Source organism: Pseudalkalibacillus sp. JSM 102089 (assembly GCF_041366475.1).
Classification (GTDB): Bacteria; Bacillota; Bacilli; order Bacillales; family Guptibacillaceae; genus Guptibacillus; species Guptibacillus hwajinpoensis_B.
The window spans coordinates 806,600-921,942 of sequence record NZ_JBEWYW010000001.1; the positions used below are offsets into that span (position 1 = coordinate 806,600).

Sequence of the window (115,343 nt, forward strand, 5' to 3'; positions counted from 1 at the left end):
GATATGCACTATTATTTCTATATATGTCCTTGCATAAAATTGGATATGATTGGGTATGGGAAAGAAGGTGGTGATAAAAATGAAAAAAACATCCGTACTCGTATTTATGATTGTTTACCTTCTATTTAGCATTTCTGGATTCCTATTCCCTTATGATGCTGATTGGTATACGTCGCTTGCTAAACCTGATTGGACACCAGACGGTTCCGTTATCGGGATCATTTGGGCATTACTGTTTGGGTTAATCGCTTTATCAACCGCCATTGTCTACCAAAAGCGTAGCTTCGGCCGTCATAATAGTGAGTACCTCTCACTACTAGGGATAAACTACATATTGAATCAAGCATTTAGTTATTTGCAATTTGATCAGCATGCCCTGTTTGCAACGTTCATGGATGCCCTCTTTATTGCAATCACTTCATTGATTCTTATTTTTCTTGCAGGCAGACAAAATCAGTTAGCAGGTTGGCTATTACTTCCTTATTTTCTTTGGACGGCGTTTGCTGCCTATTTATCCTGGCTATTTTATTACATGAATTAAAATTGATAGATGTTGCACTTAAATATTTTGTGGTATGATAAACGATAGAATACGTTTACAAATGAGGTGAATTTATTGCGTTATCTTTGGGCAATTATCTGGGGAGTTCTACTTAGCAATATGATATTCTATGTACTTGCTTCTATGCAAGGTGGTCATTACGAGTTTGGCCCTGCATCACTTTTCGGAATTATCCTGGCTATTGCGGCAACGCTTCTTGGAGAAGGTCTAATTTCCGATCCAGCAGAACAATAGAAACAAGCGCCATTTACGGCGCTTGTTTTTTTATTGCCTGTACCTATGCCCGATTCTTATTAATGATGAGGCTTCGGTTCCCTTGACCACTTTCGATTTTGATTTGAACATTCAGGGAACGCTTCACCTGCACGAAGTTCAATTTGTTGTGGATCCTTCACCATTCCACCTGTCTCTCCGATTTCAATATACACACCATTATTTGGCGCTTTTTGTCCAGGTGTAAACTGACGATTTTCTCCGCCCATATTACTGCCTCCTTCCACTCATCAACTTTTGCCCCCTTTATCAGCATTCATCATCGAATAATGTTTTATGTAACCTGACATACAAAATTCCCTTTACAAAAATGGAAGGACTGGTGTTTAATGGTTACATGTGTCAATTTATCTTGTAACCATTACTGGAGGAACATTACTCATGGAACTGTTGGAACTACTTAAGTACGCATTTCTTGGTTTACTTCAAGGCTTCACTGAACCCATTCCAATCTCATCAAGTGGACACCTTGTCATAGCACAAAAATTATTTAATTTAGAAATCGAAGGACTTAGTTTTGAGATCTTAATGAACTTTGCATCCTTACTTGCCGTTCTTCTTATTTATCGTAATGACCTTATTCGCCTCACTTCTCATGGAATACGATACGTTGTCTCTCGAGAAGAAGAGTCAAAAAGCGAATTTATGTTTATCGTCTACCTTGTTATTGCAACTATTCCTGCCGCTGTACTTGGTATTTTGTTCGATGACTTTATTGGAGAAGAACTGAAGGGCATTAAAGTTGTTGGAGCTACTCTCATTATTACAGGTATCGCACTTTGGCTCATTCGTAACCTTCGTGGCTCTAAAGGCGAAGCAGGACTTAGTATCAAGGATGCCCTTATTGTAGGTCTGGCACAAGCTGTCGCTTTAATCCCTGGTATTAGTCGCTCTGGTGCAACAATCGTAGCCGCCATGGGACTTGGAATGAAACAAGAAACAGCTCTAAGGTTTTCGTTCCTATTATTCATACCTGTAAGCGTAGGTTCGATGATCCTTAGCATCGGAGATCTCCAATTTGGTGACATGCTTATCCCATATATCGTAGCCTTCCTTCTATCTCTTACAGCTTCTTACTATTCATTAAAATGGTTTATGAATATTATGGCGCGAGGAAACTTAATTTATTTCTCTATCTATTGCTTTATCGTGGGTGCATTTGTCCTTATTTTCTAACCGGCTATCGCCGGTTTTTTTATTTGCCCTAACAAATTCCCTTCGTATAAAAGGAATTGTTGGTTGTGATAAGAAAGGATTACATGGGATAATAGTAAAGAATGATCAAAGGAGGATGAAAATGAAAGAAGATACGATTACATCAGACCCACTAAAAAAGTGGATTGCTGAAGCAGGCGAATCCATTTCGTTTCAAAAAGACGAGCCCCTTTATATGGATGGAATGAAAGCGGACCGTCTTCTTCTTATAAGATCTGGAAACGTTCGTTTAAATAAGCTCACATCTGAAGGTAGAGAATTAACGCTACAAATCTGTCAACCGGGTGATCTTATCGGCGAACTTGCTCTTTACACTGGCCAATTAAACTTCTCCTCCAACGCATGGGCAGTAGATGATGTACAAGCAACCTTTGTGAAACAAGCTCACCTAGAAAAGACTCTAACCACAAACGCCCTACTCGCAACTGAATTTATGAAGTTCATGGGAGAAAACTTCAGAAAAAACCAATCAAAATTCCGAGATCTACTCCTACATGGAAAAAAAGGAGCACTCTACTCTACTCTCATTCGACTATCCAATACATATGGCGTTCATCAAGAAGATAACATTCTCATCGACCTCCCTCTCACAAATCAGGAGCTAGGCAACTTCTGCGGCCTAACAAGAGAAAGCGTCAACCGCATCCTAAGCGAACTCAAAAAAGCCGACATCGTCTCCATCACCCACAGCAAAATCACCATCCACAACCTAGAATTCCTCCGCTGCGCCATCCACTGCGAAGACTGCCCAATAACGATATGTAGGTTATAAGAAAAGCGAAAGCGCCCGTTTAGACACGGCAGGCACTGGAGCCCTATAAATTGAACACGGTTTCTGTGTTCGAGTTATAGGGCGAAGTGACCGAGTGTCTGGGCGCTGCAGCTAGACATGAAAAGCGAAGACGAGCGTTTAGAAACGGAGATATTGGAGCTCTTGAACTAGAACACGCCCTTTGTGTTCTGGTGAAAGAGTGAAATATCGCAGTTTCTGCGAGTCGTAGCTAGACACGAAAAGCGAAAGCGCCCGTTTAGCCTCGACAAGCGCTGGGGCCCCATAAAAAGAACACGTTCTTTGTGTTCATTTTATGGGGTGAAGCGATCGAGAGGCTGGGCGCTGCAGCTAGACACGAAATGCGGAAGCGCCCATTTAGACACGGCAGGCACTGGAGCCCTATAAATTGAACACGGTTTCTGTGTTCGAGTTATAGGGCGAAGTGACCGAGTGTCTGGGCGCTGCAGCTAGACATGAAAAGCGAAGACGAGCGTTTAGAAACGAAGATACTGGAGCTCTTGAACTAGAACACGCCCTTTGTGTTCTGGTGAAAGAGTGAAATATCGCAGTTTCTGCGAGTCGCAGCTAGACACGAAATGCGGAAGCGCCCGTTTAGCCTCGACAAGCGCTGGAGCCCCATAAAAAGAACACGCCCTTTGTGTTCATCTAAAAACCCAAAACACCTTCGTTCCAGCTGTCACTTCCTCTCTCACTAAAAAATCTCAAAATAAAAAAACACCCAAGCGGGTGTTCTTCATTCATCCTCCACTAACTGGAGGAATAAACGCAACAATGTCCTGATCGTTCACTACCTGATCTTCCGCTGCGTATTCTTCATTAATCGCCGTCATCGTATGATCAAGAGAAAGATCTGGATAATCGTTCATCAGAATTTGTTTCAGCTCAGAAACCACAAGCTGTGATTCCAATCGTTCTAGCTTTTCCTTCCCGATTTGCTCTTGCTGCTTTGCAAAGAAAAGAACAGTAATCATTTCTTCTCCTCCTTTGGCCATTTGTTTTTGTATGAGGTCTTTTCAAGCTGATCACCAATCCACTCTTCCCCATCGGTCCAGTACTCTTTTTTCCAAATTGGCACGATTTCCTTTATACGCTCAATCGCATAGCGACTGGCTTCATAACTTTCAGCGCGATGTGGGGAAGCGACAGCAATCACAACGGCAATGTCACTAATCGCTAATTTACCGATTCGATGCACAATAGAAGTTTGGACTGCTGGCCACTGCTCACGAATTTCTCCACCGATTCGTTTCAACTGTTTTTCTGCCATGGAAGGATAAGCTTCATACTGTAGCGAGACCGTTTGCTTCTCACCAGTAAATTCTCTTACTGTTCCAATAAACGTGTTGATCGCCCCTGCCTCAGGACGGATTACACTACTAATCACCTTATTTACATCTATTTCCTCAGAAGTAATCGAGTAATATTCCATTTTCAATCTCTCCTTAAAACCTTCAATACATCATTTATACAACGATCCATTTCTTCATATCGATAGCTATTCTTCATAGGAACCTCAAGCTGCTCTTTTACAATTGATCCAATAATATGGCTTTTTTCTAAAAGATGAAGATCTTCGGCATCTCTTATAATAGCAACCTTAGGATAGCTTTCCTCTTTATAGCCTTCTATAAGAATGAGGTCAACCTCAAACATTTCATATAATCGTATTAACTGATTAAGCTCCCATTCATTTTCTTGCATTGCTTGAACAGATACCATTCCACCACCGCTAACTCCGGTCACTGTAGCACCAGCCTCGCGATGACGACCCGTGTCTTTATTCTGATCATAGACGTCAGGAGCGCCATGACCGTGATGCTTAATAACGCCAACCTTCCTACCAGCTGAGGTAGCCATTTCTATAAATTTCTCCGCAAAAAGCGTTTTTCCGCTATTTTGATAACCGATTACTTGTAAGATTGGTATTCTCATTAGGACTCAGATCCTTCCTCACGTAAAAGAAGGAGATCAACGGTATCACCCGCTTTAAATCCTCGTGTTCCGCCAGGTAGTACGGTGAAAGCATTGGCTTCAGCAAGTGACGTGACGCTTCCTGATTTATCAAGACCCGTTGGCTTTACATATATACGCCCTTCCCTTTCCTCTGTCTTACTTCGTACAAATCGGGTAAATGGATTCGGTTTAGGAAAATCAGTTAGTAACGTTCCTTTACTTCTCATACGATAAGGGAATTTCGAGAAAAGGGCACGCTTGATGATTGGTCTTGCGAATAATTCAAATCCTACAAAACAAGCGGAAGGATTCCCAGAAAGTCCGAACAAGAGTTTACCATTCCATTCTGCTACAGTCGTTACACTTCCTGGTCTCATGCCTACTTTATTAAATAAGACAGTTGCTCCTAATTTTTCATAAATAGCAGGAAGATAATCATAATCACCTACAGAAACGCCTCCTGTTGTAATGAGAAAATCGACTTTACTTAACGCTTCTTTTACAGAAGTAAAACACGTCTCAAAGTCATCATCGAGCTTTCCAAAATAAAGGGGTACGCCTCCAGCCGCTTTAACTTGACCTTCAATCATGGGGGAGTTGCTATTACGAATTTTTCCTGGTTGAAGAGCTTCTTCAGGATTCAATAGCTCTGTACCAGTAGCGTATATCCCAACTTGTGGTTTACGAGCCACGGGCACATTCGCATAGCCAAATGTGGCAAGAAGTGCTTTCACACCAGGTGTAATCCGTGAGCCTTTCTCGATCAATACTGTACCTGCTTTTGTATCTTCTCCTTGTAAGGAAACGTTGTCTCCTTTTGCTACTTTGCGTTTCAGCTGGATAAATGACTGACCATCATCCTCTACTTCTTGAACAAGTTCAAGCATGATCACAGCATTTGTTCCTTCTGGTATTGCTGCTCCTGTCATAATCCGAATCGCTTCATTTCTTTCTGGAACCTTTGATGCAACCGTTCCAGCTCCTATTTCTTCAATTACTTTTAATTGAATTGGATTGTCTCTTCCTGCTTCGTATGTATCTTCTGCTCTTATAGCAAATCCATCATAAGGGGAACGATCAAACGGCGGAACATCATGATCGGCTTTCAAAGCAACACCGAGATGACGTCCGTCGCTTTCTTCTAGCGGAACCATTTCGCTTTCTCCTTCATAAGAGAGGTTCATCACTTTTTGAATTGCTTCTTCTACAGTGATTGGCTTCCTTCTCTCTACCATTATCTCATCTCCATCTGTTATGATTTTCCTCTTCATTGTAACAAAGATCAAGACTCTAGAAGTAAAATTCGAATGAATAGACTCTGCGCTGAATAGATTGTTAGTGATGCATCTTATATGGAAAGGAGTGATGATCATGCCTCAAATTCAATATCGGGTAAAGCCAGGCGATACACTGCTTAGAATTGCGGATTCTCATAACCAATCTGTCAATGATCTCAAACAAATCAATCAGCTGAACTCAAATATTATCTATGTAGGTCAAATGTTACGGATTCCTTCAGCAACTGATTATCCATCTTACACTGTTCAACCTGGAGATACATTGTTAAGCATATCCGATCGCTTTCAAATTCCTGTTCAAGAAGTAAAAGAATTAAATCAACTGCCATCTAACCTCATCTACGTTGGTCAACATCTTAATATTCCGGCAAACCGCTCAATGCGAATCAATTATACAGTAAAAGCAGGAGATAGCCTTTATCAAATTGCTATGAACAACAATACCACACCGAAGAGTATTAAAGTATTGAACGACTTAACAACAGATGATCTTTCCATTGGCCAAACGCTTAAAATTCCAGTATATACAGAAGTTGTCGTAAAGGCAGATCGGGCGAATGTCAGAACTGGTCCTGGTAAAGGGTATAACATCATTGCTCAAATGAGAAATGGGGCTAAGCTCGCTGTCGAAGGTATTCGTGGAAATTGGTACAAAGTCCAGCTATATGATGGCACGAGCGGATGGATCTCTGATAGCCTTGTTACCTTTAATGCATATGGTGATGAGTTGCCTGTATCAAGAATTATCGGATACTATACGCTTGAAGAAGGTCCATCCCTTCCTTCTTCGTATAAGTCGTTCGTGTCAAACCGTTCTGCTCTATCTCAACTTGCTTTATTTCTGTTTCGAATTAGCGAGTCAAATCCAACAACGATTGAGAAGTTTGGAAAGTTTAGCGATAGGGAGATCGAGAAACTCGTTCAACTGGCACATGATCAAAACATCAAAATTATGCCGGTTGTTCATAACCTGCTATACAAAAAAGGCGATACCGAACCGAGTAAGAAAGTTGTTCAAACACTCGTTTCAAGTGAAGAAAATCGTCGCGCATTTGCATTAAACTTAGTTAAATTAATTGAGAAGTATAATTTCGATGGAGTTGACATCGACATAGAGGATGTTTATATCGAAGATGCGGATAAACTGACGCTTCTCTATCAGACGATCGGGGAAGAGCTTCATAAGAAAGGATATTTCTTTTCAGCAAGCGTTCCATCGAGAGCATCAGATGAATTAGTGAATCCATTCTCAGACCCATTTAACTATGCCGAAATTGGTAAAGCTGTTGATCAATTTATTGTGATGCTCTATAACGAATTTGGCTGGCCTGGCAGTCCAGCTGGTCCTGCAGTAACGGCTGGGTGGATGAAAAAAGTAATGACTTATGCTAAAACGAGAATCCCCCCTGAGAAATTAGTATCCGCTATCTCTGTATTTGGGTTTGATTTCAATCTTGATACGGATAAAAGCACTTATGTCACTTATGACATGGCAATGAAATTGAAAAAGAAACACAATGCAGAAGTTCAATTTAACGAGGAGCGTCAAACGCCATTTTTCAGATATAAAGATGAAGAAGGAAATCAGCACGAGGTTTGGTTTGAAAATGAACAAAGCATAGAAGCAAAAATCCGCTTAGCTAATGAACTTGGTGTCCAGGGCGTGGCGCTTTGGAGATTGGGTATGGAAGACCCTGCTATTTGGAATATGATTAATGACAAAATTGTAGTAGAGCGTACGGAATAGAAAACGTCATTTTCTCATCCTCGCTGAAATAAGCGATTACTCATATCCAAAATAAAAAAAGGAAGAGGAGCCCCTCTTCCTTTCCTACTTTCATTATCTAATGCCTAGCGCAATTTTTGCGTAGCGTGACATGTTATCTTTTGACCATGGTGGATTCCAAACGATGTTAACATCAGCATCGTTCACTTCTTCCACGTCAGATAGTGCGCGCTTTACATCGTTAACAATTGTGCCTGCTAATGGGCAACCCATTGCTGTTAATGTCATAACGACTTGTGCAACACCTTCATCATTAAGATCGGCTTCGTATACGAGGCCAAGATTCACGATGTCTATCCCAAGCTCAGGGTCAATAACATTCTCAAGAGCTTCAAATAATTTATCTCTCATTTCTTGATCTGTTTGTTCAGACATAGCATTCTCTCCTTTCATACATGTGCTTCCAACCTTCATTATAACAAATTGAGGTTTAACTTAAACCAAAAAGCCTTAATTCTATAAATGAGTTTTAAACCAATCCACTAAAGCAAGGACAGCTTCACGTGAAACTTTATGGCCAGAAGTCTCATCTTTAATAAACTTCAGACGGTCTTCTTTCCCATTATAGAGCGGTTTAATCTGGTTATAGAAGTCGTAAGTAAGAGTATAAGGAACAACTTTATCTACAGTACTATGCCACATCATTAGTGGACGACCATTAAGTTTATCTTCTTGAAGAGAAAGATCATAGGACTGCAATCCTTCAATTTGTGTTATCATCTCTTCTTCAGAAATAGGGAGACTAAATCCTTCTTCCTTTAAATAACGTATTTGTGCGTTAGCTAATTTGAAGTAAGAAGGTGAACCCATTAAGGAGACGGCGGCTTTAATCCACGGATACTGTGTAAGAGCACCAAATGTAAGGATTCCGCCCATAGATGTACCAGACATACCGATTCGGTCTTCTTGAACCAGGTTCCGATCCACAAAATGCTGCCTTAGTTGATCAAGTTCTGTTAAGCTTTGGATCACAATTTCCCAAAACACATATTGCCTCTTTTTCCCTGATAGGTCATCTTCACGCTCACCATGGTGCACAGCATCGGGCAGAAGAACACGATATCCTTCGCCTGCTAGAAGATATGCGATGTGAAGATTATGTTCTTTAGCGCTAGTAAATCCATGTTGGAACATAACTAATGGCAGCTTATCTTCAGCAAGATTAGCGTCCACTATGTGTAAGACAGGTATATTCTCTATGTATTCATTAACAATTGTTATCATCATCTTGCCCCTTTCCTTTAGCAACCCTCATTCTACTCTATCGTACCACTCATATAGTTGATTGAGAAATTTAAGGACAGTATAGAAAACGTAAAAACATGCAAGCAGTCGCTTGCATGTTCCGTTTGTTAATTTTTGATTTGCTCTTCGTGACTTTTTTCAACTGATTTCATATTTTCAAGCTTATTGTAGTATTGAGTTGGAAACTGTGATCCCTCATACACCATCTTGCTGTCACCACTATCGTCTGACTGATCCGGTGTTGTTGGGTTACCCGCCTTCTCAATTGGTAAGGTATCGTTAAACTTCTTAGTCACTTGTTTCCGAATATCGTTAGCTTTTGACTTTAATTTCGTTCTCTTCTCCTCATCCTTAAGCAAATAGGATGAAATGCCGATTGTCCCTGCCGCAATACTTGATATTAGCAATGTCTGTTTCTTAGTCATAATCGACTGCCACCTCCAATGGAATGATAGTTAAAGTGTACCCTTCTTAACAATTCCTCAAACAGCTATCATATCCTTTTAACATTCTTGTCAAAATTTTAATATTCCTAAATAGACACATATATGGATGCCATGTACAATTAGTGTGTAAACACCAAATGACACTTTTCAAAGGAGCTTCTATGACAACTAAACCGCATCTAATCGCAATTGATCTTGATGGCACGTTGTTAAACAGCGAAAAGAATATTTCTGAACGCACAAAATCTGTTATTGCCGAAGCTAGAAAACAGGGACACCATGTTGCTATCGCAACAGGAAGGCCTTATCGAGCAAGCGTGCGCTATTACAATGAATTGGCACTCGATTCTCCAATTGTTAATTTCAATGGAGCTTTTGTACATCATCCTCTTGATCGCTCATTCGGGACGTATCACTCACCAATGGAATTAAATACGGCTAGATCCATCGTCTCTTCTTGTAGTGAAATTAACGTAAAAAACATCATGGCCGAAGTGTTGGATGATGTTTATTTGCATCAGCATGATGAATTAATTATGCAAAATATGATTATGAACGAATCTTCTATCTATACAGGTGAAATTCATAAAAACCTTAAAGACGATCCTACATCTCTTCTCATTCATCCACATGAACAGCAGCTCGCTGATCTTCGGTCAATGTTAAAAGAGCATCACGCTGAGATGATCGAGCATCGCGTTTGGGCTGCTCCCTTAAACATTATTGAAATTGTTCGAGCGGGATTAAACAAATCAGTAGGACTTAAACGGTTAGCCGAGCATTTCAATGTCCCTCAAGAAAGAATCATTGCCTTCGGGGATGAAGATAACGATCTTGAAATGATCGAATATGCTGGAACTGGCGTGGCGATGGGCAATGCGATTGCTGAATTAAAAAATATCTCTAACGAAATCACGATGACCAATGAAGAAGATGGTGTTGCTTCCTTCCTTGAAGAAAGGCTAAACATCATCCTACCTGATAAAAGACAGCTATCATAAGCTGTCTTTTTTTGTTTAATGAAATAAGGATGGAAATCGAATAATTACAGATCGCTGAACTCATCCTATAAAAGAAAGGGAGGGATTAATCATGGCAAAGAATAGTAAAACAAAGAGAATGGTAAAAGAAGGTGCGGATCGAGTTGTCCAAAACATGGACCAACACGACCTGACAAGCTTCAGCAATGAACAACGTAAGAAACAACAACAAGAAAATTTGTCAGGTGGTGAATAACGATGGGTAATCGTCATTTTCAGCTTGCTCGAGAAGCCGTTGCAAAAGCGGAGCAAATGGCCGCAGGTCATCCAGAGTTGCAAAACCAAATCGATGTGGCCCAAAATAATCTTTCTGCAGCTTTTCACCAATCTACAAGCGCAGAAAAAGAACAGCTCACATCTTACCAGGAAGTTATACAAGAACTTAGCCATGAATCATCCAATAAACCCTTTTAATTTCCACAAAGAAGAACCCGTCATGTGCGACGGGTTCTTCTTTGTGGAAATGCGTTCATTTATAGTCACACCATTTTAAAAAAGTTTAATGACTGGTTTAAATTTTGTTCGTCTGCCAAGCAAATTCAGTACTTCTTTCGTTATCAGCTTATATCCTTTTGCATTTAGCTGAAGACCATCTTTTTCATAAAGCATTTTACTTTTCTTATTTTCACGTATCAGTTTCCAGAGATCAATATGTCTTGTTCCAAGCTTATTTGCTAAATGTTTAATTCGATCAGCATAACCCTCTATTTTCTGATTGGTCATGGAGACATTTCCTTCATTCATTACTGGTGATGGCGATATAAGAATAACTCGTTCTGAGGGGAGATTCTTAACCATGTACTCAATATTTCTTTCAAATTCACTTAAATCTGAACCTTGTCCTAAACAAGCTTCTTGCGTTCCAAAGAAAATGGTTACATAATCCGGTTTGTAGCTGAGAACATCAGACTGAAAACGCGATACCCCTTCTCTAGAAGTTGGTGTTGAACCTGCATTAATCACGATCCATTCATCAAGAGCCCCTCTTATCCTTGATGTAAGGCGTTCGTTTCCTTTATCATCTACTTCTCTCGCTGTCAGGCAGTCGCCAAAACAAACAAGTACAGGCATTTCTTTCCTCCCCCTTTCATTCCGTTGTTACCAGGTCTTTAAAATGGCTGTTCGATACTTGCCTTGTTCTACGATTTCTTGAATTTCAACTATCACTTCTTTTTCAAAAATTGGGCCGTCCGATACAAACGTATGAAACTCTCCATTTTCACCGCACGGATCCACGTGGTCTGGAAGGGATTGAAGAAAGTTATCGTCAAATGGTTTTCCTATCCAATCAGGAGATATTTTTGACTGATCAACCGTTGTGATCACTGCTTTAAAACCTGTGGAGACGAATCTTTTTGCCGTATGTAAAGTGGAATGTTGCCATAATGGGTATATACCCTTCAGTTTGCACTCCTGTAAAAGCGTTTCCCGATAACGACGAATATCATCTAGAAATAAATCAGCGAAAACGATCCCTTCTATTTCTGCTTCTTTAAACACCTTATATTGTGCGCTAACAAGTTTCTCGTATTGCTTATTTGTACAGTTATCTGGTAAATTGGTTATCGTTAGAGGAAGACCAATAGCAGCTATCTGCTTTTCAAGAAGCGCTGCATGTACTCCGTGAAAAGGGATGGCACCATTTGTTTCGTTGACGGTCGTCCATAATCCTTTCACTTGAAGATGTGATTGCTTTAAACAATCGAATAAAGCTATGGCGCTGTCCTTCCCAGAGCTCCATGAAAAAATTAAATTCAATGTATTAGCTCCTTTCTTACTCTATATAGACGAATAGAAAAGGCTGAATGTTTCAAATATCTTGAAATTAATTAAAAACTTTATTCAAACCTTCTTAAAAAGGAATTGAAGTGTTTTAAGTCGAAACAGTATGACGGAGGTGGAACGGTAATGAATGTGTACCAATTATCTAGCCAGACAGATGAAGACATGATTGAAAAGGTTTCAAAGTTATTAATGAAGCAAATTACTCGTTCTGATCAAGATGGAAGCTACGATAAACTCATTAAAGGAGTAAAGCTTGCTCTTGATGAACAGACAGCATCACGAATCGTTGTCGCAGAGTCTGATGATGAAGTTCATGGTGTCGCGTTTTTTAATATCGGCGTCAGCCTCTCTAGTGGTGGTCCATATATTTGGTTAAATGAATTATTTGTTGATCCAGATGCACGAAATAGAGGTATTGGTAGGAAATTACTACTTCATGTGATTTATTGGGCTGAGAATGAAGGTATTAAGGGCATTGAACTTGAGACAGGAATTCATAACGCTGTTACAAAACACCTTTACAATTCCCTCGGTTTCCATGACATTATCTCAAAAAGATACGGGTTTACCTTCTCTTCTTAAAGATTATTTGCTGAAAGAGTTGTTTCTGATACACTAAGAGATGGTAGAGAAAGGAGGCGTTTATAAAATGGAATTACGCGTAGATCGCACACCAAACCCAAATGCTATTAAAATCACGGCAGATCAACAGCTTTTCGAAGGAACTTCAAGCCATTCTTTCAAGAAGAATGACAATCCTGATCACCAAATGGCTGCTGCACTTCTTAAATTAGATGGTGTTGATAATGTGTTTGGATACCAGGATTTTATTACAATTAATAAGATGCCAGAGGCAGATTGGGATACATTACTTCCAGAAGTAAAAGAAACAATCTCTAATAACGCATAGAAAAAAGTTCCTCGGATACCCGAGGAACTTTTTTTGTGTTGTTAAGTAGTAGGTGAGATGTTTCACTTTTTGAGTAGAACATAAAGGACGTGTTCAAATGAAAAGGCTCCAGTGCCTGCAGTGTCTAAACGCCCACTTCCGCTTTTATTGTCTAGCTGTGACTCGCAGAAACTGCGATATTTCGCTCTTTCACCAGAACACAAAGGACGTGTTCTAGTTCAAGAGCTCCAATATCTCCGTTTCTAAACGCTCGTCTCCGCTTTTCTTGTCTAGCTGTGCGGGCCAAATCCTTCGGCTGTTTCGCCCAATCGAATGAGACAAAAATCGTCTCAATCTCTTGGGCTCCAACATCCTGCGGATTTAGGCAGGCCCGCTCCGCTTTTCTTGGCTAGCTGCAGCGCCCAGCCTCTCGATCGCTTCAGCCCTTCATCCGAACACAAAAACCGTGTTCAAATGAAGGGCCTCCAGCGTTTGTCGTCCCTAAACGCTCACTTCCGCTTTTCTTAACCATCCGTTCTAAAGAATCCGAAGATGCCTGTGGTGTTGACTATGTTGGTGAAGGCGGTTGGGTCGATGTCTTGGATGATGTGCTCGAGGTCGTATAGTTCATAACGTGTGACGACGATCATGAGCATTTCTTTGTCTTCTCCTCTGTAAGCACCTTTGGCAGGAAGCTTGGTGATTCCTCTTACAAGACGGTCATGAATGGCTTTTTGCATTTCATTTCCTTTGGAAGTTACGATCATAGCTGTTAGTTTTTCGTGACGTGTATGAATGACGTCGATTACTCGAGATGATACGTATAAGGTAACGAGCGTATAAAGGGCTTTTTCCCAGCCATAAAGCATTCCTGCGGTGAGGATAATCAACGCGTTCATGCTGAAGAAATACGTACCGATTGGACGGTCTTTCATGCGGGATAGAATCATGGCTACGATGTCCATTCCCCCGGTGGAAGCCCCCCATTTTAATGTAAAACCGATACCAATCGCTGCAATTACTCCGCCAAACACTGCATTGAGCAGTATATCTTCTGACAGAGCCTGAACTGGAATGATTTCAAGGAAAAAGGTAGTAGCTCCTACACTAATGACGCTATATAATGTAAAAGACTTGCCCACTTTCTTCCACCCCAGAATAGCTACAGGGATATTTAGTAACATAAGTAAAATACCCGTTGAGATTGAAATAGGCGTATAATCACTTAGTACACTAGAAATGAGCTGTGCGATACCAGTAAAACCACTAGCATATACATTGGCAGGGATAAGAAATAAGTTCAAAGAAACTGCACCAAGAATCGCACCTAAGAGAATTACAATAATTTTTTTTACTTCTTCCAATAAGAACACCTTCTTTTTTGAAACAGAGATTTAACTCGTTTACAGAATATAAGTAGAGACTGATCCGATTGACAATACTCTCAGGATCCGATCTTTATAAGTGACGATTAGGTAAAGCCACATCTACTAAGCCAAGTATATCTAATCAAACTATCTAATCTACGTCAACTGTTTTCTATTCAACCCCATCAATAGGATTGATTTCCTCTTTACTAATGGGATAAACTTGATTATAACAAACATTCATTTACATACTGACTTAAAAATGAAGAAGGGACGATCGTCCATGACAGTTAAAATCATTACAGATAGCGCCTCCGATTTGCCAGAGGATCTCGCACGAAAGCACGACATCGACATCATGCCACTAATGGTCATTATCGGAGATCAGGAGTATTATGACCGTGAAGAGATCCAAGCAAAAGAGTTATATAAGACTTTGCGAGAAGGTACAATGGCCAAAACGTCGCAAATTCCTCCAGCACGGATACGAGAGACATTTACGAAATACGCTAAAATGGGTCAGCCTTTTATTTATATTGCGCTATCTTCTGGCATTTCAGGTACATACCAATCCGCTGCCATCATAAAAAATGAAGTACAGGAAGAATACCCTGACGTACAAATGGAGGTCATTGATTCCAAAGCTGCTTCTCTCGGCTACGGACTTATGGCGATCCACGCTGCAGAGCTTGCTGAAAAAGGTGAAGGATTTGAGCAAATATCAGAAAGCTTAAACAGCAAGTATTTAACGCACATGGAACACATTTTCACAGTAGACGACCTGGAGTTCCTTCAACGCGGTGGTCGCGTCAGCAAAGCTTCGGCCTTCTTTGGTGGAATGTTAAAAATCAAACCAGTGCTCCACGTTGAAGACGGGAAACTTGTTCCGATTGAAAAAATTCGTGGAAAAAACAAAGTCACAAAGCGTATGGTTGAGATCATGCAAGAACGCGGTGTTAATCTTCAGTCTCAATTAATCGGCATATCACATGGAGATGACCTTGAAAGCGCTGAAAAATTAAAAAGTGCGATTCAAGACACATATGGGAGTGAGCACTTTGTCATTCATGAAGTAGGCGCTACGATTGGCTCTCACTCAGGACCAGGAACACTTGCATTGTTTTTCTTAAATAAATAACTTCCTTTTACATAGGATGTCGCATAATCGCGTACTCTATTATTGTGCATGGCAATCCTAGCAAGGGAGGACATAACGTGTCATCAACAAAAGATAATAATAAAAAAGCAGTTGATCATAATGCTAAACGAATGTTGAAAAACAAGTTGAAAGAAGAAAATCGTGAAGGCGGGAAACACCAGTATTCTAAGGATACTGACCACTTGTAGAAATCAAGCAATGAAAAGAAACCGGCTAACCAGCCGGTTTCTTAATTTCTAACATCTGTGATATCGAAGTAAGGAAATGTTAGACCACCCCAATAAGCAAGAGAAAAACCTAGCGTGATGTAGAGTATAAAATATACGTCTACTCTCGAAAAGGTCTGTTTGTAATAATAAGTTCGTTCCTTATTATTGAATTGCTTCGCTTCCATGGCAACTGCAATGCGATGAGCTCTACGAATACTTTGAGAAAGCAACGGCACCGCATAAAGCGTCACAGACTGCATGATTCGAGCGAACCCTTTTTTCTTTTTTATACCTCTAATAAGTAATGCAGCTCTTAGCTGTTGGAATTCCTCCATCATAACAGGAAGAATCCGAACAGCAGCCATAAAGCTATAGGCATACCGAGGCGGTACTTTAAGCTGTTGAACGAGGGAATAGAAGAGAAATACTGGCCTCGTTGTCAAAGCGAATAGAAGTCCGAGCAAGGCGAAATTTAAAGCTCGAAACCCGATGTGAAGACCTCGAAAGAAGCTCTCTTCTGTAATATGAACGATTCCCCACTTCCACCAAGTCGTTGTTCCTTGACCAAAGAACATCATACTAGAAGCACTTGAGAAAAATAATAACAAAAATGGAATCATTAAGATCGCTAGTATCTTTTTCTGATGTCCTGTGGCGAACAAGACGAGAATTAATGGAACCACTGTTACATTGCTAATCAAATTTGGATTGTGAACGAATAAAAGAAGGATAAATAATGCTAAAATGAACACCAATTTGAAAGCAGGATTTAAACGATGAAGCCATGTTTCTTTATATTGTAGAGTCCACTGCATGATGTTCCCTCTCTTCCCTTCTCAGAAGTTCTCGATCAGCGGTTAGCTTACCCTCTTCAATGACCCACTCTCTCGTCCCATAATTTTGAACAATCTCCTCATCATGCGTCACCATGATAATGAGCATTCCCTTTGACCTTAATTGTTCAAATAAAGCTAGCAACTTAAACGTATTACTTGCATCCTGACCAAATGTTGGTTCGTCTAACAAGAGAATCGGTTGAGAACCAAACATGGCCGTTCCTACGCTTAACCTTCTTTTTTGCCCCGTAGAAAGCTGGTACGGATGAAGAGTTCGCACTTGCTTAAGATCATATGCTTGAAGCCACTGGGCTACTTTTTGATCTACTTCCACATCTCCTATCATTTCAAGGGAATAAGCAAGTTCATCATAGACAGAATTCGTGACAAATTGAAATTCTGGATTTTGAAAAACAAAAGCTAGTTGCTCACGGGAATCTTTGATCGATTTTAATTCCTGATTCTTTACTCTCTTTTTCCCGGACGTTTTCATCACATTCATTAAACTTAAAAGAAAGGAGCTTTTACCTGCTCCATTCTTTCCGGTAACCACAATCCATTCTCCTTCATGAGCTGATCCATTATGCACTTCAATTTTTGGGATTTTGCCACGATACCCTTTTAACTGTTTAATCTCAAGAATTTCTTCCCCTTTAACATACGATGCAGGAAGATTTTTTTCACTTGTATGTTCTTCCCATACGCCCGGATACCAAATCCCATATTCTTTCATCTTATGTTTATAAAAGGAGAAGATACTTTTTGGGTCGGCATCTGCGATAATCCTTCCCTCTGAATCGAAAAGGACGATGCGATCAACAAAATCAATCACTTCATTAATCTTATGCTCCACAATAATCATTGTTTGTGTAGCATTAATTTGCTTAATTGTTTTCCATACGTCAGAAGTACCTGCAGGATCAAGTAATGCGGTCGGTTCATCCAAAAAAATCACGTCTGGCTCAAGTGCAAGCATGGATGCAATGGCTAGTCGCTGTTTCATTCCTTGTGAAAGTGAATTAATCTCAATATGCGGATCCTTAAAGGAAAGACCTACCTTCTCAAGATAATGACGAATTAACCCTTCCATTTCAGGTTGCGGGACAGCACGATTTTCCAGTACGAATGCCATCTCTTCATCCACATATGGCATACAAAACTGAGAATCAGGATCTTGAAATACGACGCCTGAAGATTTTGGAATGCTTTTGGCATCTACCTTCATAGGCACTGGAACGGCATTTGGTATTAACCCAGATAATATTTGCAGAAGAGTGGATTTACCACAACCGCTCGGACCAAGAAATAAGACCTTTTCCCCTTCTGCAATCTCAAGAGATAATTTATTAAATAACAGCGTTTCCGCTCCCGCATATTTTACACGAAGGTTTGATACACCCACTTTCATATAACCACTCCTTACTGATCTAACGCCTTATAATCTTCATCACTTGCTGGTCTAACCAAGCTAGTAACACCTGTTTTCTCTAGAGCTTCTACAAGGAAATAAGCAAGTAGCCCAGCTAGTAGAAAACCACCTATTAACCTAGCACCAATGAGAAGTAGTAAATTCCATAGAGCAAGGTCCATCACATATCCATAGGCAGCATCCATGACAATGGAGCCTACCGCAGCAGCAATCCCTCCAAGCGCCGCAACAAATGCGGTGTATCGTTTATAGCCAAATAAGGCAAACATTAATTCCGTTCCTAATCCTTGAACAATTCCATATAGAAGAACAGATAATCCATATTCTGAACCAACAAGAAATTCACCAGAAGCTGCAGCTGTTTCTGCAAGTAGTGCCACACCAGGCTTACGAAGAAGAAGCACTGCCACAGTTCCCGCAATAAACCACATTCCGTAAATCACATCACCAATATGAAGGCCAAATGGTTTAAAGACGTTATAGACCGGTCCCCACAATTTATAAATAATCCCAAAAACAAGGGCAATCACGATCGTAATCAAAATGTCCGAAAGCTTTAGTCGTTTCATACCCGCTCACCTTTTTGGAGGGAGATTGGCCACTCTTCTACTTGATAAGCCATTTCCCAGAAACCATATTCCAACTGACAGCTAAGAATGAAATAGTCCCTGATTCGCTTCAATTCTCTTTCAGGTGCCGTCTCAGCCCACTGATCGAGGATTTTTCTTAGTTGATCCGTCACTGGTTCCATTGACTTCTCTCCGTAAAACGTAATCCAATCATAAAAAGGATGATCTTCTTTAGGATTAACCTCTTCCATTAAACGCTGACCAATCTCAAGGTATGTCCATGGACATGGCAGAAGCGCTGCAACGATTTCTCCGAGCGTACCTGAATGAGCAGCGTCAAGCATATGCCTCGTATAATGGTGTGCCGTCGGGGCGAGGGGATAGCCTTGCAGTTCTTCATAAGTGACGCCTGCAGCTTGACACAAATTATTATGAGGATGAACCTCACTATGGAGTACAAATGATATTTGTTCAGTGAAAAGCGCCATCTCTTCTCTGTTTTCACATTTCGATAGCGCAATGCCATAGATTCGAACAAATGTATTCAAATATTCAAAGTCCTGCTTTACATAGTGAACAAGCTGTTCCTTCTCTAACTTTCCCTCCGCAATTCCTCTTACAAATGGATGGTTAAAGATTCCTTCAAAAATTGGTGCTGCTTCCTCTCTTAACTGTTCAGTAAACGACATAAAAAAACTCCTCTCCGCTTTTCATCCAACTGATAAAGAGGAAAGGAGCTTGAATGCCGTTGTTCCGTCATTTCTGAAGCGACTCAACGTTTTTTTACAACGTTCAAAAGCCGCTCCAAAAATGGAGCGGCTGCGGTGGCATCCGTCTCCACTTTCCTCCGCTGGCGCTAACCAGATCAGGTTCAAAGGGTCCAGGACATCCTGTCTCAGTCATATAAATGACTCCCCTAGTGGATATATAAAAAGCTTTTTTGATTGATAGTTTGATAACTATTAAGCTACTCTTCTTTCACACCTTTGTCAACCATTACTGGAAGTTCGATAACAAAAGTTGTTTTTTCTGGATTTGATCGCACTGAAATCACACCTTCGTGCTTTTCAATAATTTGCTTGCAAACAGACAATCCAAGACCCGTCCCTAGTTTTTTTGTACTAATGAACGGTTGAAAGATACTTTCAACAAGATGCGATGAAATTTGCCGTCCGTTATTGGAAATTTCAATCGTGATTCGTCCATGGTTTTCTTTTGCGCTCATCTCAATTTTTCGATGATCGATTTTATTTTCATTTAACTCTTCAATCGAGTTAATCATAATATTAAGAATGACTTGTTTGATTTGTTCTTCTACACCGAACAGTGGAATGTCTGGATGAATTGCTGTTTCCACTTCTATCTTTGATTCTAGTAGTCTTGGATAAAGAATTTCAATAGTATATCTTAATAATCCACTTAAATTTAATGAAAGAGGGCGATCATCGCTCCCACGCATTTTTGATAAGAAAAGAAATTGACTTACCTTCTCTTCTAGACTTTTCATTTCGCTATTAAGGATTTCGAAATAATGTTTCTCGATTAAATTATTAGCATCACTATCATCTTCTAATAATTTTAAAAATCCTTTAATGGAGGTAAGAGGATTGCGAAACTCATGAGCAAAGCTCGCACCTAGCTGACCAAGAATGGTTAAACGATCACTATGCATTTCTTGTATAAATTTGTTTTTATCATGAATGATATTATCCTTCACCTTCGTGTATTCCGTCACTGAATGATACGAATAGGCGTTAAAGTAATTATTAATGATTTGAATACCTTTCGAAAGTTCATCTCTATCAAATGATGATTCGTTTAAGACAGAGATCACCACTGATCTCCCAAAATTAATATTCGCAATAAACTCTCCGATATTAACATTTGCTTCAATTCGCTCATTGGCAATTTTCTTAGTTAATGTCATAATCCAGCTTTCATCCTGAAGACGAATATAACGAGAGATAAGTTCAACCGTTCGTTTCCCATTCTTAATGATTTCTTCATAATAAGGATCCTCTTGAGAAATTTTTGCGCCAAGCAGCCACTTTTCTACAATTTCGGGCTGACTTTGTTCCAAAAACGACGCAAATCGTTCTTCAAATTCAGATTCGCTTAAATCAAAATTCATACCTCTCGCCTCACAAACTACATTATAGGTTTGTTTCATTTTATCATGTAATGGAAATGTCATCATTATATTCTCAGACTTTAGGTTTAGAAATTCTCTCTATTGGAAACTCCTTACATATATATGATTTGAAAGGAGCTATCCCATGCGACCAGATTTTAGACAAACGGATGGACAACCAGCACAACATCAAAATCATCAACCAGGATCTCAGCAAGAAATGAATCCAATGCCCTTAATGGAAGACCCAGATTATAAAGGATCAGGAAAATTAACGAATAAAGTCGTCCTCATTACTGGAGGAGATAGTGGGATAGGTGAAGCCGTTGCGATTGCTTATGCAAAAGAAGGAGCAAAAATCGCCATTGTTTATCTTGACGAACATGAAGATGCGCAACTTACGAAGCAAAAAATCGAAGAAGTCGGAAGCGAATGTTTATTGTTGCCGGGAGACATTGGAAGTGAAAGCTTTGCTTACGATTTGATTAAACAGGTGATTGATCATTTCGGACAGCTCGATATTTTAATTAATAATGCAGCAGAACAGCACCCCCAACAGGGAATAGAAGAAATTAGTGCTGAACAGCTCGAAAAAACATTCCGCACCAACGTTTTTTCCATGTTTCATCTGACGAAAGCCGCTCTTCCCCATCTAAAAAATGGAAGTGCAATCATTAACACTTCCTCCGTAACCGCCTATGAAGGCAATGACCAGCTGATCGATTACTCTAGTACAAAAGGCGCAATCACTACGTTCACAAGGAGTCTCGCAAAGTCGCTCGTTGGAAAAGGAATTCGTGTCAACAGCGTTGCACCTGGTCCTATTTGGACACCGCTTATCCCTTCCACCTTCTCAGCAGAAAAAGTGAAAAACTTTGGTACGAATACACCTATGGGGAGACCGGGTCAGCCAGAAGAATTGGCTGCAGCTTACGTTCTTCTTGGTTCGGACGGATCTTCTTATATGACCGGTCAAACCATTCACATTAATGGCGGACAGTTCTTATCATCTTAAAACCTCCTTTGGGAGGTTTTTTATATTAGTTACTCTATAAAAAATGATTTTTAAGATTCAATTGGACAAGAGTTTATACGTCTTTTTACTGCATTCATATAGTATAGAGAAAATAATTTTAGACTATATTTGAACACGTATGTTCAATAGGGGTTGTCATTATGGTTTTTATCAATCGATACTCCACCCGAACATGTGGAGCCATGACATTTACAGGAAATACGTTAGGTTTAAGTCAGTTACTTAACGCTAATGAAGCAGGAACACAAGGTAGTATCGGAGCATTTATTACAACTGATACAACACTTCAAGTGCCAACTTTTCCACCAGGAACCACTCTTGATTATACATTAAATAACTCAGAGGCCAATTTAGTATTACCAGCTGGAAGTACCGTTTTATATGCTGAATTAATCTGGGGAGGAAATTATCTTTCAGTAAACGAAGATATTACATCTGAAATTAATAATTCTGTTACTTTTACTGACCCAAATGGGACAGATTTCACAATTAGTCCCGATCCAACTACTAGTAACGAGCCTACTTTTACATTTGGAGCAAACACGCGAGGATTTTACATGCGTTCCAATGATGTAACTTCTATTGTTCAAGCAGCTGGTGCTGGTACATACACCGCTGGTGGCGTACCAGGACTGCTTGATCCTCTACAAGCTTCCACAGCTGATACGAACCATGCAGGATGGACGCTTGCTGTTGTTTATGCGAATAGTACATTACCAAATCGATCTTTAAATTTATTTGTTGGGGCAGATGGTATCGTTATTAACCCTTTGAATCCTATTATTGATATTCCCATTTCAGGTTTTATGACTCCTCCTTCAGGTACGGTAGATGCCCGTTTACTCATCTCAGCTCAAGAAGGTGACGCGAATATAGGAGGAGATCAAGCTCTTTTTGGGCCTGATGCAGGTACATTAACCCTTCTCTCAGGACCTAATAATCCAGTTGGGAACTTTTTCGGCTCTCAAATTAATGATGACACAGGAAATCTTGACACAAGCGGAACATTTGGCACTCGGAACCAGGATCCTTTTACATTAACGAATATTGTTGCCGGAAGACAGGGATGGGATATTACAAACGTCAGTGGGGCTGGCCTATTACCGAACAACCAATCAACGGCTGTTTTCCGCTTCACATCTTCAGGTGATGCTTATATGCCTAATGCACTAGGCGTTCAAATTGACGAGGGGGATGCCATTTTAGATATCGTGAAAACCGTTGATAAGCCATTTTCCACCTATCTTGACGTGCTTTCGTATACGATCACCATTACAAACAACGGCGTTGTTCCCGCTATTAACGTAATCTTTACTGATTACCTTCCAGCTTGCACCCAATTTATTGAGAACAGTTTGTATATTGATGGTGTGCAATATCCAGGTAGTAATCCCCAATATGGTATTGACCTCGATGATATTGATGTCGGTGATACCGTTACAATTTTCTTCCAGATTGTTGTGAAACGATGTAACTGTTTTGTTCTTAATGTAGCCGAAGTCGAGTTCAGCTGTGGTAAAATCGCTACTAGTAACCAGGCAATATCTACTGTATGTTAATTTAATCCTATATTAAAAAGGATCGCGTGCTAATCACGCGATCCTTTTTCTATTAGCTATTGACCGCCATTGGGCTGATTTATGATCTGTGTTGACCAATTGCATTGAGCCAAAACAATATGATCTAGCATGTTTCTTATTAAATATAGTCGATTATTCTACTCTCATAATTGTTAGTGAAGCCCCTACGCCAGAATCTAGTATAATTAAGGTAGCCACTCCAAATAGTTGCAGTGAAATAACATCTCCAGCTAATAAAGAAACTATGGCTTCTGCGCTAAATTTAGTCGATGCTACCGTCGGAGAAATAACAGTTTGTGGTAACTCCACTCCATTTACGACTATTCTAGAATTTATGATAGAAGCAGCTTCTGGATTAATATGATACGAAAGACGATATCTTCCATCTTCTTGGACTGTAAAGAAAGTATTAGTGCCATCGACAGTTATCGTTAGTGGCAAACTTTGTGAATCCGGCAAAGTTAAATCCGTCCCTAAAATATCGGTATTTATATTAGCATTCGAAGTATTAGCGGCAAATCCGGACGTTGAAGTCACTGACGGTCCCTCTGGTCCTACTGGGCCTTCTGGACCTTCTGGACCTTCTGGACCTGGAGGCCCTGGAATTCCCTGTGCTCCTTGTCTAGGAAATGCACCTCCTGCATAACTTCCACCACATCCTGAACATCCCATATTCTCACCCCACTTAAATAAATTCACTTACTAATAGTAAACGTTGGAGTAATGTAAGTTGGAACGGCAAGTGACTGCTTGTTCAAAGTTTTATTTTTTCATTACTTAAATTCAACCCTTTAACACCCTTCTCAAAAAATCCCCAAAATAAATAGCCACCTTCGTGGCTATTTCATACTCTCATTCTGGTTGATTGTCCTAACGGTCCAGCGCTCCACAACTTGGTGTGGTACACAAACACGTTTGTTTCCTGATTCAGGATCACTAATTTTCTCTAGTAAACAGTTCACAGCCTGATAACCTAGTTGAAAAATATTAATATCAACTGAAGTAAGCGGCGGACTCGCATATTCAGCGAGCATCACATTATTAAAACTAATAATAGAAACATCTTCAGGAACAGAAAGACCAATCTCATCAAGCTTGCTCATGATACCTAGGGCCATGAGATCATCTGCAACAACTAGCGCGGTTGGAGGATTTTCTAACGAAAATAATTCCATTACCGCTTCCTGTCCGCCTTCTTTTAGAAACTCGACATGAACAACATAATCGTCCTGGAGTGGGATTTCCGCTTCCTGTAGGGCTTTTTCATAACCGTGTAACCGCTCCACGGTTACGACTAGATCTAAATTCCCTCCTACAAATGCGATTCGTTCATGACCTTTGCCAATAAAATGCTCGGTTACATCTTTTGCCGCGTTAAAATTATCATTATCGACATGAGTGATTGAATCTGGATTTACTAGTGGCTTCCCAATAACGGTAAACGGAAAATTTTGTTCCTGTAGAAACGTCATGATTTTATCATCGATTCTTGAATAAAGCATTACAATACCGTCCACTCTGCGCCCGTGAACCATCCCCATTACGCCTTCTAACATTTCTTCTTCTGTTGCCCCAGTAGACATATACAAAGTATAATCTTTTTCATGAGCCTTCGTACTAATGCCCCGAAGAACCTCCGGAAAGAATGGATTCTGTAATACTTTATCTGCTGAACTCGGCATAACAAGGCCAATCGTTTGTGTACTCCGGTTCGCTAGACTTCTTGCATTATAGTTAGGGTGGTAGCCAAGCTCTTCCATCGCCTCTCTGACACGACGTTTCGTTTGCTCACTAATTCGTGGATTATTTGCGATCACACGTGATACCGTCGATGGCGCAACATTGGCAAGCTTCGCTACATCTTTAATCGTTACTGCCATTGGGATTTCCTCCTATACAAAGCTTTCGCTTGTTCGTTTCATATGATAAGTAATTGGTCTATCTTAACTATCTAATGATTCATTGTAAACGATTTCTATTGAAAATGACATCTACTATAGAGAAACAATCGTGCCTATTAAAGGTCTCTAAACAAAAGGTTAGGATAAAAAAAGAGAAAGAAGCTGCAAGAGTAGCTTTCCTCTCTCTCTTCTTTCTCACGTCTTGATCTATCCTTTCGTTCCTCCAGCAGTAAGGCCAGATATAAAGTAACGTTGGAGCGATAGGAATAAAATTGATATTGGAATCGCAATCAATACTGATCCTGCGGCGAACGTTGTAAACTCATTACCAAACTGATCAGAAATCATTTTGTAAAGACCAACCGCCAGCGTATATTTATCTTCACTACGAAGAATAACTTGAGCAAGAATAAAGTCCGTAAACGGTGTAATGAAACTAAATAATGCTACTACAGCAAGAATCGGTTTCGCAAGTGGCAATATGATTTGCCAGAAGATACGGAAATGACCTGCTCCATCGATTCGAGCTGATTCATCAAGCTCTTTTGGAATTGTATCAAAGTATCCTTTAGCAAGCCAGGTATTCATTGGTAGTAAACCACCTGTATAAACAAGAATCAGCGCAAAGTGCGTATCTAACAAACCCGTTGTATAAGCTAATACATAGATCGCAATAAGTGCTGCAAAGTTCGGGATCATTTGAAGAATTAAGAAAGTCATTAATCCATTTTTACGACCGACGAAACGATAGCGTGAGAAGGCATACGCCATACAGGAGATCATCGCTACGGCTAGAATCATTGTGATGATACAAATCTTCAATGTGTTCCAATACCAAAGTAAATAATCACTTTCAGCGGTATTAAATAACGATTTGTAATGCTCCAATGTTGCATCCTTCGGGATAATGGATGATCCAGATAGACTGTCACCAGGATTAAAGGAAGACCCTACAATCCACAGAACTGGATACAAGATGATGACACAAGCTATAGCGATGGCAATATAGGACAGTGTTAAACGTAAGGTATTCTGCATTTTTGGACTCATATTACATCATATCCTCTTCTTGGAATGATTTTGTTCTTCTAAACTGCCACAGTGCTACACCAATAACAATGGCGGATAGAATCATGGTAATAGCAGCAGCTTTGCCATATTGTGCAGACGTAAACGTAAGCTTATAGATCCACGAAATCAAAATGTCAGTAGAGCCTGCTGTTTGACCAGATACGGCAGGACCACCACCGTTAAACAGGTAAATAACGTTAAAGTTATTAAAGTTAAATGTATATTGTGTGATTAAAATTGGCGCGATTGCAAAAAGAACCATTGGAAGCGTGATTCCTCTAAACTTCTGCCAGATATTCGCACCATCTACTGTTGCAGCTTCATATAATTCATCTGGAATCGATTGAAGCACACCCGTTACCATAGCGAAAATAAACGGGAATCCAAGCCAGAACTGTATAAGAATTAAAGCAACTTTAGTCCAAAATGGCTCTGTAAGCCATGGTATCGCATCGATACCGAACGCTGCTAAGATGTCGTTATTTATCGCACCAAACGTCTCATTAAACATCCCCGCAAACACAAGGATTGATACGAAAGCTGGTACGGCCCAAGGCAAGATAAAGATTGTTCTAAAGATGCCTTTAAATTTAAGGTCTTTCTGGTTCATCAAAACGGCTAGAAAAATACCAATCGCTATTTGTCCTGTTGTCGCAACAAATGTCCATACGATTGTCCATGAGAAAACATCGATGAAAGTATCGCGCCAGATGTCTAGCTTAAATATGTCAATATAGTTTTGAATCCCAATCCAGTCTACTAAATTAGCTGGTGGAGAATGGTAAAGATCGTAGTTTGTAAACGAAAGTAAAATAACAAACAATATCGGAAAAATAACAACAAAAATTAATAAGAAAAATCCAGGTGATAGCATTAAGTAAGGAAATCCTTGTTCAGAAACATTACGGTATTGCTCTCGAACAGAATTTAAGGGAATGCCTAGATCACGATTTCTTCCATTCAAATATGCATCCCTTAGGTTTAAGAAATAAATAACCAATCCAATCAGGATAACAAGGACAGCGATAATTCCCTGTGTTAACAAGAAGATGGAGTGATCTCGTGGTAGCTTTTCCCCCAGGGTAACGATCCCCCATAATCCAATGTTGATTAAGTCAGCAAAAGCAACGGCAAATGAAACCGTTAAGATGAAGAACATAAGTCCTTTGAGGATCTGCTTGTTATAAAACTGACCGAATCCAGGTATTAGTGATAAAGCAAGTGCTGTTTTTCGATGCTTTGTTTGACGCTCAGTTGCCTCCATCGTGATGGCAATCCCCTTTCTTCTCCCCACTTTTCTAGCTTTAAAGTGAGAAGCAGTACCCCGTTTCCGGAGTACCGCTTTAAATTTTCAAAACTTTAGTTGCTGTGATTCTGCTCGATTTGAGACTTAATTGTTTTTGTAGCCTCATCAAGGGCCGCTTTTGGTTCTTGCTTATCTGTTGCTACTAATTGTAGAGCAGACGCTGCTGGCTCCCATACTTCAGCCATTTCTGGAATGTTAGGCATTGGAACGCCATATTGAGATTGAAGTGCTACGGCACTTGCACCTTCATTATCAGCAATAACTGGATCTTCAATTAGTGATTTAACAGGAGGAATTTCTGCTGTTTTTTCGTAACGAATCTTTGCATTTTCCTCATTTGTTAACCATTCAACAAGCTTCGTAGCCCATTCTTTGTTCTCAGAGAAATTACTTACGTGCCAGCCTTTAACACCGATAAACGTTTTGAAATTCTCTCCGTTTGGAAGTGTAGGCATCGGCGCAACACCAATGTCAATTCCAGCATCTTTATAACCCTGGAAAGACCATGGTCCGTTCATAACGGAAGCTGCTTTCCCTTCATTAAACAGACCATCCATTGTAGATCCACCGTTTTCACCAATTAGGCCTTTAGGGAAAAGATCTTCCTGATACCATTTCTGAATGTATTCCGTTCCTTCAATAGCACCATCATTATTAAGACCGATGTCATCTGGGTTTAATCCCTCATCAGTGCGATCAAACACATAGCCGCCATATCCTGAAAGCACAGCGTTCGCAAAATAGAAGTTATCCCATAGCGCAAGGAAGCCATACTGCTTGTCCTTCGTGAAGTCTTTTGCGAAATCATAGACTTCATCCATTGATTCCGGAGCTTTGTCCATGAGATCTTTGTTGTAAATGAATACAGGTGTTTCTGTTGCTTTTGGTAGTCCATACAGATTACCGTCAAAGTTTTCAGCTTGAATAGAAGATTCTGTAAATGTATCAATCACAGACTGTTCAACTTCGATTGGGGAAATGAGTCCCTCAACTGCAGCTTGTCCAATTTGATCGTGCGGAAGTGTAATAACGTCAGGACCAGTACCTGCTGGACCATCAAGACGAATTTGCTCTCTAATTTCGTCAGCCATACCTAGTTCTTTAAATTCAACTTTAATTCCGTACTCTTCCTCGAAACTAGCAATAGCCGGTTCAAGTGCAATCCCTTTATCTGTATCTTCCCAAACAACTAGCTTCTCAGGTTTATTTGCATCTTCTCCCTCAGAATCACTGCCCCCGTTGTTACTAGAAGCGTTTTCATTGTTTTGCGGTCCGCATGCTGCAAGAACGCCGATTGCAAGAACTAGTGTAAGAAACAAAGCGAAAAAGCGTTTCATGTGTTAACCCCCTCTTAATTTTACGATAGGAGTACAAGCGCTTTCATATAACTTAATGAAAACGATTGCACTGTCTTTCTATAACTTATTATACATGGCTATAAAATTTTCGCAACCGTTTGCACAAAGTTTTTTCAAAATTTTTTCGAAACAGTAAATTCACCTTGTTTTTTACATTTGACTAACCTACTTTGATCTTCTACATTTATATAGAAGCAACATTCCATTTCGATTAGTTCTTGAAAAGAGTTTCCTATTATCAAAATGCAAGCGATTGCACATGGAGGTATCTAGTTATGTTTAAAGAAGCCATTTATCACCGCCCAAAGAACAACTATGCTTACGCATATGATAAGAAAACGCTACACCTGATGATCCGAACAAAGAAAGATGATGTGACATCCACTTCCCTTATTTATGGAGATCCGTATGATTGGAAAGACAACGCATGGCAGTTCACTTCTAAAACAATGAAAGTAACTGGCTCAGACTCTCTATTCGATTATTGGAGTGTAGAGATCCAACCTCCTTATCGTAGATTGAGATATGGCTTCTATCTAGAAGATAAAAATGAAGCATATTATCATACTGAAAAAGGATTCTATACGGAACAGCCATCAGATACAAACGACTATTATAGTTTCCCTTTCCTAAATGAAGCTGATATCTTTACAGCTCCTGAATGGGTGAAGGACACAGTATGGTATCAAATCTTTCCCGAACGATTTGCTAACGGGGATGCTTCCTTAAATCCAAAAGATACGCTTCCATGGGGTGAATACCCTCCGGAGCGTAACAACTTTTTCGGGGGAGACTTTCAGGGGGTAATAAATCATCTTGATCACTTAACAGACCTTGGAATTCGCGGCATTTACTTCACACCTATTTTTAAAGCGGCCTCAAACCATAAGTACGATACAATCGATTACATGGAGATTGACCCACAATTTGGCGATAAAGAAACATTTAAAGAGCTCGTCAAAGCCTGTCATGAAAGAGGCATTAAAGTTATGCTTGATGCTGTTTTCAATCATAGCGGATATTACTTCGAACCTTTTCAGGACTTATTAAAAAACGGAGAAGCATCACGCTATCGAGACTGGTTTCACGTGAGGTCCTATCCAATTGAAACAAAACCTCTTCCCTCCTATGATACTTTCGCCTTTGAAGCGACAATGCCTAAGCTTAATACTGAGAACCCAGAAGTGAGAGAGTATTTACTACAAGTTGGTCGCTACTGGGTAGAAGAATTTGATATTGACGGGTGGCGACTTGATGTTGCAAATGAAATTGATCACCGCTTCTGGCGTGAATTTAGAAGAGAGGTAAAGCGAGTTAAGCCTGAGCTTTATATTCTTGGTGAAATCTGGCACGACTCGATGCCGTGGTTACAGGGCGATCAGTTTGATGCTGTAATGAACTATCCTTTAACTGCTGCCCTACTTGATCATTATACAAATGGAAAAATCTCTGCCGAAACAATGGGGAACCGACTATCCGCACTCCTTCACTCTTATCCTGCAAATGTGAATGAGGTTGCCTTTAATTTATTAGGAAGTCACGATACACCGCGACTCCTCACACTAGCAAACGGGAAAAAGGAGGTCGTGAAGCTTATGTATATCCTCCAATTCTCTTTCCCAGGAACACCTTGTATTTATTATGGTGACGAAATTGGGATGAAAGGTGGCGCTGATCCTGGTTGTCGAGAATGTATGATTTGGGATGAAAAAGACCAGGACACTGAACTATTTCAGTTTTTAAAAGAACTGATCGCCCTACGCAATCAACACCCTGCATTTCGGAACGATGGAACTTTCGAAGTGGTGTATACAGATGAAACGCTTATTCAATATAAGAGGCAAACGAATAATGAAACGCTCCTCTTTCTATTAAACAACTCAGAAAAGACTATAACTACTGATCTCTCACTCAACTATTTGAACGCAAAAACTCTTTTAGGGAGTCAGCACGACTCTAGCCTTCTTCATCTTGAACCATTTGGCTTCACTATTTTAGACATTTCATAAGCAACAAGCTCCTGGTCATCACCCAGGAGCTTCTTTTTATGCCTCAGAATTCGAAATCAACTGAAAGCGCAACCACACTTACCCCACTTGGAATATTTTGATTACTTACATTTATTAAGGTTAGATTATGTAACGCACTATTTTAAATTTTCAAAAAATAACCTTGAATTTCTTGTTTTCACCGCATAATATTAGGATATAGAAAAAAGGCAATGTTAGAAAAACTGACATGGAGGGTCTTACATGAAAAAAGTAGAAGCCATTATTCGTCCTGAGGCATTTCAGGACCTAAGAGATCGATTAAGAAATGAAGGTATCACTGGCATGACAGTATCTGAAGTAGCTGGATGTGGATTACAAAAAAAACAAACTGGTGTCTTCAGAGGAAGTCATTTTGAAGTCTCACTTCAGGCAAAAATTAAAGTAGAGCTCGTTTTTGATGATGACCTGCTTGATCATGTTGTCAAGCATATTCGCGATATATGTGCAACCGGCGAAGTTGGCGACGGCAAAATATTTGTTTATCCTGTCGAAGATGTCATTCGTATACGATCTGGTGAACACGGACTCACTGCATTTAAATAAATCAAAAAGGATGATAAAAACAATGAAAAAAATCACTGGTTTGTTCGCGCTTCTCTTTCTCCTCTCAGGAGGACATGTCTTCGCAGCAGGCGATGCCTCCGCTGTAACCGCCTTGAGTGCTTCAATGGATACCGTATGGATTATGATTGCAGCCTTTCTAGTATTCTTCATGCACGCTGGATTTGCGATGGTTGAAACTGGATTTACCCGTTCTAAAAACGCCTTAAATATTCTAATGAAGAATCTCCTAACAATGTCAATTGGCGCTGTGCTCTACTTTATAATCGGATACGGATTGATGTTCGGTTCTTCAGCCGGCGGTTTTATTGGTAGTGATGGCTTCCTTCTTCTAGGACAATCTGAAAACATCGGCTTCTTTGTTTTCCAGGCCGTCTTTGCCGCAACTTGTGCGACAATCATTTCTGGTGCAGTAGCTGAAAGAATGAAATTAATCAGTTATATTGCTGTAACGGTTGCCATGATTGGATTTGTTTATCCTGTTGTTGGTCACTGGATTTGGGGTGGCGGATGGCTTTCAGAACTAGGATTTGTTGACTTTGCTGGCTCAACGGTCGTTCATATGACAGGTGCACTTGGTGCGGTTGTGGCTGTCGCCTTTCTTGGAGGACGTCTTGGTAAATACTCAGACGGTAAAGTAAACGTTATTCAAGGTCATAACATTCCACTTGGCGCACTAGGGGTATTCATTCTTTGGTTCGGCTGGTTTGGATTTAATGCAGGTAGTACACTGTCAGCAAGCGACGCACTTATCCCTACAATCGTAGCAACAACACTTCTTTCTGCTTCAAGTGGTGTAATCGGAAGTGCCCTTTATTCTTATATTCGCTATAAGCAAATTGATGCTTCTTTAACTCTAAACGGCGCATTAGCTGGGCTTGTCGGAATTACAGCAGGTACAGCAAGCGTATCTCCAATTGGCGCTATTTTCATCGGTCTTATCGCTGGAGTAATCTTGATTGAAGCCGTTCAACTGATTGACCGTCGCGTAAAATTGGATGACCCAGTTGGAGCGATTGCTGTTCACGGAGTGTGTGGTGTGTGGGGCACGCTAGCCGTTGGACTTTTCGCAATCGATGGTGGTTTATTCTACGGAGGCGGTGCCTCCCTTGTACTCGTTCAAGCAATCGGAATTCTTGCAGTTATGGCGTGGACGATTGGTACAGTAGGTATTTTCTTATTCATCTATACTCGCTTCTCTTCCATTCGCGTTTCTCGTGAAGAAGAAATTCAGGGACTTGATTTCGCAGAGCACGGCTCAACAGCTTACGAGCTTAGAGGAGGCCTTCTAAACAACAACGAAAGCCCTTCTGCTGGAACACCATTCGGCCACAACCTAGTCGAACGCCTCAACGGACTCGAACAAGCACCAGTTGAAAAAAGAAAAGCAGAAGGAAGCGTTTAGACACGAAAAGCGGAAGTGGGCGGTTAGACACGGCAGGCACTGGAGCCTTTTCATCTGAACACGGTCTTTGTGTTCGGATGAAAAGGTGAAGTGACCGAGTGTCTGCCCACTGCAGCTAGACACGAAAAGCGGAAACGAGCGTTTAGAAACAGAGATATTGGAGCTCTTGAACTAGAACACGCCCTTTGTGTTCTGGTGAAAGAGTGAAATATCGCAGTTTCTGCGAGTCGCAGCTGGACACACGAAAAGCGGAGCGGGCCCGCCTAAATCCGCAGGATGTTGGAAGCCATGAGAGTGAGACGCTTCATGTCTCATTCGAATGGGTGAAACAGCCGGAGGATTTGGCCCGCGCAGCTAGACACCGAAAAGCGGACGCGCCCGCTTAGCCTCGACAAGCGCTGGAGCCCTCTAAAAAGAACACGCCCTTTGTGTTCATTTTAGAGGGTGAAGCGATCGAGAGGCTGGGCGCTGCAGCTGGATCATAAAAAGCGGGAACGAGCAATAATAAAATCTTTTAAAGAAAAGGATCGAAGCCATGAGCTTCGATCCTTTTCTTAGTCAACTAAATTTACATTATGGTGCTCCATCCAATAATTAATTTGAGCAAGATGCGCAATCAATTGAGGTCCTGCCATAAGCTGACCGAACCAGGGAACTTTAAACGCCTTTCCCTCTGAATCTACGATATCTTGCACAACTTTTCTATCGATCAATTCAAGAAGCGGCGCCTGCTTGTTATCGAGCGTATCTTGAAGCCATGAAGAAACGGCTTTCGTATAAGCAGGATTATAGGTTTTTGGATATGGACTCTTTTTTCGATAAAGAACATCATGTGAAAGCGTTCCTGTCATCGCTTTTCGCAAAAGTCCCTTCTCTCGACCATCAAGCATTTTCATATCCCACGGGACATTCCACACATATTCGATGATACGGTGATCAGAAAACGGCACCCTTACTTCTAGACTAGCTCCCATGCTCATACGGTCTTTTCGTTCAAGAAGTGTTGTCATAAACCAATTTAAATTCAAGTAAAAGAGAGCTCTTCTTTTTGCTTCAATCTCACTTTCTCCATCAAGTACTGGCGTTTCCTTCATTGACTCACGATATCTTTCCGTCACGTAATCTTCTAGCTTCAATTTATTCCGAACATCTTCTTTTAACATCGCCTGTCTTTCAAGTGTCGATCTCATCCAGGGAAACTGCTCCTGATCTAAAAGCTCCGGCTTATGAAACCATGGATACCCACCAAATATTTCATCAGCACATTCACCAGAAAGAGCAACAGTCGCATGTTTCTTAATTTCCTTTGAAAACCACAATAATGAAGAGTCTACATCTGCCATACCAGGCAGGTCTCGACATTCAATCGCTTCCTTTAAATGATGCACAAGCTGAGGTGTATCAATCACACAGTTCGTATGATCAGTTGCAAGCTCTGCTGATACTTTTTTGATCCACGGAGCATCTGAATTCGGCTGAAATTCACTACTCTTAAAGTATTTATCATTATCCGCATAATCCACCGAAAAGGAACGTAATGTCCCCTTATTATCATCCAGGAATGCCGATTGAGCAACGGATGTAATGGCGCTTGAATCAACTCCACCAGATAAAAACGTACAAACTGGTACATCCGCTACAAGCTGTCGCTTAATGGAATCTTTTAAAAGGTCTCCTACTTTATCTACAGTTGTATCAAGATCATCAGTATGTTCACTACTTTTCACATTCCAATAGCGCCATTTGCGAAGACCACTCCGCTCAAACTTCATCGCAAATCCAGGTCGCAGTTCATTTATGCCTCGAAAAACCCCATGTCCTGGTGTTCTCGAAGGTCCTAAACCAAAAATTTCTTGAAGCCCCGCTCGATCAACTTCCGTCTTCACATCGGGATGAGCTAGAATGGCTTTAAGCTCTGAACCGAATTGCAGCGAGCTACCACTTTGTCGATAGAATAATGGCTTAACACCAAGGCGGTCTCTTGCAAGGAATAATTTCTCTCCATCCCAAATCCCAAAGGCAAAAATACCATTTAAATGATCAACGCATTGCTCTCCCCATTCAACATAGCACGTTAAAAGAACTTCTGTATCCGAATGAGATTGAAATGTATAACCCTTTGCAAGGAGAACTTTACGTAAATCCTCCGTATTATATAGCTCACCGTTATAACAAATCGTATATTGCTTTTCGTCATGTGTCCTAGTCATTGGCTGACTTCCACCAGCTGGGTCTACGACAATCAAACGAGTATGCCCAAAGCCACAATGCGCGCTAACCCAGCTGTTTGAAGCATCAGGACCACGTCTTGATAACGTATTCGCCATTCGCCTAAGAACTTTCTCTTCTCCTGTCAGATTCTGCTTCCAATCCACCCATCCTGTTATCCCACACAAAAAGATCTCCCTCCTCTCATTCCTCTCTGTTCACATTATGCATACGCCCAATTTTGGTGCAAAATGTCTTTGAACGAACGAAAAAAAGAGACCTTTTGATAGGCCTCACACTTTCTGAAAACGCAAAAAGTACCATGCGCCTTCTTTTACAACTGGTTTTATTTGTTTAAGCTTAAATCCTGTTTTCGTTGCTAAATCGTCCATTTCATCACGACTTGGCAATGGATAAAGGTTATCATGAGCACTCATAAAGCTGTTAAACGCGGCCGAGAAAGCCTGCCCGTGTTTAGATTCATGCATAGGGGTGATAATAATCAGCTGACCAGCTTCACCTGTTACCTCATTTGCCTTCTGAAACAGCTTCAATCGATCTTCTGGTGCGAAATAATAAAGTAAATTATTCATCATCGCCATATCAAAGGGGGCACCATCCCATTTCCATGTCATCATATCATCAGGATAAAGGTGTAGCGGTGATTTTAGCGGAAAATGGATATTAGCTTCTGCATCTAAACAGACGGATCGATTCTTTTCAATTCCAACAAGCTTCATGTCCTCTAGCTTTGCTCCAATACGCGATAAATACCCTGCGTAACCTGAGCCAAAATCGATAACGGATTGTGCATTCGTCGTCTTAATCGCTTGATAAATCTTCGGAAAAGCAAATCGTTCAATAAAGCTGGATGTTGCTGCAACAGTTCCCCCATAATCTTCGTCCTCATATCGCGCGGGTTGATCATTGCTTAATAAATCAGGATAGGAAAGCAAAATCGGAATATGTAACTCCATCATTTCTTTTAATAAGATACCAACAGAGTGCTCACTGCTTTTTGAAATCGATTCAACCATATGTTTCTTAGAACGGATCTTTCCATCCTTTTCAGTTTTTAAGTGACCGATTGCCACCCCCACTTCAGCCCATCTTGTTAATAGCAGTTCATTCATGTCTCGTTTAGTCGCAACAGCAGAGACGGTTGTTCCTGATTCGAACTCATCGAATAAGTCATGTACATAGCCTACATGAGCATGCCAGGCGTATAAAAAAGGTTCATTGCTTTTCATCCACTTTCTAGCACGCCAAATCTTTTTTATTTCTTTCATATCTTTTCCTCCCGTCTCATTTGCAATACCACGGATAATCATCCTCTTTCGTGAACATTACTTTCTCATTTGGACGTTTACTTAATTTCCCATTCCCTATTGTAGCTGGAATTATTCCTGCTTGCTTCAATCGATCCAACAGGTTAAATTTCCAAATGCCGAGACCCGACGTATTTAACATCTGCTTATAATGCAGAAGAGGCGAATGCTCTGTTTGATTGACCCCTTTAATTCGAAGTCTCTGCCACGGACGATAAGGGAAAGAGTAGAGTAGTGCAGCTTGATGACTAAGCGTAGACACATATTCCGCTCGCGGTTTTCTCACTTTCTCATACCACTTTAGATGCTTCCATTCTGTTTGGTTCGTTTTAAACATCCAGCAAAGAAGTTCTCCTAATACATCAGAATCTTGGATCGCCAGGTTCATTCCTTCCCCTGCCATAGGATGTACGCTATGAGCGGCATCCCCTGTTAAGATCAAGTTATTTTTGACGTAATTGGACACATTGTGCCTAACAGGAATCATGAGTTGGATCTTCTTCCACGTATCAATTTGATGAACATAGCCCTTAAGCTCAGGCATTAGCTCGCAATAAGCACGGTAAAAGGACTCTATTCCTTCTTCCCGCATCGATTTGAACTCTCCTGGTTTAATCAACAGAACACTTCTTACTTCATTATTCGGAAGGGGGAATAATCCGACAAATTTATTTTGAGTCGTGATGATGGTTGACTGATTTAGCGTCTCCGGGCGGGGAAACGATACCGTCAAGAAATGATGATTATACTTTGTATTCTTCATCTCCACTTCCATGGCTGTTCTTGTTGGAGAAGCTCTTCCTTCAGCACCAACGTAAAAGCCTGCTCGAATTTCACGTTCCCCTTCTTTTGTTTGAATGATCGCTTTCTTATTCTCCGGCTCACCTTCAGTAAAGCCCGTAAATTTAGCTGGCTTAATATAATCAACAGATTCATATTTTGAAGCCTCTTCGAAAAGAAGCTCTTTTAGCCTCTCATGAGGAATCATTAGTGATGTATTGTATAGAGATGGAATCACATCGTAACGGAATTCATTTGAACTAAGGTGCTCCATCGTGCCATCGTCTTTTTGGTTATACTCATGGAATTCAATCGAAGGTAAGTGAAAACCATTTTCTTTTACTACATCTAAAACATTAATTCGTTCAAGGACTTGAAGACTTTTTGGCTGAAGAAGTTCACCTTTATAAATCAACCCGCTTCTTTTATCTTTTTCAATTAATAGCGTTTTCACATTACTTTTCCCTAATTTGACAGCAAGTGTGAGGCCCGATATGCCTCCTCCAATAATCATGACATCGTAATCCATCTCTTTATCACCTCTTCGCTAAGATCCTATTCCCTGCCAGCTATCTGTTGAAACAGCTGGAGCACATTGGAGACAGGACGCTCTACAAAAAAAGATCGACCACATTGGGTCGACCTTAGTTAAGTTGCTAAAGGAAATTGCTTTGATAGAAGCAGTTTCTCGAAACGATCCTTATTCAAAGGTTTACTATAGAAAAATCCTTGCGCAAAATTACACCCGAAGCTTCTAATAATATCGCCCTGTTCTTTCGTCTCGATTCCTTCCGCTACAATTGATAAATTTAAACCTTCGCACATCGTAATCACCGCTTTAACAATCGCAGCATCTGCGTTGTTTTCCTGAAGGTTTCGAATAAAGGATTGATCGATTTTCAATATATCTAATGGGAAATCCTTCAGATAACTAAGCGAAGAATAACCGGTACCAAAATCATCAATGGACACTTTAATACCCATTTCTCTTAATTCATTTAGCATCGAAATGCTATAATCCGTATTGACCAGCGTTGTGCTCTCTGTTACTTCAAGGTGTAGCGATTGAGGATCAAGACCAGATGTCACTAATGCTTCCCTAACCGAATCAACGAATTTCTCGCTTTGAAACTGTCTTCCAGACACGTTCACACTAATCGATAAGTCATCATATCCAAGCGCCTGCCATCTGCTCGTTTGCATGCATGCTTCGTTCAATACCCAAATACCAATTTCTTCGATTAGCCCCGTTTCTTCTGCAAGTGGTATAAACTGCGCAGGTGAAACTAGTCCCAATTTTGGATGATTCCACCTAATCAACGCTTCACAAGCATAAATTTTCTGCTCGTCTAGATTAACTTGTGGCTGATAGAAAAGGGTCAGTTCTTCTTTCTCTAGGGCTCGACGTAAATAACTTTCAAGTTCTAATCTCTCAAAAGCCTGATCGGTCATTTCATCGGTATAGAATTCAATATAATTAGCACCTTGTTGCTTGGCGCGATCTAATGCGATATAAGCATTTTTCATAACCGTATCAAGTTCTAATCCATCATGAGGGAAAAGACTGATACCGATGCCTACTGTCATAAAGTACTCAACTTCGTCAAAGACGATAGGCTGCTTCAAATGATCAATGACGCGTCTCGCAAGCATAAGTGCATCTTTTTCGCACTTCAGTCCAGGTAAGAGAACAGTAAACTCATCACCACCAAATCTAGCAAGGACAGCATCATCCTTTATAGCTTCTTTAATTCGAGTTGTCACTTGTTTGAGGATCTGATCCCCTCTTTGGTGGCCCAAACTATCATTAATCAATTTAAAACGGTCTAAATCTATGAACATGACAGCTAGTTTCTCATCGGGATTCTTTAGTGATTCATTTAGTAAGTTCTCAAATAACAAACGATTAGGAAGCTCGGTTAACACATCATAATAAGCGAGATGAGCGATTTTCTCCTCCGCTTTCCGTTGATTCATGATGCTTTTGGCTATTCCATACGCTCCGGTAATTTCGCCATTAACGATGATTGGGATATTCGTAATTGTAAAGAGAACGCTCATTCCAGACTTGTGTACAAGATGGGCATCATATGTTTGAGCCATCCCCTGAAACGTTTGATAGAATTTCTTCCTAGTCATTTCTGCATCCTCTGAAGAAACAAACTGAAGAGAATGCTTACTCATAACTTCTTCAGACGAGTAACCTAGCAATGATTTTAATGCAGGATTTACGCTCGTAATTTTACCGTATACATCCACAGAGTAAACAAGATTCGGATTTTGTTCAAACAGAGATTTGAAGCGCTGTTCTGATTGCTGTAAGTTTAAATTTAACGTCTCTAATTCCTCTGTTGAAGCTTTAATTAAATGTGATAATGCCATTAAACCATCCAAGTCCTTCATCTCCTGATTGTGTAATGGTTGATGCCCGATGTCTTTCATTCGAGCATTTTTTTCATTGAAATGCGCAAAAACCATGCTGTTATTTCCAATTTGTACTTTTTGGGTATCTGAATAATATTCCGATGCAAGAAAAACAGATGTAAGATCACATCGCTTTTCAAGATTCTCTAAATAAGTAATTATGCCGTTTGAAAATAGAGCACGAACCGAAGCAGATGAATAAGTAAATAGACTTTGACTCCATGAATCACTAGCGATTTGGTCAATGCGCTCATAGGACGATTGAATTTGTGCAGCGTCTCCATATGAGAACTGTAGCTTCTTCCCTTGTGTTAGTACACGATTCGACGTAACCGATCCATCTCGATGTTTCTCCATAATGGTAATCGGCTTCACATTCCCATTATCTTGCTGAAGCAACGGGACGTGGGCTGCTGATTGAGGAAGTTTATTCGCAACATCATAACCTAAATACTTCTCATAAAACTGCACTGGCGTCAGACCTTCAATTTCAAAAATACGCGTCCCGAGCGCTTTTGTCACTTCATACGTTCGACCAGCTGGTTTCCAGAACGTTTCTTCGAAAATCTTAACTTCAAGGTCACTTCCAATAATTTTAGCAGCAGCGACGCCTTTCGATAGCAGTTGATTACCTTTGATCACAAAGGAATCCTCATTAATAATATGGGCTCTACCTCCGATTAATCGGATTGGTTTTATACCTTCAAACAAAGCACGCTCTTCTAAATGACTATTAAAAAGAATGACAAGTTCATCATGTGCAGTACTCTCATTCATAAGAGTGGAAGCATTCTCTTCCAAATCAAACGGCTTGATCTCGGCGTGTTGAAAAGTCGTAAAGGAAACGAGTATCCCTTCTTTCACGTAGTCCTTTTGATAATAAGCGCCACCTGCTGTGGACCCAATAAGAACGGCATGAGGAAGGAATGTCATTGTTTGTTGCGCGACTGCTTTAGCTCGCTTCCTGTCACCTGACAAAGAAAATAATTGAATGAGTACGGCATGGGCCTGAAACAGTTCCGGTTGATTATTAATGCATTCTAGCAAATCGTGATCATGATGAATCATGACTGAAAATGTCCTCAAGCTATACACACCTCATCCTTTAATCCCTTTAATTCGAAGCTTTTATATTTATGTCTATAATATCAAAAAGTAGAAAGCTCGAATACACTTATACCAGAAATATGCCAATCTACCCTTCTTCTTATATCGGCGTAAAGAAACCAAACGTTTAATACAAAAAAACCACCTTATCGAAGGTGGTTTTAGGACTTATAGCTGATAAAGATGCAGTACAGAATACCCATAAAAAATAACAAGGAGAAAAGCAAACATAAATTGTAGCCAAAATGGCCAGATTTTTTTCTCTTTTTTTCCTCTTACTAGGATCATTTCCATCGAGAAAATAAGCCAAAGAGCGACGACACCTTTCACAATGGAAGGCCCCCAAAACTCATAGCCTATTACAAGAAACATTCCTGAAATAACAGTTAAAATATAAAATATTCGAAGAATCGTATGGGTTATTTCTTGTGATTTCCCTTTCCCAGCTCTCATTAAAAAATAGCTAACTAGAAAAAGAATCAAGGTTAATCCCCAAGCAGAATAATGGGCATGCAACATAAACGATCTCTCCCTCTTTCTATGTACAGATTCCTCTCTATCATATCATGAAACAATTAGATGAGAAGATTATGAAACATTCCCCCCAATTTCTTTCAAATGATGGGAAGAAAACGATTTCATTGTTATACTATAAAGGAAGCTTCAACTAAAAGATGGGAGTGAACCGTAACATGGTACAAACGCAGGATATTATTCAAATGACGGAGCAATACGGCGCACACAATTATCATCCACTGCCTATAGTCATTGCAGAAGCAGAAGGTGTTTGGGTGAAAGATCCCGAAGGAAATCGTTACATGGATATGCTAAGTGCTTATTCAGCTGTCAACCAGGGGCACAGACATCCTAAGATTATTCAAGCTCTAAAGGACCAGGCAGATCGTGTCACATTAACTTCTCGTGCATTTCACAATGATCAGCTCGGACCTTTTTATCGAAAAGTTTCTGAATTTACAAACAAAGATATGATTCTTCCAATGAACACAGGTGCAGAGGCAGTTGAAACAGCTGTTAAAGCGATGCGCCGCTGGGCTTATGAAGTGAAGGGTGTTGAGAAAGATAAAGCAGAAATCATTGCCTGTGAGGGTAACTTTCACGGTCGTACAATGACAGCTGTCTCCCTCTCATCTGAAGAAGAATACCAAAGAGGATTTGGACCAATGCTTCCAGGCATTAAACTCATTCCTTATGGTGATCTTGATGCATTGAAAAAAGCCATTACGCCAAATACAGCAGGGTTTTTATTTGAGCCAATTCAAGGTGAAGCTGGGATCAATATTCCTCGAGAAGGTTTTCTTAAAGAAGCTTATGAGCATTGTAAGGAGCAACGCGTGCTTTTCGTAGCTGATGAAATCCAAGCAGGGCTTTGCCGCTCTGGTAAACGTTTTGCTTGCGATTGGGATAATGTAGAGCCTGATATGTACATTCTTGGAAAAGCACTAGGTGGAGGTGTATTCCCGATTTCTTGTGTTGCCGCTAATGAAGAAGTTCTTGGCGTATTCACCCCAGGATCTCACGGTTCAACATTTGGAGGAAATCCTCTAGCATGTGCAGTCTCGGTGGCATCTTTAGAAGTTCTTGAGGATGAGAAGCTTGCAGACCGCTCTCTTGAACTAGGAAATTACTTTCAAAATAAATTAAAAGAAATTAAGAATCCTATGATTAAAGAAGTCCGTGGTCGCGGTCTTTTCATAGGTGTTGAGCTTCATGAAGCTGCTCGTCCGTATTGCGAGAAGCTGAAAGAAAAAGGATTACTATGTAAAGAGACTCACGAAACGGTCATTCGTTTTGCGCCTCCTCTTATTATTAATGAAGAGGATTTAAACTGGGCCATCGAACAAATTACAGATGTTTTGTCTGTACAATAAGGAAACGAAGAAAGCCTCGCTAGCTATAGCGAGGCTTTCTTATTTTCTATAATCCGATCGAAACGTATTTTGTTTCTAAATAAGCTTCAAGTCCTTCGTGGCCACCTTCTCGACCAATACCACTTTGCTTCATACCACCGAACGGCGCCTGAGCAGCTGAAGGAACCCCGTCATTCCAGCCTACAATCCCGTAGTCCAAACCATTTACGACGTGATTTCCTCTTCGAACGCTTTCACTAAAGACGTAAGCTGCAAGTCCAAATGGCGTTTGGTTTGCAAACTTAATCGCTTCATCATCTGTTTTAACCTTTTGAATTGGAGCAACTGGTCCAAACGTTTCTTCATTCATAATTAACATGCCAGGTGTTACATCCTTTAAAATCGTTGGACGGTAGAAGTAGGAGCCATTCTCTTCGTATCCTTCTCCTCCAACAACACATTCAGCTCCCTGACTAAGCGCATTTTGAACATGCTTTTCTACTTTATTATAGCCATCTTTGTCAATCATCGGTCCAATGTCAGTGCCTTTTTCTAATCCATTTCCAACCTTAAGTTCTTTCGTTTTAGCTGCGAATTTCGAAATAAACTCATCATAAATCTTTTCTTGAACATAGACACGATTACCGCATATGCACGTTTGACCACCGTTTCTAAACTTAGAAGCAACGACGCCGTCAACGGCTTTGTCAATGTCTGCATCATCAAGAACGATGATCGGTGCATGTCCACCAAGCTCAAGAGAAATGTTTTTCACTGTTTCAGCAGCCTGTTCCATTAGTTTCTTACCAACTTCTGTTGAACCTGTGAACGTTATTTTACGAACGTGTGGATTACTCATTAGCTCGCCTGCTACTTCTGAAGATTTCCCAGTGACGAGGTTTACAACACCTTTAGGTATACCAGCCTCTTCACAAAGTTCCACTAAACGCACTGCTGTTAGTGGCGTTGCAGAAGGTGGCTTAACAACAAAGGTACACCCTGCAGCAAGAGCAGGAGCAAGCTTTCTTGCGATCATGGCAGCTGGGAAATTCCATGGCGTAATCGCACCAACAACTCCTACTGGCTGTTTGCGAACTTCCATCATACGCTCTTCTTTATGAGGAGGTATGGTACGACCATAAACGCGTTTTCCTTCTTCAGCAAACCATTCCACAAATGAGGCAGAATAAGCCACTTCTCCTTTTGATTCATGAAGAGGTTTTCCCATTTCAAGCGTCATAAGCTCGGCTAATTCATCTTCGTGTTCCATCATCAAACTATGGAGTTTCTTTAAGTATGACGACCGCTCATATGCGGTGAGGCTTGACCATGCGGGGAATGCCTGATGCGCAGCGTCAATTGCCTTCTTCGTTTCCGATTTCCCCCCAACCGGTACAGTACCGACGAGTTCACCAGTTGCCGGGTTGTTCACTTCAAGCTTTTCAAGATCCTGACCTGTCCATTCACCATTAATGTAATGAAACTTTTCCATACGCTAACCCTCCTAGTAGATTCTCTGGATAACAATTCCTTTTATTAGCAATAATTAAACACGAGAACGTTATCTCTTTCTTATTTCATTACGTAAAGTACCAATTCCTTCAATTTGAATCTCGACCACATCACCATCACGAAGAAATTTTGGAGGTTTAAATCCTTTTCCTACACCTGCAGGAGTGCCTGTTGCAATAATGTCTCCTGCCTCCAACGTCATCCCCTTCGAAAGAACGTGAATAAGCTCTGGGATATCGAAAATAAAGTCCGAAGTATTACCACTCTGTCTTAGCTCTCCGTTTACCATAGTCTTAATAGGCAGTTGATGCGGGTCTAGAACAGCAGATGTATGTAAAATAACTGGCCCCATTGGACACGACGCATCAAGGCTTTTCCCAACAAAAAATTGTCCATGCTTTTTTTGAATGTCGCGCTCTGTAATATCATTGATGATCGTATATCCAAATACATAGTCCATGGCCTCATCGCTTTTGATTCCTTTTCCTTGTTTGCCAATAACAACCGCAAGCTCACCTTCATAATCAAGTGCTTCACATAGCTCATTTTCAAATGCTAAGACGCTATTTGGAGCGCTAACTGTCGTTGGGGCTTTAGTGAAAATCATAGGATGAGCTGGTATATCCTTTTCACTTCCCATTTCAATAGCATGATCGCGATAGTTTTTCCCTACACAGAACACATTTTTAGATGGTCTTGGAATGGGTGCTTCTAATTGAACATCTTCAACATTTACTTCATACTTAGACGCCACATCTATCAATTCAGCTAAATCGAATTTTCCTGATTGAATAAATGATCGTAAATCAGGAATGTGGTTTCCTTGATCTTGATAATAAGCGCTTAAATTAACAATCTGATTACCTCCTTTCCATATACCGAAGTAAGACACACCGTGGTTTCTAAAAGAAACAAACTTCATCTCAACATTCTCTCCTTTTCTTGTCCCCTATAAGGGAAACCATTCAATAATCTTAAAGCTCGTTACATATTAAGAGGAACGTCCTCTACTTTAATACTGCTATTATGACATGAAGTCCCATTCATTTTCATGAATATTGCGATAATCATGCTTTAAGCGAATAAGAATTTCTCTAACAACAAAAAGGACCTGTATCTCTACAGGTCCTCTCGTTTTATCCTTTGCTTTCTGTTTCTTGACTCTCTTCTTTTTCCTTTTTCTCTGAAAGCAGTTCAGTAAAAGCCTCTCTTGGCTCAGTTAAGACTTTTTCCTTAACTTCAAGACCTGATAGGATTTCAACTGTGCCATTTTCTTCTCGTCCTTGTTCTACTTCTCTTAAGTAAAGTTGTTCTTCTTCAAACACGACAACATAACTAGTAGAATCTTTTATTATAATACTTTCCTCAGGTACGGATGGGGCATTCTCATTTTGATGAAGAGGTATATCGATCGATACGTGTGTACCCGACTTCATCTCTGTTTCCTCATCAATCATGACATTAAAATGATACAAACTCAGTCCCGTTTCTTCATCTACTTCATATGGACGATCCTCTAAGATTGTCACTCTTCCTGTGACTGGTTGACCAGGATAAGCACTCGCCCGAATCAGTACTTCCTGATCGACAGCAAGAGTTGGATAATCTAATTCATTGACGGAACCTTGAACAGTGATCTTATTAGATAATACCTTGACAACCGGCTCGCCGTCTTTAGGAGTACGATTCACTTCTTCAACTGTACCGTCGAGTGTTGACTCCACCTTAAGATCTACTTGTTTTGTATCTGCCTCAGCAATTTGACGTTCTAACTCTTTTACATCAAGCTCAGCAAGTCTTTTCTTATATTCTGTTTCTCGCATTTGCTCTTCTACATCTAATTGCAGTTGTAGTTTCTGCTCATCCTCTAGATCCTCATTAGAATCAATACGTGAAGACTGCATAGTCACGTCGCTAAGCTGATCATCAAGCACAGAAACGGCTGTTTCAGCTTTATTTAATTGTGCCTTTAAATCTGAAGTATTAACAGTGATCTCTTCTTCATATTCAAAAAGGGCAGTACCAGTTGAAACAAGATCCCCTTCACTTACGAGCACATCTGCCATGTTACCGCGTGAGGCTTGATAATAATATGACTCTTCTAATTCTGGAATAAGAACTCCTTCGAAAGAAGCAAGTTCTTGATAAGTATTCTCTTCTACAGTAACCGTCTCCAGCTTCTTCTCACCTGCGATCACACTTTGGATAATCAATGTGTTAACCGTAATAAAAAGAAGGACAACAAGAGTTACACTAATGCTAATCAAAAGTGACTTACGATTCACAGATGAACCCTCCAACTTTTTCATTAAAATGCCGTTCTCATATAAGCGATGATTGCAACGATGACTAGATTTAAGCCGATTGTCCAAAACATAACGTACCTTTTCGCATGAGTTGTACTTTGCTTAAGCGCAGCGTACTGAACAAAAGTCCCCCATCCTAAAAATATGGAAAGACTGTAGCTAAAATAAAGCCAGAATGGGCTATTTGTTATCAAGTCTACGTAGACACCTAAACTGTAAGGAGATATAAGTGAAGGCTCATGTAGAAAAGGAATAAACGGCAATTGAAGCACCATACCGATTAACAAAATAAACACGACATAGCTATGTATGTAAGCAAGTCTTTTAAATCCAACTTCCTGAAAGAATGGCCAATATAGTAATGCTCCTCCTAAAACTACGAGAACAAACGTAATGAGTCCAAGTAAACCATCTGTAATCACTTCACTTAGAACGAAAAGCAATCGATCATCTGCTACAATGCCAGCATATTCAGGCATCTCCCCAGCATATTTAATGTTCATAAACGATGTTATTCCAACTACTAAAAAGGCTACGATCGTTAATAAGAATATGCGCCACCAGGATCCTTTTAATCTGTAGGCTGATTGAAGCGGACGAAAGTGTGAAAAAGGTTTAAAGCTTCCTAAAACTAGTCTCATAGAATGCGACATCCATGTTCCTCCTATGTAAATTACCTCAACTACTATTCATATTTTTACATAAACTCTCGTATTTTGACAGTATCTTTCAAGAAAAAAAAGAAAACATACCCATTTGGATATGTTCCCTATGTCTAGAGTGTCTCCATTTCAATACGACTTCCACGCCCCGATGGTTCTGATGGGGTCACAATGACTTTCCGAGGTAGCCTTGCGCGAAGCTCTGGCACGTGACTAATGACACCGACAGATAAGCTCTCATTCTGTAGCTTTTCAAGTGCTGTAATAACGGTATCTAGAAGTGATTCATCTAGGGTACCAAATCCTTCATCAAGGAAGAAAAACTGTAGCGGATGAGCACCCCTCAATTGAATTTGTCCTGACAGTGCAAGGGCAAGAGCAAGCGATGTAAGGAAGGTTTCTCCTCCTGATAATGTTGAGACTGGTCGCTTTACTCCTCCGTTTGCATCGTCCCGAATTAAAAATCCGCCTCCTGAGTCTACTTCAATGGCGTATCGCTGAGAGGTTAGATCGCCTAACTTCTGTGACGCATCAAAACTAACTTGCTCTAGCTGTTCAGAAGCAATAAATTCCACAAAACTATTTCCCCGGAAAACGGTTTGAAGCTTATTAAGCTTTTCAAGCTCTTCACTCAAAGACTGACGGTCCCCTTCAAGCTCTTTATAGCGTTCATGCCTTTTTGTTATATCTTCTACACGATGTCGACATGCCGCATAATGTGATAAGGCTTCCTCTCGATTAGCTTTTGCACTTTCTGCTCTCTCGATCGTTTCATAATATTCTCCTTCAGTGATGGCTCTCCCTGAAAGCTTCTTCTCAAGCTCCACCATCGAATGCTCCGTTTGATCTCGTTCTTTTCGATAGGCTTGTACTTGCTCTTCCCATTTCTGTTTCTGTTCATTATCTACTTCTGCATCTCTAACCTGCATACGGTTCTCAAAAATAGAGTCTTTTTCAACTGCTTGATATGTTTCAAGTGATTTTTTTAAACGTAGTTGAGCATCATCATTGTAATTTTGATCGGCAGCGGAACGTCGTTCATTTTGCTGATAACTTTCCTCTGCTAGCTGCAATCGCTCATATGCCGTTTTTTCTTGTTTTCGAAGAAGATGTAATTGCTCATTCGTTGCTTTATACCCTTCTTCTGCTGTTGTGTTACCCACGATGCCATTGTGATCAGCTACCATCTTATTGATTTGTTCTGTAAGCTGTTGTAATGAGCTTGTTAATTCAGCCCTACGCACAGTATGTTGTTGCACCTGTTCTTGAAGCCCTAAAAGGTGCTGTTCTTTTTTCTCAATATAAGGAACGCTTTTTTCGAGACGATCTCTTATGATGGTTGCTTCTTTATCCATCTCTTCAATTTTTTTCATTTCGTCTTCAATCTCATGAACAGAAAGAGACAATTCCTCTTGAATGGTTTTCGTTATTTCTTCTGTTTCTTTACTTAAATTAATCCGCTTTTCTGTTCTAACTTCTAGATCTTTCTGAACTTGTTCTAGACGATAAGCATATTCGGTCGCTTTTGACTGCTGCTCCTGAAGACTCTTACTAGCGTTTTTAACTTTTTCTTCCATTTCTCGAACATCCTGAGCGAGCGATTTCATTTCTGTAATAACAGCCGTTTCTGTAAGGTTTCGATCGACATCGCTTATATCTAGCGCCTTAACCAGTTGCTCATCCTGATCTGTCATCAGGTCAGACGTTTGCTCTAGCTGATATTGGAGCTGTTTAGCATGTTGAAGTTGATCTTTTAACCGTTCACGCCTTTGTTCTTTTTCCTTTAGATCTTCCTTCAAATCAGGTGTGTTATCATTACCTTCTGCAAGCTGAACGTGTTCTTTCGCACCACAAACGGGGCATGCCTGCCCTTCTTCTAGTTCTCTTGCAAGACGTATAGCAATGACATGTGTACGATTTTGTTCAAGTCTTTGACTCGTTTGATCGATTTCATCCTGAACGTTACGGATGTGATTCTCAAGCGTAAGCTTATGAGAGGATATGGCATGATATGTTGAAAGAACCAAGTTATAATAACCTGCATAGCTCTCCTTTAACACCTTCAAGTTTTGCATCGTATCATCATAAAGAGGCTGAAGTTGCTTTTGAGCATTCACTTGTTTTTCTTCTTCACCACGCGTTTCATCTAGCTGCTTTTGTAGAGATTGGAACTCCTGCTTCAAACTCTGAGCTCTTAGAATTCGCTTACGTTCTTCAGGGGCGACCTGCCGAGTGGTCAAATCTCTATTAAGATCGGCTTGAAGCGTGCGCGCTTTCGTTAAATCCTCTTGTGCTTTTTTCGTCTCTTCCGCTTTTACCTTCGACTCTTTTTCTAACATGATTGATTGATTTTCCACACCAGCACGCTTTGTTTTCACTTGAGATATTTCTTTTTCTAGCTCCAACCCACGCTCAAGTTCGTTCAATTTTTTTAATAGGAGAGGCTCCTGCTCTTGCCGATCTCGTTGCTTGCTTTCATGCTCATTCTTTCTTGCTTGATACAGCTTTGTAGCTTCTTCTAGTTGACGCTTTGTTTCTTCATAACGATTCTTTGCTTCTTGTACTTCTTTTTCTGTGGCTTCAACAGCATCTAAATAAGGCTTTATTTGCCCCGCTGCATTTGCTTCATTGATCTTTATTTCAAGCGTTTCGATTTCAGCTCTTTGTTCAGCTATCGCCTTTTTCTTACTGCGAAGTTCATCAAGCTGGTTTTGAAGGTTCCAAATCTCTGTTACATTTTCTTTTTGTTTCTCAGCTGCAATAAGATCGTCCTTTGCTTTCTGAGCAGCTTTTTCAGCCTCAAGGAAAGCTTCCTTTGCCTCTTTAAGAGATTCTTTAGAAGCTTCACCTAGTCCCGTTTGCTCAGCCGTTATTTCGTTCAGCTGGTACTTTTTCTCATCCACTCTTGCTCTTAATCGACGATTAAATTGATCACCGTATTTCTCAAGCTGGAACAAACGTTGTAACATTTGTCTTCTCTCAGTGCCTTTTAAAGAAAGGAATTCTGCAAATTTCCCCTGTGGCAATACAACAGCACGAGTGAAATCATCAATCGTTAGCCCTAGAATTTCTTGAATCTGCTGTGAAACATCACGGTCTTTATCCGCTAAAACCGTATTTTCTTCACCAAGTTCTATTAATCTTGAATTGGCCGAACGAATGGAAACATCTCCAGAACGTTTATAACTTCGCTCCACCCGATAGCGCAATTCGTTTCCTAGGGCGAATGTAAACGAAACATACAACGTGTCTTCTGCATGGTTCATAATGCCCTGAGTATTATTCGTTGCTCGTTCAACTTTCCCATAAAGGGCAAGAGTCATCGCATCAAGCAAAGAAGATTTCCCACTGCCAGTAGGACCAAATATCCCAAAGATTCCTCCCTGACAAAGTGATTCAAAATCAATTTCTTGTTTCTCTCGAAAACTATGTAGTCCTGAAACGGACAGGTGTATCGGTCTCATGTCTTCAGTCCCCCTTACTCCTCATCATCTGACTGTGTTAGCTCTAGAAAAAGCTGGACAAGATCTTCTTCTGGTTCAGCTCCATCTGTTTGTCGTTCATAGAATCGTTTGAAAAGCTCTTCTATCGGTAGATTTGCATTAGACACTTCTTTTTGCTGATCCTTTTTTGCAAAAACAGGTCTAATATGGATAAATCCATCATGCTGACTGCGGAGTCGATGAATTTCTTCTATAGATAGCGTATCATTTAAATGGATTTCGAGATCAATCCACGCATCCGCATCTTTTCCTTCTTCTAGCCACGTATATACTTGGTCGATTCCTTGATCAGCGATCCATCGAACGAGTGGCTTGCCTGATTGTATAGGGATTTCATTTATATGAGCAAGTCCCTCTGGCTCCACATCAACGATTGTAACTGACTTGGATTGATTTGCTTCTGAGAAGCTGTAAGCAAGTGGTGAGCCGGAATAGCGTGCAAGTGCTGAAGCTCTCGTAATCGTTTGAGGACGGTGTAAGTGCCCGAGCGCGACATACTGCGCCTGTTCAGGGAGGGAATTCGCTGATACCGTATAAGCGCCTCCTACTTGTATCGGTCGTTCAGAATCACTCTCTCTGCTTCCGGCTACATAAATGTGACTCATAGCAATATGAACGGCCTCCTCTGATCCTGCTTCTGTCAAATCACTAAATAACTTTTTCACCCGATCATCATAGGCTAGCTGAAGAGCCTCTTCTTCCTGACTCGCTGTTAAACATTCATTCAGTCTAGATTCCGATGGATAAGGAAGTGCAGCGATAGAGAGCTTTTGTCCATTTCGAACCGTTACTTCTATCGGATCAATTGTGGGAAACCCAATAATCGTTATACCATTTGTGTGAGCAAGGGGACGTGATGCCGACAACCGCTCTGGATTATCATGGTTACCTGAAATGATGATTAGAGGGCGTTCGCCACGACTAGTTAACTTTACTGCTGCATCATAAAAAAGCGTTTCAGCTGCAGCGGGCGGATTAACAGTATCAAAAACGTCTCCAGCCATTAAAATAGCGTCTACGTTTTCTTCATCAGCAATCACCATTAATTCTTCAAGAAACTCCTTTTGTTCTGGTAGACGGCTTCTTCCTTCTAATGTTTTCCCCAGGTGCCAGTCTGCAGTATGAAGTAACCTCATATTAATCACTCCTTTATTTCGTTTTCTATTCTAACTCCATCGAAAAGAAGACAGCCGGACATAAGCCCGGCTACTTGTTAATCGATTAAGAGAGATCGACCCCCGTCAAAGAAAAATAATATTTTCTCCTTACAAGGCACCTTCCAGATCTCATTAATGGCTTTTTCATATAAATGTAACTGTGTTGTATAGCGCCGTTTCATTGTTTCCATTGCTTGTTCATCAGAAGTAAAACGATTCGCTATCACGTCTGTTTTGTAATCGACAAGCACCAATTCTCCGTTTTGATCGCGAAGTATACAATCAATCACACCCTGGAGAACCACGGTTTCTTGGTCTCCTTCAAATTCAGGATAGATCCACTTTGAATCTACTCCTAGGCTGAAAGGAACCTCTTTATATATTTCAGCTGCATTTCTCATTTTCTGGCCAAGCTCTGAATCCATTAATTGATGAATTTGCTCGACATCAATGGCTCTTCCCTGTTCAGTCGTTAACAATTCCTTTTGCTCAAGTTTGGCGACTAACTCGTTTATGTCATCACGATCATGCCACTTTTGCAAATCCAGATGCTGCATGACAATGTGCATTGCCGTTCCTCGCTCAGCAGGCGTTAACTGCTTACTTTGAAGAAAGCGAGGTCGCTCTTTCAATGATTGGCTAAATCCTTTGACTAGCTTGTCATCACTTCGTTCATCTTGAAAGATCTCACGTTGGCGCTTCACTTCTGTGACCGACTGTTTCGACCTTGTTTCAGACGCTGCTTGATGAGGATAAGTCCAATCAAGACGGTGGTTCACCTCATCTTTATAGGAGCTCACTTCAGGGATAGGCTCTTTCTTCTGTAGTAGCATTTCATATTCTCGATGTTTATGAACATCTTCTGCTTCAATCTCAGCGAAGGAGGAAGCGTTATGAAGAGTGAGTGACCACCGTGCCGGATGTTGAAATACCTCATCATGTTTTGAAAAATTCGCCATCCCTTCAGTTATAGAAGCGAGATCTTTATGTCTCATAATAGCGGGTCCAATCCAGCTCAGATAGGTCTTCCCTTTCGATCGTTCGTAATCCGATAGCAGCCACTCATCTCCAGCTGCTCCTGCCCACGACAATCGTTCTTTCTCCCAATCATTTACCGTACCAACTAAAATTAATTTTTCTTTCGCTCTCGTTAACGCAACATAAAGAACTCGCATTTCTTCAGCAAGTAGCTCAAGCTTCATCCGCTTTTGCAGTGTAAAGTAAGGCAATGTCGGATAGCTAATACGCTGAATTGGATCAATGAATTTGGTGGCAAGACCAAATTCTTTATGCATCAGCATTTGATTGGCCATATCTCTCATATTAAATTGCTTTGCAATTCCTGCAATAAAGACGACAGGAAATTCAAGTCCTTTACTTTTGTGAATGGTCATCACTCGGACAACATCCTCTTGTTCTCCAAGAGCACGCGCAGTGCCAAGATCACTCCCACGCTCTTTCATCCTGTCAATAAAGCGCAGGAAACGAAATAAGCCACGAAACGAAGTCGCTTCGTATTGTCTTGCCCGATCATACAGCGCTCGTAAATTCGCCTGTCGCTGCAAGCCGGCAGGCATTCCACCAACAAATTCATAGTAGTTCGTTTCTCGATAAAGCTGCCAAATTAACTCACTTAAAGAAGACTGCCTTGCCGCTTCTCGCCACCTGTTCAAGTTTGTGATGAACTTCGATAATGTCTCCGATAGCTTGTTCGACTCAGTCTCACAATAAGATCGTAAGGCAAGATAATAACTTGAATGTTTCTCATTGATACGAATAAGGGAAAGCTCTTCCTCTGTTAACCCGATAATGGGTGAACGAAGCACGGAGGCAAGCGGAATATCCTGATATGGATTATCGATAACATTAAGAAGACTCATCATAATCGCGACTTCTGTTGCCTCAAAATATCCTGTTGCAAGATCTGAATAAGATGGGATGCCAGCTTGCTTTAATTCTTCCATGATCACAGGTGCCCAGCTTGCTGTTGCACGCATTAAAATCACCATATCCCTATACTGGATTGGTCTCATACGATCTTCCTTCCGATCGTATACTTTTGCTCGTTCGCTTTCACTCTTCCCCATCATATCTTTAATATTAGAAGCAATAAGCCGAGCCTCAAGCTGAACCTTTTCAGTTTCTTCTTCGTCTTCCTCTTTCTGGGCACTCTTATCAATGATATGAACTTCCGGAACAACCGTTTCAGACTTAGGGTATTCTGCGCCAGGAATGAGCTCAGCTGCTTCATCGTACTCTATTTCTCCAACACGTTCGTCCATAATTTGTTTGAAGATAAAATTCGTACTATTCAACACTTCTTCTCGACTACGGAAATTGCGCGCAAGATCAATTCGTTTCGATGGCTCGTCAGACGATCGACCAAACGTTTTATACTTAGAGAGGAACAAGCCTGGTTCTGCTAGTCTAAAACGGTAAATACTTTGCTTCACGTCCCCTACCATGAAGCGATTGCCTCCTGAGTCAGAAGTTCTGCTAATGGCATTTAGGATTGTTTCCTGAACAGAGTTCGTATCTTGGTATTCATCGATCAGTACTTCGGCAAATTGTGTTTGATATTCACGAGCGGCACTCGATGGGACCGGGTTCTCGGGAGTAGAACGATCATCTAATAAAATAGAAAGACAATAATGTTCAAGGTCACTGTAATCCACAAGCCCTTTTTCTTTTTTTAGCTCCGTATACTTGTGTCTAAATTCATTTACAAGTGAAGATAACGTTCCTAGTACTGGAGCAAGCTGAACGATGTCTTCTACATATTCCTCCGGGTTTCGTTGGAATAACTCTTCTTTTAAGCTTTGGATGGTCTTTTTGACACGATCACGAAGGCCTTTTACTGTATCAATCATTTCAGAATCATATTGATCCCCTTTGCAAGGCTTTAAGCGACCAAATGTTATTTGTTCGAACTCATTTTTGAGCTCCTGCCACGTTTGAGCGGAAGCGGTAAGAAGCCTTTCCGTCATTTCACGTTCCATTTCTAACATCTCAAGGTATGGCTCTGGACCGCCTGGTGCATTAGAAAGAGAAATGGCCTTCTCCTGCATTTCACGCATACCTTCAAGTTGAAGAACGACATCTTTTTTTATTTCCTCTACCCAGACTAATTCATCAAACGCTTTTTCACTCGCTTCTTCATATACGGCGACACTATCTTGCAACCATTGCTCTGGCCATGGATGACTAGAAGAGAAATGATAGAGTCTTTCTACAAGAAGCTGAAGATCCACATCACTACGATCACTACTGTAGCGATCAACAAGGTCATAAAAAGCCTCGTTCTCTTTCTGGCTATAATGCTCTTCGAACAGTTCTTCCATTGCTTCCTCACGAAGCAATGCCGCTTCGGTTTGATCTGCTACTCTAAAGGCAGGGTCAAGATCAATTTCGTAATAATAGCGTCGAAGTACTTCCATACAAAAAGAATGAAGGGTTGAAATAGAAGCGCGATTCAACATCGAAAGCTGTCTTCTTAAATAAAGGGAAGATGGGTCTTCCTTTAACTTTTCTTCAAGAGCCTCCCCGATTCGATGTCTCATTTCAGCCGCTGCAGCATTTGTAAATGTTACGACAAGAATTCGATCAACTTCAGCAGGATCATTCTCATCAGCAAGACGCCTAATAATTCGTTCAACTAAAACAGCCGTTTTTCCCGACCCAGCTGCAGCTGCTACGAGAACGTCTTGATCACGAGCAGCAATAGCTTCCCATTGTTCGTCTGTCCATTTCGAGCCTTCGGGTTTATTCATTATCGTCATTTCCGTTCGCCTCCTCTCTCATCCGTCTCAGTATTGTTTCATCATCCTGTACAGTAATCGGTCGATAGTCATTATCCTCCATCGCCTGATCAAATTGACAAAATGAGCGATAGGAACAGAATGTGCATGGGATGCGATCCTTCATCTTGTAAGGATCGATATCGATACGTCCGTCTGATATTTCAGTTCCAATCGTTTGGATGGTTTGCCGTGTGAATGACCTGAGCGCCTGAAAATCATCGGAAGATAAAACAGAAGAATTTTTATAAAAACTACCGTCCTTCTTTAGAGCAGCTGGAATAATGTCAGATTTTTTCTTCTCAATGTCATGATCCATCAAGCTTACGACATCTTTGTCAGCTAGCAAAAGACCCTTCATCTTAAACTTTTTGAAAAGTTCCTGTTGAAGTTCAGCTTGTCCTGGCGCTGATGCCTGCAACATGGGATTATGAACGTGGAAATAAAGCATTCCGGCTGCCGTTGCATCACGACCGAGCCAGATGTTTGCGTTTGTAATCACAACATCCAGGTACGTTAACATCTGAAGCGCTAAGCCAAAGTAAACTTCTGAGAGATCAAGAGAAGTTCCACTTGATTTGTAGTCAATAATTCTGAGAAGAAGTTCCTCTCCATTTAGCGCCTGATCAACGCGGTCCACTCGTCCGATCAGCTGGATTTTCACCCCATTCTTAAGCGTAAACTCGATTGGTGGCAACTCCTGGTTTGGGCCAAATCCTAATTCGAGCCCTGCTGGCTGAAAACCACTTTTCTTCGCTTGTTGACCGAGAACGGAAGAGGCTCGACCTACTACCTGAGAAAGTTTTCTCATAATATAGTGATAGCGATTGGAACTTAATAGAATTTCATTTTGCAATTTCGGTGCAAGTTGCTCTACGATTTGACCTGATAGTTCATAGTATTGATTCGATGAAAGCTTTGCCCAATCCCAATGACGCTGCTTAATTGTTTCAGCCATCATGTTAAGCGCCGCGTGAAATAACTGACCGATATCTGGTGCTTCTAGCTTAAATGTTGACCGTTCTTTCAACCGTAAACCATGAGAAGCAAATTGCGAAAAGGCACAGGATTTATATCTTTCCATTCTAGAAACACTTGTTTGAATCTTTGAACCATACAGTTTTCTACTCGTATCTTCAGTCAGACGATCTGCTTTGTTCCGATAAAAAAGACTTTCAATCAATCGTACTCGATTCTCTTGTGATGACGCCGTGACGAACCAATTATAGGCATCCCACCAAATCGGATCAATCGGATACCCGCGATGCCATTGACGAAGCTGACCTGTTAATCTACCAATCGTCTTCGCCGGGTTCGTTATAAACGATAGCTCTTCTTTCGATTCTTCACCTGGTTCAGCAAATTTCAAACCAATGATAAGCTCAGGAAACATCTCTTTCAATCGATTCATCACAATAGATGGTTGCAATCCCTTTCCTTCTTCATCCGCAAGAGGACAACTTACCCACAGGGCATCAGATGGCGTTGACAAAGAATGATAAATTAGAAACTCTTCGTCTAAAAGACGTCGCTTTAATCCGGGTGCTAGCTGGATCCCCTGTTCTTCTAGCTTTTCTCGATCCTGTTCATTCAAAAGCCCATCTTCCTGTATTCTTGATGGTAAAACTCCTTCATTGACACCTAGCAAAAAACCACACTTCACATCAGTAAATCTCGTTCGATCAATGCTACCGATCACAACTTGATCTAGTGAAGCAGGTACAAGGGCAAACTTCATGTTTTCCATCCCAGCTTCAAGAAGCTTCGTAAATTGCTCTATTGAAAGTTTTTGATCACCAATCAATTCAACCGTTTCATCAAGCAGTGCAATAACAGCATCCCAAACTTGATCATGCTCCCGTGCTTTCGAAAGCTGACCTGCTTCTTCTGCTTGTACCTTCAACCGATCTATTTTTTCTGCAGCATGACTATTCTCTAGAAGATAATAAAGAATTTCACACATCTCGCGAACGGTTTTTGCTTTCGTCATTTTTCTTTCAAACTTCTCGAGCGGTGTAACAATCCATTCTTTCGTTTCGTTTAGTCGATCTTCCATTTTTTCGAGGTCATCTGAGGTAACCGTTTCATCATCTTCAAGCTGTCTGTAGATATTCGCTTTAAAGCGCTCGTCCGTTTTCCAGCGATAGCCCTTAATGCCTTTAGCAATCACATAATTTTCGAGTTCATCCATGCGCTCGCGAATGGTTTCGACACTTTCTTCTGTATCGTCTGGAAAAAGCAATTCTGTTTTCACACAGCGAAATACAGATTCATAGCGCCAGTTATATTGAATAATATCTAGACTGGACCTTATTAATTCAATTAGCGGGTGATGCAGCATCGTTCTTTTTTGGTCAGAAAAAATAGGAATACCGTGATCTGCATAGATCGTTTCGACAAGTTCATAATAAGAAGCCATGTTGCGTACCATGACTGAAATATCTCTATATCGATAGCCTTCATCGCGTACTAATCTAAGCGTTTCACGTGCTGCCGCTTCAACTTCGGAACGGATATTCACCGCATGATGCACTTGAATATGCTGAAGACTTCCATTATAAAGAACTGGTGGTCGTTCACCATAGTTGGCTTCTAAATGCGCAAGTTCACTATTGTTATAGCGCTTTTGATCAGCTAAAATTAGCGGCTCCTTAATAGCAGCCCCCTCTTCATGCGCTAGTCCTTGAAGTGTTTGATATGTTTTCGCTGGCTCATGAAAGAGATCCAGTTCATGAATGCTTGAAGGATTCATCTCGGGATCCATTGTGATAGTAAATGTAAGGTTTGTGCCTTTTTTTATTAAAGCCTGAAGCACAAGAAGCTCTTGAGGTGTAAAACTATGAAAACCATCAATCCAGATAGAGGCATTCTCTAGGTAGCTTGACGCTTCGATTTTCTCAGCAAGCAATGCCAAATAGTCTTCCGAATCAAGATAAAATCCTAGCATTTCCTTCTGAAAAGCATCATAAACAAGATGAAGATCGTAGAGCTTATCCCGAAGTAAGCTTCGCTCATCTTCATCATAAAGATCATCCGCAAAACGTTTTATATCTTCCGGTTCAAGACAATACCGCTTAAACTCGGTGACCATGTCATTCAAATGTTCCACATACCCTGTTTTTTCAGAAGAACGCTGATAAATTCTTAGCTTCTGTTTATTCTCTTCGATGATATGACGTAACATCATACTTGTTCCTACGCTCGTTAAATGGGGGCGGGCCATCCCTCCCGTTTCTTGAAGAACTTTCCATGCCAGTCTTGTAAAACTAAAAACCTGAGCACGAATCATTCCTTTTAATCCTCTATTATGTACTAGTTCATATTCTGATTGAAAAGTCATTTGCTCTGGTACAAGATAGATCATATCTTCACCAAGCGGGCGATCGATCAATTCGTGCTGCATTTCAGATAAGCAATGCTCTGTTTTTCCACTTCCAGACCGACCAATAACAAACTGTACCGCCATGTATTCTACCTCCTACACCGTAAATTCTTAGTCTATTATCTCATGTTTTTCTTCAATTGGATAGCAAGACAAGAAAATACGTTCGCATCCAATGCGACATTATTTGTAAATTATCATACTCGATGGTTTTTAGAATGATCCGTCAGGGTATATCAAATATAAGAACTTATTTACAAAGGAGTTTTGACAATGGAAAAAGAATTCGAAACATTTAAATGGGAGCTAAATAGACTCACAAGAGACATGACCGAATTTGTGCATAGCTACGAAAAGCTCGACGAAGGCCAAAAAAGAAGTGTTGCATCGAACTATCCATTTAAATCAGATCTTCATGACCTAAAGAATATGCTTGCTACGTGGAACAATACCGTTAATAAAATGTAAAAGGATGAGGAGCACTCCCACTTTAGGGGGTGCTCCTTATATTTAGAGATCATGTTTTTTCCATAATTTCATACAACTAAAGAGTAGAGATTTGTATAGAAGGAGGTCAACGATGTATACCCACAAAAAGTATTACGAGCCTTACGTTAGTCCATTTGATCCCTGTCCCCCTATTCGAGTGAAATCTTATTCCACTCCTCCTAATCTTTATATGGGATTTCAGCCTCCAGGACTAGAGCAATATTCTGCACGTGAAGCTCTCACTCGAGGTACTCTCTGGAAAGCTTTCTATGATCCCTATCCTTATCCTTCAAAGCGGGGGGAGTAAAACATGTCTAGACAGCTACCGAAAGCCTATTATGAGCTGTTAGAGGAACTGCAGGCCACTGATTTCGTTCTCGTTGAACTGACTCTTTACCTTGATACACACCCGGATGACTACGAAGCCATTCAACAATTCAATGAATATGCCAAAAGAAGTAGGCACCTTAAGAAACGCTATGAAAAGGAATATGGTCCCCTTCAACAATACGGCAACAGCTATTCAAACTACCCATGGAATTGGGGCGACGCACCGTGGCCATGGCAAGTCTAGTCTGGAAAGGGTGAAAATCAATGTGGCTATATGAAAAGAAATTACAATATCCCGTCAAAGTCAGTACATGTAACCCGATGCTTGCCAAATTTTTGATTGAGCAATATGGCGGTGCTGATGGTGAACTAGCAGCAGCCCTCCGTTATTTGAATCAACGGTATACTATACCCGATAAGGTTGTCGGTTTATTAACCGATATCGGAACAGAAGAATTTGCACATCTCGAAATGATCGCTACAATGATCTACAAACTCACAAAAGACGCAACCGCAGATCAAATGAAAGAAGCTGGACTCGGCGCCCACTATGCTAATCATGACAGTGCCCTATACTACTCCAATGCCGCTGGCGTCCCATGGACAGCAAGCTACATCGCTGCCAAAGGAGACCCAATCGCCGATCTATACGAAGACATCGCCGCAGAAGAAAAAGCAAGAGCCACCTACCAATGGATCATCGACCTCTCAGACGACCCTGACCTAAACGACTCCCTCGCCTTCCTAAGAGAACGAGAAATCATCCACTCCCAACGCTTCAGAGAAGCCGTTGAAATACTTAAAGAAGAAAAAGATAAGAAAAGGATATTTTAAAACGAAATGCGGAAGTGGGCGGTTAGACACGGCAGGCACTGGAACCCTATAAATTGAACACGGTCTTTGTGTTCAAGTTATAGGGTGAAGTGACTAAGTGTCTGCCCACTGTAGCTAGACACGAAATGCGGATGTGGGCGGTTAAATCCGCAGGGCGTTGGAACCCATGAGAATGAGACGCTTTTTGTCTCAATCGATTGGGTGAAACGACCGGAGGATTTGCCCACTGTAGCTAGACACGAAATGCGGATGTGGCCGTTAAGGGGCGACAAGCGCTGGAGCCCTGTAAAAAGAACACCGTCTTTGTGTTCATTTTATAGGGTGAAGCGATCGAGGCCCTGGCCACTGCAGCTAGACACGAAATGCGGAAGTGGCCGTTCACCCTACACAGGCACTAAAAACTTAAAACCAAATAAACAATAACGCGCAAAAGCCATCCCCTTTCGGGCATGGCTTTTCCTTCATCTCACATGATCTTCAGTACGATGTTTTCTAGGGCGTTGATTCAATTTGATTTCAATTAGTTTTCCCGCTCCCCATAATACAACTATGGCAGCGAGAATCAGCACCATCTCCAAAGGACGATGAATCAGGGCAAAGACATCATGTCCAATAAAAGACACGATCGATATCATCACCATTTTCCCTAGTAAAACGGCGAGTACAAAGCTCCTAATGCTCATATTTGAAAGACCTGCAACGACATTGATTAAAGCTGATGGCGTAAATGGAAAACAAAGTAGAAGAAATACCATCCCAAATCCATGCCGCTCGATCCAGCGAAGTGTTTTTTCGATTTTAGCATGTTTTGTAATCACTCGCATGAAGCGCTGTCTAGCAAGCTTTCTGACCACTATAAAAACGATCAAAGCGCCAAGAGATGCACCAAGCCATGAAAGCAAAGAGCCATACCAGAATCCATAAGCAGCTGCGTTTCCTGCTACAAAAAGAAAAAGGGGTAAGATGGGAATCACAGCCTCAAGCATTGGTAGCAAAATTCCAGGCAAAGGACCAAGTGCACGGTACTGACCTAGCCACTCTCTGATTGTTTCTTCATTCAAAAAGTCTTTAATCATTTCCCATTCCATATGGGAATCAACCTCGTTTCCTGATGCATACGTCACTGCGAAAGCACATAATGCTTATTTCCTATATTAAATCACAAAAAATTATGATAAGAAAGTCTCGTCTAATTTAACAACGCTGCGTACACTTCTTCATCAAGAGCTTCCGCTTTCTTTTGGTTATATGTTTTTTCATATTGTGGTTCTGCCGTTATTTTCGCACCCCAGAACATGCTTTCTACGACTTGGGTAACTTCCACATTAATCTTAGCAAGCTTCAGTGACACTCCTTGCATCGCTTCCTCTAGGATAGAAGCTTTTCCGTGAATGGAATATACCGTTTCCAATCCGATTATTGTAAAGACAACATTAGAATGCTGGTTGACATTTTGAATTGTTCTTGAGTTAGAAGTCACAGAAAAGCGAATATTATTTTTATCTAAGCTTTTCACCCATGATATCGCTGATACATTGGGTGTGTGGCTTTCATGATCAATCGTTCCAAGCATTACAAGCTTTTCTCCTTCTAAAAAGGCTACAAGATCTTCTGTTAGCTCTGTCATAATCCCCTTCTTAGCCAAAATGCCTCATCCTTTCAATTTCTTTAATCTATTGCTTTCCTAAAAGATTACCACGAATCCCTCTTAATGGAAACGCTTCACTATTTCAAACCGAATTTATTGTATAAGGAAGACTATAGAACCTTATTGATGATTAATATAAGCTAACATATAAAAAAAAGCCGTACTCACGTGAGCACGGCTAACAGGGGGAAAATCACTTTCAAACTACTTAGGGGGTTTGATAAAGAATATTCCCGAATGTCAAAAAACCAAACTACAAATTTAAAAATAAATTATTTTTTTTCATTCATTTTAAGTAAACCACTTATATCAAGGTTAATCGACTGGAATTCCGGTAAATTTGATAGCGTCATAGAAACTGGGAGACCTGATGTGAAATGCTCATGATCAAGATCAACCTGTATACTGTTCGGCTCCCCGATAGGTCTTGTTTGATAAATAAGAATAGAACTCTTCTTATCATCTTTTAATTCCAAAAGAATAGGCTTGCGGGATTCAATAAGCTGTCGTTCCTCTTCTGATGCAACATCAAATCGCTCTTCATAAGTCTTTCGGCTTTCAATATAAAATTGATTAAAAAATTGCGAACTTATTTCATCTTCAGAATCAAATGAAATTACAAGTTGCTGACCATCATCTTTTAAATGAACAGTATAAGAGATTCCGCTGTACTCTCCAATGGTTACCTTTTCTCCCTTTTCCATCGCTTCCAGGTCAGATTGTGCGATTGTTTTACTGATGGATCCGTCTTTATTAAAAATCACTTCATTTAATCGATATGAGAACCGTTTCTGTATTGCCTGAAAAGGTTCTAAAGGAAGATAACTTCCATCCTTGTCTTCCCTTACATCATACTCAATGGAATACGGGTTTTCTCCGCTTGTATTGGTGATTACAAACTTAATTTGCGGATCGTACTTACCTTTAATATAGAGCTTATTCATGTTAAGACCTGCTTCAAAATGAGAAAATGTAAGCTCTCCATCTTTAATTTTTACGCTTTTGTTCAAATCTGTTTCAGCATATACATTTCCAGCATAATCACTTTCTAAAGACAGCTCCTGATTTTCCAAGTTCACCTTCTCATCATTTCCTTGTACATACGCATCTTGAATAAGAACAGAATCTGCCGATGAAAAACGATTCAACTCATTTATAGTCCCACCGGCCTCATGATTAAGCATTAAAATATCGGCCTGGTAGATACGGTGATTCACAACATGCGGCTTGCCATTTTGCTCGATAGCAATGTTCTGCTGGCTAACTAAATATGATTCGTTTGATTCTTCTATTCCTGTAAAGCTAACTGACCCGATATGTAATCTTGGTAAATTATATGGTTGATCACTTTCCTTCAACGAAAACGAATAAGTAAGATAAACGGCTCCATAATTTAGAACCATTGCATCATGAATAATTAAATCTCTCTCCGCTGAAAGAAGGGGGATACGGCGCTCATCACCACCCAACGCTCCTAACTCTCTTGCTAGTCGAGTCTGCGGAACACTGTTTTCCATTGCTTCTTCCCAACTACTAGTAGATTCGTATACTTCAAAAAGAGACTCATCCACTTTAAAGTTAGGCTCCCCATTCTTAATCTGATTGAAAATAACAAGGAACAGGACAAAAGATAAGAAAATTCCAATAATTTTATATAAATTTAATTTCCTCACATAGCTCCCTCACTTCTGATCGTCATACCTCTATTCTATCAGTTTTGAACTTATGATTTAAACAACAGTCCTATCTCAGCATCCTTTTTAAAGAATAAACCAAAAAAACTTCCTCTAAGGAAGTTTTTGGTTTTTTTCTCATGGAGCAATTTCAACTGGAATTCGAAACAAGAAACTCTCTTCTTTATTATTCATCACAATAGGTACTTTAACTTCAATTTGATATGCACCTGGATCTAGAGGTTCTGTAGCAAGTGAATCCCCTTCGATAATTTCATCATTAGACACCTTCTTTTCGACTGAAGGTACTAAAGAGGTATATGGAATAACAACTTCGTCTGTATTTTGTTCAGTAATTTGGTAATCCAATAGCCCGTCTTTTACTACCTCAACCTGAGTATTCTCGTCCCCTTCATACTTTATCTTGGCAGTAAGGGTAATTGTGCGATCTTCTGCTAGCTTACTATTCACAAGAGCGCCAATGGGCATTTTCGGCTGCGTCTCTGACCTTGATACAACATCTCTTTGATTTTCACTAAGCAAGTATTCACTAGTATTCATTTTACGATCACTAAACAGTACATTGACAGCGCCTACAATAATAAAAACAATAAAAAACAATATAATTAGCTTAGAACTATCTAACTTCCATTTCTTCATAACGACATCCTTCCACGCTTATCTCAATGCACCTAGTATATCATTTCCTTATCCGAATATAACAAAAAAACTTTAATGAATAAGAAGTTTTGATACACTAAAATGAGGATCCAGAGAAAGGATGTCATCACATGGATTTAATTATAGATGTACTTTATGGAACTGGAATTGTTTTCTTACTGATTGCTGGTTTGTATTTAGTGGATCAATTCCGCAAATAATGATTTATGCATTAGGTCCTGCTTTGTACACAACCGATGGCGAAGGATCAACAACGGATGCATCATATTCCTGTTGAACCGCCCCCTGTGGCATTTGTTTAATGATGCGAACGAGTTCTTCTTCATCCGGATTGTATCCTTTTCGTGATAAGTACTCCATTATTTCTCTCGTACTCACTGGTTCTTCAACATTTTTTAAAAAGCTTAAAATTTCATTCTGCATGATTTGTCTCCTTTCACTACGTCAACGTCTCACATTTTTATTACCCTATTATAAGAAATTATAATCGTTTTCACACCCTACTCTTTCCAAGCGTAATGAAATTCGCTAAACTTAAGATAGTTTCAGCGTTACTCAAAATGAAAGACTCTATATAGAGGAAGGAGTAAGACATTGCGTTCATTATTACTAGTTATTTCAATGATGTTCGTTATCTTGGCGGGGTGCGGTAATAATTCATCTCAAACCTCTAACGAATCGAACGGAGGAGAACAAATGCAGGAAAAAATCGCTTTTGAAACAGTCGAAATGCAGAATGCTCCTAAAGATGTTCAGACAACCGTTCAACAAAAATGGTTAGAAAAATCCACTTTTACGATTCCATCAAATGACGATCTCTATATTATTATTACTCGCGGTGAGATGCCAACAGGTGGTTATTCAGTTTCAATCGACAGTATCATTAAAGAAGGCAACGAGATTGTTGTCTCGTATTTCTATACTGATCCGAAAAAGGATGATATGGTTACACAAGCCATTACAAAGCCAATTGTGATCTCAAAAATCGATATGACGAATACTCGTGTTAACTTTAAAGAAATTCAAAAAAAGCGTTCCTAAATAAGGATTCGCTTTTTTGTTACACACAAAATTGTAACGCTTACAACATTCATTATGAGCCATTAACGGGGGGAATACGCTTTTATTTATCCAGCTCCATTCCCCCATGCCCTCGATCACTTCATCTCTCATGCTGAACACAAATAGCGTGTTCATTTGAGAGACTCCAGTGCTTGTCGGCCATTAACGGGGGAATTACGCTTTTATTGAAAGGACTGAGGATATGATTGTTTATGAGGATAATGATTGTTTTGTCATGATTACACAGCATGATCACGCCTTGCTTTCAGGGCAGTTTGCAGAAGCGTTGCGGAAATCTTTTTGGCCAGAGAACCTTTATCAGGAAGATGTTTTATACGCGATAAAACATCATGATCGTGGATGGATTCCACTTGATGAAGTTCCTTTTTGGAATGATCGCCGCGAAGCACCCTACTCCTTCTTAGACTTCCCTCTAGCTACTAAGCTACAATTCTATAAGAAAGGGATCGAGGAAGTGAGTGAAAAAACAACTTACGGAGCTTTTCTTTGTAGCAAACACTACCGCTCTTTCTTTAATGGTGCCGAGTCCGAGCATGCGATTCGTTTTTACGCAGAAGAAGAGAATAGACAAGATCAGCTCAAGGAATTAATTGATATTCCTGATGATCTTCTAACATTTCATTATCAACTTCTTCAATTTTGTGACGACCTCTCGCTCTATGCTTGTTTTCAAGAACCGGGTGTCCAAAAAGAGGAAGAGCTCTCCTGGTATCGGAATGGATTCCCTCAATCCTTTTATTTTCTGGAGGAACAGGATTTAATACGAACAAGTTGGAAATCTACTGATACGATACAAATATCTCATCCTCTATTTCATGAAGACAACGTCTTTCAGGTGCAGCTTAAGCGTGTTCCAAAAGAACTGATCGGGACTGAAGGAATTTCAAAAGCATATCAATCTACTCCAGTTGAATATCGTAGATTTCACTTTAGTAGCTAATGCTGACAATAGACAGTAAGATATTTGCGTATGAACGAAAGGCTGATTCATCACGTCAATTTAAATAGGAACTTCCCTATCATTTAGGAAGTTCCTGTGTGGGTATGCAAAGTCCTCTCTCTTAAAAAAGGCGTTAAAAAAATAACGTTACGAAATAGAAAATAGTTCCCAGACCGGCAATGGAATAATTAAAAAGGCGATTGTTTTCTGACCAATTCTTTTCAGCGTTGAATTTTTCAAAGGCAAGCATTCGATAACTCGTCTCGCTTCTCATTCTCAACACACCCTTATTCGATTATTCTAACTATTCTTTCTATTATTGTAAGCGCTTACTTATTTAAAGTAAAGGTTTAATCACAACAAAAAAGCCGTTTATTTAACGGCTTTCACACTGGTCAAGTGGGTCTACTTCGTTTCGCCACGTTTCTTCATTACGCAGTGCAAACAGTAGCCAATCTTCGTTCCCATTATAATTGGAGTCGTTCCATTCGCGGAAATGAACCACTGATTGAAAGATCTCTCCCTGAATTGATTCAATTAATTGGTTCCTCTTAGGATGATCTTCTATCCAATCAAACAACTCTTTTGTGAGAATTGATTTGAGATCGAACTTCATAAGGTTTCCTCCTTTACTTTACCACACAGGAAGAAAATATCAGATGTTAGTTTCACAAAACTTCCTCATTTTGATGGTTCATTTGCATTAGGGCATTTAATAATCGGTCAAGCTCCTGACTACAGCGAATGGTTCTCTCTGATGCAAATCCATATCGTCCCGCAACTTCAAACATTTCTTTGCGTTTTTTTTCAATTGCATCATACATGTCTCATTCCTCCTCATGCCAATACATTACCATTATGCCCATTTCTAGAAGGAATCAAAACGTATTCGACCAAACTTCCTATGCTATGTCAGAATTAGTAGGAATAAGACAAAATCTTTTGCTAAACTCGATTAATTGTGTAAAGAAATAGCTCTCTGTATGAAACTATCCTCCTGTAAAGATATTTATATAGTTCTCTTATTCCCCTTTTTCAGTTGTTTAATCCACAGTTTGTATTTATAGATGAGTGCTATTCCCATTTCTTTTTTATCATAATATTAAAATTCGTCGAGCCGTTCGTAAATGATTTTTCATAAGTGAATCCCGCTCTCTCATACACCTTGATCGCCCGCCTATTAAACGATGCTACGGTCAGTCTGACATTTAAGAACCCATAGATTTCAATTGCATAAGCAAGTCCTACCTTCAAAAATGCTAACCCCGTTCCTTTCCCCACCTTATTTGGATGTAGTCCCAAACCAAGATCGATAAAGTTCTCCTCGTAGGCGTCAACTTGGTGCCCAGCTGGTACCTGAGCCGATTCTCCATAGCAAAAGTAACCAATCAAATTTCTTTTGTCATCTATCACACAAAAATAGGCCCCATTCATAAACTCTAATAATTCTTCTTGATCCCCTGTAAAACTATACAAAGAATAAGGTTCGTCATATGTCCACGTTTGAATTTCGTGTGCCTTTTCTAAGGTCATAGGGTGAATTCTCATAGCTTTATCGATTCCCTTCCCACTCTCCATGAAACTGTGATAAAAATGATTGTATGAATTCATGCCGTTCTTCTGCAAGACTTTTTCCCGTCTCGGTATTCATAAGATCTTTTAATTTCAGAAGTTTTTCATAAAAATGATTAATAGCGGTAGACTGTTCATTTCGATAGGCATCCATTGTCATATTTGTTCTTGGTTCGATGGAGGAATCATAAATCAACTCTCCTTTTGAGCCGGCGTACACAAACGTTCGTGCGATGCCAATCGCCCCAATCGCATCTAACCTATCGGCATCTTGCACAACTTGTGCTTCGAGACTCTTGACTGGTGGGCGATTCCCTCCTTTATAAGAAATAGTCGTAATAATTTCCATGACGTGTTCTCGATCCGCAGCCTTTAATTGATATAGCAACGCTTCTACCTCTCTAATTCCCTCCTGTTCTGAGGAAGCTACTTTATCATCTGCTAAATCATGAACGAGTGCTGCTACTTCACAAATAAACGTGTCAGCCTTCTCTTCATCTGCTATTCTTTTTGCTTGTTTCACAACCCGATCAATATGATGCCAGTCGTGACCGCTACCTTCTCTTTCTAATTTTCGTCTAATGTACGTTCTAAGTTCACTCAAAATAGTATCCATGCTAATATGTCTCCTTATTTAATAATTGAATGATGCCTACTCGAAATTTCCTATCGCTTATAAATCGAGAAATATATAATAGTAGCCATAACTTAACCCTCACAAAAAAAGGCCAGCTATATGCTGACCTATAACTTCTCTTCGACTTCGGCTTTCTTTAGTAAATCTTCTTTCATTTGCTGAACCTTCTCTTGCGTTTTGGTTTCGACCAAATAGTCTTTTATACGATCTTTCATTTCTTCATAAGATGGTGGATTCTCAGCATCTTGTGAGAACTGATCATCATAAAATGATTTCATCTCTTCTTCGGTTACTTCGGGTGTTTCAATTTTCTCTTTAACGAACTTATCTACAACGACAATATCAGAATACTGACTTTCAAGCTGAGCAAGCGTCATGCCTTGACCTTCTAGCGATTTCTTCAGCTCATCTTCGCCATCAAATTGAGCTTTTATTTGCTCAAGTTCCGTTTCAACTTCTTTATCTGATGCAGAGAAACCTTCTTCCTTTGCTTTCTGGAGCAGAAGTTCCTGTCCGATTAAATTATCCATAACTTCTTCTTCAATTGACTTCGCCACTTCCGTATCCGATGGATCTTCACCGCTCATCGTATAGCGCAGCTGAGTTTGAACTAGCATCGAATTATAATCTTTTCCCTTAATGTCCTCTCCATTTACAGTAGCAACAACCTTATCTTCTTTCACCTTCATCGCTTCTAGTTCTTCCTGTGTTTGATCCATTGTTGCTGATTCTTCTGAAGGCTTTTCTTCTTTGTTCGCTTCACTATTATTGTTACAAGCAGCGAGCAAAAGAACTCCAATAAGCATTAATAAGCCAAGATATTTTTTCATGCAGTTGATGAACTCCCTTCAAATATGACGAAACGTCTATGTTGATTATAAAACTTATTATAACATTCTTGAAAATACTTCATAATAAATATGGGATATTTTTGTTTTTTCAAGACTGACTATAGTAAAGCCACAGTTCGAATAATCAACGATAACAGCTAAGATACCGTTTAGTAAAAAAAGACAAAAAAACCCTAGAAAATCATCTAGGGTTAGTGTAAATAATGATATCGTTTTTCTAATCGCTCTTGTATGAAAGACACACATACACAAACAGCCCAATAAATTAGCGCAACTAATATGTACATCGTCATAAAGTCGAACTCTCGGCCTCCAACTATTTTCGCATGATGGAGTAATTCTGGAACTGTAATGACCGCCGCTAAAGATGATGCCTTGATTAGATCAAGCATCACATTCGATAATGGCGGTATCGCTATTCGCGTTGCCTGCGGCAATACGACTTCCCTCATTGTTGTCCAATAAGGCATACCGAGTGCTGTCGAAGCCTCCCACTGCCCCTTTTCAACAGATGACAGCGCAGATCGCTGTATTTCAGCAATATATGCGGCGCTATTTAAGCTAAAACCAATCAATGCTGATGTTAAAGCTGAAAACTCGATGCCAACGACAGGTAACCCGAAATAAAGAATATAAAGAAAAACAAGGATCGGTGTACCCCTCATAAACGAAATATAAAGTCGAGCTGGCCACCTGAGGGCTTTCCATTGCGACATTCTTCCAAGAGCAAGAAATAAGCCCATCACCAGTCCGATAATCATTCCAACAAATGCGATCAATAACGTTAATCCAAGTCCTTGAATTACATAGGGAAATGACTTTAACGCTAGGCCTGCATCAAATAAATATTCCCAATGTATTTCCCCCACTTGTTACAACTCCCACTTATTCTTCAAAATCAATATCAGGTTTAACTGATACGTTAGCTCCATCAAAGAACTTCTCTGAAAGCTCTTTCAACGTGCCATCTTCTTTCATCTCTTTAATGGTTTCATTCACTTTTGTTTCCAGTTCTCCACTATCTTTTTTCATAACGATCGACTGGTCATTCGGGTAGTATTCGATGTCTGGATGGATTGTAATATTTAAATTCGGAAATGCAGCAAGAGCGAGCTTCTGTAAGTAATAATCATTCAGGATAATATCCGTTCTCCCTGTTGATACATCACGTAAATACTGTTCGTTTGTCGCATTATCGTAAGTTACTTCCTCAGCACCGTTCTCACGAGCTACCTTCATATAAACGGTTGTTGAAGCACCAGCGGCTTTCTTCCCTTCAAGATCATCTAGTGAATCAATTCCAGATAAATCATCTTTTCTTACGATCGCTGTTCCGTAAGAGTATTTAACTGGTTCAGAAAAAGCGAATTTTTCCTCTCGCTCTTCCGTTGATGTAATGTCGTTTGCAGCAAGATCTACTTTACCTGAATTGATACTTGTTAACATGCCATCAAAGCCCATTTCTTCAAATTCAACTTCAAGATCAAGGCGTTTTGCCATCTCTTTTACAACTTCAACTTCGTACCCCGTCACTTCATCAGAACCTTCTTCATAATAAGAAGTTGGATAGAGCGTCCCAGACGTAGCTACCGTAATCTTTCCTTCTTCTTGAATCTCTTCCCAGGCAGTTGGTTTATTTTCAGACGCTTCATTCGACTCATTTCCACCGTTCGAACAAGCACTTATAACAAAAACAACTAGTCCCATTAGAAATACAGGAGCCAGTCGCTTAACGAAATTAGTCATTCATTTCACTCTCCTTTAATCTATTAAACAGTAAAAACATATCACTATATGACAGTGTATTGCAACAATTACAACACATTCTTTTGTATACAAACTATTTCCATTTTTCAATCAATGTTTTGATCACTATGCTACGATAAAAACAATTTAAATCGTAAAGAAAACACCCTTAGGTTCAAGAGTGTTTCAACTGTTCATCTATTTTTTCATGAAGATATTTTGTAGCCTGATCGAGATGCTTCAATGCTTCACCAGGAAATTTGTCAACGTCTTTGGCTCGTTTTACATGTCCATATAAAACGAGATCCTGAGAATTCATCACAATATCGAGAACTTCTCTACCTACTTCATCTTTTTTTTGGTCCATGTGAATAGCTGTTTTGTACTCTCGCACCACTTCAGTTAGAATTTGTAACCTCTGCAAATCCATTTATACTCATCCCTTTACAATCATTAATCCTATTTAAGCGTACCATGAACGACTCAGAATGAACACCAAAGCTATTCAATGAAACGTAGTAAATCGCCATAGATCACTTGATCAGAATAATCTAATTCATCTTGAACCTGACCAAAATAGCGAGCACATTTGTTTCGATTGGTTTTTGAACTTGTTTCTTTGTTATAACACGTATTTTTAGTATAGATCAGATTCTCTGTCACAAAGCTTCCATCCCTGAAAATAACAAAATCTTCACGTTTTTTCGAGAATAGACTTGTGCCAAAATTCAAACTTGTGCTTTCTTTTACGCCTAACATCTCTAAGATTGTCGGCTTTAAATCAACCTGTCCTCCAACTGTATCAATCACCTTACCTTCTTCACCTGGAACGTGAATGATGAGAGGCACTTTTTGTAGATCGACATGTTCTACAGGACCTATTTCTTCACCTAGATATTCGCCAAGAGCTTTATCATATGTTTCAGATAACCCATAATGATCACCATAAAGAACAAAAATGGAGTCTTCATATAAACCAGCAGCTTTCATTTCATCAAAGAAAGTCTTAATCGCTTCATCCTCATAGCGAACCGTTGCATAATATCGATTTACTACTTCTTCCGGAGTCTCCGGCAGTGAAATCATTGTGTCCTTTTCTTCTAATAAATAAGGAAAATGATTTGTCAGTGTAAGAAATTTTGCCGAATATGGCTGATCCAGTTCTTTTAAGTAAGGAATCGATTGTTTGAAGAACGGGATATCCTTCAAACCGTAGTTGATGGAATTATCGTCACTCACTTCAAAATCTTTTTTTGAATAAAAACGATCGTAACCAAGCGTTTCATACATTTCTGACCTATTCCAAAATTCTCGATCATTTCCATGAAAAGAAGTTGTCGTATACCCCTCGTCATTTAATGCCTCAGGAAGTGAGAAAAACTCATTCTGTGGCTTTCTTACGAACACAGACCCTCCGGAAAGTGGATACAAACTGTTATCAATCATAAATTCAGCATCAGACGTTTTACCCTGTGCTGTCTGGTGATAGAAATTAGGAAAGAAAAAACTTTCTTCCTTCAACTTATTTAGATAAGGTGTTGCTTCTTCTCCATCGATACTTTCATCGAGCATAAATGCTTGCGTAGATTCTAAAGAAATAATGATCAGATTTTTCCCTTTCGCGATCCCTTCATAGGAGGAAGACTTCAATTCCTTTTTCTCTACATAACTTTCGATCTCTGATAGTTCCGTATCATCCGCAAACGCACTATTAATGGATGTAAACGAGTTATAGCCTATATCATAAATATGGTATGTATAGGCACCTAGTGACTTAACAAATAACTCTCGATCATATGATTTTTCAAATAGTAATGGATGCATAATTAACGCCAGTCCAGCTGTTCCTACTAATATGCCGACACCAGTAAACGCCGTTTTTTTTCGTAGTTTCTCTGATAACGAGGTCTTATGTAGATGATTTCGTTTTAGAATCCAAAATAAGATGATGGAGTCGAACACGATGAGCGGATCATATAAATTTAGCAGCTCAACTGTACTTTGACCTAAACCTCCGACATTACCGAATTGAAAAAGAACAGGAACGGTAACAAAATCTATGTAGAAACGATAATACAAAATATTACAATAAAGTAGAGCAGATAAAATAAAATAAACTGCTAGTATTAGGCCTGGTTTTGACTGCTTCCTGAAAAGACCTATACCTAGCAGTAATACGATTGACCCTATTGAATTAATGAAAAGAAACATTTCTTCGCCAATTCCGTTCAATGAAAACGAAAATTCAAATCGATAAACAAGATACGTTTTTAGAACAAGTAATCCCACTAATAATAAATAAAAATGCCACACTGACTTTTCATTTCTTCTCTCTGCTTCCATCTGTCACACACCCCTTATATCTCCCTAACATAAATGAACTCTTTCTTTCTTTATTTACCACCAAAGGGGGATAACCAAACTACCGGCAAATCCCTCCTCTCTAAAGACGAATGAATAATCAAGAAAGTTTCATTTTAATAGGAAAAAACAAGGGCGATTACTCCAAACGCAATAAGAAAAAGTCCAATTGTGACACAAGAAATCGTTACCACCCACCATGGTATTGAATCAAGAGCTTTCGTTTCAATGAAAAAGAAAATACTTTCTTCTTTATCTGTTGCTTCAGATGCCCTTGCATGACCAGCCGTATCCGATTTCATTGCCTCAAGACGATGAAACAAATACTTGGGGCTTCCCACCAATACTACACCAGCAATCCAGAATATCACAGCTATCGTCCAACCCATTTCAATCCGCCTTTCCAAAATGCTTATTTGTTCAGTAGTATGAACGACTTGATCAAAAAAAACACCTCTAATATAGAGGTGTTCTAAATCAGAATCCGTTCTGGTTTTGTATAAATATTGAAGCCTTCATGACGAATAAACCCTACTGTTGTAATGTTAAGATCATCCGCTAATTGAATGGCAAGCTCAGTGGGAGCCGATTTGGAGAGCAGTACACCAATCCCCATCTTGGATAGCTTAATAACAACCTCTGATGAAATTCTCCCGCTAAACGCAACGCTAAGATCAGAAGGATGAAGATGATGACGGAGTGTGTAACCATATAGCTTATCAAGAGCATTATGTCTTCCAATGTCAGTACGGGAAGCCACCATTTCCCCGTTTTTGAAAATGGCCGCGTTATGAACACCACCAGTTGATTTAAACGTAGCTGACTGCTCTTGCAACGTTCTCATATTAGCAAGACAAACAGAGGCGGTTAATTCAGGTGCCTTCATAATCGTACGAGCCGTTTTCGAATCACTTTGCAAATAAAAATGTCTACTTTTTCCACAGCATGAGCTAATGACGCGCTTGGTATATGTCTCAGACGTTAATGAACCTTGAACAGCAGCTTTTACATTCACAATCCCTTGCCCATCATTAAAAAGCATTTCTTCAACATCGTGATAAGATCGAATCACCCCTTCTGAAGCGAGAAATCCAATGACCATATCTTCTAAATGATCAGGTGTACAAACAAGCGTTGCGAATTCAGAACGATTAATTCGAATCGTGATTGGTTTCTCAAGGGCAATCAAGTCTTCCTTCTCTTTAAATTCCCCATTTTCATACCGTGTGATTTTGCGTTCAGTCGTATGTTTGAGTTCTTTCTCCATGATTATCCACCTATAAATGACATTTCAATCTTGTCTCTATTTAAAACACTTTCCTCTGTTCGCTCATCTGAATAGCGGTCATGTCGACCGTTCCAGAGATTTGTTAGCATCGTCCGTAATTCTTCATCTGTCGCTCCATTACGAAGCGGATTTCGTAAGCTCGTTCCTTTCGAAGCAAATAGGCAAGTGTAAAGAGCTCCATCAGCTGAAAGGCGCGCTCTTGTACAGCTAGAACAAAACGAATCACTGACAGATGAAATAACACCAATTTCACCAGATCCATCTTCATATTGATAGCGGCTAGCCACTTCGCCAAAGTATGCAGCATCAACAGATTTAAGAGGAAAAGTCTCTGCTATTTGATCAATAATATCTTTCTTATTCATCACATGATCAAACTTCCAGCCATTTGAATTTCCTACATCCATATACTCAATAAAGCGAACGATGTGGCCACTATTTCTGAAATAATCTGCCATTGGAACGATTTCATGATCATTGATTCCCTTTTGAACGACCATATTAATTTTCACTTGAAGACCTGCATCAGCAGCAGCCTGAATGCCTTCGAGAACAGGTTTTATCTTTGTCCCTCTCCCATTCATTTTGCCAAACGTCTCATCATGAATGGCATCGAGACTAACATTCACTCTAGTGAGACCTGCCTGTTTTAATTTTAATGCGCTCTTTTTTAATAAAGAAGCATTCGTTGTTAAAGCTATATCATCAAGACCTTTAATTTGTGATAGCATACCAATAAGAACATCGAGATCCCTTCTAAGTAGCGGTTCTCCGCCAGTCAGACGAATCTTCTCAACCCCCATCTCAACAAATAACCGAGCGAGACGTGTGATCTCCTCAAATTGGAGAAGGCTCATTTTAGGAAGAAATTCATAATCAGGACCGAACGTTTCTTCAGGCATACAGTAACGACAGCGGAAGTTACAACGGTCGGTTACAGATATACGAAGATCTCTTAAAGGACGTTTCAGTTGATCGTATAGTAGTGTTTCAGTTGACATGAACCTCGCTCCTTTCAAACAGTTGTCATGTGCTAATCGTAACGCTTCAGGGTACTTTTTTCCAGTTATAACTTATCTGATTCTTAAATAAGCTTTAAAATGCTCTCCCTTCACAATAAAAGAGCGCCGCTTGTTTTAGCAGCACTCCCTGTTATTATTGTTCCATACCTGGCATTTCTTTTGCTTGTGAAATAACTTCCTCAGGAACCTTCACTTCTTCAATTTCATTGTACTGGTCATAAGTGGAGTTCATCTCCATAATCGTGGAAATTGTTTCACCTTCCATGCTCATTTCACTGTCCATCTTCATGTCCATTTGTACAGGAAGATAGCTTTCCTTATCAATCGCGTAGGTGTATTCCACGTTGTTCACTTTCATTTGATCCATGGCATCTTCCATCATTTGATTTTGTGATCCCATTTCTTCAGCTGTTTTCTCCATTAACCCTTGGAATTTCTCACCAGAAGCTTTCAATGTCATCACATAAGTATCTTCTTTTTCTGATAAAGTAAATTCATCGACATACTCTTTGAGCATTTCCATTTGTTCAGCTGGATCAGCTTGATTTTCCTGAAGAGAAAGTAGTGTATCCGTCATTTCATCAGGGAACTTCATCCATTCCTCACCCTGCTTCATAAAGAAACCTTCTTCAGTAAAGTATGATTCCATTTGCATCGTTTCACCATTTGCTGTCATATCAATCATTTGATGAAAAGCAATAGGATCCATCATCATATCAGCGTCAATCACACTTTTAATCTCCATCTCTTCTTCACCCGAACCAATATTTTGTGTCATATCCGCTTTCATATGGAAATTCTCTATCTCTTCTTGAGCCGTAATTGATTTCTCGAATACTTCCTGAGCATCAATTCCCTTATCAACGCTTACTTCGCCTCCTGATTCTGTTGTCCCACTACATGCTGTAAGAATAAGCATCAGTGCACTAAGAATCGTGATCATTCGTAACTTCATCTCACCACTCCTCCATAATATTCATTCTACTAATAATACGATTGAGCGAGAGAGAAGTTTCATTAAAAAAATAAAACTGGCACATTTCTCCAGTTTAACTAATCGATTTCGTATAGCGATCTGCCACGCTACTTGCCCCGTATGAGTCAGGCTTGATTCTAGCAATATACCCAACAGAAGTTACCCATCCTACAACTTCCTGTATGACTTTACGGGTTTCTCCTTGCTTTCCAACATCGAGATGAATCTCAATCGGCCAGGTTTCTAATAGTGCTGAAAAACCTTCATCCTTTAACGATTCCATGAGCTCAAGACTCATTTGAGTTTCTTTATAAATGCGATGCCTGAGCTCATGAATCGGCTTATGTTTTACTTTCCGATAGAAAATGCGTGCTCCTTTGCCAACCCGATGGATAATGAGGGCTGTCACAAATTGTGTCGCTTTCCGGCTTGTCTGCGAATCTGTTCCAATCACAATCCGATATGTTCCTTTAGGATCTTCTTTCGTATAGCTTTCAATGAGTTGTGTAAGCTGTTCAACCGATACTTTTCCAGCTGTTGGACTAATAAAATCCATGAAGGTTCCCTTCTTTCATTAGGATAGTAGTTAGTACTATGTTTATTCATAAGCTGAAAAATATGTACGTAGAGAACAGAAATCACTAACTATTGTATAGGCTATGGTCTTCGATTTGACCGTTCTCCTGATGAATAATTAATTCAGATGGACGATTCTCATCACATAATGACCTTCCATACTGATACGCTTCTTCTTTTGTTTCGAAAGTTTTGGTTGCTTGCTCTGCTCCCTCTTTCTTGATCTCCCATGAACCGGTTTTTCCGCTCTGTACATGATAAATGGTTTTCATCCTTTATTCCTCCTTGTTATCTCTCATTCCTCCCTATGATGCAGGATAAACCTTCCTATGATCTAGAAAACTGAAGAACCTTCGCTGGTTTTTTGTCATGTAGCTTAGTAATTGTTTTATAACCTTCTTTTTCTTTCTGGTAAAATGTCTTACTTGAAATCGGTCTTTTAGTAGACCATTGAATTGAAGCAGGATTTTGCCACGTATCATGCGTAATTAATTCCTGTTTATAATAGTAACTATTCCCACTTATATAACGCTCGCAAATGTAGCGCACTGTATGTTTAGAATGCATTTGATCACATTTCCTTTCTTTTCAGTATAGTTGAACTTGTTGGACTCCATTGAATTAGAAAATAATGCGCTAACCGAACAGAACCTCTCTAGACAAAAACAACCGCAGCTAAGCTGCGGTCTTTTTATTATTTCCCATCTTTTAGAAGAATAACATTCAGTGGAGGATCTCCATCCAATAAACCAATAGCAATAGCTGTGTAGTTTACACCTGCTTCAACAGGTAGATTAGGAAGATCAAGAACAGCCTTATCAGATCCTGCAGCACGAACTTCTAAGTTATATGTTCCCGGGTCAACCATTTGATAATCAGAGTTTTGGGTAAAAGCGAGATTCTTAATAAGAGTATCTCCACCCTTCACGCCAATATCAACAGCAGGAGCATTCGGTGAAGCATGTACAGCTCTCAATCCGGATTTTTCTCCTGAACCTTTTTGATCTTCTAATACTTTAAGAGCAAGGTTCTCAAGCTTACCGATCGCAAGAATGGAATAGTTTTTTCCTGATTCCACAGTTAATTTTTGTTCAAGGGCCGGTTTACCTTCCCCGTTAGCAGAAGAGGCAAAAATTTGAATCGTCTTCTCACCAGGTGCTAAAGCAGCATAATCTGTCACATCTTTAAACGAAACCTTTTCAAATGCAGGTTGACCATCTACATAAATATCGACAGACGGTGCATCTGGTGAAGCATGAATAACACGCACATTGGCATCACTTTTCTCAGCTGCAAAACCCTCAGGAGAAAGCACGAGAAAAAGCGCTAGCATGAATAGTAAATTCAACATCCATTTCATTATAAAAACTCCTTTCTATTCATTTGTTAACCTGCCTATTTTTTACTGAAAGATATAAATTATTCATTTGCTGATCTCATGTCATTTGACTTATTAAAAATGCTTATAGGTGTTTTTTGTTACTGAATCATAGTATAGAAAAGAAGTGTTTTTTAGAAATTAGAGCTTTAATGGTAGCTATTCACACGACGCAGGGGGAGTTGTATGCGGTAAACAGACTATAGCTAGAAGCTTTGAACATACGCTATTGTTCCGCATACAGTAATAAGTGAAATCCATTAATAAGGATGTGAAAAAATGCCGGCAATCGTTGGAGCTATTAAAGTCAATTCCATTGGAAGCAGCGGTGTTTTCCACGTCGGCGATGTATTTATTGTGTCTCCAACAAGTGCAATACGCACCTTTGCGGGCGGCGGTTCGTTTAATACAGGCGATGGCTTAAACGTCAATAGTAATTACAGCGTCACTACCGTTAACGATAGTGATATTGCTGACCAAAATGTTGTTGCGAATATTTAGCAGGGCATTCACCTAATTTTGCTATCGAACATACGATAGTGTAAAGTCTTCTATCCATCGGACTATAAAGACATTGAATGAGACCCGGTTGGATTACCTAAGATTTAGGGAGTGACCATTTATTGGTGGAATAAACATTTTGATACGGGAGTTGATTGTCAATGTATCCAACCGATAATTTCTATGCGATCTTGCAACGGATGCAACAAAACATTGAACAACAAAACAATCGAATCAAAATGCTTGAAGATATGGTGGATGATTTAAGAAATAGCTGCCATGAGTTGTCGAAAGCTCCTAAAACCAACATTGAGAAAATCGAATATAAATTTGATCAATTAAAAATTGAAAGGCTTGATGGAACGTTAAATATTGGCTTAACTCCAAATGGAGGAGCTGATGTTCTGGATGACTTTACAGTAAACGGGGGAAATGGAATGAATCCGAGTAACATACCTCCGGAAGCCATACAATCCATTCAGCAAAACATTCATTCCTATATGAAAAATGGGGCCATTCAACATCTAGGGGAGTTAGAGAAAAAATATCAGTATCCTCTTGATGATCCTTACCGTCACTTCATCTTAAATGATATTCAAAAGCAGCTAGATCAGCGTATCAACTATTATGTTAATCAACAATCCAATCGATCGCCTGAGTCAAGCACAGAGCAACTAGTTGAAGAAGTAACAAACAAATTAAAGCGAGACATTACTAATGGCATGGAGGCTTTTCTAAAAAATTTACCTGGAAGGACTGATTCCAAATGAAGTATACCGTCATAAACCGAGGACTTTCAGTAGGGCATATTAATATTACAGCTGTAGCAAGCTCTTCTGTATTTCTTGTGGGCGACACAGAATCAATCGTCTGCTCATCTATTTTCGACACACCACCGGAATCGTTAATTATCTCAGCTCCATTTGTTCCATTAGCGTCATCATAAGGGGAATTTCCTATGAATAGTCGATCCTCCCTCGTCAATTGGATCCTTGTTTCATCAGTCGATAGTTCCGCAGTTGTGCAAATTGGTGACAGCAATCAAGTGACTCCCGAGACAAAAATTTATGCTTTACAGCGTGAACTTCCGATTTTTAATGGGAATGAAGTAGAAGATTTAACAGAATATCCGATGTTTTCCCAACCACTACCTCTCCCGCTTCTAACTGAGAAAATCGAGCAATGCACGATTCACGAAAACCCCATTATTAAAGTTGGGAGCATTCGCGTCATCGGGATCGCTGCTTCCTCCGTTTTACAAGTTGGATCTACGAGACAGATTAAGACGGAGGCAAGGGTAAAACACAATCGCGAATATTTGTCTAATCCTTACGATGATGAAGAATAAATTGAACGGATCCTTTATTGATCACATACTATACTTTATAACAACTCAAAGGGTGTTCAATAATGCCTTCAATCGTAGGACCAGTTAAGATAAATAGCGCGGGTGGAGTAGTGAACTTCGGGGATAGTTTTAACACAACACCAAAATCAACTTCCAAAACATACGCTGGTTCAGGTGCATTTAATACAGGCGATTTTCATGTCGTAAACAACGGATTTAGTTTAACGAATTCACTAGACCCGGATGTTGCGGATGAAAACATTACCGCAAACAATTAGGGAGCTGAAGATTCGTGAATTTCTTTGTGAACCAAAACATCGTTATTCATCAGCTTAGAGTCGAAGGGATTTCGAATTCCTCAGTCCTTCAAATTGGGAGCGCTGGTATTATTAAGCCACTTTCAAATCTTTATAATACGGGTGGATACACTGAACCTGCTCCTGAACTTTCTACAGCACAAACTTCTGAATTAACACCATTTGTGCCTCTTGCTCCTCCAACATAAAAAAACCGCCGACGGCGGTTTTTTTTCAGTCGAACGTGATAACAACTCTTCCATTAATATCGCCATTTTCTAGACTTTCAAAAACTTCGTTAATCTCTTCTAATGGTCGAGTCTCAATAATTGTTTTCACTTTACCTTCAGCTGCAAATTGCAAAGCTTCCATTAAATCATTACGCGTGCCCACGATGGATCCAATGACCTTAATACCATTTAATACAGTATCGAAAATCGGTATCGGCATTTCTTCAGGTGGTAATCCTACGGCTACTACAGAGCCTCCTCGTCTAACTGCTGCATAAGCTTCACTAAAAGCATGCTTCGAAACAGCTGTACAAACAGAAGCGTGTGCTCCACCAACCTCTCTTTGGATAAATTCAGAAGAATTCTCTTCAACTGGATTAACAGTAAGATCTGCACCAAGTTCTTTTGCAAGTGTTAATTTTTCACTGTGCGTATCAACGGCTATGACGTGAAGCCCCATTGCTTTCGCATATTGAACGGCGACATGCCCTAATCCTCCGATTCCATAAATGGCCACCCACTCACCAGGCTTAGCCTCAGTTACTTTTAAAGCTTTGTAAGTGGTGACGCCTGCGCAGAAAATAGGAGCTACTTCTTCAAAACTAAGACGATCTGGAATTTTCACAGCATAATCTGCATCGGCTTTACAATATTGAGCATATCCACCATCAACAGAATAGCCCGCATTCTGCTGTTCCTTACAAAGTGTTTCACGTCCCGTTAGGCAGTATTCACAGTGACCACACGCGGAATAGAGCCACGGGACACCCACTCGATCTCCTATCTTCAAGTGTGTGACGCCTTCCCCTACTTCCTCAATAATTCCAGCTCCTTCGTGACCTGGTATTAGCGGAAGTTTTGGTTTAACGGGCCAATCACCATGGGCAGCATGTAAATCGGTATGACATACACCACATGCTTTGATGCGTACTAATATTTCTCCATGTCCAATAACAGGCTTATCTACTTCCTTTACTGAAAGTGGCTCTTTAAAGACATGTACAATTGCTGCTTTCATAATGAAAACCTCCATTTGATGAATTTTCATTTCCTTCTTCATCATAATGGAGGTTCATTCTATAAACTGTTAAATTGGTCACAGTTTCAGAATATTCGCAGTATTTTCTACTTTTTTGTTGTTTCTTTTTCCTTGGATTGATTGGCATCAGCTGATGAAGTTTCTTCCTCTTCAGAAGTTTGACTTCCACCTTGATCAGAAGAGTCCGATGAGTCACCAGTGTTTTCTTCCGAATCACTTACCTCGCTATTTTCACTATCATTTGCAGAGTTTTCATTTGTTTCTTCACTCGTGCCCTCATCATTTCCATCAGCGGGAGGGTCATTATTTGAACCCTCTTGATTACCCCGCTCTTCTACGTCACCCGTATTATTTGGGTTTCCTTCATTACTGCCATCATTATTGGTATTCTCTTCATTACCAGAGTTAGCATTAGCATCATCTTCGCCGTCTTCTGAACTGTCACCTCCAGCATTAGAAGAGTCGTCTGTCACAGGCTCTTCCTTCTCTTCAGACTGATCAGAAGATTCTTCTTGTGCTTCTGAATTTTCCGGTTCTTGAGGCTCTTTTGGCTCTTTTGGCTCTTTCTTTTCTTCCGGCTTAGCCTTTGGTTCCTCTTTTATGGACTCATTCTTCTGCTGTTTCTCTACTTTATCCTCTGACTTCTTTTTATCATTAGGTTTATTGGAATCCTTCTTTGTAGCTTCTGTAGTTGTATCGTTTTTCTCAGCTTGTTCATTTGATGAAGTTTTCTTTTTCGGTTTTGGAAGTGGTGCTTTTTTCGGCTCTTCTCCTTTAAAATAAAGTTCTTTTATTATATCAGACGAAGGTGTTGCCTTATTTGCACGTAATCCTGTTGTCTTATCAATTTCAATCTCTTCAACTGAATCCGGCTTTTTAAACGAGTCTGTTTCTTTATCCTTCGATACTTCACTCATGATGTGACGGAAAAGCAATTTCGCAATATCATCGTCTTCTTTATGAATGAAGGAATCCTGAGTCGTTTTATCATATCCAGTCCAAATGGAAGCAGTATAGTTCGTCGTATATCCAGAAAACCAGGCGTCTGATACACCATCACCGTTAATACCATCATCAAGACTTGTCGTGCCTGTCTTACCAGCTACGTCCAACCCTTTAACCTTCGCCTGCATGCCAGTTCCTTCTTCAACGACTGTTCGGAGCATGTCTGTAATCATGTAGGCAGTTCCTTCGCTCATCGCTTTTTCAGATTTAGAGGATAGCTGTTGCTCCTTACCATTAGGGTAAACTACTTTTTCAACACTATAAGGCTCATGGAAAGTACCGCCTGAACCAAATGCAGCATATGCTCCTGATAGTTGTAGAGGAGAAATTCCTCCAGCAAAACCACCGATAGCGTAGGCAGGATACGTTTCATCAATTGAAATGCCTAGCTTCTTAGCAAATGCCTGAGCTTCTTCTCCCCCTACTTCCATAAATGCTTTAATAGCAGGAATATTATAAGACCACTGAAGTGCTTCTCGTATCGAAACACTGCCCTGAAACTCGTCGTTCCAGTTACTAAATTCTTTCCCGTTTAACTCAAGTTCTTCATCAATAAACTGTTGATTGGTTGACCATTTCAGCTTTTCAATTCCAGGAGCGTAATCAAGAATTGGTTTGATCGTTGAGCCTGGTGAACGTTCTAATTGAGTAGCGTAATTAAAGCCTTTTTGAACATCATTTTCGCCCGTTTGACGATTTCCGCCAATAGCCTTAATTGCACCGGACTGAGTGTCAATGAGGGAAACCCCTGTTCTAAACTGCTCATCAGGGTATTCAACAACTTTATTTGTAGTGAGTGCTTCATCTACAATCTGCTGCGCATTCTGATCGAGCGTCGTATAAATTTCTAATCCTCCTGAATAAAGTGCGTTTTCAGGAATGCCGGCTTTCTCAAGATCATCAATAACCTGATCTATAAATGCATCGTTCGTTGTAGACTGACTTTGCTGGTCCACAATTGAATCTTGCACAGGAACAGATGCTGCTTCTTTCCGTTCTTTTTCAGAAATAAATCCATGCTGCTCCATTAAACTTAGAACAGTAGCTCTTCTATCGCTTGCAATGTCTGGATTTTTGTATGGATCGTATCCTGATGGACGCTGAGGCAAACCTGCTAATAATGCTGCTTCCTCTGTTGATAACTCTTCTAGTGATTTATCGAAGTAAGTGTTAGCAGCTGTTGCGATTCCATACGCCCCTTGTCCAAAATAGATTTTATTTAAATACATCTCAAGAATCTCTTCTTTGGAATACTCTTTTTCTAATTCCATCGCCAGGTACGCTTCCTGAACTTTGCGTTTCACTGTCTTATCAGGCTCTAGAAGCATGTTCTTAACAACTTGTTGCGTAATCGTGCTTGCACCTTCTGCTCCAAACCCATCTTGAATATTGGCCACGACAGCTCCGCCAATTCTTTTTAAATCCACCCCATTATGTTCCCAGTATCTTACATCTTCAACTGCAATGAAGGCATTTACAACATGTTCAGGGATTTCATCAAATGAAACGATATTTCGATGCTCTTCTCCTACAATGTCTGTAATTTTATTTCCTTCTGCATCATATAACGTAGATGATTGCGGTAAACTTAGTTTATTTTCTTCAAGCTTTGGCGCTTCATTAATATAAGCGTAAGTTTGATAACCCCCGAACGTTAATACAAAAACCATCATGAAAGCACCTATTAAAAGGACATTCCTAGCAAAACGTTTCCCTTTTTTTCGACCTACTTGCTTACCTGTATGTTGTTCTTCATTGATATTTTTCCCCATTATGATCCCCCTTAGCGTCAAACTCCATAGAGAGGTGTTACCCAAATGTTTCATATTAAAAACATTTATTAAGAGATTGAAACAATTTGATAACGCGATTCATATAGTAATAAAGTCTAGATAGGAGAGAAAGGAGTGAGTAGATTGTCAGTAAAGCTGCTTGAATGGGGCTATCAATTCCGAAATCACGTCTTAGCAGATAACCCTCACGAACGAGTAAACTCTTCCCTACTTATTCAAACTGAAGAATGGTTAGCAGCAGTTCAGGAAAATGTCGATGAGAATGGCTCAAATGAAAAAGCCCTATATGAGATAGCCAACTCCTTATACAAACAGTGGCGTAACTTGCAAGATTCATCCGTTCCTATAGGAGGACATACCTTACCATCTCTGCCATACAAATACAATGCACTCGTACCTTACATTAGTGAAAGAATCATGAGACTCCATCATGATATTCACCACCAAAGCTATGTAGATGGGTTAAACAAAGCTGAACTTGAATTACAAAAGGCAAGAAAACAGGATAACTATGCTCTCATTAAACATTGGGAACGCGAATTATCATTCAATGGTGCGGGGCATTATCTCCATACTTTGTTTTGGAAAATCATGAGTCCAAACGGCGGGAAGCCAGAGGGAGAAATTTTATATGAGATTCAAAAAAGCTTTGGATCATACAATCAATTCAAGCAACAATTCACTAATGCAGCAGCCAAAGTAGAAGGATCAGGTTGGGCCATTCTTGTTTGGTCACCTGTATCAAGAAGACTTGAAATTCTTCAAGCTGAAAAACACCAAAACTTAAGCCAGTGGGATGTCATACCTCTTCTAGCTCTTGATGTTTGGGAACACGCTTATTATTTACAATATGAAAACAACCGAAAGAACTACATCAAAAACTGGTGGAACGTAGTTAATTGGAATGAAGTTAACAAACGATTTCGTAAAGCTCAAAATGTAAAGTGGAAACCTTTCTAAAAAAGAAAAAACAACACTATAAGCTAAAATAAAGAAAAAAAGCAAAGGGGTTCCCCTTTGCTTTTAAACCTATTCTCTGTATGGTCCATATGGCGGTCGTCCCCCAGGATAACCCGGTGGGCCATATCCTGGTGGGCCATACCCTGGAGCACCGTATCCTGGCGATCCATAACCTGGAGGACAATACCCAGGGCCAGGACAGGGATATCCTGGTCGTGGACGAGGATATCCACCATATATCCCTGGTATTAATAATACTCCTAATAATCCTCCTGCAAGACCTCCCGCAAGCCCACCTGCAAAACCCCCAATAAATGGATACGGACGCTGGTAGTCATACTGTCTCATTCCATAATAATTTCTTGTGTCAGGATAAGCACTATAAAAATCCCCCTGAATGGGGAGATAATGGTTCATGTGTCTCCTCCCTTTCCTGTTGGCCATCATGATAGTTGCCTACATTATAAGGTATGAGGAGTTTCTCAATCGGGAAGGGACATTAGCGGAGAAATGATAATTCTTACTACCTATGCTCTCGGCCAGTATACGCTTACCCATACAACAAAAACGCCAGAAGCAAATAAATAAAGCTCTGGAGTCTGCGATATATAAACAAAATAATCAAGAAGACTATGACCAATAATAATCAGATTGAGCTCCAGAATTAACGTAACACCACCTGCAACCGACAGACCAAACCCGATTAGAAAAATGAAGAATCGAATAATCATTGTCTATAGGCATTTCTTCTCTGATTCATATTGGCCTGTCCCTCCTCCTTCATTTACTAACCATCGTATTTCATACTGAAGGAAATTATGCTGTCCAAGACGTTTTACTTTTGTTTTTTTTGTATACATGCTAAAACAAAAAGGCAACATAATTTTTAATGAGAAGGAGGAGTTAGCATGATTGAAAAGGTCGAACAGGCCGTGCAACAAAATTGGGTCCCTTCTTTTAAGTTTGAAAAGAACGAGTCGACCCCATTCACACCATTCACTAAAGACCTTAGCAAAGCAAAGGGCGCCATTATTGCTACTGGTGGTGTATATGTAAAAGGACAACTACCATTTAATGACAACTTTGGATTGGGTGATCCTTCTTACAGAGAAATTCCCGTAAATACAGATCTCAATAATGTATCATTTGCTCACGAGCACTATGACCACTCAAAAGTGATACAGGATGCCAACATCCAATTCCCTCTTGATACAATGAAAGAACTTCAAGAAGAAGGAAGAATTGGAGAACTCGCTGAAAATCACTATGGATTTATGGGATATATCCCTACACCTCACCCACTCAAAACAGTTACAGCACAAGAGGTAGCTAAGAAGTTATTGAAGGAAAACGTAGACTTCGCTTTGTTGGTGCCTTCCTGACCAGTCTGCCAACAGTCGGTCGGTCTGATCGCACGCATATTAGAAGAACACGGAATCCCAACAGTTTCCTTGACAATGTCTAAAGAAATAAGCGAATACGTTAACATTCCACGCTCCCTCTACAACCGTTTTCCAATGGGCAGCGCACTAGGACAACCAAACAACAGAGAACAGCACAAACAAGTTCTCAACAAAGCCCTCGACCTCCTAGTCGAAGCCAAAGAAGGCGGAATAGTAGAAGAATCAGGAATTAAGTATAAATAACGAAAAGCGGAAGCGCCCGTTTAGCCTCGACAAACGCTGGAGCCCTCTAAAAAGAACACGCTCTTTGTGTTCATTTTAGAGGGTGAAGCGGTCGAGAGGCTGGGCGCTGCAGCTAGACACGAAAAGCGGAGAGGAGCGGTTAGAAACGAAGATATTGGAGCGCTTGAACTAGAACACGCCCTTTGTGTTCTGGTGAAAGAGCGAAATATCGCAGTTTCTGCGAGTCGCAGCTAGACACGAAAAGCGGAGCGGGCCCGCCTAAATCCGCAGGATGTTGGAGCCCTTTCGAATGAGACGCTTTTTGTCTCAATCGAAAGGGCGAAACAGCCGGAGGATTTGGCCCGCGCAGCTAGACACGAAAAGCGGAAGCGCCCGTTTAGCCTCGACAAGCGCTGGAGCCCTCTAAAAAGAACACGCTCTTTGTGTTCATTTTAGAGGGTGAAGCGGTCGAGAGGCTGGGCGCTGCAGCTAGACATGAAAAGCGGAGCGGGCCCGCCTAAATCCGCAGGATGTTGGAGCCCTTTCGAATGAGACGCTTTTTGTCTCAATCGAAAGGGCGAAACAGCCGGAGGATTTGGCCCGCGCAGCTGGACACGAAAAGCGGAAGCGCCCGTTTAGCCTCGACAAGCGTTGGAGCCCTCTAAAAAGAACACGCTCTTTGTGTTCATTTTAGAGGGTGAAGCGATCGAGAGGCTGGGCGCTGCAGCTAGACTCGAAAAGCGGAAGTGGGCGGTTAGACACGTCAGGCACTGGAGCTCTCCAAATTGAACACGCTCTTTGTGTTCGAGTTGGAGAGTGAAGTGACCGAGTGTCTGCCCACTGCAGCTGGACATCGAAAAGCGGAAGCCTCCGTTTAGACCCGGCAGGCACTGCAGCTTGGTCTAAAAAACCGATTTCGCGGAATTAATCCTATTTCCGCGGATATATTTGGATTATCGCGGAATTGTAATCACTTTTCGCGGAATTCAATAAATTTTCGCGGAAATAAGTGCCTTTCACTCTCATACTCCCAATGTCTAGCACCTTTTCTCATCCACTTCCACTATTTAAACGAATTCCACACAAAAACCGGCTGAAATTCAGCCGGTTTTTTCTCTTATTTCGTTGAAGTAAACTGCTCTTCCTCTGTGGAACCTTTTAAAGCAGTCGTAGAAGAAGTCCCACCTGTAATAACCTGAGACACAGCATCAAAGTAACCCGTTCCAACTTCACGCTGGTGTCTTGTTGCAGAGTAACCATCTGCCTCACTAGCAAATTCAGCTTGCTGAAGTCTTGAGTAGGCAGCCATTCCGTTATCTTTGTAGTCTCTTGCAAGTTCAAACATACTGTGGTTAAGAGCATGGAAACCAGCAAGCGTAACAAATTGGAACTTATAGCCCATCTTACCTAATTCACGCTGGAATTTAGCGATCGTTTCATCATCGAGTTTCTTTTTCCAATTAAATGAAGGCGAACAGTTGTAAGCTAGTAATTTTCCAGGAAAACGTTCATGAATAGCATTTGCGAATTTCTGAGCTTCCTCTAAATTTGGTTCAGACGTTTCGCACCAGATAAGGTCAGCGTATGGTGCATAAGCAAGGCCTCTTGCAATCGCCTGATCAAGACCAGGTTTCGTATAGAAAAACCCTTCAGGAGTACGTTCCCCTGTTAAAAACTCACCATCGTATTTATCAACATCACTCGTAATTAAATTTGCAGCGTTAGCGTCTGTTCGTGCAATAATTAACGTTGGCACTCCCATAACGTCTGCTGCGAGGCGTGCTGAAATTAAATTTTTAACAGCTTGCTGTGTTGGCAGAAGAACTTTACCTCCAAGGTGCCCGCACTTTTTCTCTGATGAGAGTTGATCTTCAAAATGTACTGCTGCTGCACCAGATTCAATCATTGATTTCATAAGTTCGAACACATTGAGCGCTCCACCAAAACCTGCTTCTGCATCAGCAACAATTGGAACGAACCAATCACGTTCATGAATTCCTTCCGAATGTTCAATTTGATCCGCCCTTTGAAGAGCTTGATTAATTCGCTTTACGACTTGTGGAACACTATTTACAGGGTATAAGCTTTGGTCTGGATACATCTGCCCCGACATATTTGCATCTGCGGCTACTTGCCATCCGCTTAAGTAAATGGCTTTTAAGCCAGCTTTCACCTGTTGAACAGCCTGGTTACCAGTAAGGGCACCTAGCGCATTGACGAAGTTCTCTTCATTCACAAGTTTCCAGAGTCGTTCAGCACCTCTTTTCGCAAGAGTATACTCGATTTGAACGGATCCTTGTAATTTCAAGACTTCTTCAGGTGAATATGGGCGTTCAATTCCTTTAAAACGGTCCTGGTTCCAAATTTCTTGAAGTGCTGTTTGCTTTGTCATCATTATTTCCCCCTGGATATGTTGGTATTTGGTCATGCTTCTTTCTTAGATCACTTTCGAATGATTCAAGCTATCAAATGCCGAGTACTCATGCCTCATTTTCCAAATCTGATTCGGTTCAGGCATATAGTGATTCCAAATCGCCTTCATCATTGGAATCAGATTAGTATCTGTGATGCACTTTCCATCAAACCCTTCAATTACTTCCCGTGTCCACCGTTCAAACATTTCCCCATTCACATTTCTCTCATCATCGCGATCATTATTTTTCATAATCTTATCTTCCACAATGACATGTGTCTTTCGCTTATGTCCTACGCTAATCACGAACCGCGTTAAATCGTTTATACTTTCAACACCTTCAGATTCAAAATGAAGACCCGCGCAATGATCACGTAATTCATAAAGTATTTCCTCACTCTGATTCATATTGTTTTGATCAATTGTGACAGTGGCCTTGATCGTTCCTTGAAAGAGATTCATTTCCTTTTCTGTAAAAGAAAAAATGTTATTCCAGTAGCTAGCTTCTCGATAAGAAGAAACGCCTTTCAAACAAACATATGGAGCAGAACCAAGCTTCAATAATTCAGTCGTATTATGGAAAACATAAAGTCCAAAATCAATAAGGTTATCTGGGATTTCTTTACCACTATAGTTATCTTCATTCTTTCTATTGTTTACTGCGATCATGAAGGCTGTAGGATATACATTCTCTTTAACTCGTTCTTGCTGAATAAGTTCTTTTAGATTTTGTGCTGCTCGCATACGCTGATCAAAAGACATTGCTTCATCCGAAAAGTCTGCAATAAGTAAATTTGCCCCTGCATTAATTGTTGAAGAACCATTTTCAATGTCGATAACAGATTGTTTCACGATGACTCTTCGATCTTGTAGATCTTTCCGAACTGGTTTAACTTCCCAATTCGCTTCACGGATTGATTTCGTTTCGGGTAAGAGAATTTTATGTTCAAAGAAGTTTTCTCTGTTTACTTCTTCTTGTATCAGCTGCTGTATTGACTGTGAATGACGTTGAAGATTTTCTAGAAACACCATCGCTTCAAGAGTTAGTAAATGGCATTTTTGATCGTAAGCGCTTTCTAAAGTTTCATCCAGCACAACATCCCCTCCTATTCAAGTCTGCCGCTACTGTTGCAGCGATGACATCCAACACATCCTTCACCTTCACAGTGGTGACACCCTTCATTTTTCCTTTCTTTTCCATGACAATGCGGACATTCCAATTCACCATTTCCATAGCACGTATAACAATCCATTTTTGCTTCCCTCCATCTGTTATAATACAATTTGTTTTATTTGTTAGTATTATATAACAACTTTTCAAAAAGGTTCAACCTTTTTTTAGAAAATTAAAATAACCTGTGAATTGCACAAATCACAGGTTATTTACTCTATATTTTTTGTAGTAAATTATAAAAACAAAAAAACACGTGCTTTTTGCACGTGTTTTAAGCTGTACTCATACAGTTTGTTTTTTCCACAGTTCTTTCATACCCTGAGCACGTTTAATCCCACTAATTGTTCCTAAATGAAGATTTTCATGATTCATTAAAAACAGAATAAGTTCTCCTACTGTTTCAAGAGTAAGGTAGGAACCTATAGAAAAATCACTTTGAAGGGATTCGCTCAGTTTTCCTTCTAACTCACTTATTCTTTTATTCTGCTCGATTAAGTAATGCTTTATCTCAGTAAGTGATGGCGGCTCTTCGGTCCAATCACCCGGTCGTGTACCAGCTTTAAATAATGCGGAATAGTTTAGTGGAAGGCTATCCTCCATCTCTGTAAAACGATTTAGAACAAACTCTGCCGTGACCAGTATATGGCCTAAATTCCATCGCACTGTGTTCGTAAAACCCTCAGGAAGAACATCTGCTTGCTCCTCTGTAACAGCATCAAGCGCCTGGAGTGTTCGATATCGCCAAAAAGTAAATTGTTTTAGTAATTGAGCATCTTTCATTCAAACTCCTCCTTTCATTATTAATAATCATTCGTGCCAGAAAACTAAATTCCCTATGAATCTATCATTATTGAGACAAAATTTTTACATCTTCTTCATTTCCCACATCTCGTGCATAGTCAATTGCAGTATACCCCTCTTGGTCTTGCAAAGCGGGGTTTGCCCCAGCTTCAAGGAGCAGATTATACATTTCATTCCGGTGATTAGGTTCCATATAAGCAGCATAAATAAGAGGCGTCCAGCCATCAATATCCGCCATGTTTGGATCAGCACCTGCCTTTAATAGACGATTCACTTTAGAAACATAACCATTTCGAACCGAAATCATTAAGGCACTTGTCCCATATAAATCAACAGCATTTGGATTCATTTCGCGATCAAGGAGCGCTTGAAACATCTTATCATTTTCTGAATGCTCAGCTGCATAATGTAAAGCATTCCAACCATCTGAGTCAGTCGCTTCAAGATCAGTCTTGTCTATAAGAGACTGAAAAGCGAGATCATCTTCATTAATTATGGCTTCCATAAGTGGTGTCACGCCAGTAGCTTCGTCAAATAAAGCAAGCTCATCTTCGAATGCTGATGAGATTGAAGGAATAACAACTTCTGCTGCTATAACGGCTGTTCCTATTCCACCGATAAAGAACATAAGCGTAATTAGTGAAAGAATCACTAATTTCTTACGAGGAGCAGGAAACGGAGTCTTTTCCCTCAGTTCCATAAACGATTCTACAGCAGCAATTCTTTTCGGTAAAGCGGGATGAGTTGAAAACCATTCGCTTAACCAGACAAAAAAACTCTTCTCAGATTGAAGTTGTGTTATATAAGCGTCTTTGTTCACGCTCTGGTATAGCCGTTTTCCAACGGCAAGAATAATCAAACCGTTTGCTGCCTTCTCGCCACTATTTATGTAGTAAGCTCCCATTCGGTCACACGTATATTCACACGCTCTAGAATAAGCAGACCCCAGAAACGGAATCACATTTCCAGGTAGAAGCAGAAGTTGTTTTAGAATGTGATTTTGTTTAATATGAGCGAGCTCATGAGCAATAATAAACGTAACCTCTTCTTCAGCATTTTCTTCAATCAGCTCAAAAATATCGGAATAAAGAATCACCATGTTCCTACCTAGTAACCTTGTTGCAAATGCATTCAGCATGCCTGCCGACTCAATGACATAGACGTCTGGAACGTTTTCGATCTCCATTCGTTTACATAAATCACGTACTCTCTGATCGATTTGTGAATACTGATATCCCGTTATTTTAACGCCATTACTACGAATATTTCCTATAAATAAACCGTGGCTAAAAAAAGATATAAACCATAAAACTCCAATAATCGCCATTCCAATTACTGAGAAAAACAGAACTACATAAGTAAGTATGCTAAAGACAAGGAGAACAATAAATAGAGATGTTTCTGAATTGGTTGTTAACTGCTTCGATTCATTCATTCGTACTTCACATATTTCCTTTCACATTGGATTATGTTCAGTATACTGAATTTTCCATTCTCCTGTATATGATTTTTCAACTCATCATTAATATAAAACAAAAAAACACTCATATTGAGTGTTTTTCAGCTAATCTAACATCGTAACAATTCGATTGATCGATGAACGAAGGGAGTCGATATTAACGAATCGCGCTTCTCTAATGCTTTCTTTCCCTTCCACATATAACAAAAGGACGGGAATGGTGAAAACAGAAAAGGCGCCTGCTGCTTCTGGAATTTCATGAACGTTTAACTTCTCTCGTATGATTTGTGGAAAATCCTCTAATACTTCCTCAACTTGAGGCAAAAGAGCATGGCAGACAGAGCAATTTGTTCCATACAAATACAAAAAGTACAAGCGATTCTGTTCAATTCCATTTCTTGCTTCTTCAAGTGTCGTCTGATTCAGTTGATTCACCTTCTTTAATACTTCATAAATTAAGAAATTTGCATTCTTCTATTCTTCCCTTTTACAAACATAAAAATGCCATATGCAATAAATCCAATGGCAACTAATCCAAGCAAGATAGCACCATATGGCTGTTTAGCTAATTCCGAAAGCGCTCCATCGAGCCCTTTTGTTTTATCAGGGTTAGCCGTGATCGCTGTCTGAATAAAGAATACACCCATCATCGTGAAGACAACACCTCGTGCTGCAAGTCCGATTTGTCCAGCACGTTTGCCCCACCATTCTTCTTGATCGTGCATTTCATACTGTTTAAGCTGTTTCATAAAGGATTTCTTGTAACCACGAATAACTTGATAAATACCAAAACCGATTAAACATAATCCAATAAATCCAATGATCCATTGACCAAATGGTTGTCCTAATAGTTTAGCAGACATTGATTGCTTACTGCCAGAAGATGAACTTCCCGCTCTTGTAATAATAGATACAGCATTATAGGCAAGAAATAAATGAATAATACCCGCACCAACAAATCCAATACGAATTAAAATACCTTTCGTATCATTACCAAAATGATCTGGATCCTTTATCCCCTGGATACCTTTCCATACGGAATATCCGATTAACCCAACTATAAGAATCCATAGAAGTGCTTCGCCAAATGGCTTTCCTGCAATAGTAGCAAAAGCACCTTTTGAGTCAGTCGTTTTACCACCTGGGCCAAATGCTGCCTGTAGAGCTAAAATCCCGATGATTAAGTAAACAACTCCTTTAGCTGCATACCCCACTCTTGCTAATCCTCTTATCCATGGTTTAACATCATTTGATGCTTGTTTTGCTTTGTGTTTCGCCGCAGTACCAGTGTCCATTGTCAATCTCCTTCCATTCTTTCATATCATTTATCCATTCTTTCTATTCCCAGTAATGCTTACTTTCAATCTAAAAGATTATGATTCTGCTTATCCATTTATAGGAAAGTTCAATTTCGGACTCTTTTAGTCCTTACTTTACGTTTGAGGAAACACTCCTCGAATGTATCATTATTCTAGAAATCAAGAGAATGACAGAGAATGTAATTACTCAATGAAAAAAGCCCTGTAAGCGAATCCAGCATTCGCTTACAGGGCTACTAATTGAGGAGATAGTCTTGTGGACACAAGCTATCGCATTTCTTTACTATACTACAGATCACATAATTTTCATATAGTTTTGAATCATTTCTTTTGCGATTCATCGCGTTAAATGATTAAGACTGATCTGCGATTATTCCTCTCCTTGCTATTACTTTTGATAATAAACCGTGTCTCGGTGAAAGGATAAATGTGATCGCAAACATCACTCCAGCAATCGATGCCATAGAACCTGAGATCGAAATATTCCAAGCGAGCGCAGCATAATAACCACCGATCGCCGCCACTACGCCAACACCTGCACTGATGATTAACATCACAAGTAATTTATCTGTCAATAAATAGGCTGTAGCTCCCGGTACAATAAGCATGGCTACGACTAGAATAGCCCCTACACTATCAAAAGAAGCAACCGTCGTGATTGAAACCATTGACATGAGTAGGTAATGGATGAACATAACTGGAATACCAATAGCCGAAGCCATCGCAGGATCAAACGAACTTATCTTAATCTCTTTATAAAAAGTGAAAATCAAAATAAGATTAATCACCAGCACACTTCCAAGCATCCAGACCGCGGATGGTCCAAGGTCCATTCCACCTATTGTTAACGTGTTCCACGGAATAAAGGTGATTTCTCCCATAAGGGCGTGGTTAACATCAAGGTGTACTTTACTAGCAAAAGCTGACAGAAGAATAACTCCGAATGCGAATAGGGAAGTAAACACTACACCGATAGCGGCATCAGATTGCACACCGCTTGAATGAAGAACCTGCACTAAAAAGGCGGTCAATAGACCTATAATCCCTGCACCAACAAGCATATAGATCCCTTCTAGTGAATGACTTACAAGGTATGCTAATACAATCCCTAGCAAAACGGTGTGACTGATCGCATCAGCAAGCATCGCCATTTTACGTAATATTAAAAAACACCCGATGATCCCACACGATACTCCCACTAAAGAACCTGTAAGCATAATCCATGCTCCATAACTCATGAAGAATTCACCTCCTTCTTACGCTTTTTCGTGCTTTGAGAAGGTGCTTTGACATGATACTTTTCTCCTCTAGCAAAATGAACTGGATTTAACTTAAGCGCCCGTTCATGAACTTCCATTAAACGTGTAAGATCTTCTATGGCTTTTGCAGGAAGGTCTTTATAATGCCACTCATCGTTTGTCTTTGATTGAAGATGAGCAAATTTCATTTCATACATCGTGTAAATTTCGAATAGTCGATTGTTCATTGTAATTTCATGCGCCTTATAAGCACCTAACTCAGTGAGGCGCCACTTACCACTCACTTGCTGGAAGACGTATCCATCTGTTTGAAACTGATGTAGAATCGACTCTAGTTTGCGACGTGGCATTTTTCTTCTTTCTTCAAGCTGAGCTATACTGAACGCAAAATTCGTAGTAGATAAGCTGCCTTCTTCAGAAAGATCATACATCGTTTGAAAAACGGTTTCCTTAGCAACACTTTTTCGAACGCGATACAATCTTAAACCTTTCGATAAAAGCCCTCTGTTTGGAGCAAAAACGAGCGAAATTAAGAAAATAACCGTTGCTGCAATGACGATGACAGGTCCTGTCGGAAGTCGATTAGCCATAGAGCTTAATATAGTCCCAAGAATTCCGGATAAAGCACCAATTGTTCCAGCTACTATAACCATCCGATCAAGTCGATCAGTCCAATACCTTGCAGATATTGCAGGAGTAATGAGCATAGCGGCCATTAAAATAACTCCTACTGCTTGTAAACCAATCACCACTGCACTGACGACTAGTGTCATCAATAATGCATTAAGAAACCCTGTAGGTAATCCAATTCCTTTTGCGAATTGGCGGTCGAATGTAAATAGTTTCAATTCTTTAAAGAGTAGCCAGGTGATTACGAGGAGTACGATGGCAATCCCCGAAATAACTCGAACGTCATTTCCTACAAGCGATGCTGCCTGACCGAATATAAAGTCATCAAGACCACTCTGATTACCATTTTCAGATTGAGCGATTTTCGTTAATAAGACAATCCCAAATCCAAAAAATACTGAGAGTACCAATCCGATCGCCGTGTCTTCTTTAATACGGGAATGGTTAATAATAGCTTGAATAAAGTAGGTTGCAAGTAAGCCAGATATCGCTGCACCTACTAAAAACCATCCAATCGATTTTGTTCCATACAGTAGAAAAGCAATGCAAATCCCAGGAAGTGCTGCATGTGCCATAGCATCACCAATTAAGCTTTGTTTCCTAAGAAGGGCAAAACTACCAAGAACACCACTTGCCACTCCGAGAAGAATTGTACCAAATAGCACCCACTGTGTATTTGCATCCTGTAGCGTTAGGAGGAGCTCATTTAACATTATTCTCCCTCCTTAAGGTTGAACTACAAATGGTGTGCTGACCTCAGAATCAAGAAATGATAGTCTTCCACCATATGTTTTTTGTAAGTTTTCAATCGTAAATACTTCATCTGTAGGACCTAGAGCAATTTTTCTTTTATTTAACAAAAGCGTCCAATCAAAATACTCCTTCACTGTCTGCAAATCATGGTGAACAACAAGGACGGTCTTTCCCTGTGCTTTCAGCTCATTTAAAAGGGAGATAATGGCTTTTTCAGTAGCTGCATCAACGCCAACAAATGGTTCATCCATGAAATAAACTGTCGCATCCTGGGCAAGGGCTCTTGCAAGAAACACTCTTTGTTGTTGGCCACCTGATAGCTGACTGATCTGCCGATTTGCATACTCTTTCATGCCCACTTTATCAAGCGCCTGCATAGCAATAGCAGTATCCTTCTTACCAGGCCGTTTAAACCAACCGATATGCCCGTATCTTCCCATCAATACGACATCAAGAGCATTCGTAGGGAAATCCCAATCCACTGACCCTCGCTGTGGTACATAGCCAACTAGTTTTCGCTGAGTACGATATGATTTTCCGTAAATTTCTACAGATCCCGAGGCTATTGGAATTAACCCTAAAATAGCTTTGATCAACGTTGATTTACCAGCACCATTTGGACCAACTACGCCTATTAGCTTTCCTTCTGGCATTTCAACCGTTACTTCCTGAAGTACAGGCTTACGGTCATAGGCAACCGTTAAATTTGATACATTAATTGGATTCATATCCCTACCTCCTTCTTATCCTATTTCAACGCTTCCACAATCGTTTCAATGTTATGTTGATACATGCCTTTATACGTCCCCTCAGGTGAACCCTTCTCACCCATCGCATCCGAGAACAACTCGCCACCTATTTCAACCTCATGACCTTTTTTTCTTGCTCCTTCAACGACTGCATTAATCGAACGTTCTGAGATACTGCTTTCAATAAAAACAGCTTTAATATTTTGATCTGCTAATACATTCACAAGGTTTTGAACATCCCTAAGTCCATATTCTGAATCTGTACTTAATCCTTGCAGCCCCTTCACTTCCATACCATATGCCTGACCGAAGTATTGAAATGCATCGTGAGCTGTAACAAGAACACGACTCTCTTCTGGGATTTCATTCAATTTTGATTGTGCTTCTTCTTGTAGCTTAGATAGCTCTTCTAGATATTCTTCTGCATTCTTCTCGTAATCTTCTTTGTGATCGGGATCATATTCAATTAATCCATCGCGAACTTCTAGCACAGCATATTTCCATAAATCAATATCAAACCACACATGAGGATCAACGGCTTTTGAATTTCCCTGAGTAATTAATAGCTTCTCTTCAGGAATAGCTTCTGCAACAGGATAGGTTGGTTTTTCTCCCTTCATCTTCGCAAATATCTCACCCATTTTCCCTTCTAGATGAAGACCATTATAGAAAATGATATCTGCATTCGATAGCTTATTTATGTCTCCTTGAGAGGCTTTATATAAGTGAGGATCAATACCAGGACCCATTAAGGAATCGACTTGCACATGGTCCTTACCAATGTTTTCTGCAATGTCTCCAATTTGCCCGATGGTTGTCGTCACATTAATTTTCCCTTCACTATCTTTGTTTGTCTCAGTACTGCTACACCCCGACATCACGATCAAAAATAAACCTGCTCCGAAAACATATCCTAACCACTTTTTCACATTTACCAACCTCTCTTTTTCTATTTATACCGACACCATTTCCCTTTACCTAACGTATGGGCGTTGTTTCTGTAAGGTGCTTATCTATTTCAATTTAACGAAAAACATTTGCTTAACAGCTGTGTTTTTTACCAACTAAATAATTCTTTCCCTAAGGCAACTTTGAAGTAAAAAAATTTACATGTGTAATATTAATCAACTAACGTTCCCTTTGCCACAAATGTTTCCCTAGCACAAAACTATCGCATGAATGCAGTTTTGTCAACTTAAGTTTATGCCGTTTTTTATTGAAATAGAATATTTTCATCTTAATAGTGATATATCTCACAGTAATGATGAATGAGACGCTATACAATAAAGCTAAGAAATAAAGTTTCTATTGGGGGGTATTAGAATGAGCGGAAAACATTCAAACATACTTGTTGCTGTTGACGGTTCTGATTCTGCAGAGATTGCTTTTTCCAAAGCTGTAGAACTTTCGATTCAAGACGAGGCGACCCTACTGATTGCTCATGTCATTGACACGAGAAATTTCTCAACTTTTGAACTTTACGATATCGCAACGGAACGAGCAGAAGACTTTGGAAAGCGTCTATTAAAGGAATACGAAGAAAAAGCACGAATGGCAGGAATTTCGAATGTTGATACAGTTATTGAATACGGATCCCCAAAAGCAAAAATCGCAAGAAAAATCGCTCCACAAAATAAAATAGATTTAATTGTTTGCGGAGCAACAGGGATGAACCGCGTAGAAAGATTGCTGATGGGCAGCGTCTCTGAACATATCACTCGCCACGCAACTTGTGATGTACTCGTCGTAAGAGGAAGTAAAGTACCTGCTGAGGAGGCTGAGAAAGATGAACACAGCAGACAAAATACGTAAGCACCGTTTGGAAGCCAACTTAACCATTTCAGAATTAGCGGTGAAAGTGAGGATTGGAGCGGGACTTATGCAGAAAATAGAAGAAAACCGCTATCAGCCAGACGTTCAAACACTTTTAAAAATATCAACAGCTTTAGATATTCCAGCCTCGGAATTTCTTGAAAAGGAAACAATTGAGCAGTTAGAAAAAGCGGATACATGAAATGATAGTATTTAAAAACGATATGAAGAAAACGAGAAAAACGCGCTAGCAACTTGCTAGCGCGTTTTTCTCGTTTTCTTCATTTGTAATAACTCCATTTCTTCAAACGTTCACCAGTTTATTCTCATAAACAGGCAGGATCACTTCGACGGTAGTTCCTTCTCCTTCAACACTTGTTAAACGCATTCTCCCGTTATGGTTATCAATAATGCTAAAACTAACCATTAGTCCCAGTCCAGTCCCATTCTCTTTCAACGTATAAAATGGTTCTCCGATCCTTGGTAATTGGTGATCTGGAATACCTACACCCTGATCTACAATCGTGATAACCGCTTCTTTTTTCTCGTTTTCTTGTAGCTTTACAAAGATATTCCCGCCATTAGGCATAGCTTCAATAGCGTTTTTAACGACATTGACAAACACTTGCTTTAGCTGATTTTCTTCTCCTAAGATAGGAAAGTGATCACACTCATACTGTGTTCGAATAACGATATTTTTCAGGATCGCCTGTGATTTAAGAAGGGCGACGACGTGCTGAAGCAATGAAATAAGATCACTTTCTCCAAACTCTTTCTCTTGAGGTTTGGCAAGGAGCATAAATTCACTCACGATGAAATTAATACGATCAATTTCCGATAACATGATTTGAAGAAACTCTTTTGATTTATCGTCTTCAGAAGAGCTATAAACTAATGTAGCAAATCCTTTTAAAGAAGTAAGAGGATTTCTTATTTCATGTGCAACTCCTGCTGCAAGCTCTCCTACCGCAGTTAATTTCTCTGAGCGTCTTAGCAGTGCTTCTGTTTCTTTAAATTCTGTAATATCTTCCACTATGACAATAACACCCTGCACTTTTCCATGAACTATATGTGGAATTGAAATCAACTTCACATGAACCGAGTGACCTTCTCGGTGAACAATGGCAGATTCACACTTTTGCGGAATACCTTCTTTCGTTCTTTCAAAACAATTCAACGTCTGCTTTAAATAACGCTGATCCACGAATTGAAAACTCGTTTTATTACTTGTGCTATTCGATGAGTAGCCACTCATTTTTTCTAAAGCGGGGTTCATATTAAGTATTTGACCGCTAATATCTAATACCATGATACCATCGGGACTATTTTCGACGAGTGAGTGGTATTTCCGCTCACTCTCCTGAAGTTGTGTGGCCTGTTCTTCTAACTTTTGACCTCGAATCACACTAATTAAGATTAAAACAGAAATAATGAATATGCCAATCAATACAAGATACTGTAACACCGTATTTCCACTGTAGCTTTCTACTTTAAAATTTGAATTTGAAGCCGAAGAAACCATCGTAAAATAATGAAGGGCGAGAGTACCTAGGCCAAACACAATTGCCCCTGATAATTTCCCCCAGGAGTTCTGTTTTTCATTTGATACACCATAAACTAACCAAAAACTGCAAACTGTCGAAATAAAGGCGATCAAACCTGGAATGACAATTTTCCACCAATCTGTCAATCGATAAATCTCTCCTAATAAATAGACAGATGTTAGCAATTGTAAAAAGACCAAAACAATGGTGAGAGAGAAACTTGCCACAACCAACTGTTTCAATTGTCTTTTTGATGAAATGATGTTGAATGACAGGAGTGATCCAACAATAGGAATAACTAATGTAATGATAACAAACCATGGATTGTAAAAGGTTGAGTCAGCTGTTGAGATCCCTAACAGTACAAGATACTGTAGAATCCAAATCCCTGCCCCCATTGCTAATGCACTGCCGAATATCCATAGCTGTCGATATGAATGCGCCAAATTGTAAGCCTTCTCATGAAAATCAAAAGCTGTATAAGTATAGCTAACTACCATTAAGATCGAAATCAAAATAAGAAAAAAATGAAATTCATAGATGAGGTCTTCCATGATACGCTCCACTCCGTTTTCCATAACAAAATCAGTTCAAGTGCAAGTAATTCCTTTCACTATATAGTAGTCATTAGACATTCATCTTCAAATTCCTTCCACATTTTCTTAGATGATACAATTTTCCCATCTCATTTCCCAATCATTTAACCAGTTCAAGAAAGCTCCTAAATAAAAACAGCCTGCATGAAAGGGCAGGCTGTTACAAACATATCTTATGGCTAATTTATTTCAAAAAAGGGTATGGGGAAAAGGAAGGAGGATCTTATATGCCGCAAATATTATTTAAAGTACAGGAAGTTAAGCGACTACAAGACCATCATATACCTAACACGCTTGAAGCGAACGTAGAAGTGGAGTTTATCAATCGAGAAAATGGTGAACTGCTAAAAACAGGACTAATTCCCGTTCGTTTCAATGAACACGGATCTTTCCCATCCATCTCTCATATCCAATATTTCGAAGAAGAAAAAAAATTACAAACTAAACTCTTATTCGACATTCGACGATACGTAAGAAAACTTCGCCCCTATCTTCAGCCAGACGATGAATAACTAGGCTTCAAATAAATAACGATAAATATTACAGGCAACTTGGATATTCATAAGATCAGAAGGATCATTAAAATTAATCGTTAGTATTTCTTGTATGCGTTGAATTCGATAATTCATCGTATTAACATGAACATGGAGCTGTTCAGAAGCGTTTTTTAAATCTTGTCCGGTCGATAAGTAAACAAATAAAGTTTGAAAGAGCTCTCCTTTGCGACGTTTTTCATAAGCTAGCAACGGAGAGAGATACTCAAGCGCATAGCTTGCTAGATCTTCTTCTTTATTGTTTAACAGGAGTCGAAGCGCCCCGATTTCTCCATACCAAGATGAATAACCCGCGAATGTAAATCGCTTTAGAAATTTAATCGTCTTCTTCGCTTCTTGAAAAGATTGATCAATGGCACGGATTCCTCTAACTGGTTTTCCAATTCCGATTCTACAAATTTTTTCAGTTGTGACAGAAGCGATTAACTCATTAAAGTCTTGGATGAACTGATTAACAGTGAGAATTGATGATTCGATGCCTTTCTCATCATCTTGATGGAACAGCAAGACAATTTGACGGCCCCACTCTGTAACACGCACAGTTTTTTGATGATTTTTCTCTAGTAAATGTTTAATAGATGCATGAATACATCTTCTAAGCCATTCCTCACGTCCTTGTTCAAACTCCTGAGGTACATCGATTAAAGCGATTGTGAAATAACCATTTAATCCTGTCTTCAAACGTCCTGCAAGGTAACTTAAATCCGCTTTATCCTCTTGTGGCGATAGAAGATGGATGAGTAATTCTCCAGTTAAACGCTGTTGTTCTTTATGCTCCGATTCCTTTTTCATTAGCTGAAGACCCGCAACTGTACAGGCATGAAAAACGGCTGACTGCTCAAACCTTGTAAGTGGGAGCTTTTCAGAAAGAATAGCGAGATAACCGAGTGGAAATGACAATCGGCCAAGAGGAAAAAGTAAAGAATCTTCGTCAGTTTGCACAACTTCTAACTCATTTGTCTCATTTTGAATGGTACTCAAATGATTAAGAATAATTCTTTGTAAACTTTTTTCTGCATTCCATTCAATCTGACTGGAAGCCTTTACCTCTCCAAATGGATCATAGATGGCTACGCTCTTTCCAATAGACTTTGTGAGATATGTGCAAATTTCTTTAAACGAGTCTTCATTCATCCCTATGTCCGACAGGGCCTGGTGTGTATCTACTGAGATCGATAGACTTTCGTTTTGGTGAATCACTGTTTGATTAAATTGCTTTAACTTCTGTAAAGAAGCTTCTTTGTTTTGATACAAATTCGCGTTCATTAGTGCAATGGCCGCCTGTGAAGAAATAGCTTCCACAAGTCGGATATCATCTTCTGTAAATCCTTTTCCCCCATTAAACTGGTCGAGCACTATGACCCCTGTACAAGTACCTTCTTTTTTAATCGGGATACAAATCGTACTCAACGGTAGCTCATGTGCAGATTGGTAATATAAGCTAGCATTTTGATGAGACATCGTCCCCATAGCTTTTTCAACTTCATCACTTGTTTTGAAGTGCAAAGTGGTTTCTTTCTCAAATGCAAGACCTGTCATCGACTCACCTGAACGGAGCATGACTTCATTGACCGTCTTCTTTCGAAACCCTGTCGACCCAGCCACTTTTAAACCTTTTTGTTCTTTATCATATAGAAAAAGCACACCACCATCAGCTGCATCAATGGCTGAGACGGCTTCTTCTATAACAGACTGAATGACGGAATAGAAATCTAGTGAAGAATTAAAAATTGTTGAAACTTGCATAAGTAAATGCAACTGCCTTTTGCTAAGTTCTGCCTCATTCTCAAGTAAACCCCTCGCCATCCATTTCACTCCTTTTATTTTATGTGTTAACTTCTTCCGTCTCATAACGATGTTGTTCAAGATAAGCTAACGTTGCTTCTCCAAGCGTTTTGGCAGCAATCAACATAGCGTTCTCATCAATATCGAACATTGGATGATGATGAGGATACGTCGATTTATTCTCAGCATTACCTGCCCCGGTTAAGAAGAAAGTTCCTGGAACCTCTTCTAGATAATAAGCGACATCTTCTCCTACCATTAAAGCTTCCGTTTCTATAACATTTTTCACATCAGCTACTCTTTCTGCAGCTTCCTTCAACATCACCGTTTCTTTTTCATGATTAACTACAGGAGGGTATCCTCTATCATAACTAAATGTATAGTCTGCCCCGCTACTCTCACAAGTGCCTTTAATCATTTGTTCCATATATCCAATGATCTTCTCGCGAACGTCTCGATCAAAGGTTCTAACCGTCCCTTTTAATGTTGCCGTCTCTGAAATGACATTGAAAGCTGAACCTGCGTGAAATGAACCGATAGAGATGACTGCTGTACTGGAAGGGTTGATAAACCGGCTGACAATTTGTTGAAGATTACCAACCAACTGACTGGCGATCACAATTGAATCAAGCGCTTCATGGGGAATACCGCCATGACCACCTCTCCCTTTGATCACAATTTCAAAAGAGTCGGCAGCAGCCATAATGCGTCCTGGTTTATACGCTATTGTTCCTGTTGGGAATCCAGACCAAAGGTGTGTTCCAAAAAGAACATCCACTCCCTCTAGGCACCCGTCTTCAATCATTGGCTTTGCTCCACCAGGTGTAATCTCTTCAGCGAATTGATGAATAAAGACGACGCGACCTGCTAATTGATCTTTTTGCTCATGTAGTGCTTTTGCTAAGTGGAGAAGCGTTGATGTATGACCATCATGACCGCACGCATGCATCACACCTGGAACAGTGGATTTGTAGGGTACTTCTTTTTCATCATTGATTGGAAGGGCATCAAAATCAGCACGTAACCCAACTGTCTTCCCTGGCATTGCTCCTTCTAAAGAAGCCACCACTCCTCTGCCACCGACATTTATTTTAACTTCCATACCAAGTTCCTCGTAGAAATCTGCAATTAGTTTAGGTGTTCGTACTTCATGGAATGACAATTCAGGATGCTGATGAAGATCTCTTCTTAGGTCAATCATTTGTGGTACTAAATCTTCTAATCTCTCAAAAAGCGCTTTTCTCATGTTTCATTCCCCTCTCCTCTATCTAAAACTAAATAAACTTCACTCTCTTATTACGTTACGAGTATTTTAACAAAAATTCTGAACTTTATAAGTAGAAATAAGAAATCTATTGTGAAATATATAGGATTCTTCTATGTAAGCGCTGTATTTTCATTAAATCACCAAAATGACTAGTGCCGAATATTGTCATTCCATGAATATCGTTAGTTGCAATAGAGGTATTCCTTTTTTAAAATGAATAGTATTAGAAGGGAGAGTCAAGATGAATATATTGATTTTAGGAGCAACAGGACGAGTCGGAAGCAACATTCTTACATTAGCTCTCTCCGATCGGCATCAGGTGACTGTTTTAGCACGATCACCTGAGAAGCTCCCTACAAATAGTAACCTTACGATTGTCGAAGGGGACGTTCTCAATGAAGACGTCGTTGAAAAAGCCGCCAAGGACGTTGATGTGATCGTTAGTGCACTTGGTACTGATAAAACAACAACGTTATCAGAAAGCACCCCGATCTTAATACGGGTGATGAAAAAGCAACAGATTAACCGGATTATCACCGTAGGAACTGCTGGCATACTTAATAGCCGAGTCGAACCAACTGTCTATCGTTTTGAATCCTCTGAATCTAAACGAAAGACAACGCGAGCAGCAAAGGAACATCTTGCTGTTTATGAAATGCTCTCTGCTAGCGATCTGGACTGGTCAATCATCTGTCCTACTTATTTGCCAGATGGCCCGGCAAAAGGAGAATATCGCGTGGAAGAAGAATATCTTCCTGATGGTGGTCGTGAAATATCAACCGCAGACACGGCTGCATTTGTATACAAGGAACTATTCGATCGCAATCACTCCTGTAAACGTGTGGGGATTGCTTACTAACTACTGTGACATGCCTGTATCTTTTATCGTCACATCGACGCTTACTGATACAGGTATTGTTTCAAGGTAGTCATATTTATCTAATTTCTTCCATTCTTCATAAGATAGTGAATGCCTAATATACCGCCCTAGTCCAAGACTATCCGTGTGATTTTCTTTTAACACTTTAAGAATCCCCTCGCCGTCATCTTCAATATGTTTTGCAATCACCTTTTCAATTTTCTTAGTTTCGATAGTACTTGATATATCTTTTGCTCCAGTATCCTCAATGACTGAGCCACGCATCTTCACTTTTATTTGAATGTGATCCACCTTACCATTACTTTTAACAACCTTAATTTTCCTATTACTCTTAATATAATCAAAATGGAGATTGCGGATGTTATCACCATCCGGAATTTTAATCGTTAATTCTCCCTTTTTTACTTTCCCAAGAAGAAACAAGAATACTTTTGATTGAAATAAATCCAAATGAGCCACGTACTGATCTTCTCGAAAAAGAGCAGTTCCCTTTAACACTAAATCATCATCTTCTTTAGTAAAAAGAGGCGCAACGGGATCTATGCCATCATCAAAGTAATCTCTTGAAAAATGAAAAATGTCCATCTCTGGAATCGTAAATTTATCCGTTTCTGTTTTTAACATTTTGTCAACATAGCTCCCTACATCTGGTTCGACATCTGTCTTAATAATCTCCTCCCCTTCTCCAAACGCCATCACCAGCTTCACTTGTGAACCAATTTCCTGATCTCTTTCCATTGATGTAATGACACGACTAACTCCCTCCTCAGCTAGCGTTCTTCCTATTATGATCGAATGGATTTGTCCATTGACAACCTGTTGCCTCGTTTTGGATGATAGAAGATCTTCAGCTTCTTTTTTTGAATTGGCTACCGTTTCAATGATTTCGTCCTTCTGGGATGTCTCACTTGATAAATCGGGAAATGAAGCCGTTACTTTTAACTTTCCTTCCTCCCCTTCTATCCGGTCAAAACTAATCATACTAATAATCGCCAGGTCTTCAATTACTTTCTTATCATTACAGCTTGTCAGAACGATCATGGCTAAGATAACAAAACATAGCTTTCTGTTATTCCGCATGTCGTTTCCTCCTTATATTTCTGATGCAAAGCGTTACGAGCAATAGTATAGGAAGCCCAAAAGCAATCCCAGCAGCTGCTAACCCAAAAATTAATAGCCAGGGCGCTAGCTCATATGCTACATCCACCTTTAACGTGATCATATACGCCACAAAGATGAGAATGAATACACACCACTTTTCATTAATAGCTGGTATTGCTCTATGGAGCAGGAGCTTCGCTGCCCATAAATACATAACGACAGTTATAAGAACTTTCATTAAGAACAAATTGAAAACAAGACTTTCAACCCGTTCAATTAGCTCAATTTCAATATAAGCAATCAAATTCAGCACTGGAAAACTAGTTAATTTAAGCTGATCAAATGAAAAATACATAAATGAAACGAAACATGTAAGCCCATATACAACTGTTGTAATGACATGCCCAACATAAACGCTACGAAACCATTTAGGTTTTGTTTGATCAATATAAGGAAAGAGAAAGAGCACAATTTCAAAACCAAGGAATGCAGTATAAACCTCGATCATTCCTTGGATGGGATTATTGCCACCTTTAAATATAAATGGGGTTAAACGCATAAAAGAAGAATAAGGAATATGATAAATGAGCATAAATGTCATCCAAATCGTAAAAAAAAAGAAAACGGTTGTTGTTTTCGTAATCGTATAGATGTCTTTAAGGACAAGATATAGGGCGAGGAGCAAGATGATACTGTATAGCAACAGCAAACTGGTATTTTGAAAAGCAAGGACTTGCGTGATGAGCATATAATCTTTACCTACTAGAAGGGGCAGAATCGACCATATAATCGCTAATATGACATAAAAAGGGGCAAGAACCTTTTGCGGAACAAGCCCTTCCATAATTTCAAATACATCTTCTCCCCTCCTAAAACGATTCACAAGAGAAACGAGAAAGATGTTAAAGCCAGCAATGAGGGAAATAATAAGAATCATAATCCAGCCATTTGTTCCGAAATTCACCGCCAGCATTCGAGGCAATTTATATAGCGTTACACCTGATTGAATCATGTAAATCAGGATGGCGAGGTGGAATGGCGCGATTTTTTCCGACATAAATATCCCTCAATTTCTATCAGCTACTTATTTCATTCTTTTTTTATTTGAACTTCTCGGTATAGCTGGTCTCGTTTTCATTAATGAGTAAGGAGCCCTTAATAAGAAGTCACCCCAGTCTTTTTTCAAAAACGGAGATAATGGCGCTAAATATGGCGCGCCAACGCTCGTTAAACTGCTTAAATGAATCACAAGGATCGTCAAACCGATTACGATTCCGAGGTTGCCAAGTATTCCTGCGAGTAGAATTAAACCAAATCGCGTCAGTCGGATACTTGCACTCATCACATAACTTGGAACTACAAAAGAAGCAATGGCTGAGCTTGCCACAACAATAATGAGTACGTTGCTTGTAATCCCCGCTTGAACTGCCGCTTGTCCAATGACAATACCGCCTACAATACCAATCGTTTGGCCAACTTTTGTAGGCAAGCGTGCCCCGGCTTCTCGTAAGAATTCAAGCGTGACCTCCATTATTAACGCTTCATATAAAGGATCAAATGGTACTTTGCTTCTCGAACCGGCAAGAGTTGTTAGAAGTGACTGGGGAATCATTTCATAATGAAAGGATGTGACGGCAACGTAAAGGGCCGTAAACCCAATCGTAATAATGAATGCACCAAAGCGCAGTAGTCTTGTTGCCGTTCCCGTAATCCACCTTTGGTAATAGTCATCACCCGTTTGAAAGAAATCAAAGAAGCTGGAAGGGGTAATAATCACTGCAGGACTACCGTCCATCACAATGACAACTTTTCCTTCTACAAGTGCTGCTGCAATCGCATCTGGCCTTTCTCTTAACATAAATTGTGGAAAAAGCGCATTAGGTTGATCTTCAATTAATTGAGTGAGTATATGTGAATCATAAACGGCATCAATTTCAATTTTTTCAATCCGATTAATCAAATCTTGAACGATTTCATCATTTGCAATTCCTTTAATATGAAGAACATAGACGCTTCCGTTTGCCACTTCTCCTACTGGAATTTCATTGATTTTCAAACGTGAACTTCTCACACGCCTTCGGATCATCGAAAGATTGATTTCACTGCTCTCGACAAATCCCTCATGTGGTCCCGTAATCGTTGTTTCCGTTTCGGAAGGCTGAATTTCACGCTGTTTTGGTCCGGAGATATTGATCAAATAAGCAGTCTCTTTATGAAAAACAACCGCCTCTCCCTTTAAAATGCCATCAATTAGCTTCTTCTCATCATCTAATTTGTGAAAATTCGATCTTCTAAGGAAAGGAAGGGAAGCTTCTTCAGAAGCATTGTAAAGTGGTTCAAGCAACTCCATTTTCAGCAGTTGATCGTTTACTAAATGTAGGAAATAAATTATTGAAATGCCTAGCTCTGGGAACGTTCGATGAACGAGGTCATCACAACCGCTGAAGTTATCTAAAACAAACTCCTGAAGGGTGGTTTCGTTGTCTTTTTGGTTATCCGATTGCTGACCCATTTCTTTTAATTTATGAAGGCGTTTGATTGTTCTTCTTTTACCCACTGTAAATCCCCCCTCTTACATTAGTTCTAGCTTTTGGAGATAACGTGTGAAATATGCATTTCTTGGGATAAAGAAGTCACAAATACAATTGATGCTAAATAAAAACAAAAAAAGAAGACGAGCTTTTTATTAGCCGTCTTCTTCTCGTTTTATTTTTGTTTTAGTGCCGCTTCAAGTGCAATAATCATCATCTCTTTAAAGGTTGTTTGACGTTCCTCAGAAGTCGTTTCTTCCCCCGATACGATATGATCGCTAACGGTTAACACGGTTAAAGCATTCACACCGAATTTAGCAGCAATTGTATATAAAGCAGAAGTTTCCATCTCTACACCAAGAACCTGATAGTCAGCAAGCTGCTGGAAAATTTCCGGATTGTCACGATAGAAGGAATCACTTGTAAACACATTCCCTACATGAACGTTCATTTCCTTTTCAGCTGCAGCGTCGTATGCGTTTTTCAATAGGTTAAAATCAGCTGTAGGAGCAAAGTCCATGCCATTAAACTGAAGGCGATTCACACCTGAGTCCGATGTTGCGCTCATCGCAAGAATAACATCTCTTACTTTTACTTCCTTCTTTAAAGCTCCACATGTTCCAACGCGAATAAGATTCTTAACGCCATAGCTCTGAATCAATTCGTTCACATAAATCGAAATAGAAGGAACACCCATTCCAGTTCCTTGAACAGAAATTCGTTCGCCTTTGTATGTACCCGTATATCCAAGCATACCTCTTACTTCGTTGTAGCAAACGACATCTTCTAGAAATGTCTCTGCGATATACTTAGCACGAAGCGGATCACCTGGTAATAGTATTGTTTCCGCAATATCCCCTTGTTTTGCACCAATATGAACACTCATAATCGTACCTCCTTGAATTAATACGTACACTAACAAAAGTAGCATAAGATCCGCCCATATGCCACACGCAATCATATAAATGTAGCCTGTCCTTCCTTAAAACACACTATACAAGAGGCTATCCAGCTTACTAAATGCCAATTATACTGTTGATGATCTTTGGCTTATTCGGTTGGTCATCACAGAGCGTAAATGACCCAAAGATCAACATCATTCATTAACTTAACCATAAAAAAAGCCCGAAGCAGATGCTTCAGACTTTCTTATCCAAGGTCTTAATAATATGGTGAGATCATCAAGTAAACGACAACACCTGTCATACTAACGTAAAGCCAGATCGGCATCGTCCACCTAGCGATTTTACGGTGTTTATCCACTTGCATGTTTAATCCTCTCGTAACCGTAATTAAAGCCAGAGGAACTATAGCGGCAGCTAAAATAATGTGCGTAATTAAAATAAAGAAGTAAATGGGAACGATGATGCCTTCTCCTCCAAACGAAGTGGATTCAGAAAGCCCATGATACGTCACATATGAAACGAGAAAGAGTGCCGTTGTTGTAAAAGCAGCAAAAATAAACCGCTTATGCATTTTAATATTTTTTTGCATTATAAAAATGAGCGCTGCTACTAAGAAAACAAATGTAAAGCTATTAAAAACAGCATTTAGCAAAGGAAGCAGCGTAATATCAAATCCTACGTCACCACTATACTCAGGTAGGAAAAAAAGAACAACAACGAGCACATTCACTGCAATTGATAGCCCGACAATCCATGGTGTATAATTCCGTTGTTTAACATCATTCATTAGATTTCTTCTCCTTATCACAATAATCTACCTTTTAAGGATAAGAAAGTTTCTCGGATTGAGCAACCAATGAGATTCATCTCACACGTAAAGTTCAAATTTGTGACACGAATTGTTCACATTAAGGTGTCCATTGATCATGAATAATCCCAATTAAATAGAATTGTCCGTTATATTCAGAGAATACCAATTTAAGACTTTTCCAATCCATTCCTTCGAATTCTTCCGACCCAGGCACAAAAAATTCGACATAGTGACTTTCCGGGAACACATCCTTAATATTCTGTATGCTATTTGTTTCCTGATGAATGCCATCAAATGTTACGATTTCAGTCTCGCTAAATTCTTCATCGTATACATATGCATTAAAATATTCCTGAGGCGATAAACGAATAGGATCCCCTCTTCCTGCTTCTGTTCCCCATTCAAGCTGCTTAGAGTTTTTAAAGAACTCTTTTAGTTGAGCTGGCATAAACACTTGAGCTCGTTTTACTTCTATCGTTCCATAGGGAGAAAATAGCACACCTTTTTTTGGATGAACAAATTTAGAAAGCGTTTTGGCATCTTTCGATTTAATCGCATTTAACACGTTATACCCTTGCTTCATTACGATACTTTGTACAGATTCTGTACGCTCTGCTTCCACTTCTCCAGAATCTTGAGGCTTTTCCTCAACAGTTGAGCATGAAATACTGAAAGCAAGAAGCAGGAAGAAGATGACCAGTTTTTTTAACATTGTACTCATCCTCCCTTTTCTTCTCAATCACTTACCTACTATATTCGCCGTAATTGAATCTATTCATTCTATTCCAAAAAAATTTACTAATCTTCCCTTCGTAATCCTTGTACATACCTTTCCGCAAAGGAATCAGCTTGGTATCGCTTTCAGCCATGTACCATTATATTTATTTTTCAAAATCCTACCGTAACTTCAATCACACAATTTGATTTTAACGCGAAAAAGCTATAAAATTTTTACTTGGGAACCCGGTAATATCTTCTATTACGGGATCGATAGAATTTCAGCAGACGTTTTATCATTAACAGTCTTTACTGATGAATTAAGGAATTCACTGTTCCTTCCATAAGTTCCCTCTGGAACAGCAATAATCAAAAAGTGAGGTCACAAAGATGAATCAACCATCAAAACAGGCTTCTGTTATCGTGATTTTCGGTGCAACAGGAGATCTTGCCAAACGCAAGCTATTTCCATCACTCTATAATCTCTATTGCAAGGGAGTACTTGCAGAGGATTTCGCTGTTGTTGGAGTAGCAAGAAGACAACTTACTAATGAAGAATTCCGTTCAAATGTTCATGACTCTGTTATACATACAGCATGCATGGATAAAGATGACAAGCATGAAGAATTTAGCAGTCACTTCTTCTACCAACCATTTGATGTTACAAAGAAAGAATCTTACCAGGAGTTAAATGAATTAACCCAATCGCTTGATGAGAAATTTAACATTCCTGGAAATCGCATTTTTTATATGGCGATGGCTCCAGAATTCTTTGGAACAATTGCATTAAATCTAGACTCTGAAGGTTTAACAGATGGTGATGGCTTTAATCGCCTCGTTATCGAAAAACCTTTTGGCCACAATTTCCCATCAGCTCAAAAGCTGAATGATGAAATTCGTCAAGTTTTCTCTGAAGATGAAGTTTATCGCATCGATCACTACCTTGGAAAAGAAATGGTGCAGAATATCGAAGCGATTCGCTTCGCCAATTCGATGTTTGAACCACTTTGGAACAGTCGCCACATTTCAAATATCCAGATTACATCTAGTGAAACGGTTGGTGTCGAAACACGTGGCGGATACTATGAAAAGTCTGGTGCCCTACGTGATATGGTCCAAAACCATGTGCTACAGATGGTTTCACTTCTAGCAATGGAACCGCCTGTTAGCCTCTCAACAGAAGAGATTCGTGGTGAGAAGGTTAAAGTACTTCGCGCGCTTCGTGCTGTTAAACCGGAAGAAGTAAATGACTACTTCGTTCGCGGTCAATACAAGCGAGGCGAAGTAAATGGAGAAACATTACCAGGCTACCGTGAAGAAGATAATGTGGATGAAGAATCAAATACAGAAACATTCGTTGCAGCGAAGCTAATGATTGATAATTTCCGCTGGGCGGGTGTTCCATTCTATATTCGCACTGGTAAACGAATGACAAATAAATCTACTAAAATTCTGATTGAGTTCAAAGACTTGCCAATGAACCTCTATAAGAATGAAAGTGGCAAGCTTGGACCGAATATTCTTGTTATTCACATTCAACCTGAAGAAGGCATTACGCTTCACTTGAATGCAAAAGATACAGGCGATATGCGTAAAACAACACCGATCCAGTTGAATTTCAATAACGATCAGGAAAACAACATGAACTCCCCAGAAGCATATGAACGCTTGCTTCATGATGTGATGCGCGGAGATGCAACAAACTTTGCTCGCTGGGATGAAGTAGCTCTCTCATGGCAGTTCATTGACCCTATTTCGGTTACATGGGCAAACGAGAAAGAACAGGACTTCCCGAACTACCCAGCAGGTTCGATGGGACCAAAAGCGGCAGATAAGCTTCTTGAAAATGACAACTTACACTGGTGGCCCCTACCGAAAGAGTAAAGTGATTGAGACGCTGGAACTCTATAAATTGAACACGCTCTTTGTGTTCCTATTCAACAAACATCGTAGTTTCTGCGATTCATCGCAATTAATTCAAAATGACAAAAGAAAGATACGTGCTTCACGTATCTTTCTTTATCATATACACTACTATTTGAAAGGAAGTGTTTCTTAATGAAAATGTATGATGTAAGTGCACCTATCTTTAATGGAATGGCCGTTTATAAGA

Annotated in this window: 119 protein-coding genes, 1 pseudogene and 1 riboswitch (1 of these 121 cut by a window edge); of the genes and pseudogenes, 39 read left to right on the plus strand and 81 right to left on the minus strand. The window is 39.9% G+C overall.

Annotated elements, in window-relative coordinates; genetic code table 11:
* The first annotated feature begins 79 nt into the window (after nucleotides 1–79).
* Nucleotides 80–541, plus strand: coding sequence for a TspO/MBR family protein (locus tag ABVF21_RS04020; protein WP_371017527.1), 462 nt, complete (start codon nucleotides 80–82; stop codon nucleotides 539–541).
* Between the two features lie 75 nt (nucleotides 542–616).
* The gene (locus tag ABVF21_RS04025) at nucleotides 617–796 is read left to right on the plus strand and encodes a YjzD family protein (RefSeq protein WP_306558496.1); all 180 of its coding nucleotides are present in this window, start codon (nucleotides 617–619) and stop codon (nucleotides 794–796) included.
* 59 nt (nucleotides 797–855) lie between these two features.
* Here the strand turns inward: ABVF21_RS04025 and ABVF21_RS04030 are convergent, their stop codons facing one another.
* Nucleotides 856–1,044, minus strand: coding sequence for a YjzC family protein (locus ABVF21_RS04030; protein WP_194221177.1), 189 nt, complete (start codon nucleotides 1,042–1,044; stop codon nucleotides 856–858).
* A gap of 172 nt (nucleotides 1,045–1,216) precedes the next feature.
* Between ABVF21_RS04030 and ABVF21_RS04035 the strand changes: the two genes are divergently transcribed.
* Both ABVF21_RS04035 and ABVF21_RS04040 read left to right on the plus strand, forming a co-directional pair.
* A complete protein-coding gene (locus ABVF21_RS04035) occupies nucleotides 1,217–2,011 on the plus strand; it encodes an undecaprenyl-diphosphate phosphatase (RefSeq protein WP_303534803.1) in 795 nt (264 codons plus the stop codon).
* Between the two features lie 121 nt (nucleotides 2,012–2,132).
* Entirely contained in the window at nucleotides 2,133–2,822 is a 690-nt protein-coding gene (locus ABVF21_RS04040; RefSeq protein ID WP_283152363.1) for a Crp/Fnr family transcriptional regulator, read from the plus strand.
* Between the two features lie 758 nt (nucleotides 2,823–3,580).
* On the opposite strand, the gene moaD is transcribed toward ABVF21_RS04040, so the two are convergent.
* The 4 genes from moaD to ABVF21_RS04060 are packed head-to-tail and all read right to left on the minus strand — an operon-like array spanning nucleotide 3,581 to nucleotide 6,031.
* The gene (gene moaD / locus ABVF21_RS04045) at nucleotides 3,581–3,814 is read right to left on the minus strand and encodes a molybdopterin converting factor subunit 1 (RefSeq protein ID WP_371017528.1); all 234 of its coding nucleotides are present in this window, start codon (nucleotides 3,812–3,814) and stop codon (nucleotides 3,581–3,583) included.
* Complete coding sequence (locus tag ABVF21_RS04050) at nucleotides 3,811–4,272, minus strand: molybdenum cofactor biosynthesis protein MoaE (RefSeq protein WP_303534801.1); 462 nt, start codon at nucleotides 4,270–4,272, stop codon at nucleotides 3,811–3,813. Before ABVF21_RS04050 ends, moaD begins: the two co-directional genes overlap by 4 nt.
* A gap of 2 nt (nucleotides 4,273–4,274) precedes the next feature.
* Nucleotides 4,275–4,775: a molybdopterin-guanine dinucleotide biosynthesis protein B gene (gene mobB / locus ABVF21_RS04055; protein WP_303534799.1), complete on the minus strand. Its 501-nt coding sequence runs from the start codon at nucleotides 4,773–4,775 to the stop codon at nucleotides 4,275–4,277.
* On the minus strand, nucleotides 4,775–6,031 hold the full coding sequence (locus tag ABVF21_RS04060; RefSeq protein WP_371017529.1) for a molybdopterin molybdotransferase MoeA: 1,257 nt from the start codon (nucleotides 6,029–6,031) through the stop codon (nucleotides 4,775–4,777). Before ABVF21_RS04060 ends, mobB begins: the two co-directional genes overlap by 1 nt.
* A gap of 136 nt (nucleotides 6,032–6,167) precedes the next feature.
* On the opposite strand from ABVF21_RS04060, the gene ABVF21_RS04065 reads away from it, so the two are divergent.
* Nucleotides 6,168–7,841, plus strand: coding sequence for a LysM peptidoglycan-binding domain-containing protein (locus ABVF21_RS04065; protein WP_303534795.1), 1,674 nt, complete (start codon nucleotides 6,168–6,170; stop codon nucleotides 7,839–7,841).
* Between the two features lie 93 nt (nucleotides 7,842–7,934).
* Here ABVF21_RS04065 and ABVF21_RS04070 read toward each other — a convergent pair whose 3' ends face one another.
* The 3 genes from ABVF21_RS04070 to ABVF21_RS04080 all read right to left on the minus strand — a co-directional run bounded on the left by ABVF21_RS04070 (nucleotide 7,935) and on the right by ABVF21_RS04080 (nucleotide 9,550).
* A complete protein-coding gene (locus ABVF21_RS04070; RefSeq protein ID WP_194221171.1) occupies nucleotides 7,935–8,255 on the minus strand; it encodes a metal-sulfur cluster assembly factor in 321 nt (106 codons plus the stop codon).
* 81 nt (nucleotides 8,256–8,336) lie between these two features.
* On the minus strand, nucleotides 8,337–9,104 hold the full coding sequence (locus tag ABVF21_RS04075; protein ID WP_303534793.1) for a prolyl oligopeptidase family serine peptidase: 768 nt from the start codon (nucleotides 9,102–9,104) through the stop codon (nucleotides 8,337–8,339).
* Nucleotides 9,105–9,232: 128 nt separating this feature from the next.
* Nucleotides 9,233–9,550 carry a hypothetical protein gene (locus tag ABVF21_RS04080; protein ID WP_194221169.1) on the minus strand — a complete coding sequence of 106 codons (318 nt, stop codon included), beginning with the start codon at nucleotides 9,548–9,550 and terminating at the stop codon, nucleotides 9,233–9,235.
* 182 nt (nucleotides 9,551–9,732) lie between these two features.
* Here ABVF21_RS04080 and ABVF21_RS04085 point away from each other — a divergent pair, with 182 nt between their 5' ends.
* The 3 genes from ABVF21_RS04085 (at nucleotide 9,733) to ABVF21_RS04095 (ending at nucleotide 11,025) form a co-directional block, all read left to right on the plus strand.
* The gene (locus ABVF21_RS04085) at nucleotides 9,733–10,572 is read left to right on the plus strand and encodes a Cof-type HAD-IIB family hydrolase (protein ID WP_303534791.1); all 840 of its coding nucleotides are present in this window, start codon (nucleotides 9,733–9,735) and stop codon (nucleotides 10,570–10,572) included.
* A gap of 91 nt (nucleotides 10,573–10,663) precedes the next feature.
* Entirely contained in the window at nucleotides 10,664–10,807 is a 144-nt protein-coding gene (locus ABVF21_RS04090; RefSeq protein WP_303534789.1) for a hypothetical protein, read from the plus strand.
* A 2-nt stretch (nucleotides 10,808–10,809) separates the two neighbouring features.
* Nucleotides 10,810–11,025: a DUF3813 domain-containing protein gene (locus tag ABVF21_RS04095; RefSeq protein WP_303534787.1), complete on the plus strand. Its 216-nt coding sequence runs from the start codon at nucleotides 10,810–10,812 to the stop codon at nucleotides 11,023–11,025.
* A 75-nt stretch (nucleotides 11,026–11,100) separates the two neighbouring features.
* On the opposite strand, the gene ABVF21_RS04100 is transcribed toward ABVF21_RS04095, so the two are convergent.
* Entirely contained in the window at nucleotides 11,101–11,682 is a 582-nt protein-coding gene (locus ABVF21_RS04100; protein WP_371017530.1) for an SGNH/GDSL hydrolase family protein, read from the minus strand.
* Between the two features lie 27 nt (nucleotides 11,683–11,709).
* On the minus strand, nucleotides 11,710–12,369 hold the full coding sequence (locus ABVF21_RS04105; RefSeq protein ID WP_303534784.1) for a diphthine--ammonia ligase: 660 nt from the start codon (nucleotides 12,367–12,369) through the stop codon (nucleotides 11,710–11,712).
* A gap of 150 nt (nucleotides 12,370–12,519) precedes the next feature.
* On the opposite strand from ABVF21_RS04105, the gene ABVF21_RS04110 reads away from it, so the two are divergent.
* Entirely contained in the window at nucleotides 12,520–12,978 is a 459-nt protein-coding gene (locus tag ABVF21_RS04110; protein ID WP_303534783.1) for a GNAT family N-acetyltransferase, read from the plus strand.
* A gap of 67 nt (nucleotides 12,979–13,045) precedes the next feature.
* Nucleotides 13,046–13,306 (plus strand): NifU N-terminal domain-containing protein, encoded by a 261-nt coding sequence (locus ABVF21_RS04115; protein ID WP_303534782.1) that lies wholly within the window; start codon nucleotides 13,046–13,048, stop codon nucleotides 13,304–13,306.
* Nucleotides 13,307–13,809: 503 nt separating this feature from the next.
* Here the strand turns inward: ABVF21_RS04115 and ABVF21_RS04120 are convergent.
* Nucleotides 13,810–14,658 carry a YitT family protein gene (locus tag ABVF21_RS04120; RefSeq protein ID WP_303534781.1) on the minus strand — a complete coding sequence of 283 codons (849 nt, stop codon included), beginning with the start codon at nucleotides 14,656–14,658 and terminating at the stop codon, nucleotides 13,810–13,812.
* A 277-nt stretch (nucleotides 14,659–14,935) separates the two neighbouring features.
* On the opposite strand from ABVF21_RS04120, the gene ABVF21_RS04125 reads away from it, so the two are divergent.
* Complete coding sequence (locus ABVF21_RS04125; protein WP_303534779.1) at nucleotides 14,936–15,790, plus strand: DegV family protein; 855 nt, start codon at nucleotides 14,936–14,938, stop codon at nucleotides 15,788–15,790.
* A 77-nt stretch (nucleotides 15,791–15,867) separates the two neighbouring features.
* On the plus strand, nucleotides 15,868–15,999 hold the full coding sequence (locus ABVF21_RS04130; protein WP_226612574.1) for a DUF3941 domain-containing protein: 132 nt from the start codon (nucleotides 15,868–15,870) through the stop codon (nucleotides 15,997–15,999).
* Between the two features lie 41 nt (nucleotides 16,000–16,040).
* Here ABVF21_RS04130 and ABVF21_RS04135 read toward each other — a convergent pair whose 3' ends face one another.
* The 5 genes from ABVF21_RS04135 to ABVF21_RS04155 all read right to left on the minus strand — a co-directional run bounded on the left by ABVF21_RS04135 (nucleotide 16,041) and on the right by ABVF21_RS04155 (nucleotide 20,985).
* The gene (locus tag ABVF21_RS04135) at nucleotides 16,041–16,835 is read right to left on the minus strand and encodes an energy-coupling factor transporter transmembrane component T family protein (RefSeq protein ID WP_303534776.1); all 795 of its coding nucleotides are present in this window, start codon (nucleotides 16,833–16,835) and stop codon (nucleotides 16,041–16,043) included.
* Complete coding sequence (locus tag ABVF21_RS04140; RefSeq protein WP_371017531.1) at nucleotides 16,813–18,264, minus strand: ABC transporter ATP-binding protein; 1,452 nt, start codon at nucleotides 18,262–18,264, stop codon at nucleotides 16,813–16,815. Before ABVF21_RS04140 ends, ABVF21_RS04135 begins: the two co-directional genes overlap by 23 nt.
* An 11-nt stretch (nucleotides 18,265–18,275) precedes the next feature.
* The gene (locus ABVF21_RS04145) at nucleotides 18,276–18,854 is read right to left on the minus strand and encodes an ECF transporter S component (RefSeq protein WP_226612570.1); all 579 of its coding nucleotides are present in this window, start codon (nucleotides 18,852–18,854) and stop codon (nucleotides 18,276–18,278) included.
* Nucleotides 18,851–19,543: a thiaminase II gene (gene tenA, locus ABVF21_RS04150; RefSeq protein ID WP_371017532.1), complete on the minus strand. Its 693-nt coding sequence runs from the start codon at nucleotides 19,541–19,543 to the stop codon at nucleotides 18,851–18,853. The genes ABVF21_RS04145 and tenA overlap by 4 nt, the downstream gene beginning before the upstream one ends.
* Before the next feature lie 136 nt (nucleotides 19,544–19,679).
* Nucleotides 19,680–19,782, minus strand: a riboswitch (TPP riboswitch).
* 39 nt (nucleotides 19,783–19,821) lie between these two features.
* Entirely contained in the window at nucleotides 19,822–20,985 is a 1,164-nt protein-coding gene (locus tag ABVF21_RS04155; RefSeq protein WP_303534754.1) for a histidine kinase N-terminal domain-containing protein, read from the minus strand.
* Nucleotides 20,986–21,130: 145 nt separating this feature from the next.
* On the opposite strand from ABVF21_RS04155, the gene ABVF21_RS04160 reads away from it, so the two are divergent.
* From ABVF21_RS04160 to ABVF21_RS22795, 3 genes and pseudogenes are all read left to right on the plus strand, one after another.
* Nucleotides 21,131–22,000, plus strand: coding sequence for an SDR family oxidoreductase (locus ABVF21_RS04160; RefSeq protein WP_371017533.1), 870 nt, complete (start codon nucleotides 21,131–21,133; stop codon nucleotides 21,998–22,000).
* A gap of 161 nt (nucleotides 22,001–22,161) precedes the next feature.
* Nucleotides 22,162–22,716: pseudogene (locus tag ABVF21_RS22790) on the plus strand (hypothetical protein); the annotation flags it as partial.
* 462 nt (nucleotides 22,717–23,178) lie between these two features.
* On the plus strand, nucleotides 23,179–23,580 hold the full coding sequence (locus ABVF21_RS22795) for a DUF11 domain-containing protein (RefSeq protein WP_425589850.1): 402 nt from the start codon (nucleotides 23,179–23,181) through the stop codon (nucleotides 23,578–23,580).
* Between the two features lie 153 nt (nucleotides 23,581–23,733).
* Here the strand turns inward: ABVF21_RS22795 and ABVF21_RS04170 are convergent, their stop codons facing one another.
* The 5 genes from ABVF21_RS04170 to ABVF21_RS04190 form a co-directional block, all read right to left on the minus strand.
* On the minus strand, nucleotides 23,734–24,273 hold the full coding sequence (locus ABVF21_RS04170; protein ID WP_303534749.1) for a BclA C-terminal domain-containing protein: 540 nt from the start codon (nucleotides 24,271–24,273) through the stop codon (nucleotides 23,734–23,736).
* Between the two features lie 167 nt (nucleotides 24,274–24,440).
* Nucleotides 24,441–25,481 (minus strand): LacI family DNA-binding transcriptional regulator, encoded by a 1,041-nt coding sequence (locus ABVF21_RS04175; protein ID WP_303534748.1) that lies wholly within the window; start codon nucleotides 25,479–25,481, stop codon nucleotides 24,441–24,443.
* Between the two features lie 228 nt (nucleotides 25,482–25,709).
* On the minus strand, nucleotides 25,710–26,552 hold the full coding sequence (locus tag ABVF21_RS04180; RefSeq protein WP_226612558.1) for a sugar ABC transporter permease: 843 nt from the start codon (nucleotides 26,550–26,552) through the stop codon (nucleotides 25,710–25,712).
* Between the two features lies 1 nt (nucleotide 26,553).
* Nucleotides 26,554–27,837 (minus strand): carbohydrate ABC transporter permease, encoded by a 1,284-nt coding sequence (locus tag ABVF21_RS04185; RefSeq protein WP_194222272.1) that lies wholly within the window; start codon nucleotides 27,835–27,837, stop codon nucleotides 26,554–26,556.
* A gap of 95 nt (nucleotides 27,838–27,932) precedes the next feature.
* Nucleotides 27,933–29,216 (minus strand): extracellular solute-binding protein, encoded by a 1,284-nt coding sequence (locus ABVF21_RS04190; protein WP_303534743.1) that lies wholly within the window; start codon nucleotides 29,214–29,216, stop codon nucleotides 27,933–27,935.
* Between the two features lie 296 nt (nucleotides 29,217–29,512).
* Between ABVF21_RS04190 and ABVF21_RS04195 the strand changes: the two genes are divergently transcribed.
* From ABVF21_RS04195 to ABVF21_RS04205, 3 genes are all read left to right on the plus strand, one after another.
* Nucleotides 29,513–31,246 (plus strand): alpha-glycosidase, encoded by a 1,734-nt coding sequence (locus ABVF21_RS04195; RefSeq protein WP_371017535.1) that lies wholly within the window; start codon nucleotides 29,513–29,515, stop codon nucleotides 31,244–31,246.
* A 243-nt stretch (nucleotides 31,247–31,489) separates the two neighbouring features.
* A complete protein-coding gene (locus ABVF21_RS04200; RefSeq protein ID WP_303534741.1) occupies nucleotides 31,490–31,831 on the plus strand; it encodes a P-II family nitrogen regulator in 342 nt (113 codons plus the stop codon).
* Nucleotides 31,832–31,853: 22 nt separating this feature from the next.
* Nucleotides 31,854–33,254 (plus strand): ammonium transporter, encoded by a 1,401-nt coding sequence (locus ABVF21_RS04205; RefSeq protein ID WP_371017536.1) that lies wholly within the window; start codon nucleotides 31,854–31,856, stop codon nucleotides 33,252–33,254.
* Between the two features lie 554 nt (nucleotides 33,255–33,808).
* On the opposite strand, the gene asnB is transcribed toward ABVF21_RS04205, so the two are convergent.
* The 5 genes from asnB to ABVF21_RS04230 form a co-directional block, all read right to left on the minus strand.
* Complete coding sequence (gene asnB, locus ABVF21_RS04210) at nucleotides 33,809–35,650, minus strand: asparagine synthase (glutamine-hydrolyzing) (RefSeq protein WP_303534738.1); 1,842 nt, start codon at nucleotides 35,648–35,650, stop codon at nucleotides 33,809–33,811.
* 105 nt (nucleotides 35,651–35,755) lie between these two features.
* Complete coding sequence (locus tag ABVF21_RS04215) at nucleotides 35,756–36,751, minus strand: class I SAM-dependent methyltransferase (protein WP_303534736.1); 996 nt, start codon at nucleotides 36,749–36,751, stop codon at nucleotides 35,756–35,758.
* A 16-nt stretch (nucleotides 36,752–36,767) separates the two neighbouring features.
* Nucleotides 36,768–38,099 carry an FAD-dependent oxidoreductase gene (locus ABVF21_RS04220; RefSeq protein WP_371017537.1) on the minus strand — a complete coding sequence of 444 codons (1,332 nt, stop codon included), beginning with the start codon at nucleotides 38,097–38,099 and terminating at the stop codon, nucleotides 36,768–36,770.
* A 119-nt stretch (nucleotides 38,100–38,218) separates the two neighbouring features.
* Nucleotides 38,219–41,080 carry an EAL domain-containing protein gene (locus ABVF21_RS04225; protein WP_371017538.1) on the minus strand — a complete coding sequence of 954 codons (2,862 nt, stop codon included), beginning with the start codon at nucleotides 41,078–41,080 and terminating at the stop codon, nucleotides 38,219–38,221.
* A 189-nt stretch (nucleotides 41,081–41,269) separates the two neighbouring features.
* On the minus strand, nucleotides 41,270–41,620 hold the full coding sequence (locus ABVF21_RS04230; protein ID WP_303534732.1) for a DUF1516 family protein: 351 nt from the start codon (nucleotides 41,618–41,620) through the stop codon (nucleotides 41,270–41,272).
* 173 nt (nucleotides 41,621–41,793) lie between these two features.
* On the opposite strand from ABVF21_RS04230, the gene ABVF21_RS04235 reads away from it, so the two are divergent.
* Nucleotides 41,794–42,990 carry an ornithine--oxo-acid transaminase gene (locus tag ABVF21_RS04235; RefSeq protein WP_371017539.1) on the plus strand — a complete coding sequence of 399 codons (1,197 nt, stop codon included), beginning with the start codon at nucleotides 41,794–41,796 and terminating at the stop codon, nucleotides 42,988–42,990.
* 46 nt (nucleotides 42,991–43,036) lie between these two features.
* On the opposite strand, the gene ABVF21_RS04240 is transcribed toward ABVF21_RS04235, so the two are convergent.
* The 8 genes from ABVF21_RS04240 to addB all read right to left on the minus strand — a co-directional run bounded on the left by ABVF21_RS04240 (nucleotide 43,037) and on the right by addB (nucleotide 59,372).
* Entirely contained in the window at nucleotides 43,037–44,461 is a 1,425-nt protein-coding gene (locus ABVF21_RS04240; protein ID WP_303534728.1) for an NAD-dependent succinate-semialdehyde dehydrogenase, read from the minus strand.
* Between the two features lie 69 nt (nucleotides 44,462–44,530).
* Nucleotides 44,531–45,403 carry a fumarylacetoacetate hydrolase family protein gene (locus ABVF21_RS04245; protein ID WP_371017540.1) on the minus strand — a complete coding sequence of 291 codons (873 nt, stop codon included), beginning with the start codon at nucleotides 45,401–45,403 and terminating at the stop codon, nucleotides 44,531–44,533.
* 214 nt (nucleotides 45,404–45,617) lie between these two features.
* Nucleotides 45,618–46,766: an efflux RND transporter periplasmic adaptor subunit gene (locus tag ABVF21_RS04250; protein ID WP_371017541.1), complete on the minus strand. Its 1,149-nt coding sequence runs from the start codon at nucleotides 46,764–46,766 to the stop codon at nucleotides 45,618–45,620.
* A 23-nt stretch (nucleotides 46,767–46,789) separates the two neighbouring features.
* Nucleotides 46,790–47,440, minus strand: a complete 651-nt coding sequence (locus tag ABVF21_RS04255) for a hypothetical protein (protein ID WP_303534723.1) — start codon at nucleotides 47,438–47,440, stop codon at nucleotides 46,790–46,792.
* A 122-nt stretch (nucleotides 47,441–47,562) separates the two neighbouring features.
* Complete coding sequence (locus ABVF21_RS04260; protein WP_371017542.1) at nucleotides 47,563–50,913, minus strand: AAA family ATPase; 3,351 nt, start codon at nucleotides 50,911–50,913, stop codon at nucleotides 47,563–47,565.
* 14 nt (nucleotides 50,914–50,927) lie between these two features.
* Nucleotides 50,928–52,088, minus strand: a complete 1,161-nt coding sequence (locus ABVF21_RS04265; protein ID WP_371017543.1) for an exonuclease SbcCD subunit D — start codon at nucleotides 52,086–52,088, stop codon at nucleotides 50,928–50,930.
* A 77-nt stretch (nucleotides 52,089–52,165) separates the two neighbouring features.
* Nucleotides 52,166–55,888 (minus strand): helicase-exonuclease AddAB subunit AddA, encoded by a 3,723-nt coding sequence (addA, locus tag ABVF21_RS04270; RefSeq protein ID WP_371017544.1) that lies wholly within the window; start codon nucleotides 55,886–55,888, stop codon nucleotides 52,166–52,168.
* Complete coding sequence (gene addB, locus ABVF21_RS04275; RefSeq protein WP_371017545.1) at nucleotides 55,872–59,372, minus strand: helicase-exonuclease AddAB subunit AddB; 3,501 nt, start codon at nucleotides 59,370–59,372, stop codon at nucleotides 55,872–55,874. The genes addA and addB overlap by 17 nt, the downstream gene beginning before the upstream one ends.
* A gap of 189 nt (nucleotides 59,373–59,561) precedes the next feature.
* Here addB and ABVF21_RS04280 point away from each other — a divergent pair, with 189 nt between their 5' ends.
* The 4 genes from ABVF21_RS04280 to ABVF21_RS04295 all read left to right on the plus strand — a co-directional run bounded on the left by ABVF21_RS04280 (nucleotide 59,562) and on the right by ABVF21_RS04295 (nucleotide 60,941).
* The gene (locus tag ABVF21_RS04280; protein WP_194221130.1) at nucleotides 59,562–59,756 is read left to right on the plus strand and encodes a hypothetical protein; all 195 of its coding nucleotides are present in this window, start codon (nucleotides 59,562–59,564) and stop codon (nucleotides 59,754–59,756) included.
* A 112-nt stretch (nucleotides 59,757–59,868) separates the two neighbouring features.
* On the plus strand, nucleotides 59,869–60,084 hold the full coding sequence (locus ABVF21_RS04285) for a spore coat associated protein CotJA (protein WP_303534712.1): 216 nt from the start codon (nucleotides 59,869–59,871) through the stop codon (nucleotides 60,082–60,084).
* 3 nt (nucleotides 60,085–60,087) lie between these two features.
* Nucleotides 60,088–60,351: a spore coat protein CotJB gene (locus ABVF21_RS04290; protein ID WP_371017546.1), complete on the plus strand. Its 264-nt coding sequence runs from the start codon at nucleotides 60,088–60,090 to the stop codon at nucleotides 60,349–60,351.
* 20 nt (nucleotides 60,352–60,371) lie between these two features.
* Nucleotides 60,372–60,941, plus strand: a complete 570-nt coding sequence (locus ABVF21_RS04295; protein WP_303534710.1) for a manganese catalase family protein — start codon at nucleotides 60,372–60,374, stop codon at nucleotides 60,939–60,941.
* Between the two features lie 461 nt (nucleotides 60,942–61,402).
* Here ABVF21_RS04295 and ABVF21_RS04300 read toward each other — a convergent pair whose 3' ends face one another.
* The 5 genes from ABVF21_RS04300 to ABVF21_RS04320 form a co-directional block, all read right to left on the minus strand.
* On the minus strand, nucleotides 61,403–62,029 hold the full coding sequence (locus ABVF21_RS04300; protein ID WP_194221126.1) for a TVP38/TMEM64 family protein: 627 nt from the start codon (nucleotides 62,027–62,029) through the stop codon (nucleotides 61,403–61,405).
* Nucleotides 62,030–62,130: 101 nt separating this feature from the next.
* Nucleotides 62,131–62,586 (minus strand): pyridoxamine 5'-phosphate oxidase family protein, encoded by a 456-nt coding sequence (locus tag ABVF21_RS04305; protein ID WP_371017547.1) that lies wholly within the window; start codon nucleotides 62,584–62,586, stop codon nucleotides 62,131–62,133.
* A 275-nt stretch (nucleotides 62,587–62,861) separates the two neighbouring features.
* Entirely contained in the window at nucleotides 62,862–64,262 is a 1,401-nt protein-coding gene (locus tag ABVF21_RS04310; protein ID WP_371017548.1) for a hypothetical protein, read from the minus strand.
* Between the two features lie 138 nt (nucleotides 64,263–64,400).
* Nucleotides 64,401–64,922, minus strand: a complete 522-nt coding sequence (locus ABVF21_RS04315) for a hypothetical protein (protein WP_371017549.1) — start codon at nucleotides 64,920–64,922, stop codon at nucleotides 64,401–64,403.
* Between the two features lie 225 nt (nucleotides 64,923–65,147).
* Nucleotides 65,148–65,366, minus strand: a complete 219-nt coding sequence (locus ABVF21_RS04320) for a hypothetical protein (protein WP_303536463.1) — start codon at nucleotides 65,364–65,366, stop codon at nucleotides 65,148–65,150.
* Nucleotides 65,367–65,537: 171 nt separating this feature from the next.
* Between ABVF21_RS04320 and ABVF21_RS04325 the strand changes: the two genes are divergently transcribed.
* Together ABVF21_RS04325 and ABVF21_RS04330 are read left to right on the plus strand one after the other, a co-directional pair.
* Nucleotides 65,538–65,984: a protease complex subunit PrcB family protein gene (locus ABVF21_RS04325; RefSeq protein ID WP_303536461.1), complete on the plus strand. Its 447-nt coding sequence runs from the start codon at nucleotides 65,538–65,540 to the stop codon at nucleotides 65,982–65,984.
* Between the two features lie 223 nt (nucleotides 65,985–66,207).
* Complete coding sequence (locus tag ABVF21_RS04330) at nucleotides 66,208–66,966, plus strand: DUF3891 family protein (RefSeq protein ID WP_303536199.1); 759 nt, start codon at nucleotides 66,208–66,210, stop codon at nucleotides 66,964–66,966.
* Between the two features lie 133 nt (nucleotides 66,967–67,099).
* On the opposite strand, the gene ABVF21_RS04335 is transcribed toward ABVF21_RS04330, so the two are convergent.
* The 18 genes from ABVF21_RS04335 to ABVF21_RS04420 form a co-directional block, all read right to left on the minus strand.
* Nucleotides 67,100–67,240 carry a hypothetical protein gene (locus ABVF21_RS04335; protein WP_194221120.1) on the minus strand — a complete coding sequence of 47 codons (141 nt, stop codon included), beginning with the start codon at nucleotides 67,238–67,240 and terminating at the stop codon, nucleotides 67,100–67,102.
* Between the two features lie 102 nt (nucleotides 67,241–67,342).
* On the minus strand, nucleotides 67,343–67,582 hold the full coding sequence (locus ABVF21_RS04340) for a hypothetical protein (RefSeq protein ID WP_194221119.1): 240 nt from the start codon (nucleotides 67,580–67,582) through the stop codon (nucleotides 67,343–67,345).
* Nucleotides 67,583–67,634: 52 nt separating this feature from the next.
* Nucleotides 67,635–67,790, minus strand: coding sequence for an aspartyl-phosphate phosphatase Spo0E family protein (locus ABVF21_RS04345; RefSeq protein ID WP_194221118.1), 156 nt, complete (start codon nucleotides 67,788–67,790; stop codon nucleotides 67,635–67,637).
* A gap of 250 nt (nucleotides 67,791–68,040) precedes the next feature.
* A complete protein-coding gene (locus ABVF21_RS04350) occupies nucleotides 68,041–68,499 on the minus strand; it encodes a GNAT family N-acetyltransferase (RefSeq protein WP_371017550.1) in 459 nt (152 codons plus the stop codon).
* A gap of 19 nt (nucleotides 68,500–68,518) precedes the next feature.
* Nucleotides 68,519–69,154 (minus strand): HD domain-containing protein, encoded by a 636-nt coding sequence (locus tag ABVF21_RS04355; RefSeq protein ID WP_303536195.1) that lies wholly within the window; start codon nucleotides 69,152–69,154, stop codon nucleotides 68,519–68,521.
* 128 nt (nucleotides 69,155–69,282) lie between these two features.
* Nucleotides 69,283–70,005, minus strand: coding sequence for a SurA N-terminal domain-containing protein (locus ABVF21_RS04360; RefSeq protein WP_303536194.1), 723 nt, complete (start codon nucleotides 70,003–70,005; stop codon nucleotides 69,283–69,285).
* A gap of 212 nt (nucleotides 70,006–70,217) precedes the next feature.
* Nucleotides 70,218–70,895: an amino acid ABC transporter permease gene (locus ABVF21_RS04365; RefSeq protein ID WP_303536193.1), complete on the minus strand. Its 678-nt coding sequence runs from the start codon at nucleotides 70,893–70,895 to the stop codon at nucleotides 70,218–70,220.
* A 16-nt stretch (nucleotides 70,896–70,911) separates the two neighbouring features.
* Nucleotides 70,912–71,772 (minus strand): transporter substrate-binding domain-containing protein, encoded by an 861-nt coding sequence (locus tag ABVF21_RS04370; protein WP_303536190.1) that lies wholly within the window; start codon nucleotides 71,770–71,772, stop codon nucleotides 70,912–70,914.
* A 175-nt stretch (nucleotides 71,773–71,947) separates the two neighbouring features.
* Nucleotides 71,948–72,202 (minus strand): hypothetical protein, encoded by a 255-nt coding sequence (locus tag ABVF21_RS04375; protein ID WP_303536187.1) that lies wholly within the window; start codon nucleotides 72,200–72,202, stop codon nucleotides 71,948–71,950.
* A gap of 71 nt (nucleotides 72,203–72,273) precedes the next feature.
* On the minus strand, nucleotides 72,274–74,115 hold the full coding sequence (locus ABVF21_RS04380) for an LTA synthase family protein (RefSeq protein ID WP_371017551.1): 1,842 nt from the start codon (nucleotides 74,113–74,115) through the stop codon (nucleotides 72,274–72,276).
* A gap of 134 nt (nucleotides 74,116–74,249) precedes the next feature.
* Nucleotides 74,250–74,522: a hypothetical protein gene (locus tag ABVF21_RS04385; protein ID WP_226612478.1), complete on the minus strand. Its 273-nt coding sequence runs from the start codon at nucleotides 74,520–74,522 to the stop codon at nucleotides 74,250–74,252.
* A gap of 83 nt (nucleotides 74,523–74,605) precedes the next feature.
* Nucleotides 74,606–75,400: a formate dehydrogenase accessory sulfurtransferase FdhD gene (gene fdhD / locus ABVF21_RS04390; protein ID WP_303536181.1), complete on the minus strand. Its 795-nt coding sequence runs from the start codon at nucleotides 75,398–75,400 to the stop codon at nucleotides 74,606–74,608.
* A 2-nt stretch (nucleotides 75,401–75,402) separates the two neighbouring features.
* Entirely contained in the window at nucleotides 75,403–76,422 is a 1,020-nt protein-coding gene (moaA, locus tag ABVF21_RS04395; protein ID WP_303536178.1) for a GTP 3',8-cyclase MoaA, read from the minus strand.
* A 154-nt stretch (nucleotides 76,423–76,576) separates the two neighbouring features.
* Nucleotides 76,577–77,398, minus strand: coding sequence for a DUF6612 family protein (locus tag ABVF21_RS04400; RefSeq protein WP_371017552.1), 822 nt, complete (start codon nucleotides 77,396–77,398; stop codon nucleotides 76,577–76,579).
* Nucleotides 77,399–77,492: 94 nt separating this feature from the next.
* Nucleotides 77,493–77,975: a ribonuclease H-like YkuK family protein gene (locus tag ABVF21_RS04405; RefSeq protein ID WP_226612474.1), complete on the minus strand. Its 483-nt coding sequence runs from the start codon at nucleotides 77,973–77,975 to the stop codon at nucleotides 77,493–77,495.
* An 85-nt stretch (nucleotides 77,976–78,060) separates the two neighbouring features.
* Nucleotides 78,061–78,267, minus strand: coding sequence for a DUF2188 domain-containing protein (locus tag ABVF21_RS04410; RefSeq protein WP_303536169.1), 207 nt, complete (start codon nucleotides 78,265–78,267; stop codon nucleotides 78,061–78,063).
* 55 nt (nucleotides 78,268–78,322) lie between these two features.
* Nucleotides 78,323–78,562 (minus strand): hypothetical protein, encoded by a 240-nt coding sequence (locus ABVF21_RS04415; RefSeq protein WP_303536166.1) that lies wholly within the window; start codon nucleotides 78,560–78,562, stop codon nucleotides 78,323–78,325.
* A gap of 127 nt (nucleotides 78,563–78,689) precedes the next feature.
* Nucleotides 78,690–79,355 carry a DUF4397 domain-containing protein gene (locus tag ABVF21_RS04420; RefSeq protein ID WP_303536164.1) on the minus strand — a complete coding sequence of 222 codons (666 nt, stop codon included), beginning with the start codon at nucleotides 79,353–79,355 and terminating at the stop codon, nucleotides 78,690–78,692.
* 297 nt (nucleotides 79,356–79,652) lie between these two features.
* On the opposite strand from ABVF21_RS04420, the gene ABVF21_RS04425 reads away from it, so the two are divergent.
* The 6 genes from ABVF21_RS04425 (at nucleotide 79,653) to ABVF21_RS04450 (ending at nucleotide 81,727) form a co-directional block, all read left to right on the plus strand.
* Nucleotides 79,653–79,874, plus strand: coding sequence for a spore germination protein (locus ABVF21_RS04425; RefSeq protein WP_194221102.1), 222 nt, complete (start codon nucleotides 79,653–79,655; stop codon nucleotides 79,872–79,874).
* Between the two features lie 161 nt (nucleotides 79,875–80,035).
* Nucleotides 80,036–80,644 (plus strand): spore germination protein GerPC, encoded by a 609-nt coding sequence (gene gerPC, locus ABVF21_RS04430; protein WP_303536159.1) that lies wholly within the window; start codon nucleotides 80,036–80,038, stop codon nucleotides 80,642–80,644.
* Entirely contained in the window at nucleotides 80,641–80,820 is a 180-nt protein-coding gene (locus tag ABVF21_RS04435; RefSeq protein ID WP_194221100.1) for a spore gernimation protein GerPD, read from the plus strand. Before gerPC ends, ABVF21_RS04435 begins: the two co-directional genes overlap by 4 nt.
* Nucleotides 80,821–80,832: 12 nt before the next feature.
* Nucleotides 80,833–81,222 carry a spore germination protein GerPE gene (locus ABVF21_RS04440; protein WP_194221099.1) on the plus strand — a complete coding sequence of 130 codons (390 nt, stop codon included), beginning with the start codon at nucleotides 80,833–80,835 and terminating at the stop codon, nucleotides 81,220–81,222.
* A 62-nt stretch (nucleotides 81,223–81,284) separates the two neighbouring features.
* The gene (locus ABVF21_RS04445) at nucleotides 81,285–81,500 is read left to right on the plus strand and encodes a spore germination protein (protein ID WP_194221098.1); all 216 of its coding nucleotides are present in this window, start codon (nucleotides 81,285–81,287) and stop codon (nucleotides 81,498–81,500) included.
* A 14-nt stretch (nucleotides 81,501–81,514) separates the two neighbouring features.
* Nucleotides 81,515–81,727 (plus strand): spore germination protein GerPB, encoded by a 213-nt coding sequence (locus ABVF21_RS04450; protein ID WP_194221097.1) that lies wholly within the window; start codon nucleotides 81,515–81,517, stop codon nucleotides 81,725–81,727.
* Nucleotides 81,728–81,752: 25 nt separating this feature from the next.
* Here ABVF21_RS04450 and adhP read toward each other — a convergent pair whose 3' ends face one another.
* Nucleotides 81,753–82,766: an alcohol dehydrogenase AdhP gene (gene adhP / locus ABVF21_RS04455; protein WP_371017553.1), complete on the minus strand. Its 1,014-nt coding sequence runs from the start codon at nucleotides 82,764–82,766 to the stop codon at nucleotides 81,753–81,755.
* 107 nt (nucleotides 82,767–82,873) lie between these two features.
* Nucleotides 82,874–85,564, minus strand: coding sequence for a PBP1A family penicillin-binding protein (locus tag ABVF21_RS04460; RefSeq protein ID WP_371017554.1), 2,691 nt, complete (start codon nucleotides 85,562–85,564; stop codon nucleotides 82,874–82,876).
* Between the two features lie 135 nt (nucleotides 85,565–85,699).
* Here ABVF21_RS04460 and ABVF21_RS04465 point away from each other — a divergent pair, with 135 nt between their 5' ends.
* Nucleotides 85,700–86,545 carry a superoxide dismutase gene (locus tag ABVF21_RS04465; RefSeq protein WP_371017555.1) on the plus strand — a complete coding sequence of 282 codons (846 nt, stop codon included), beginning with the start codon at nucleotides 85,700–85,702 and terminating at the stop codon, nucleotides 86,543–86,545.
* Nucleotides 86,546–86,614: 69 nt separating this feature from the next.
* Here ABVF21_RS04465 and ABVF21_RS04470 read toward each other — a convergent pair whose 3' ends face one another.
* Nucleotides 86,615–86,962 carry a hypothetical protein gene (locus ABVF21_RS04470; RefSeq protein ID WP_303536147.1) on the minus strand — a complete coding sequence of 116 codons (348 nt, stop codon included), beginning with the start codon at nucleotides 86,960–86,962 and terminating at the stop codon, nucleotides 86,615–86,617.
* Nucleotides 86,963–87,072: 110 nt separating this feature from the next.
* Nucleotides 87,073–87,276: a hypothetical protein gene (locus ABVF21_RS04475; RefSeq protein ID WP_303536145.1), complete on the minus strand. Its 204-nt coding sequence runs from the start codon at nucleotides 87,274–87,276 to the stop codon at nucleotides 87,073–87,075.
* 177 nt (nucleotides 87,277–87,453) lie between these two features.
* Between ABVF21_RS04475 and ABVF21_RS04480 the strand changes: the two genes are divergently transcribed.
* Nucleotides 87,454–87,927 (plus strand): glycine/sarcosine/betaine reductase selenoprotein B family protein, encoded by a 474-nt coding sequence (locus ABVF21_RS04480; protein WP_303536144.1) that lies wholly within the window; start codon nucleotides 87,454–87,456, stop codon nucleotides 87,925–87,927.
* A gap of 1,360 nt (nucleotides 87,928–89,287) precedes the next feature.
* Here ABVF21_RS04480 and aceA read toward each other — a convergent pair.
* The 11 genes from aceA to ABVF21_RS04535 all read right to left on the minus strand — a co-directional run bounded on the left by aceA (nucleotide 89,288) and on the right by ABVF21_RS04535 (nucleotide 99,656).
* A complete protein-coding gene (gene aceA, locus ABVF21_RS04485) occupies nucleotides 89,288–90,562 on the minus strand; it encodes an isocitrate lyase (RefSeq protein WP_303536143.1) in 1,275 nt (424 codons plus the stop codon).
* A 45-nt stretch (nucleotides 90,563–90,607) separates the two neighbouring features.
* Nucleotides 90,608–91,678: a hypothetical protein gene (locus ABVF21_RS04490; RefSeq protein ID WP_371017556.1), complete on the minus strand. Its 1,071-nt coding sequence runs from the start codon at nucleotides 91,676–91,678 to the stop codon at nucleotides 90,608–90,610.
* Nucleotides 91,668–91,904: a hypothetical protein gene (locus tag ABVF21_RS04495; protein ID WP_303536141.1), complete on the minus strand. Its 237-nt coding sequence runs from the start codon at nucleotides 91,902–91,904 to the stop codon at nucleotides 91,668–91,670. Before ABVF21_RS04495 ends, ABVF21_RS04490 begins: the two co-directional genes overlap by 11 nt.
* 135 nt (nucleotides 91,905–92,039) lie before the next feature.
* A complete protein-coding gene (locus ABVF21_RS04500; RefSeq protein ID WP_371017557.1) occupies nucleotides 92,040–92,537 on the minus strand; it encodes a DinB family protein in 498 nt (165 codons plus the stop codon).
* A gap of 67 nt (nucleotides 92,538–92,604) precedes the next feature.
* Entirely contained in the window at nucleotides 92,605–93,993 is a 1,389-nt protein-coding gene (locus tag ABVF21_RS04505; protein WP_371017558.1) for a M48 family metallopeptidase, read from the minus strand.
* 129 nt (nucleotides 93,994–94,122) lie between these two features.
* A complete protein-coding gene (locus ABVF21_RS04510; RefSeq protein ID WP_242057366.1) occupies nucleotides 94,123–94,452 on the minus strand; it encodes a thioredoxin family protein in 330 nt (109 codons plus the stop codon).
* A 20-nt stretch (nucleotides 94,453–94,472) separates the two neighbouring features.
* A complete protein-coding gene (locus ABVF21_RS04515) occupies nucleotides 94,473–95,312 on the minus strand; it encodes a DUF1206 domain-containing protein (RefSeq protein ID WP_303536137.1) in 840 nt (279 codons plus the stop codon).
* Between the two features lie 377 nt (nucleotides 95,313–95,689).
* Nucleotides 95,690–96,574: a metal ABC transporter permease gene (locus ABVF21_RS04520; protein ID WP_371017559.1), complete on the minus strand. Its 885-nt coding sequence runs from the start codon at nucleotides 96,572–96,574 to the stop codon at nucleotides 95,690–95,692.
* Nucleotides 96,571–97,938 carry a metal ABC transporter permease gene (locus ABVF21_RS04525; protein WP_303536134.1) on the minus strand — a complete coding sequence of 456 codons (1,368 nt, stop codon included), beginning with the start codon at nucleotides 97,936–97,938 and terminating at the stop codon, nucleotides 96,571–96,573. Before ABVF21_RS04525 ends, ABVF21_RS04520 begins: the two co-directional genes overlap by 4 nt.
* A 12-nt stretch (nucleotides 97,939–97,950) precedes the next feature.
* Nucleotides 97,951–98,706, minus strand: a complete 756-nt coding sequence (locus tag ABVF21_RS04530; protein ID WP_303536132.1) for a metal ABC transporter ATP-binding protein — start codon at nucleotides 98,704–98,706, stop codon at nucleotides 97,951–97,953.
* 20 nt (nucleotides 98,707–98,726) lie between these two features.
* Nucleotides 98,727–99,656, minus strand: coding sequence for a metal ABC transporter solute-binding protein, Zn/Mn family (locus tag ABVF21_RS04535; protein ID WP_303536130.1), 930 nt, complete (start codon nucleotides 99,654–99,656; stop codon nucleotides 98,727–98,729).
* A gap of 394 nt (nucleotides 99,657–100,050) precedes the next feature.
* Between ABVF21_RS04535 and ABVF21_RS04540 the strand changes: the two genes are divergently transcribed.
* The gene (locus tag ABVF21_RS04540; RefSeq protein WP_303536128.1) at nucleotides 100,051–100,539 is read left to right on the plus strand and encodes a universal stress protein; all 489 of its coding nucleotides are present in this window, start codon (nucleotides 100,051–100,053) and stop codon (nucleotides 100,537–100,539) included.
* Entirely contained in the window at nucleotides 100,514–100,741 is a 228-nt protein-coding gene (locus ABVF21_RS04545) for a helix-turn-helix domain-containing protein (protein WP_194221080.1), read from the plus strand. The genes ABVF21_RS04540 and ABVF21_RS04545 overlap by 26 nt, the downstream gene beginning before the upstream one ends.
* A 102-nt stretch (nucleotides 100,742–100,843) precedes the next feature.
* Here the strand turns inward: ABVF21_RS04545 and ABVF21_RS04550 are convergent, their stop codons facing one another.
* Complete coding sequence (locus tag ABVF21_RS04550) at nucleotides 100,844–102,637, minus strand: ATP-binding protein (protein WP_303536126.1); 1,794 nt, start codon at nucleotides 102,635–102,637, stop codon at nucleotides 100,844–100,846.
* A gap of 269 nt (nucleotides 102,638–102,906) precedes the next feature.
* On the opposite strand from ABVF21_RS04550, the gene ABVF21_RS04555 reads away from it, so the two are divergent.
* Entirely contained in the window at nucleotides 102,907–103,191 is a 285-nt protein-coding gene (locus ABVF21_RS04555; protein WP_371017560.1) for a hypothetical protein, read from the plus strand.
* On the opposite strand, the gene ABVF21_RS04560 is transcribed toward ABVF21_RS04555, so the two are convergent.
* On the minus strand, nucleotides 103,192–105,039 hold the full coding sequence (locus ABVF21_RS04560) for a helix-turn-helix domain-containing protein (protein ID WP_371017561.1): 1,848 nt from the start codon (nucleotides 105,037–105,039) through the stop codon (nucleotides 103,192–103,194).
* 19 nt (nucleotides 105,040–105,058) lie between these two features.
* Nucleotides 105,059–106,264, minus strand: a complete 1,206-nt coding sequence (locus ABVF21_RS04565; protein WP_371017562.1) for a M20 family metallopeptidase — start codon at nucleotides 106,262–106,264, stop codon at nucleotides 105,059–105,061.
* Between the two features lie 262 nt (nucleotides 106,265–106,526).
* On the opposite strand from ABVF21_RS04565, the gene ABVF21_RS04570 reads away from it, so the two are divergent.
* On the plus strand, nucleotides 106,527–107,144 hold the full coding sequence (locus ABVF21_RS04570) for an NAD(P)-dependent oxidoreductase (RefSeq protein WP_371017563.1): 618 nt from the start codon (nucleotides 106,527–106,529) through the stop codon (nucleotides 107,142–107,144).
* On the opposite strand, the gene ABVF21_RS04575 is transcribed toward ABVF21_RS04570, so the two are convergent.
* The 6 genes from ABVF21_RS04575 to ABVF21_RS04600 form a co-directional block, all read right to left on the minus strand.
* Nucleotides 107,145–108,245, minus strand: a complete 1,101-nt coding sequence (locus tag ABVF21_RS04575; RefSeq protein WP_303536113.1) for a Ger(x)C family spore germination protein — start codon at nucleotides 108,243–108,245, stop codon at nucleotides 107,145–107,147.
* Nucleotides 108,235–109,323 (minus strand): GerAB/ArcD/ProY family transporter, encoded by a 1,089-nt coding sequence (locus ABVF21_RS04580; RefSeq protein ID WP_371017564.1) that lies wholly within the window; start codon nucleotides 109,321–109,323, stop codon nucleotides 108,235–108,237. Before ABVF21_RS04580 ends, ABVF21_RS04575 begins: the two co-directional genes overlap by 11 nt.
* Before the next feature lie 27 nt (nucleotides 109,324–109,350).
* Nucleotides 109,351–110,823 carry a spore germination protein gene (locus ABVF21_RS04585; protein WP_371017565.1) on the minus strand — a complete coding sequence of 491 codons (1,473 nt, stop codon included), beginning with the start codon at nucleotides 110,821–110,823 and terminating at the stop codon, nucleotides 109,351–109,353.
* A gap of 149 nt (nucleotides 110,824–110,972) precedes the next feature.
* Complete coding sequence (gene deoD / locus ABVF21_RS04590) at nucleotides 110,973–111,683, minus strand: purine-nucleoside phosphorylase (protein ID WP_371017566.1); 711 nt, start codon at nucleotides 111,681–111,683, stop codon at nucleotides 110,973–110,975.
* Nucleotides 111,684–111,958: 275 nt separating this feature from the next.
* Nucleotides 111,959–112,489: a DUF420 domain-containing protein gene (locus tag ABVF21_RS04595; RefSeq protein ID WP_303536102.1), complete on the minus strand. Its 531-nt coding sequence runs from the start codon at nucleotides 112,487–112,489 to the stop codon at nucleotides 111,959–111,961.
* Between the two features lie 121 nt (nucleotides 112,490–112,610).
* On the minus strand, nucleotides 112,611–113,225 hold the full coding sequence (locus ABVF21_RS04600; protein WP_371017567.1) for a hypothetical protein: 615 nt from the start codon (nucleotides 113,223–113,225) through the stop codon (nucleotides 112,611–112,613).
* Between the two features lie 395 nt (nucleotides 113,226–113,620).
* Here ABVF21_RS04600 and zwf point away from each other — a divergent pair, with 395 nt between their 5' ends.
* Entirely contained in the window at nucleotides 113,621–115,114 is a 1,494-nt protein-coding gene (gene zwf / locus ABVF21_RS04605; RefSeq protein WP_371017568.1) for a glucose-6-phosphate dehydrogenase, read from the plus strand.
* Nucleotides 115,115–115,288: 174 nt separating this feature from the next.
* Nucleotides 115,289–115,343, plus strand: partial view of a cyclase family protein gene (locus ABVF21_RS04610; protein ID WP_303536096.1) — the 5' end (the start) only. 569 nt of this gene lie beyond the right edge of the window; 55 of the gene's 624 nt are visible here — the first part of the coding sequence; its start codon is at nucleotides 115,289–115,291; the stop codon falls past the right edge of the window.

Coding starts and splice junctions, on each gene's coding strand:
- ABVF21_RS04020 (WP_371017527.1), top strand. CDS start 80: ATGAAAAAAACATCCGTACTCGTATTTATGATTGTTTACCTTCTATTT.
- ABVF21_RS04030 (WP_194221177.1), bottom strand. CDS start 1,044: ATGGGCGGAGAAAATCGTCAGTTTACACCTGGACAAAAAGCGCCAAAT.
- ABVF21_RS04035 (WP_303534803.1), top strand. CDS start 1,217: ATGGAACTGTTGGAACTACTTAAGTACGCATTTCTTGGTTTACTTCAA.
- ABVF21_RS04040 (WP_283152363.1), top strand. CDS start 2,133: ATGAAAGAAGATACGATTACATCAGACCCACTAAAAAAGTGGATTGCT.
- moaD (WP_371017528.1), bottom strand. CDS start 3,814: ATGATTACTGTTCTTTTCTTTGCAAAGCAGCAAGAGCAAATCGGGAAG.
- ABVF21_RS04050 (WP_303534801.1), bottom strand. CDS start 4,272: ATGGAATATTACTCGATTACTTCTGAGGAAATAGATGTAAATAAGGTG.
- mobB (WP_303534799.1), bottom strand. CDS start 4,775: ATGAGAATACCAATCTTACAAGTAATCGGTTATCAAAATAGCGGAAAA.
- ABVF21_RS04060 (WP_371017529.1), bottom strand. CDS start 6,031: ATGGTAGAGAGAAGGAAGCCAATCACTGTAGAAGAAGCAATTCAAAAA.
- ABVF21_RS04065 (WP_303534795.1), top strand. CDS start 6,168: ATGCCTCAAATTCAATATCGGGTAAAGCCAGGCGATACACTGCTTAGA.
- ABVF21_RS04070 (WP_194221171.1), bottom strand. CDS start 8,255: ATGTCTGAACAAACAGATCAAGAAATGAGAGATAAATTATTTGAAGCT.
- ABVF21_RS04075 (WP_303534793.1), bottom strand. CDS start 9,104: ATGATAACAATTGTTAATGAATACATAGAGAATATACCTGTCTTACAC.
- ABVF21_RS04080 (WP_194221169.1), bottom strand. CDS start 9,550: ATGACTAAGAAACAGACATTGCTAATATCAAGTATTGCGGCAGGGACA.
- ABVF21_RS04085 (WP_303534791.1), top strand. CDS start 9,733: ATGACAACTAAACCGCATCTAATCGCAATTGATCTTGATGGCACGTTG.
- ABVF21_RS04090 (WP_303534789.1), top strand. CDS start 10,664: ATGGCAAAGAATAGTAAAACAAAGAGAATGGTAAAAGAAGGTGCGGAT.
- ABVF21_RS04095 (WP_303534787.1), top strand. CDS start 10,810: ATGGGTAATCGTCATTTTCAGCTTGCTCGAGAAGCCGTTGCAAAAGCG.
- ABVF21_RS04100 (WP_371017530.1), bottom strand. CDS start 11,682: ATGCCTGTACTTGTTTGTTTTGGCGACTGCCTGACAGCGAGAGAAGTA.
- ABVF21_RS04110 (WP_303534783.1), top strand. CDS start 12,520: ATGAATGTGTACCAATTATCTAGCCAGACAGATGAAGACATGATTGAA.
- ABVF21_RS04115 (WP_303534782.1), top strand. CDS start 13,046: ATGGAATTACGCGTAGATCGCACACCAAACCCAAATGCTATTAAAATC.
- ABVF21_RS04125 (WP_303534779.1), top strand. CDS start 14,936: ATGACAGTTAAAATCATTACAGATAGCGCCTCCGATTTGCCAGAGGAT.
- ABVF21_RS04135 (WP_303534776.1), bottom strand. CDS start 16,835: ATGCAGTGGACTCTACAATATAAAGAAACATGGCTTCATCGTTTAAAT.
- ABVF21_RS04140 (WP_371017531.1), bottom strand. CDS start 18,264: ATGAAAGTGGGTGTATCAAACCTTCGTGTAAAATATGCGGGAGCGGAA.
- ABVF21_RS04145 (WP_226612570.1), bottom strand. CDS start 18,854: ATGAAACGACTAAAGCTTTCGGACATTTTGATTACGATCGTGATTGCC.
- tenA (WP_371017532.1), bottom strand. CDS start 19,543: ATGTCGTTTACTGAACAGTTAAGAGAGGAAGCAGCACCAATTTTTGAA.
- ABVF21_RS04155 (WP_303534754.1), bottom strand. CDS start 20,985: ATGAATTTTGATTTAAGCGAATCTGAATTTGAAGAACGATTTGCGTCG.
- ABVF21_RS04160 (WP_371017533.1), top strand. CDS start 21,131: ATGCGACCAGATTTTAGACAAACGGATGGACAACCAGCACAACATCAA.
- ABVF21_RS22795 (WP_425589850.1), top strand. CDS start 23,179: ATGCCTAATGCACTAGGCGTTCAAATTGACGAGGGGGATGCCATTTTA.
- ABVF21_RS04170 (WP_303534749.1), bottom strand. CDS start 24,273: ATGGGATGTTCAGGATGTGGTGGAAGTTATGCAGGAGGTGCATTTCCT.
- ABVF21_RS04175 (WP_303534748.1), bottom strand. CDS start 25,481: ATGGCAGTAACGATTAAAGATGTAGCGAAGCTTGCCAATGTTGCGCCA.
- ABVF21_RS04180 (WP_226612558.1), bottom strand. CDS start 26,552: ATGAGTCCAAAAATGCAGAATACCTTACGTTTAACACTGTCCTATATT.
- ABVF21_RS04185 (WP_194222272.1), bottom strand. CDS start 27,837: ATGGAGGCAACTGAGCGTCAAACAAAGCATCGAAAAACAGCACTTGCT.
- ABVF21_RS04190 (WP_303534743.1), bottom strand. CDS start 29,216: ATGAAACGCTTTTTCGCTTTGTTTCTTACACTAGTTCTTGCAATCGGC.
- ABVF21_RS04195 (WP_371017535.1), top strand. CDS start 29,513: ATGTTTAAAGAAGCCATTTATCACCGCCCAAAGAACAACTATGCTTAC.
- ABVF21_RS04200 (WP_303534741.1), top strand. CDS start 31,490: ATGAAAAAAGTAGAAGCCATTATTCGTCCTGAGGCATTTCAGGACCTA.
- ABVF21_RS04205 (WP_371017536.1), top strand. CDS start 31,854: ATGAAAAAAATCACTGGTTTGTTCGCGCTTCTCTTTCTCCTCTCAGGA.
- ABVF21_RS04215 (WP_303534736.1), bottom strand. CDS start 36,751: ATGAAAGAAATAAAAAAGATTTGGCGTGCTAGAAAGTGGATGAAAAGC.
- ABVF21_RS04220 (WP_371017537.1), bottom strand. CDS start 38,099: ATGGATTACGATGTCATGATTATTGGAGGAGGCATATCGGGCCTCACA.
- ABVF21_RS04230 (WP_303534732.1), bottom strand. CDS start 41,620: ATGTTGCATGCCCATTATTCTGCTTGGGGATTAACCTTGATTCTTTTT.
- ABVF21_RS04235 (WP_371017539.1), top strand. CDS start 41,794: ATGGTACAAACGCAGGATATTATTCAAATGACGGAGCAATACGGCGCA.
- ABVF21_RS04240 (WP_303534728.1), bottom strand. CDS start 44,461: ATGGAAAAGTTTCATTACATTAATGGTGAATGGACAGGTCAGGATCTT.
- ABVF21_RS04245 (WP_371017540.1), bottom strand. CDS start 45,403: ATGAAGTTTGTTTCTTTTAGAAACCACGGTGTGTCTTACTTCGGTATA.
- ABVF21_RS04255 (WP_303534723.1), bottom strand. CDS start 47,440: ATGTCGCATTCTATGAGACTAGTTTTAGGAAGCTTTAAACCTTTTTCA.
- ABVF21_RS04260 (WP_371017542.1), bottom strand. CDS start 50,913: ATGAGACCGATACACCTGTCCGTTTCAGGACTACATAGTTTTCGAGAG.
- ABVF21_RS04265 (WP_371017543.1), bottom strand. CDS start 52,088: ATGAGGTTACTTCATACTGCAGACTGGCACCTGGGGAAAACATTAGAA.
- addA (WP_371017544.1), bottom strand. CDS start 55,888: ATGACGATAATGAATAAACCCGAAGGCTCGAAATGGACAGACGAACAA.
- addB (WP_371017545.1), bottom strand. CDS start 59,372: ATGGCGGTACAGTTTGTTATTGGTCGGTCTGGAAGTGGAAAAACAGAG.
- ABVF21_RS04280 (WP_194221130.1), top strand. CDS start 59,562: ATGGAAAAAGAATTCGAAACATTTAAATGGGAGCTAAATAGACTCACA.
- ABVF21_RS04285 (WP_303534712.1), top strand. CDS start 59,869: ATGTATACCCACAAAAAGTATTACGAGCCTTACGTTAGTCCATTTGAT.
- ABVF21_RS04290 (WP_371017546.1), top strand. CDS start 60,088: ATGTCTAGACAGCTACCGAAAGCCTATTATGAGCTGTTAGAGGAACTG.
- ABVF21_RS04295 (WP_303534710.1), top strand. CDS start 60,372: ATGTGGCTATATGAAAAGAAATTACAATATCCCGTCAAAGTCAGTACA.
- ABVF21_RS04300 (WP_194221126.1), bottom strand. CDS start 62,029: ATGGAATGGGAAATGATTAAAGACTTTTTGAATGAAGAAACAATCAGA.
- ABVF21_RS04315 (WP_371017549.1), bottom strand. CDS start 64,922: ATGAAGAAATGGAAGTTAGATAGTTCTAAGCTAATTATATTGTTTTTT.
- ABVF21_RS04320 (WP_303536463.1), bottom strand. CDS start 65,366: ATGCAGAATGAAATTTTAAGCTTTTTAAAAAATGTTGAAGAACCAGTG.
- ABVF21_RS04330 (WP_303536199.1), top strand. CDS start 66,208: ATGATTGTTTATGAGGATAATGATTGTTTTGTCATGATTACACAGCAT.
- ABVF21_RS04335 (WP_194221120.1), bottom strand. CDS start 67,240: ATGAGAAGCGAGACGAGTTATCGAATGCTTGCCTTTGAAAAATTCAAC.
- ABVF21_RS04340 (WP_194221119.1), bottom strand. CDS start 67,582: ATGAAGTTCGATCTCAAATCAATTCTCACAAAAGAGTTGTTTGATTGG.
- ABVF21_RS04345 (WP_194221118.1), bottom strand. CDS start 67,790: ATGTATGATGCAATTGAAAAAAAACGCAAAGAAATGTTTGAAGTTGCG.
- ABVF21_RS04350 (WP_371017550.1), bottom strand. CDS start 68,499: ATGACCTTAGAAAAGGCACACGAAATTCAAACGTGGACATATGACGAA.
- ABVF21_RS04355 (WP_303536195.1), bottom strand. CDS start 69,154: ATGGATACTATTTTGAGTGAACTTAGAACGTACATTAGACGAAAATTA.
- ABVF21_RS04360 (WP_303536194.1), bottom strand. CDS start 70,005: ATGAAAAAATATCTTGGCTTATTAATGCTTATTGGAGTTCTTTTGCTC.
- ABVF21_RS04370 (WP_303536190.1), bottom strand. CDS start 71,772: ATGACTAATTTCGTTAAGCGACTGGCTCCTGTATTTCTAATGGGACTA.
- ABVF21_RS04375 (WP_303536187.1), bottom strand. CDS start 72,202: ATGGATTTGCAGAGGTTACAAATTCTAACTGAAGTGGTGCGAGAGTAC.
- ABVF21_RS04380 (WP_371017551.1), bottom strand. CDS start 74,115: ATGGAAGCAGAGAGAAGAAATGAAAAGTCAGTGTGGCATTTTTATTTA.
- ABVF21_RS04385 (WP_226612478.1), bottom strand. CDS start 74,522: ATGGGTTGGACGATAGCTGTGATATTCTGGATTGCTGGTGTAGTATTG.
- fdhD (WP_303536181.1), bottom strand. CDS start 75,400: ATGGAGAAAGAACTCAAACATACGACTGAACGCAAAATCACACGGTAT.
- moaA (WP_303536178.1), bottom strand. CDS start 76,422: ATGTCAACTGAAACACTACTATACGATCAACTGAAACGTCCTTTAAGA.
- ABVF21_RS04400 (WP_371017552.1), bottom strand. CDS start 77,398: ATGAAGTTACGAATGATCACGATTCTTAGTGCACTGATGCTTATTCTT.
- ABVF21_RS04405 (WP_226612474.1), bottom strand. CDS start 77,975: ATGGATTTTATTAGTCCAACAGCTGGAAAAGTATCGGTTGAACAGCTT.
- ABVF21_RS04410 (WP_303536169.1), bottom strand. CDS start 78,267: ATGAAAACCATTTATCATGTACAGAGCGGAAAAACCGGTTCATGGGAG.
- ABVF21_RS04415 (WP_303536166.1), bottom strand. CDS start 78,562: ATGCATTCTAAACATACAGTGCGCTACATTTGCGAGCGTTATATAAGT.
- ABVF21_RS04420 (WP_303536164.1), bottom strand. CDS start 79,355: ATGAAATGGATGTTGAATTTACTATTCATGCTAGCGCTTTTTCTCGTG.
- ABVF21_RS04425 (WP_194221102.1), top strand. CDS start 79,653: ATGCCGGCAATCGTTGGAGCTATTAAAGTCAATTCCATTGGAAGCAGC.
- gerPC (WP_303536159.1), top strand. CDS start 80,036: ATGTATCCAACCGATAATTTCTATGCGATCTTGCAACGGATGCAACAA.
- ABVF21_RS04435 (WP_194221100.1), top strand. CDS start 80,641: ATGAAGTATACCGTCATAAACCGAGGACTTTCAGTAGGGCATATTAAT.
- ABVF21_RS04440 (WP_194221099.1), top strand. CDS start 80,833: ATGAATAGTCGATCCTCCCTCGTCAATTGGATCCTTGTTTCATCAGTC.
- ABVF21_RS04445 (WP_194221098.1), top strand. CDS start 81,285: ATGCCTTCAATCGTAGGACCAGTTAAGATAAATAGCGCGGGTGGAGTA.
- adhP (WP_371017553.1), bottom strand. CDS start 82,766: ATGAAAGCAGCAATTGTACATGTCTTTAAAGAGCCACTTTCAGTAAAG.
- ABVF21_RS04460 (WP_371017554.1), bottom strand. CDS start 85,564: ATGGGGAAAAATATCAATGAAGAACAACATACAGGTAAGCAAGTAGGT.
- ABVF21_RS04470 (WP_303536147.1), bottom strand. CDS start 86,962: ATGAACCATTATCTCCCCATTCAGGGGGATTTTTATAGTGCTTATCCT.
- ABVF21_RS04475 (WP_303536145.1), bottom strand. CDS start 87,276: ATGATTATTCGATTCTTCATTTTTCTAATCGGGTTTGGTCTGTCGGTT.
- ABVF21_RS04480 (WP_303536144.1), top strand. CDS start 87,454: ATGATTGAAAAGGTCGAACAGGCCGTGCAACAAAATTGGGTCCCTTCT.
- aceA (WP_303536143.1), bottom strand. CDS start 90,562: ATGACAAAGCAAACAGCACTTCAAGAAATTTGGAACCAGGACCGTTTT.
- ABVF21_RS04500 (WP_371017557.1), bottom strand. CDS start 92,537: ATGAAAGATGCTCAATTACTAAAACAATTTACTTTTTGGCGATATCGA.
- ABVF21_RS04505 (WP_371017558.1), bottom strand. CDS start 93,993: ATGAATGAATCGAAGCAGTTAACAACCAATTCAGAAACATCTCTATTT.
- ABVF21_RS04515 (WP_303536137.1), bottom strand. CDS start 95,312: ATGGACACTGGTACTGCGGCGAAACACAAAGCAAAACAAGCATCAAAT.
- ABVF21_RS04520 (WP_371017559.1), bottom strand. CDS start 96,574: ATGAGTTATGGAGCATGGATTATGCTTACAGGTTCTTTAGTGGGAGTA.
- ABVF21_RS04525 (WP_303536134.1), bottom strand. CDS start 97,938: ATGTTAAATGAGCTCCTCCTAACGCTACAGGATGCAAATACACAGTGG.
- ABVF21_RS04530 (WP_303536132.1), bottom strand. CDS start 98,706: ATGAATCCAATTAATGTATCAAATTTAACGGTTGCCTATGACCGTAAG.
- ABVF21_RS04540 (WP_303536128.1), top strand. CDS start 100,051: ATGAGCGGAAAACATTCAAACATACTTGTTGCTGTTGACGGTTCTGAT.
- ABVF21_RS04545 (WP_194221080.1), top strand. CDS start 100,514: ATGAACACAGCAGACAAAATACGTAAGCACCGTTTGGAAGCCAACTTA.
- ABVF21_RS04550 (WP_303536126.1), bottom strand. CDS start 102,637: ATGGAAGACCTCATCTATGAATTTCATTTTTTTCTTATTTTGATTTCG.
- ABVF21_RS04555 (WP_371017560.1), top strand. CDS start 102,907: ATGCCGCAAATATTATTTAAAGTACAGGAAGTTAAGCGACTACAAGAC.
- ABVF21_RS04560 (WP_371017561.1), bottom strand. CDS start 105,039: ATGGCGAGGGGTTTACTTGAGAATGAGGCAGAACTTAGCAAAAGGCAG.
- ABVF21_RS04565 (WP_371017562.1), bottom strand. CDS start 106,264: ATGAGAAAAGCGCTTTTTGAGAGATTAGAAGATTTAGTACCACAAATG.
- ABVF21_RS04570 (WP_371017563.1), top strand. CDS start 106,527: ATGAATATATTGATTTTAGGAGCAACAGGACGAGTCGGAAGCAACATT.
- ABVF21_RS04575 (WP_303536113.1), bottom strand. CDS start 108,245: ATGCGGAATAACAGAAAGCTATGTTTTGTTATCTTAGCCATGATCGTT.
- ABVF21_RS04580 (WP_371017564.1), bottom strand. CDS start 109,323: ATGTCGGAAAAAATCGCGCCATTCCACCTCGCCATCCTGATTTACATG.
- deoD (WP_371017566.1), bottom strand. CDS start 111,683: ATGAGTGTTCATATTGGTGCAAAACAAGGGGATATTGCGGAAACAATA.
- ABVF21_RS04595 (WP_303536102.1), bottom strand. CDS start 112,489: ATGAATGATGTTAAACAACGGAATTATACACCATGGATTGTCGGGCTA.
- ABVF21_RS04600 (WP_371017567.1), bottom strand. CDS start 113,225: ATGTTAAAAAAACTGGTCATCTTCTTCCTGCTTCTTGCTTTCAGTATT.
- zwf (WP_371017568.1), top strand. CDS start 113,621: ATGAATCAACCATCAAAACAGGCTTCTGTTATCGTGATTTTCGGTGCA.